This window comes from Microbispora sp. NBC_01389 (assembly GCF_045040095.1).
In the GTDB taxonomy this organism is placed as follows: domain Bacteria; phylum Actinomycetota; class Actinomycetes; order Streptosporangiales; family Streptosporangiaceae; genus Microbispora.
In genome coordinates this window covers 6,770,858-6,886,200 of the sequence record NZ_CP109552.1, presented here as the reverse complement: position 1 = coordinate 6,886,200, position 115,343 = coordinate 6,770,858, and the positions used below count along the sequence as shown (strand labels likewise).

Here is a 115,343-nt window from a genome sequence, read left to right as displayed (position 1 = left end):
TGCTGGCGGGCGCCGGGCTGGTGGTCCTCGCGCTGGCGCTGCCGAGACTGCTGCCCCGGGGCACGCTGCGCGCCGCCCGGGGCCTGCCCACGGTGATCGCGCTGCGGGGCCTGGCCGCCGGGTCGTTCTTCGCCGCCGAGGTGTTCGTCCCGCTGATGCTGGTCCGGGAGCGGCACCTGAACACGGCCGAGGCCGGTCTCGCGCTCACCGGAGGGGCCCTCGCCTGGTCGCTCGGCTCGTGGATCCAGGGGCGCAGGCCCCACGCGCGGGCGCTGACCATCCGTCTCGGCGCGACGCTGATCGCCGCCGGCATCTGTGTCACCACTCTCGTGGTCGTCCCCGCCACGCCGGTCGTCGTGGCGTTCGCGGGCTGGCTGGTGGCGGGCCTCGGCATCGGCATGGTCTTCCCGACGTTGTCGGTGCTGGTGCTGGAGCTGTCCGCGCCGGGCGAGGCGGGCCGCAACAGCGCCTCGCTGAGCATCGGTGAATCGGTCTTCGCGGTCGTCGCCGTCGCGGTCACCGGCGCCCTTTTCGCGGCGTACGGGGGCAGGTCGTGGGTCTACGTGACGTGCCTCGGCCTGCTGGTCGTCATGGCCGTCGCGGCCGCGATCGTGGGCGGCCGGTTCGAGCACCGCCGCGAACCGGGCACCATTGAGGTCTAGGGACTCCCGCAAATCCCGCCGCGGAGCCCGGTCGTCCGGGCACGGCGCCACGGAACGGCCGTCGGCGGGGAAACAGGGGAAGAAACGAGGGATCCGAGTGCCGCGTGTCCGGGAGCTGGAGGTCTTCAGGATGACCCTGCCGTACGGCAGGCGTCCGGAGACCGTCCTGGTGAAGATCACGGACTACGGCGGCATGGTCGGCTGGGGCGAGGCCGTCGATCCGGCCGGAGCCGGGCCGCTGGAGCGGGCTTTGCCCGCGCTCGTCGGCATCGACTGGGAACACCCGTCGGAGCTGGGGGACAATCCCGGCGGCGTGGCCGGTGACATGGCCTGCTGGGACCTGTGGGGCCGCATGAACGGCGTTCCGCTCGCCCACGCCCTCGGCGGCACCCGCACGTCGCTGATCGCGACGGTCAGGCTGACGGCGGACCGTTCGCTGGAGAGCATGGTCGCCCGGGTGAACCGGCACGTCTGCGCGGGCTACGGGCACGTGACGCTGGACGTCCACCCCGGCTGGGACGTCGAGCCGCTGCGGGCCGTGCGCGCGGCCTATCCCGGTCTGGCCATCGCGGTGGACGGGCGCGGCGCCTACACCGAGATCTCCCAGCTGGAGGCGCTGGACTCCTACGGGGTGGTGGCCATCGAGCGCCCCTTCAAGGACCTGCTGACCAGCGCCGACCTGCAGGACCGGGTGTCGGCCGCGGTCGCGGTCGAGGTGGCCTCCGTGGCCGAGCTGGACGAGGCGTTGTGCCTCGGCGCGGGCCGGGCGCTGCTGCTGCGGCCCGCGAAGTTCGGCTCGCTCGGCGCGGTGCGGCGCGCGCACGACCACGCGGCGGAGGCCGGCTGGGACATCGTCTGCGCCGGCGGCCTCGGCGCGGGCCTGGCCCGGGCCGCGACGGTCGCCGTCGCCAGCCTGCCCGGCTGCACCCTGCCCAGCGATGTGGCCGAGCCGCCGCGCAGCGCGCAGGTGGTGCTCCCGCCGGTGGGCGCGTCCGGCGGGGTCGTCGCCGTGCCGCTCACCCAGCCCGGCCTCGGCCACACCGTGGACGAGGACCGGGTGCGCCGCATGGCCCGCGAGTCGTTCCAGGTCTGATCCACACGGGAGCAAGCCTTCCAGTCGCGCCGGACGGTCGAGCCGGGCCGGCCCCGGCGGGGGGCCACGCCCGTACGCGGGTGTTCAGCGCGCCGTCGCCGTGGGAGACGCCCCGCAGCCGTCCTCGATCGGGCTCGGCGTCCCCGGCGACGGTGGCACGGGCGCCGGCGTGAGGGAGGGCGCCGGCGGAGTGTGCCGATGCCGGAGCCGCCCCGGACCGGCTGGGGAGCCGCTCGACGGGGTGGCCGGAGAGGTGGTCTGGGCGTCCAGCGAGTCACGGATCGCCCTCGCCGTGAGCAGCCGGATCCGGTCCCAGTCCGGGTAGGCGGTATTGACCAGCGGGGGCACGAACTGGAGGCTGGTGACCCCGGTGTGCTTGACCTTCCAGGCCAGCGGCACCAGGTGCTCCAGCATGGGCCTCGGCACGTCGGTGCTGAGGAGCCTGCGGGTGGCCGCCGCGATCTGGGTGAACCGCGTCAGCACCGTCGCGGGGTCGGCCTGGCCGAGCAGCGCGCCGAGCAGGCACCGCTGACGGTGCATCCGGTCGAAGTCGTCGCTGAGGGTGCGGGACCGGGCGTACCACAGCGCCTCGGTGCCGTCCAGGCGGCGGGTGCCGGCCCTGACCATCCCCTCGTCGTACCGGCCGTACACGATGTCGCGGTCCACGGTGAGCACGATCCCGCCGAGAGCGTCGATCATCTTCGCCAGGCCCCAGATGTTGACCAGCGCGTACCAGTCGATCCGCAGGCCGAGGATGTAGCCGACCGTCTCCTTGAGGACCTGGGCGCCCATGTGCCGGTGTCCGCCGAACAGCTCGGGGTGGTCGTCGGCGTACTGCCACACCGAGAACAGCAGGTCCTCCCGCCAGCCGGGCCGATACTCCGGAAGGCGGAACCCGAAGGGGAACCGGACGGCCATCGGGCTGCCCGGAGGGAACCGCACGTGCTCCAGGTTGCGGGGCAGGCCGAGCAGCACGGCGCGGCCCGTGCGGACATCGACGCTGGCGACGTTGACGCTGTCGGTGCGCATCCCGATCCGGTCGGCGCCCCAGTCGCCGCCGAGCAGCAGCACGTTGACCCGGTCCCGGCCCGCCCACGGATCCTCCGGCCCCGGCCCGGCGGTGCCCGCCGGGCCGCCCCCGCCGGGCGAGGTGAAGATCGCGTCGAGCGCCCGCTCGGACAGGGCGACGTACCGGGCGGCGACCGCGAACGGCACCGCGACGACGACCGCGAGCGTGCCCGCGGCCAGCCCGGTGAGGATCTGCCCCGAGCGCGGCAGCGCCGCGGGGCGCAGGACGACGTACGAGTGGACGACCAGCCAGAACCAGGCGACGGCACAGGCCACGAAGACCAGGGAGATCTGGCTCAGCCACCCCAGCGCCCGCCCGGCGAGGCCCGCGTCGGCGCCGGCGGCGACGCCCGCGACGCAGACGACCGTGGTCAGGTAGACACCGAGGAGGATCAGCCCCGCGCGGCGGCGGCCCGCGCGCAGGTGCGCCGCGCCCGGCAGCACCGCCGACAGCGCCACCCAGGCGATGAGCGCGACGGCCCCGCGCGCCGGCCCGGCGCGACGTGGCGCCTGCGCGGCGCCCTTCCGGCGTGTCAGACCAGGGGTGACCACGGCTCAATTGAAGCGACACGGACCGCGGAAAACCCGCGACCGCCACGAGCCGGACCAGCCCTTGCCGAATCTTGACCGGGACGCGGCCCTACCAGGGGAAGGCGCTACCAAGGAAATGCGAACAGGCCGTAGTAGGCCGCGGTCAGCAGCAGCAGGGCCGTGCCGCCGAGCACGCCCGCGAGCACGCTCTTCTGCCAGGGCGTCGGCTCCCAGCCGTCCCGCCGGCCACCGGCGACCTCGGCGAACGTCGCGACCGTCTGCGCCAGCATCGCGACGGCGAGCAGCCGTACGACCAGCCACCCGGCCTGTACGGCGGGCCAGGCGCCCGCCTGGTTCACCGAGAACAGCACGATCAGCGTGATGAACGCCATAACCGCGGCGAGTTCGCCGAGCCCGATCCAGGCCATCCGACGCAGCCGCCGCCGGATGGTCGGCCACCGCTGGACGTTGGCCTGGAACCGCAGGTCGCGTCCGCGCAGGCGGACGACCATCTCCGTCACCGGCGCCGCGACGTAGCCCACCGCGGCCAGGCAGAGCGTCAGCCACAGGATCGTGCTGTCTCCCCACCACGGCGCCGCCGGCACGTCGGCCGCCTCGAAGCGCTGCACCGGCGTCGCCCCCGCGATGGGCACCGAGGGTCTCGCCGTACGCGGCAGGTCCCTGATCCAGTTCGCCAGCGTGGGCAGGTAGCCGGCCGCGAAGGTCCCCCCGTTGACCCGCATGGCGTGGTCGGCCCCGGCGAGGAAGCGGATGGTGTAGCCGGCGTCGCCCTGGCGCAGCGCCCGGGTGAGGGCCTCGGTGCTCTCCACGAAGGGGATGGAGGGGTCGTCGGTGCCGTACAGCGCGAGCACCGGCTGGGTGATCCCGCGCAGGGCGGGCGCCCCGTCGTAGCGCAGGAAGTCGAAGCCGACGCCGCCCATGACCCTGGTCAGCAGATCGCGTACGCCGGTCGGGGCGTGCAGGCGCAGCAGCTGCTCGTTGAGCGCCCAGGCAACCTGGCGCAGCGGCGAGACGTTCGGCGAGGAGACGAGGACCACGAACGCCGCCCGGGGGTCGCGGGCGGCGGCGATCGGGACGACCCAGCCGCCCTCGCTCACCCCCCACAGGCCCGCGCGCGCCGGGTCGACGTCGGGCCGCTGGCGCAGAACCCGCAGCATGCGCAGGGCGTCGTCGGCGAGCAGCCCGAAGTCGCGGCCGCGGAAGGAGTAGCCGACGGTCCGCTTGTCGTAGGCGAGCGTCACGATGCCCGCCCGCGCGAGCCACTCGGCCTGCTGGGTGAACTCCCCGCCGTCGCCCGAGCCCGAGCCCTGCACGAACACGAACGCGGGGTGGCGTCCGGGCGTCAGCGGCGCCCGGATCGTCGCCCGCAGCGTCTCGTTCCTCGCCGGCACGAGCAGTTTCTCGGTGCGGAAGGGGCCGCCGGCGAAACCCGCTCCGGCGATCGGCCGCACCTCGGCGGCGGGCTGCGCGGGGATGTCGCGGAACTGGGGCGAGGCGGGAAGCGGCGGCGGGTCGAAGGCAGGAGGGGAGAGCACGTGGCCGACGACGGCGAGCACGACCATCAGCACACCGGCGATCACCCCGAGAGTGCCCCGGCCGATGTTCATGAGGCGCTCCCCCATGCGATCTCGTATCCCGAACCCAGGTTAAGTCATTACTCGCTCCCTGCGCGGTGCCACGGAAGTGACGATTGATGCGTCGTTTGTCGGCGGGACCTGTTAGTTTCCTGCGACATGCGTGTCCTGCACACCTCCGACTGGCATCTCGGCCGCTCCTTCCACCGGGAGAGCCTGCTCGGCGCGCAGGCCGCGTTCGTCGACCACCTCGTCGAGACCGTGCGCGCGGAGCGGGTGGAGGTCGTGCTGGTCTCCGGCGACGTCTACGACCGCGCCCTGCCTCCCGTGGACGCGGTGGCGCTGTGCAACGAGGCGCTCGCCAGGCTCAAGGCGCTGGGCGCGCACACCGTGCTGATCAGCGGCAACCACGACTCCGCCGTACGGCTGGGCTTCGGCGCCGATCTCATGGAGCGCGTCCACCTGCGCACCGACCCCGCCCGGGCCTGGGAGCCGGTCACGATCGGCGACGTCGCGTTCTTCGGCATCCCCTACCTGGAGCCCGAGCTCGTCCGGGGACCGTGGGAGCTGGCCGAGCGCAGCCACACCGCCGCGCTCTCGTACGCCATGGACCGCGTCCGCGCGCACCCGGCCGCGCGCAGGGTCGTGCTCGCGCACGCGTTCGTCACCGGAGGGGAGGCGAGCGACAGCGAGCGGGACATCAGCGTCGGCGGGGTGTCCCACGTGCCGCTGAGCGCCTTCGACGGCGCCGACTACGTCGCCCTCGGCCACCTGCACGGGCGCCAGGCGATGAGCGAGACGGTCCGCTACAGCGGCTCGCCGATCGCCTACTCCTTCTCCGAGGCCGGCCACCTGAAGGGCTCCTGGCTCGCCGACCTCGACGGCGGGCGGACGGAGTTCGTCCCGGCTCCGGTGCCGCGCCCGGTCGCGCGGCTCCGGGGCCGCATCGACGACCTGCTGACCGACGCCCGCTTCGCCCGGCACGAGGACCACTGGCTGCAGGTGACGCTGACCGACCCGGTGCGCCCGCGCGAGGCGATGGAACGCCTGCGCGGGCGCTTCCCGCACACGCTCGCGCTCGCCTTCGAACCGGACGGCGCGACCGGGAGCTCCGCGCGCCCGCCGAGGATCGCCGGCAGGGCCGAGATCGACGTGGCGCTCGACTTTGTCCAGGCGGTGCGCGACACGCCCGCCGACGACGACGAACGGCGTCTGCTGGAGGAGGCGGTCGAGGCGTGCCGCATCAGGGAGAGCGTGTGAGCGGCCGGCCCGCGCCGGGCGAGGAGGCACCGTGAGGCTGCATCGGCTGAGCATGGTCGCGTTCGGGTCCTTCCCGGGAACGGAGGAGGTCGACTTCGACGCGCTCGGCGAGGCGGGCCTGTTCCTGATCCACGGGCCGACCGGCGCGGGCAAGACCACGGTGCTCGACGCCGTCTGCTACGCCCTGTACGGGCGGGTGCCCGGCCAGCGGGAGAGCGCCCGCAGCCTGCGCTGCGACCACGCGCCGCCGAGCCGGGGGCCGTCGGTGACGCTGGAGGCGACGATCCGGGGCAGGCGCCTGCGCGTCACCCGTTCCCCCGCGTGGATGCGGCCCAAGCTCAGGGGCTCGGGTCTGGTGGAGGAGAAGGCCAAGGCCCTGGTCGAGGAGCTGACCGAGCCCGGCGGGCGGTGGGTCGCGCGCAGCACCCGCAGCGACGAGGCCGGTGACTTCATCGGCACGCTGACGGGGATGAACGCCGCCCAGTTCTGCCAGGTGGCGCTGCTGCCGCAGGGCGACTTCGCCAAGTTCCTGCGCGCCGGGGGCGAGGAGCGGCGCGAACTGCTGGAGCGGCTCTTCTCCGTCCGGGTGTTCGGCGAGGTGGAGCGGTGGCTGGCCGACCACCGCACGCGCTCCGGGCGGGAGGCGCAGGAGCTGGCCCAGCGGGTCGACTCCGTGCTGGACCGCATGCGCGGCGCGGCGGGAGACCTGGCGCTGCCCGAGGACGCGGCCGATCCGGAGGCGTGGTCGGGTGAGGTGCTGAGCCTCGCCGAGGGCGCGCTCGCCCACGCGGCGACGGCCTGCGCGGCGAGCCAGGCCGGCCTGCTGTCGGCCCGGAGCCGGCTGGAGGAGGGCAGGGCCCTCGCCGACCGGCAGCGCAGGCACGCCGCCGCCCTGGCCCGGAGCCAGGAGCTCGACGCGGCGGCGGACGAGCGATCCGACCTGGAGGCGATGCTCGACGAGGCCGCGCGCGCCGACCGGGTGCTGCCGCTCGTCCGCCAGGCCGAGCAGCGCGCGGAGGCCGCGGCCAAGGCCCGCCGGGTGGCCGCCGACGCCGTGCTCCGCGCGTTCCCCGGAAACTCGGACGGCGCCTCGGGTGGAGCTCCGGAGCGGCCGAACGCGGGGGGCGGTGCGACCCGGCCTGACGCGCGGTCCGATTCACGGCCTGACGCGCGGCCTGATGCGCCCCACCTGGATCCGGAGCGGCCGGATCCGGAGCGGCTGGCCGCGCTGGAGCGGGAGCGGCGCGACGAGATCGCCCGGGTGCGCCAGATCCTCCCGGAGGAGACGCGCCTGCGGGAGGTGCGGGACGAGCGGGCCGGCGCCGAGCGCCTGCTGGCGGAGCTGTCCGGGGAGGAGGCCCGCCTGGCCGGACGGCTCGCCGCACTGCCCGGGGAGCGTGCCGGCGTCGAGGAGCGGCTCGCGGAGGCGCGCCGCGCGGCGGCGAGCCTGCCGGGCCTGACCGCCGCCAGGGACGCCGCGTCGCGGCTGCGCGCGGTCACCGAGGAGGCCGCGCTGCTCGACGCGGAGCTGACCCGGCTCTCCGGCGACGAGGCGCGGGCGCGGGCCGACCAGCAGGACCTGCCCGCGGCCCTGGCCGACGCCGGGGAACGGCTCCGGGGCCTGCGCGACATGGCCGCGCGGATTCCCGCGCTGGAGGCCGCCGCCCGGACGGCGGAGGAGCGGCTCGGCAGCGCGCGGCTCCGCGACACGCTGACCGCCGAACTGGACGCGGCCGAGCGGGACCGTCGCGCGGCGGTCGACCTGGCCCAGGAGCGCCGGGACCGGCTCCAGGAGGTGCGGCAGGACCGCATCGACGGGATGGCCGCCGAGCTGGCGGCAGGGCTGGTGGACGGCCTGCCCTGCGCCGTCTGCGGCGCCACCGGGCATCCCCGCCCGGCCGAGCCCGCCGTACGGGCCGCCACGGCCGAGGACGAGCAGGCGGCGCAGGACGCGTTCGACGCGGCGCAGCGCGCCCGTGAGGCGGCGGAGGCGAACGTCGCGGGGCTCACCTCGCGCCTCGCCGACGCGGAGTCGCGCGCCGGGGACCTGTCCGAGGAGGCCGCCGGGGCCGCCCTGGACGAGGCCCGGGACGAGCTGTCGCGGCTGCGCTCGGCCGCGTCGGCGGTCGAGGCGGCCGAGGAGGAGGCCGGGCGGCTCGCCGCCGCCCTGGAGGACGCCCGCGAGCGGGCAATGGAGCTGGCCGGGCTGCTGACCGAGACCAGGACCCGGCGGGATGCCCTGCTCGCCGAGGGAGAGCGCCTCGCCGCGGGACTGGAGGGCGACCTCGCGGACGTGGAGGCCCGGCTCAGCCGGGCACGGTCGGAGGCGGAGACGGAGGAGGAGCTCGCCGCCCGCGCCGCCCGGCTCACGGCCGAGCTGGAGGAGCTGGGCGAGCGGGCCGCGCGGACCGGGGCCGAGCTGGCCGAGGCCCGTGCCCACCGGGACATGCTGGAGACCGGCGAACGCCGGCTGGCCGAGGTGATCGACGCCGCACGGGGCGCGGACCCCTCGCTCGCCGCCCGTCTCGACCGCCTCTCGGAGGAGGCCGGCCTGCTGCGTGAGGCGGCCGACGCGGCGCGGACGGCGGAGGCGGCCGGTGGCGAGAGCGAGGCCGCGCGGGCCGCGGCGGCCCGCGCGGCGTCGGGGGAGGGGTTCGCGAGTGCGGAGCACGCCGCCGCCGCGACCCGCACCCCGGAGGACCGGGAGGCGATGACCGAGCGGCTGGGCCTGCTGGACGCCGAACGCGCCACGGTGGAGGGGCTGCTGGCCGATCCCGAACTGGTCGCGGCCGCCGCCGAGCCGCCCGCCGGCCTGGCGGAGCTGAGCGCCGCGCACGATGTGGCCGAGCACGAGCACGGCTCGCGCACCTCGGCCCGCGACCGCGCGCGGAGCAGGCTCGACCAGCTCACCGCGCTCGCCGGCGAACTGGACGCCGCGGTGCGCGCCCACCGGCCGGCCGAGGAGCGGCACCGCCTGGCCCGGCGTCTCGCCGAACTGGCCAATGGCACATCCGGCGACAACCGCTGGCACATGAGGCTGTCGGCGTACGTGCTCGGCGAGCGGCTGCGGCAGGTCGTGGACGCGGCCAACGAGCGCCTCGACCACATGTCGGGCGGGCGCTACCTGCTGCGGCACGACCTGAACCGGACCGCGGGCGACCGGGGCCGGTCGGGCGGCGGGCTGGGCCTGCGGGTGCTCGACGCCTGGACCGGGGTCGAACGCGACCCCGCCACCCTCTCCGGCGGCGAGAGCTTCATCACCTCCCTCGCCCTGGCGCTGGGCCTGGCCGACGTGGTGACGCAGGAGGCCGGCGGCGCGGAGATCGGCACCCTCTTCGTGGACGAGGGCTTCGGCACGCTCGACGAGGACACGCTGGACGACGTGCTCGACATCCTCGACGGGCTGCGGGAGGGCGGCCGGGCGGTCGGGGTGGTCAGCCACGTCGCCGAACTGCGCGTGCGCATCCCCGCCCAGCTCCGCGTGCTGAAGAACCGCGGCGGCTCCACCCTGTCGCACGCCTGACCGCCCGGCCCCTTACCTGGGTGGAGTCGAGACCGGCCCGCTGAACCCCGCTGACCGTCCCGGCATCGGCGGGCGTAGCTTGGCCGGTCCCCGAGGTTCCGCTGACCTTTACACGGGCATTCGCGTGGGCCCTCGCGGCTCCGCGGGGTGTGTAAGGCGTGAGGCGTACGGATCCGAAGGTCCTGGTGGCTCCGGCGACGAAGCCGCGCCGCAGCACTTGCAGCCGGGGGTCCGACATATACCGCTCGCTGAGCCGCGGTGAGATGAGCCAGATCCGGTGCACGCCCGCGGCCGCCGCCGTGAACTCGGCGGCCGTCCGGGGCTCGTAGACGCCGGGCGCGTTGGTGAGGTCGACCAGCCGTCGGTACGGCTGTCCGTACACGCTCACGAACAGTCGGTACCGCCGGGGAACGAAGAGCACTCGGTCGCCTGGGCGTTCCTGCTGCGTGAGTACAGCAGCCAGGGTACGCAGATCGTCGGGGCGGCTGTCCGGCAGCCGGATGGCGGCCTGCGCGGGAGCTGCCAGCGCGCCCAGGAGCACGATGGCGCCCGCTGCCACGCTCACGCGGGCGGTCGCCGGCCGGATGGCCCCGGTGACCGCCTGCACGCCGATTCCGGCGAGTAGCGCGAGTCCCGGTATTGCGTAGAGGACGTACCGGGGATGGTAGACCGGGTACTCCTGCGAGATGAGGAACGAAGCGAGCACCGGGAGAACCGGCCACGCGGTCACCAGTAGAGCGCGACGCGACCACCACGCTCCGGCGGCGGCGAGCACGAGCAGGAGCACGGCCGCGGCGGTCCCGCCGGTGATTTCCGCTGGAAGCCCGGCGAGATCGGCGACGCCGGGAGACTTCAGCCAGAAGAGCTGTTCGTCTCGCTGCCCGGCGGCCACGATCACAAGAGGAGTGATCAGGACGCCGCCCGCGGCCACCGAGAAGAGCCACGGCAGCGGCCGGGCCGGTCGCGCCGCGAGAACCCCGGCGAGGTGGGCGGCAAGCAGGAGCAGGGAGTACAGGTGCAGCCAGCCGAGCAGAGCCACACTCGCGGCGTACGCGAAGTGCCAGCGGGTCTGCGCGCCCTCCAGGGTCCGCAGCAGCAGCCATGTCGAGAGCACCGCCGCCGCGCTGACGATGGCGTAGCTCCGCGCCTCCTGAGCGTATCGGTCGGCCAGCGGCAGCAGGGCGTAGACGAGGCCGCCGCAACAGCCGGCGAGCGGCCCGGCCAGGCGGCGCCCTATGACCGCGACGCCGAACGCGGTGGTGGCGAACGCCAGCAAGGAGGGGAGCCGCAGCATGAGTTCGTTCTGCGCGATCGCGGCGAAGGGCCGCAGAAGCAGATAGTAGGTGACGTGCACCGCGTCGACGTCGGCGATCAGCCGCCGTACGTAGGACAGCGGCATGCGTGCCATGACGCCGCTGAAGGACTCGTCGCGCCATAGCGACGGCACGGTGATGCGCCAGGCGCCGAGGATCAGAGCCACAAGGGCCGGAAGGACGACGGCGATCACCCGTACCCACGGGCGGGTCGTCTCGCGCGTCGCCCGCCGGCCAGTTGAGTCAGGCCGCTCGTCGAGCACGCCTACCATGGGCTGGGGGGCTTCCATTCAGGCAGGATATTGGTCACCTGTCATGCGGCGACTGGGTCTGATGGCAGGGCGGCGATCTCCTCGACAGCCGCGCGAGTGCGGCGGGGTGGGCTCAGGGGGTCAGCAGGTAGGCGTTGTCCTTCCACCAGATCCAGATGGTCCGCCGGTCGCCCGCCTCGGCGACGGCCGCGACGTCCTCGTCGTCGAAGGTCCACGCGGCCAGGTAGGAGCCGTTCGCGCCTGGCTTGCAGACGAGCGTCCCCGTGGCCGTTCCCTCGTGGTTCCAGGGGCTGGAGGAGTCGCCGTGGGCGCAGCCGCGCGGCCCCAGGCCCGCGGACAGCCCGGCGAGCCACGCCTTCAGCGCCTTCGCGTCGATGAACCGCATCACCAGAGGGTTCCGTGCCGGGCCGGGGCGCACGACCGCGCAGTTCACCGCGGCGATCACCTTGTCGTTCTCCTGCGCGAACGCGGGGACGCACCCGGCCAGCACACGGGCATCGATGCGATCGACCAGTGCCTGCTGGCCCACCGTCAACCCGGTAGGAGTAGGCGCGGCCCGCCTAGTGGAGCCCATGATGGCCAGGCACTCGCTGAGGCCGAGTCGCCGCGCTCCGGCCGGCCAAGACGGCAGCGTGCGGTCTGACAACGTCTGCATCGCCGTTATCGCCGCTTCGCCATGCAACGTTCCCTGATCCACCTGGTAGTTCACGAAGACCGTGGAGATCGCACTGAACGTCTCCGCGAAGCTCCGGGTGTCTCGCAGCAGCCCGTTGATATCGCGGCGGTCTTCCCCGCCGGCACCAGCTTCTCCCGGCGGGTGCGTGGTCCCCTCGTCCGCGGCTCCTCCTGCGCCTCATCCGGGCTCATGCGACGGTCATCCCTCGCGCGCGGACGTCTCGCCCGCCCGATCGAGTTCGCCTCACCACTCGTCCCTCTCCAGCCGGGCCCCGACCAGCAGACGAACAACACGTAACCATAAAAGGGAGTTGGCCACGACCACAAGAAATCGAATTGTCACCAGGGATTCTCCCTTCCTGGCTACCTCAACGAAACACGTCCGCGAGAAAGTGCCCGGCGGCTTACGGAGGGCCGAATCGGGGGAATTGTCGTGCCCATGACACGAACGCACGCCGACTTGTCGAATTCACTCCACCGCCCGGCCCCGATTCGATCACCATCCAGCGAAGATTTGTCCACAAATTCTCTGATCTACAATGTAAAGGCGCTCGCGGCGTTTCCACGTCGGCCGCCGCGGGCGTGAAAACGCTGACACCGCGTCAAGGTCAACATGGTCTACATGGGCAGCCAGCGGGAGGCCAGCAGGTAGCCGCCGTATACGAGCGACGCGGTGGAGACCAGCAGGAACAGCAGCACCCAGAGCGTGCCGGGCACGCGGGTCAGCCGGGCGAGCTGGTCGGCGTCGGAGTCCGGGGCGTGGCCGACCCGGCGCTTGGCCTGCAGTTCGAGGATCGGCCGCACGCCGCCGAGCAGCAGGAACCACGCTGCGGCGTACGCGCCGGCGGACTGCACGTCGGGCGGCGCGAACCAGGACAGCGCGAAGACCGCGCCGCCCACCACGAGCAGGGACACCGCGCCGAAGACGTTCCTGATCATCAGCAGCATGCACGTCAGCAGCGCGAGCACGGCCCACAGCAGCAGGGTGATCCGCCCGTCCGCGACCAGCCAGGCCGCGCCGAGGCCGATCAGGGACGGCGCGACGTATCCCGCCGCGGCGGTGGCGACCATGCCGGGCCCGGTCGGCCGGCCCCGGGTGAGCGTCACTCCGGAGGTGTCCGAGTGGAGCCGGATCCCCCGCAGCTTGCGCCGGGTGAGCACCGCCACGAGCGCGTGGCCGCCCTCGTGCGCGATCGTGATCAGGCCGCGGGAGTAGTGCCACGAGATCGGGTAGGCGACTACCGCCAGAGCGGCGAACCCGGACAGGACGACCAGCCAGAGCGGGGGCGCGACCTGGGTGGCGGTCAGATGGTTCCAGAGGGCCTTGAGGGGGGTCACTCCCGGAATCGTACGGCCCGCGGCCCGGGCCCACGCCCCCCGTGCCCGCCCGGTGCGCGGGGAAAGTGGGAACGGGGGTTACCTTCTTAAAGTGGCAGAGCGGCGGATACGTGGACTGCGCGGATTGAGTGGACTCATGAGGACGAAGCCGGAGCAGGCTCCCGAACACTCCATGGACCCCCGCGCCGGCGAGCGCGAGGACTCCTTCAGGCACAGCGTGATCGACAACGCGGTGTACGTGGACGGCGAGCGGGTGGACTCCCCGCTGTCGCTCGGCGACGCGATCGCCTCGCTGCGCTCGCGGCCGGGCGCGATGGCGTGGATCGGCCTCTACCGGCCGGAGGAGGCGGAGCTGATCAAGGCCGCCGAGGAGTTCGGCCTGCACGAGCTCGCCATCGAGGACGCCATCGTCGCCCACCAGCGGCCCAAGGCCGACCGGTACGGCGGCACGCTGTTCGTGGTGCTGCGGGCGGCGCAGTACCTCGACAAGCCGGAGAAGGTCGCCTTCGGCGAGTTGCACGTCTTCGTGGGCCCCGACTTCGTGCTGACCGTGCGGCACAGCGAGGCGCCCGACCTGTCGAAGGTGCGCCGGCGGATGGAGTCGGACCCCGACCTGCTCCGCCAGGGCCCGCAGGCCGTGCTGTACGCGATCCTCGACGCGGTGGTGGACGGCTACGCGCCGGTGGTCGCGGGGCTGCAGAACGACATCGACGAGATCGAGGTGCAGGTCTTCGGCGGCGACCCGGCCGCGCCGCGGCGCATCTACGCGCTGTCGCGTGAGGTGATCGAGTTCCAGCGGGCGACCAGCCCGCTCGTGCCGATGCTCGACGGCTTCATCGCGGGCTCGCCCAAGTACGGCGTGAACGAGGAGTTGCAGCGCTACCTGCGCGACGTGTCCGACCACGCCATCACGGTCACCGAGCGGGTGGCGGGCTTCCGGGAGATGCTCCAGGACATCCTCATCGTCAACTCCACCCTCGTGAGCCAGCAGCAGAACGAGGAGATGACCAAGCTGACGGCCACGAGCATCGCCCAGGGCGACGAGGTCAAGAAGATCTCCGCCTGGGCCGCCATCCTGTTCGCCCCGACCCTGGTCGGCACGATCTACGGGATGAACTTCGACCACATGCCCGAGCTGCACTGGTGGCTCGGCTACCCCGTGGCGATCATGCTCATGGGCCTCGTCTGCCTCACGCTGTACCTGGTCTTCAAGCGCCGCGACTGGCTGTAGACCTCCGCTTCGAGCGCCGATGCACCGGTTTAGGCCTTGTCGTGACAACTATCTAGATATATCTTTCACGTATCTCGATAGTTGGAGGATGACATGCACGACGATGAGTGGCCCCCGCAGGCACCGCCGCACCACGGCGCGGCGCCGCCTCCGCCTCCGCCTCCGGTCCCGCCCGGTCTCGGCCCGCGCGTCCGGCGAGGCGACGTCCGTACGGCTCTGCTGCGCCTGCTGACCGAGGAGCCGCGCAACGGCTACCAGCTCATCGAGGAGATCGAGCGGCGCAGCGGCGGGGTCTGGCGGCCCAGCCCCGGCTCGGTCTACCCCGCCCTTCAGCAGATGGAGGACGAGGGCCTGGTGGCGGGGGAGGACGCGAGCGGCAGCCGCGCCTACCGGCTGACCGGGGAGGGCATGAGCCAGGCCGACCCGCGGGCCGAGCCGTGGGCGGACGTCCGCCGCAGTCTCCCCGAGGACCGGCACGAGCTGCGGCTGCTGTGGGGCCGGCTCGGCGAGGCGTTCGTCCACCTCACCCACGTCGCGGACGACCGGCAGGTCGCCGAGACCAAGAAACTGCTGCGGAGCACCCGGCAGGCGATGTTCCGGATCCTCGCGGAGGACGCGTGAGCATGAACGGGGGAGACGTGAACGCGGCGGTGGCCGTGCGCGGGCTGCGCAAGACGTACGGGAAGGTCGAGGCCGTCAAGGGCGTCGACTTCGAGGTCGCGCCCGGCGAGGTGTTCGGCTTCCTCGGGCCGAACGGCGCGGGCAAGACCACCACGATCAGCATGCTGTGCACGCTCGCCACCCCCACGGGCGGCACCGCCCTCGTCGCCGGGCACGACATCGTGACCGAGCGCGACGCCGTGCGCCGCAACATCGGGCTGGTCTTCCAGGACCCCACGCTGGACGGCTACCTCACCGCCGAGCAGAACCTGCGCTTCCACGCCGAGCTGTACGGCGTGCCGAAGGACCTGGTCGGCGACCGGATGCGTCAGGTGCTCGACATGGTCGGGCTGTGGGACCGCAGGGACGGCAAGGTCATGACGTTCTCCGGCGGCATGAAGCGCCGGCTGGAGATCGCCCGCGGGCTGCTGCACTCGCCCCGGGTGCTCTTCCTGGACGAGCCCACGGTCGGCCTGGACCCGCAGACGCGCTCGGCCATCTGGGGATACATCGGCAAGCTGCGGCACAGCGAGGACATCACGATCTTCATGACGACGCACTACATGGACGAGGCCGAGTACTGCGACCGCATCGCGATCATCGACCACGGCGAGATCGTGGTGATCGACTCGCCGGAGGCGCTCAAGGCGAGCGTCGGCAAGGACCGCGTGCAGATCCAGACCGGCGACGACGAACGCGCGATGGTCCTGCTCAAGGAGAACTTCGGCGTCGAGGCCGCCGTACGGGAGGGTCAGGTGACGTTCGCGGTCCCGTCGGGGGAGGAGTTCGTGCCGCGGCTGTTCGCCGGCCTCGGCGTGCCGATCCGGTCGGTGAGCGTGTCGCGTCCCTCGCTCGACGACGTCTTCATGTCCTACACCGGCTCCACGATCCGCGACGCCGAGTCGTCGGGGGCCGGCAACCAGTGGATGCGCGCGATGGCCAGGGGAAGGTGAGCCGATGACGACCGACGTGGTCCGGGTGAGCGTGCCGCGGGCGGGCGGAGGCCACGACCTGCGGGCGGTCAAGGTGGTGCTGCACCGCGAGTTGCTGCGGTTCGCCAACGACCGCACGCGGATCGTGTCCTCGCTGGTCCAGCCGGTGCTGTGGCTGTTCGTGATGGGCACCGGGCTCGGCACGCTGGTGCGCGGCTCGGTCCCCGGGGTCGACTTCCGGACGTTCATGTATCCCGGCATGATCTCGATGACCGTGATCATGACGGCGATGTTCTCGGCGGGGTCCATCGTGTGGGACCGCGAGTTCGGGTTCCTGCGCGAGATGCTGGTCGCGCCGGTCAGCCGGGGCGCGATCGTGGTCGGCAAGTGCCTGGGCGGTGCCGTCGTCGCCACCCTGCAGGGGGTGATCATCCTCGCGCTCGCCGGGCTGGTCGGCGTGCCGTACTCGCCGGGCCTGATCCTCACCCTGCTCGGCGAGATGTTCCTCGCCGCCTTCACGATCACCGCGTTCGGCGTGACGCTGGCCGCCCGGATGCGCACCATGCAGAGCTTCTTCGGCGTGATGCAGATGGCGATCATGCCGATGATGTTCCTGTCGGGCGCCATGTTCCCGCTGGCCGGCCTGCCGTCGTGGCTGCACGTGCTCACGACGGTCAACCCGCTGACGTACGCCGTGGACCCGATGCGCCGGGCGGTCTTCGGCCACCTCGACGTGCCGCCGCAGGTCGACGCGATGCTCAACCCCGGCGTGAGCTGGTTCGGCCACCGGCTGCCGGTGCCGCTCGAACTCGGCCTGGTCGCCGCCGTCGGCGCGGTCCTGCTCGCCGTGGCCGTGGCCCAGTTCCGGCGTACGGACTGAGCAGTTCCGGCGTACGGACTAAACGGACTAAGCGGTTCCGGCGAACGGGCCGACCCCGCACACCCGGGGGACGGCGGCGAGCGGGACGTCCTCGTCGAGGGCGCGGACCAGCAGCGACTCCACGCCGAGGAGCATGGCGCGGGCCGTCTCCCGGGGCAGGTAGGCGGTGTCAGCGATGAGGCTGAGCTGTCCGGTGTCGGTGGCCGCGCCCACGGTGAAGAACGCCTTGAACCGGACGCCGGGCCAGGCGTTCGTGACGTACGTGCGGGTCTTCGCGGTGAGATCGGGGATCTCGCCGGACGCGGGCCGGGGCGCTCCCGGCCAGGTGCCGACGGTGCGCCGGTCGTTGAAGAACGCGTCGAGGTCCACCTCCCGGCCGCGGCGGCGGCCGATCTCCTCGCGCATGGCCTGCATGGCGAAGGGGTCGTAGTGCGCGTTGCGGTACGCCGTGAAGGCGGCGCGGTGCGCCTCCCGGCAGGCGTCGGCGAAGCCGTCGGAGGGCGGGTCGAGGACGAACAGGCCGTCCTGGCCGACGTTGCCGATCATGGTCCGGGTGCGCGGGTCGCGGCGGTTGCTGTGCACGAGCTGCATGACCGCCCTCGTGCGGCCGCTCACCGTGGCCAGGACGGTCGCGCACGCGCCGAGCAGAACGCTGGTCGTGCTGATGGTCCACCGCCCGGCCAGCGTCTCGGCCGCCGCGGCGAGCGCCACCGACTCCATGCCGACCTCGATGAACCGGGGGTCCTCCGGCTCGCCCGGAGGGTGGTCGAACACGTCGAGCGGCGCCTCCTCCAGGATGGCCCGCCAGTATCGGATCGACCTGGCCGAGCGCGCCTGGAACGACTCCTCGCGCTCCAGGGCCGCCTGGTCCGTCGGATGCCAGTCGGCGGGCGGCGGCTCCTCCCCTCTGAGCAGGATCTTCCACTCCTCCGCGAGCAGGCTCAGGGCCTGGAAGTCCACGGCCAGGTGGGAGAAGGTCAGCGCCAGCGCCATGGGCCGCCCGGCCTTGAGGACGACGGCGCAGCGCAGCGGCAGGTCGGCGTCGTGGACGAAGGCCGTCGCGCTCAGCTCGCCGGCGATCCGTTCGGCCGCCCGCAGCGCGCGTTCCGGTCCCGCCTCCACCAGGTCGACGGTGAGCCGGCCGTCGCGTCTCACCCGCTGCACCGGCCCCTCCGGCGTGCCGTGGAAGGTGGTACGCAGGGTCTCGTGCCGTTCGAGTAGCTCGCGCAGCGCGTCCAGCACGGTCGCGAGGTCGCGCCTGCCGTACACGGGTAGCACCCAGGGGCAGTTGAGGAAGGACTGACTGTCGCCCATCAGGTGGACGGCGCGCCAGATCAGCCGCTGCCCCCAGGTCAGCGTCGCCTCGCCCGCCCGCGCGCCGTGGAACTCCACCGTCGCGCCCGCGGCCCGCGCCGGGGAGCCCTCCGGCGTCGTCATGCGTCTGCCGCGGTCCGGTCGCCGGGCTCGGCGGCCCGGGACACCAGCGCGGCGAGGGCGTCGACGCTCTCCAGCGAGGACCAGTCGCCGCCGAGGCCGACCTCGACCCCGAAGGTGTCCTCGATCGCGTCGACGAGCCGGACCCGGGCCACCGAGGTCAGGCCGAGCGCGGACAGCGACCGCTCGCCGGCGAGCGCATCCTCGGCGCCGATCGCGCCGTCGGACACCTCGGCGACCAACTCCGCCAGGGCCCGCCTGTACTGCCCGGCCGTCATGCCGCACCGCCCGTCATATGACATCCTCCGTGGTCGCGGGGGAACCATGCCGACCTGCGATGGAAGCATAGGCAAATCGGTTCGGGGATGACAGTGAAACAGAAAAGACGCTGTCCGAAAACTTTCGGAAACCGCGTCTGCGGGCCCGCCCCGGAAATGGACCGGCCCGGGGTGACACGCGCCCCGGGCCGGCTCGATCGTCTTCTCTAGTGCTTCACGCGGACCCGGTCGGCGCGGCTGGACGAGCGACGGGCGTCGTCGTCACCGGGGAAGACCACCTTCCAGCTTCCGGAGCGGGTCGCCTTGGTCTTGCCCCAGAACGAGCCGGAGACGTTCGTCCGCAGCGTCTTGACGTAGTGCCAGGAGCCGCCGGCCTTCTTGAACCACACGGTCACCTTCTGGTGGCCGTAGCCCTCCCAGCCGTCGTCCCAGATTTGGAGCGCGCCGCGGAAGGTCAGGTACTTCCCGTACGTGACCGGCTCGGGGGAGGCGTCGAAACGGATCACCCGGGTGCCGGCGGCGGGCGGCGGCACGGGCCGGGGAGCGCGGACCGTCACGTAGTCGGACGAGCCCACCGAGCCGGTCGCGCCGGTGACGGCCTCGAACTCGGCCCGCCACCAGCCGGAGGTCCTGGCCCTGACGTCCGCGGCGAAGAAACCGCGGTCGCCGGTCCAGGCGGAGGTGACGTACTGCCAGCGGTAGCCGCCGTCGGGCTTGAAGAGGATCCGCACGCGGTGGTCGGGGTAGCCGCGCCAGAAGTCCCCGCCGTCGATCTCCAGCCGGCCGCGCAGGCGCAGGGTGTCACCGGCCCGGACGGGGTCGGGGGATGCGTCGAAGCCGGTGACGCGGGTGCGCCTGGCGGCGTCCCGCACGTCGACCCGGTCGCTGTCGCTCGTCGCGGGCTCGGCGGCGGTGGTGCCGTCGAACTCGGCCCGCCACCAGCCGGACCCGTCCGCCCTCTCGTCGGCCGAGAAGCGGCCGCGCCCGTCGGTCGTCACCCAGCCGACCCGGCCGTAGGAGCCGCCGACCGGCTTGAACGCGAGGTACACCCGCTGGCCGGCGTACCCGCGCGACGCGCCGTAGGTGAGCGCGCCGGTCAGCCTGACGACGCCGCCGCGGTCGACCACGTCCGGCGAGGCGGCGAAGTCGAGGCCGGTGCTCCAGTGAACCTGGAACTCCTTGGCGGCGGTGCCGCCCTCGGTCCTCACCTCCAGCTTCCAGGCGCCCGGCTCGTCCCTGAAGGTGAAGCCGTACCTGGCCGTGTAGGCGCCGGAGCCGGCGGATCCGACGGCGAGCGGGACCGCCCGGCCCGACCCGTCGAGAAGCCGGGCGGCGCCCCCCTCCGCCGCCTTGTAGGTGAAGGTCGCCGTCGTGCCCGCGCCGCCGGCGACGATCACGGGGCTGGGGGAGACGGCGAGGTCGCTCGGCGCCGGCGCGGGAGAGGGCGTCGTCGCCGCGCCGGCGACGGCCGGGAGAGCCACGGCTCCGCCCAGGGCGACCGCTCCTCCCATGGCCGCCGCCGCGATCACGGCGCGCATGCGTTTCAACATTTCCGCTGAACCATCCTTCCCGGTGGCCGAACGGTGAACGCGGCCTGAGGGTGCCACGTCATTCCTCTCAAGTAGACGGGCGATAACCGGCATAGGTTGAGAGCAATGCCATTCGTCATCAAATCGTGCCAATTAAGGTGATCGATAATCGGAACGATGCCGGGAGTTCCCACTCCGCGGGACGGGGAGAGCATCCTGCGACATAATCGGCCGTGTGGTGCGGGAAGCAGTGGAGACCCATTTCGCCGAAGCCGTGGGGGCGCTGACCCCGGGACCCGCCGGGGACCCGGATCTGCCGGTCCGCCCCGGCTCGGGCCTCACCGGTGCCCGGTGCCGGGAGCTGTTCGCGGTGCAACTCGGCAGCCGGCTCCTGGACGTCGCCGCCCGCCTGATGCGCGGGCGCGACGAGGGCTTCTACACGATCGGGTCGTCCGGTCACGAGGGGAACGCCGCCGTGGCCGCGGCGCTCCGGACGACCGACCCCGCACTGCTGCACTACCGGTCGGGCGCGTTCTACCTGGCCCGCTCCGCCCAGGCCGGACGGCTGGCCGAGGAGGGGCTGCGCGACGTGCTGCTGGGGGTCGCCGCGTCGGCCGAGGAGCCGATCGCGGGCGGCCGGCACAAGGTGTTCGGCCACCCCGGCCTCGCCGTCGTCCCGCAGACCTCCACGATCGCGAGCCACCTGCCGAGAGCCGTCGGCGTCGGCTTCGCGATCGAGCAGGCGCGCGCGCTCGGGCTGCCGTCGCCGTGGCCGCGCGACGCGGTCGTCGTCTGCGGATTCGGCGACGCCTCGCTGAACCACGCCTCCGCCCTCACGGGCCTCAACACCGCGGCGTACGGCGGCCATCGCGGGCTGCGCGTGCCGGTGCTGTTCGTGTGCGAGGACAACGGCCTCGGCATCAGCGTGCGGACCCCGCGCGACTGGGTCGAGCGGGCCAGGCACCCGGCGCTGGAGTATTTCCACGCCGACGGCTGCGACCTCGCCGACGCCTACGACGCCGCGACGCGTGCCGCCCGCCACGTGCGCGACAACCGCGCCCCCGCGTTCCTGCACCTGCGCACGGTGCGGCTGATGGGCCACGCGGGCTCGGACGTCGAGAGCGCCTACCGCACCCGCAAGGAAATCGCCGCCGACCTGGCGCGCGACCCCCTCGTCCGTACGGCTCGGCTGCTGGTGGAGGCGGGCCTCGCCCAGCCCGACGAACTGCTGGCGCGCTACGAGGCCGAGCGCGACCACGTGCTCAAGCTGGCGATGGAGTGCGGGCGGCGGCCCCGGCTGACCTCGGCGGCGGAGGTGATGGCGCCGCTCGCGCCGCGCGACCCGCGGGCGGTGGCGGCCGGAGCCCTGCGGGCCGCGCCCGCGCGGGAGCGCGAGCGGGCCTTCGCCGCGCCGCCGGAGTCGGAGGGCGGGCTCACACTCGCGCAGGCCGTCAACCGCACGCTCGCCGACGCCATGGCGGCCGACCCCGGGGTCCTCGTGTTCGGCGAGGACGTGGCCCGCAAAGGCGGTGTGTATGGCGTCACGCGCGGGCTGCTGCGCAGGTTCGGCAGTGAGAGGGTCTTCGATACGCTGCTGGACGAACAGGCCGTCCTCGGGCTCGCGCTCGGCAGCGGGCTGGCGGGGATGCTGCCGGTGCCGGAGATCCAGTATCTCGCCTATCTGCACAACGCCCTTGATCAGATTCGTGGCGAGGCGTCGACTCTGCAGTTCTTCTCTCGGGGCGCGTACCGCAATCCCCTGGTCGTACGAGTCGCCTCATATGCCTACCAAAAGGGATTTGGGGGACATTTCCATAATGACAACTCAATTGCCGCGTTGCGCGATATCCCCGGTCTGATCATCGCGTCTCCGGCGCGGCCCGACGACGCGGCGGCGATGCTCCGCACGTGCCTGGCCGCCGCCCGCGTGGACGGGAGTGTGTGCGTGTTCCTCGAGCCCATCGCGCTCTACCACACCCGGGACCTGTTCGAGGAGGGCGACGGCGGCTGGCTCGCGCCGTACGCGGCGCCGCCCCGCTGGGCGGAGACGCACGTCCCGGTCGGGCGGGGGCGCTCCTACGGCGACGGCCGCGACCTCACCATCGTCACCTACGGCAACGGGCTGCGGATGAGCCTGCGGGCGGCGGCGCGGCTCACGGCGGAGGGCTTGGGCTGCCGGGTGCTCGACCTGCGGTGGCTGTCGCCCCTGCCGGTCGACGACCTCATGCGCGCGGCCGACCTCACGGGCCGGGTGCTCGTCGCCGACGAGACCCGGCGCAGCGGAGGCGTCTCGGAGGGCGTGATGGCGGCGCTGCTGGACAACGGCTTCACCGGCCCGATCACCCGGGTGACCTCCCGGGACAGCTTCGTGCCGCTGGGCCCGGCGGCCGACACCGTGCTGCTGTCCGAAGCCGAGATCGAGCAGGCCGCCCGCGCCCTGCTCGCCCGTGACTGACCGAGGGCTGATCGGGGGGCCGATCCGGGGGTTGATCCGGGGGTTGATCCGGGGGTTGATCACAGCGCGGCCGGTCACCCAATCTGGCACAGAGCGGCGCGGGCCATGGTGTGCAGCAGGCCGGCCATGGCCTCGGGGGAGAGCTCTCCCGCGCTGTGCGGGGTGGAGTTGAGCAGGCCGAAGACCGCGTGCGCGGCGGCCCGCAGCCGGGCCTGCGGGCAGTCGGGGTGCAGCTCGGCCAGCACGGCCACCCACTCCTCGGCGTACAGCCGCTGGAGCCGCCGGATCGCCCGCCTCGCCTGCTCGGGCACGTTGTCGAGCTCGCGCTCCTGCACCCGGATCAGCGCCGGGTGGCGCAGCGCGAAATCGATGTGCCCGGCCAGCAGCGCGTCCAGGGCCGCCTCCGCGGTGTCCGGGTCGGCGGTGGTGGCGAGCCGCGCCCCCTGCTCGCGCAGCCGCTCGCTGATCCCGAGCAGCATCTCGGTGAGCAGCGCCTCCTTGCCGCTGAAGTGCCGGTAGAGCGCCGGCCCCGAGACGCCCACCGCGGCGCCGATGTCCTCGATGGACACGCCGTGGAAGCCGCGCGCCGCGAACAGGGCGGCGGCCGCGTCGAGGATCTCGGCCCGCCGATTGCGGGTAGGGGTCTTCACGGCACCATGGTAGACGGAGCAAGTTAACGATGACTAACATTCCAGCATGAGCACAAGCGACTGGCCGGTGAGTGCCTGGCCGGTGCTGGAGAGCCGGTGCGATCCGGGCGGCGAGGCGTACAAGCGCGACGCCGAGGCGAACGAGCGCCTGGCGGCGGAGCTGCGCGAGCGGCTCGCGGCCGCGGCGCGCGGCGGTCCGGAGCGGGCCCGCGCCCGGCACGCCGAGCGCGGCAAGCTGCTGCCCCGCGACCGCGTCGACACGCTCCTCGACCCCGGCGGGCGCTTCCTCGAACTGTCGCCGCTCGCGGCCACCGGCATGTACGACGACCAGGCCCCGGCCGCCGGGATCATCACCGGCGTGGGCCGGGTCGGCGGCCGCGAGGTGGTGGTCGTGGCCAACGACGCCACCGTCAAGGGCGGCACCTACTACCCCATGACGGTCAAGAAGCACCTGCGCGCCCAGGAGGTCGCCCTCCACAACACCCTGCCGTGCGTGTACCTGGTCGACTCGGGCGGGGCGTTCCTGCCGAAGCAGGACGAGGTCTTCCCCGATCGGGAGCACTTCGGGCGCATCTTCTACAACCAGGCCACGATGTCGGCGCGGGGCATCCCGCAGATCGCGGCCGTGCTCGGCTCCTGCACCGCGGGCGGCGCCTACGTCCCGGCGATGAGCGACGAGGCGGTGATCGTCCGCAACCAGGGGACGATCTTCCTCGGCGGGCCGCCGCTGGTGAAGGCCGCGACCGGCGAGACCGTCACGGCCGAGGAACTGGGCGGCGGCGACGTCCACGCCCGCGTCAGCGGTGTCACCGACCACCTCGCCGAGGACGACGCGCACGCCCTGAAGATCGTGCGGGACATCGTCGGGTCGCTCGGCCCGAGAGGCCCCCGCCCCTGGGACGTCGCGCCGGCCGAGCCTCCGCTGCACGACCCGCACGACCTGTACGGGATCGTCCCCCAGGACACCCGCCGGCCGTACGACGTGCGCGAGGTGATCGCCCGGATCGTGGACGGCAGCCGGTTCCTGGAGTTCAAGACCGAGTACGGCCCGACCCTGGTCACCGGGTTCGCCCGCGTCCACGGCCACCCCGTCGGGATCGTGGCCAACAACGGCATCCTGTTCGGCGAGTCGGCGCTCAAGGGCGCCCACTTCGTCGAGCTGTGCGACCGGCGGTCGATTCCGCTGGTGTTCCTGCAGAACATCAGCGGCTTCATGGTCGGCAAGGCGTACGAGGCCGGGGGCATCGCCAAGCACGGCGCGAAGATGGTCACGGCGGTCGCCTGCGCCCGGGTGCCGAAGTTCACCGTGATCATCGGCGGCTCGTTCGGCGCGGGCAACTACGCGATGGCCGGCCGCGCCTACTCGCCCCGCTTCCTGTGGATGTGGCCGAACGCCCGCATCTCGGTCATGGGCGGCGAGCAGGCCGCCACGGTCCTGTCCACGGTCGGCGACGCCGACCCCGAGGAGATCCGGGCCCGCTACGAGCACCAGGGCAGCCCCTACTACTCGACCGCCCGCCTGTGGGACGACGGGGTGATCGACCCGGTGGACACCAGGACCATCCTCGGCCTGGCGCTCGGCGCCGCCGCCAACGCCCCCCTCGAACCCGTCGGCTACGGCGTCTTCCGGATGTGAGGCAGAGTGATGACTCGGGTTCTCTCGTGATGTTCACCAGCGTGCTGATCGCCAACCGGGGGGAGATCGCCGTCCGGATCATCCGGACGCTGCGTGCGCTGGGCGTGCGCGCGGTCGCCGTCCACAGCGACGCCGACCGCGACGCCCGGCACGTGCGCGAGGCCGACCTCGCCGTACGGCTCCCGCGCGGCTATCTCGACGCCGATGGGATCGTCGAGGCGGCCCGGACGAGCGGCGCCGAGGCGATCCATCCCGGATACGGCTTCCTCGCCGAGAACGCCGCGTTCGCCCGCCGCTGCGCGGAAGAGGGCCTGGTGTTCGTCGGCCCGCCGCCGGAGGCCATCGAGGCGATGGGCGACAAGATCCGGGCCAAGGAGACGGTCGCCCGCGCGGGCGTGCCGGTCGTCCCCGGCGGCGCGGAGCCCGGCGACGACCTGGCCGAGGCGGCCGGGCGCATCGGCTTCCCCGTGCTGATCAAGCCGTCGGCGGGCGGGGGCGGCAAGGGCATGCTGCGGGTCGCCTCGGCCGGCGAACTGCCCGCGGCGATCGAGTCGGCCCGCCGCACCGCCGTGGCCGCCTTCGGGGACGGCACGCTGCTGCTGGAGCGGTACGTCGACGGCCCCCGGCATATCGAGATCCAGGTCATGGCCGACGCGCACGGCAACGTCGTCCACCTCGGCGAGCGCGAGTGCAGCCTGCAGCGCAGGCACCAGAAGATCGTGGAGGAGGCGCCGTCCCCGCTGCTGGACGACGCGACGCGGGCGCGCATGGGCGCGGCGGCGGTGGAGGCCGCGCGGTCGGTCGGCTACGTCGGCGCGGGGACGGTCGAGTTCATCGTCCCGGCCGCCGACCCGGGGGGCTTCTCCTTCATGGAGATGAACACCCGGCTCCAGGTCGAGCACCCGGTGACCGAGATGGTGACCGGCCTCGACCTCGTCGAACTGCAACTGCGGATCGCCTCCGGCGAGGCGCTGCCGTTCGGGCAGGACGAGGTGCGCCTGCGCGGCCACGCGGCCGAGGCCCGCGTGTACGCCGAGGACCCCGCCCGCGACTTCCTGCCCACCGGGGGCCGGATCCTGGCCCTGCGGGAGCCCGCCGGACAGGGTGTCAGGTTCGACTCCGGGCTCGCCGAGGGCATGGTCGTGGGCAGCGACTACGACCCCATGCTGGCCAAGGCGGTCGCCTGGGCCCCGGACCGGGCGGGCGCGCTCGCGGCCCTGGATCGGGCGCTCGGATCCACGGTGATCCTCGGCGTCACCACCAACGTCGGTTTCCTGCGGGCGCTGCTGGCCGATCCCGAGGTCGCGGCCGGGCGGCTCGACACCGGCCTGGTCGAGCGCCGGCTCGGCGACCTGGTGAACGGCCCGGCGGGCGGTTCAGCGGGCGGCGGCGTGCCGGACGAGGTGCTCGCCGCCGCGGCGCTCGTCTTCCACGCGGGCTTCGCCGGGTCCGCCGGCGGCCCCTGGGACGTCAACGACGGCTGGCGGATCGGCGCGCCCGCCTGGACGGTCCACCACCTCGGCGTGCCGGTGCGGGTCGAGGGATCGGCGGACGACGCCGAGGTCGAAGTTAATGGTCGTTCACTCGGCCGGGCGCGGCTGACGCGGCCTGGCGACGGCGCGGCCGTCGTGTCGCTCGGCGGGATCACCCGCCGCTACGCGATCGCCCGCGACCGCGGCACGCTCTGGCTCGCCGAGGGCGGCCGGGCCTGGCCGGTCACCCGGCACGAGCCCGGCGACCCGGGAGACCGGGCGGGCGGCGCGCTCGGCGGGGACGGCGTGCTCCGCAGCCCGATGCCGGGAACGGTGCTGCTGGTGAAGGCGGCCCCGGGCGACCGGGTCACCGCCGGGCAGCCCCTGGTCGTGGTGGAGGCGATGAAGATGGAACACACCCTGACGGCGCCGGACGACGGCGTGCTCGCCGAGCTGCGGGTGCGGCCGGGGCAGACGGTGGACCTGGACGCGGTGCTGGCGGTGGTGACGCCGTGCGAGTGACGATCTACGAGGTGGGCCCGCGCGACGGCCTGCAGAACGAGTCGGCCGTCGTGCCGGTGGAGGTCAAGCGCGAGTTCGTCGCCCGGCTGGCCGAGGCCGGGCTGACCATGATCGAGACGACGAGCTTCGTCCACCCCGAATGGGTGCCCCAGCTCGCCGACGCGGGTGAGCTGCTGGAGAGCCTGCCCCGGGTGCCCGGGGTCCGCTACCCGGTGCTCGTCCCCAACGAGAAAGGCCTCGACCGGGCGCTGAACTGTGCTCGCGACCACGGGGGCGTCACCGACATCGCGATCTTCGGCAGCGCCACCGAGTCGTTCGCGCGGCGCAACCTCAACCGTACGGTCGAGTCGCAGTTCGAGATGTTCGCGCCGGTCGTCGAGCGGGCTCTGGCCCACGGCCTGCGGGTCAGGGCGTACGTCTCGATGTGCTTCGCCGATCCCTGGGAGGGGCCGGTCGCGCCCGCGCAGGTGGCGAGGGTCGGGCGCAGGCTGCTCGACCTCGGCTGCCACGAGCTGTCGCTGGGCGACACCATCGGCGTCGGCACGCCCCGCCACGTCGAGGACCTGCTCGACGCCTTCGCCGAGGCCGGTGTCGGGCCGGAGCGGCTCGCCGTCCACTTCCACGACACCTACGGCCAGGCCCTGGCCAACACGCTGACCGCGCTGAGGCGGGGGATCACCGTCGTCGACTCCTCCGCCGGAGGCATCGGCGGCTGCCCGTATGCCAAGAGCGCCACCGGCAACCTCGCGACCGAGGACCTGGTGTGGATGCTCGACGGCCTCGGTGTCGAGACCGGGGTGGACGTCAGGTCGCTGGCCGCCACCAGCCTGTGGCTCGCCGGAATCCTGGGCCGGCCGAGCCCCTCCCGCGTCGTCCAGGCTCTCGCCAAGGAGATCTGAGATGCTCAACGACGAGCACATCGAGCTGCGCAAGTCCGTGGAGGAGTTCGCCCGCGAGGTGGTCGCCCCCGTCATCGGGGACTACTACGAGCGGTGCGAGTTCCCGTACGACGTCGTCCGCAGGATGGGCGCGATGGGCCTGTTCGGCCTGCCCGTCCCTGAGGAGTACGGCGGCATGGGCGGCGACTACTTCGCGCTGTGCCTGGCCCTGGAGGAGCTGGCCCGGGTCGACTCCTCCGTGGCGATCACCCTGGAGGCGGCGGTGTCGCTGGGCGCGGTGCCGATCCTCCGGTACGGCACCGACGAGCAGAAGCGGCGCTGGCTCCCGGGGATGGCGGCGGGCGAGATCCTGGGGGCCTTCGGGCTGACCGAGCCCGGCGGCGGCTCCGACGTGGCGGGCGGCATGCGCACCACCGCCGTCCTCGACGGCGGCGAGTGGGTGATCAACGGTTCCAAGGCGTTCATCACCAACTCCGGCACCGACATCACCGGGGTCGTCGCGGTGGCGGCGATCACCGGCCACCGGGAGGACGGACGGCCGGAGATCTCCACGATCCTCGTGCCGTCGGGCACGCCCGGCATGACGGTGTCGAAGAAGTATTCCAAGGTCGGCTGGTCGGCCTCCGACACCCGCGAGCTCTCCTTCACCGACTGCCGCGTGCCGGAGGAGAACATCCTCGGGGAGCGAGGGCGTGGGTACGCGCAGTTCCTCCGGACCCTCGACGAGGGCCGGGTGGCGATCGCCGCGGTGTCGGTGGGCCTCGCCCAGGGCTGCGTGGACGAGTCGGTGCGGTACGCGCGGGAGCGCCGGGCCTTCGGCCAGGAGATCGGGGGCTACCAGGCCATCCAGTTCAAGATCGCCGACATGGAGGCGCGGTCGCACACAGCCCGCCTGGCCTACTACCACGCCGCCGAGCGGATGGTGGCCGGCCTGCCGTTCAAGAAGGAGGCGGCGATCTCCAAGCTCGTCGCGTCGAACGCCGCGATGGACAACGCCCGCGACGCCACCCAGGTCTTCGGCGGCTACGGGTTCATGAACGAGTTCCCCGTCGGCCGCTTCTACCGCGACGCGAAGATCCTGGAGATCGGCGAGGGCACCAGCGAGGTCCAGCGCATGCTCATCGCCCGCGAGCTCGGCCTCCCCGCCTGAGCCCGCATCCGCCTGACTTCCCCCGGCCGGACCGAGGGACGGCCGCCGGGCGGCCGCCCCGCCACAACCGCAGGGCGTCTTCCAGCAGTTCGGCCGCATTGTGGTAATCCCGATTATCCCGGGCCGTTCTTCCTTGCATTGTCAAATGATTGAACTGCTCCACATCCACGGAAGCCGAGGGCGCGGAAAGGACATAGCCGCTGCCGACCGTCCCCAGAGCGGAATTTTCCGGTTCGCGAGGGGAGAGCAGGCGGCGCAGGCGCGCGACGTAGGTGGTGAGATTGCGGCGGGCGGAGTCGGGTGGACGGCCGTTCCACAGCAGGTCGATCAGCCTGTCGCGATGCAGGACGATGTTCGCGTTGAGCAGGAGCAACGCCAGGAGCTGCCGCTGCCTCGGCGCGAGCTCTGCGATGACCTCACCTTGAACGTCGTAGGCCAGGAACGGTCCCAGCAATGCGTATAGCACGGCCCCCCTCGGACATGGCGGCATGATCATGACCGAACTAGGACTTTAACTGCACTTTATGTGCTCTGGCAAGGAGCAGAGATAAGTGACGTGTATAGGAAATGTGTCGAAAATGTGTCGATGATCCGTAGCGTCTGGCGGGTATGCCCCCGGCCTGCGGAGTGTCGATATGATCCCCCCTCATCGGCAGATGTTCGCTGTCACCACTCGAAATCGACAGGTGAGGCGACGAACACGGCTCACGGCGGTGGTCGCCGGTCTGGCCACGGTGGCGGCCCTGCTGGTGGTTCCGCCCCCTGCGGTCGCCGCGCCGGTGGCCAAGGCTGCACCGGCCTCCCCGGCTCCGGTCTCCGAGCGTCCCGATGCGACGTCGGCGGCGCTGTCGGCTCGGTTGCAGAACTCGCCGGTCGAGGATCTGTCGGCGCGTACGGAGGACTCGACGACGGTCTACCTGCCGGACGGTTCGGCGAGGACGGAGATCTTCGCGGGTCCGGTGCGGGTGAAGCAGAACGGCGCGTGGACGCCGGTGGACACCACTTTGGTGGAGCGGGACGGCCATCTGGAGCCGAAGGCGGCCGCGGCCGGGGCGCAGGTGGAGATCTCCGACGGTGGTGACGGCCCGCTGGCCGAGCTGGTCACGGGGTCGGGCAAGGACGAGCACCGGTTCGGCGTGCGCTGGCCGGCCGCGCTGGGCAGGCCGCAGGTGTCGGGCAACACCGCGACGTGGGCCGACATCACACCCGGCGCCGACCTGGTCGTGCAGGCGCAGCCGCGCGGGTTCGTGCACTACGTGGTGCTGAAACAGAAGCCGACCGCGCCGGTGGAGATCCGGCTGCCGGTCGAGCTGGCCGGAGCGGATCTGGCCAAGGATTCCCGGAACCGGCTGAAGCTGGTCGACAACGCGGGCAAGGGCAAGGGTGAGGTGGTGGCAGCGGCGCCGCCGCCGCACATGTGGGACGCGGCGGCGGCCGACTCCCCGGACGCGGGTAAGCGGTCGGAGGTCGGCTCGGCGATCGAGCAGGGCTCCGACGGGCCGGTTCTGGTGCTGAAGCCGTCGATGGACTTCCTGAACGCGCCGGACGTGACCTACCCGGTGACGATCGACCCGTACATGCAGATGACGCTGCAGACCGACACGTTCGTCTCCGACGACTACCCCAGCTCGGCGACGTCGGCCACCTGGTTGCACGTGGGCCGGTTCGGGTCGGGGACGAAGACCGCGCGCACGTATCTGCAGTTCAAGCTGGGTGGGCTGGTCAGCAAGCACATCATGAACGCCGACCTGTACATGGCCGACTACAAGGCCAACGCCTGTGGTGGGGTGGCCGCGGGTCTGGGCATCCGGGTCAAGCGGGTCACCTCCGCGTGGTCGTCGTCGACGCTGACGCAGTCGAGCCAGCCGAACTCGACCACGACGGGGATGGTGGACAACACCAGCCAGGCCTACGGGTACGACGCCAGTTGTCCCGAGCACGACATGCTGTGGTCGATCGAGGACATCGTGCAGTACTGGACCGACCACCCGGCCGAGAACTACGGCCTGCAGGTCCGGGCGGTGTCGGAGACCCAGGCGACCAACTGGCGGATGTTCCGCTCCTCCGAAAACACCGTCGGGGCGGCCGGTCCGCGGCTGACGGTCCAGTGGAACTCCTACCCGACCGTCCCGCACCACCTGACCGTCAACCCAAGCGCGGGCGGCACGAACGGCGGCACGTTCGTCACCTCCCTGACCCCGACGATGACCGGCATGGTCGGGGACGGTGAGTGGGACACCGAGACGATCAGTTTCTACCTCGAGCGTGACCCGAGCTACCCGGCCGAGGGCAGCGGCAGCGTGTGGACCGGCAGCGTGACCGGGATCCTGCAGGGCGAGCTGGGCACGGTGACCGTCCCGTCGGGCAAGCTGGTCGACGGCTACCACTACCGGTGGCGGGCCAGGGCCTACGACGGCACCGACTACTCCCGCGACTACTCCTCCTACCGATACTTCACCGTCGACATGACCCCGCCGGCCGCGCCGACGATCTCCTGCCCCACCTACCCGTCCGGCGTCTGGACGGCGAAGGCGTCGGCTCCGGTGACCTGCACTCTCAAGACGACCTCGGCCGACGGCGCGGGCTACTACTGGGGCCTGGACGACGCCTCGGCACCGACCCTGGTGGAGGACAACGCCGGCGGCGGGAACGCCAAGACCATCACGATCGATCCCGCGCAGGGCTGGCACACCCTGTACGCCAAGGCCCGCGACATGGCGCTGCGCACCTCCACGGTGACCACCTACAGCTTCGGCGTGGGCGCCGGTGAGGTGACCGCGCCACTGGCCGGCGACCGCACCCAGGCCGCCGTCACGCTCGGCTCCCGCGCCGCCCCCGGCGCCACCGGGGTCCGGTACGAATACAAGGCCGACGTCAGCAGCTCCGGAACGTGGGCGGCGATCCCGCCCGCGCACGTCACCGTGCCGGGGTCGTCGACCCCGATCTCCGGCTGGCCGTACACCACCGTGACCACCGGGACCAGCGCGGTCTTCGGCTCGCTGTACTGGGACGTCGCCGCGACAATGGCCGCGGCCGACCGCGGTGACGGCCCGGTGCAGGTGCGCGCCTGCTTCGCCAAGGCCTCCGGCGAGGCCTGCTCCGACGCACGCGAGTTCACCCTGGAGCGGACCGCCTTCGGCTCCTCCTACGCCACCCAGCAACTCGGCCCCGGCACGGTCTCACTGCTGACCGGCGACTACTCGGTCTCCTCCACCGACGTGTCGGCGTTCGGGTTGTCGGTCTCGCGCGGCCACACCACCCTGGCCCCGGCCACCGCGTCCGGCGCGGCCGGTGTGTTCGGCCCCGGCTGGACGGCGTCCTTCCCCGGCGGCGCATCGGATGTGTCGGGAATGAAGTTCGAGGACCACTCCGGCGCCGGGTACGTGCTGTTCACCGGCACCGACGGCGCGACCGAGACCTACACGGTGCAACCGGACGGCACCTACAAGGGCATCTCCGACGCCTCCGACGGCTCCACAGTGACCAAGGACTCGGCCACCCAGTTCACCCACACCGACACAGGCGGGGTGAAGACCGTCTTCAAGGCGGCCAGCGTGGCCGGCGCCGCCCCCGCGCACCTGTTCGGCGACAGCGCCACCCCGGCGAACTCGGCGGTCAACGAGTTGAATCCGCTGGAAGTGGGGGTGAAGTTCACCGCGGATCAACCGGGGCTCATCACGGGGGTCCGGTTCTACAAGGGGCCGGGCAACACCGGGACCCATGTGGGGAACTTGTGGACGACGTCCGGGCAGAATCTGGCGACCGGGACGTTCACCAACGAAACTTCGTCGGGTTGGCAGACGCTCACGTTCGCCGCGCCGGTCCAGGTGACGGCGGGAACGACCTACGTGGCGTCCTATTTCGCCCCCGCCGGGCACTACGCTTTCGACGGCAACTTCTTCGCCACGGCGACGGACAACCCGCCGCTGCATGCCCCCGCCAGCGCGGACGTGTACGGCGGCAACGGCGTCTACGGCTATGCCACGTCCTCCCAGTATCCGTCCGGCAGTTACCAAGGCGGTAACTACTGGGTGGATGTCGACTTTGTTCCCAACCAGGGTGCCCCCGACCCCGCGCTGTCGAGCGTGAGCACCACAGGCCTGTTCGGCGCCACGGCGACACCGGGCACCGCTGCGTCCACCGACTCCGGCCAGTTGGAACTCGGGGTGAAGTTCACCGCCGATCAGCCGGGATTCATCACGGGGGTCCGGTTCTACAAGGGGCCGGGCAACACCGGCACTCACGTTGGGAACCTGTGGACCGCGTCCGGTCAGAAGCTCGCGACCGGGACGTTAACCAACGAGACCGCGTCGGGTTGGCAGACGCTCACGTTCGACGCACCGGTCCGGGTCACCTCCGCAACGACCTACGTGGCGTCCTATTTCGCCCCCGCCGGGCACTACGCGTTCGACGGCAACTTCTTCGCCACGGCGACGAACAACGCCCCGTTGCACGCCCCTGCCACCACGGACGTATACGGCGGAAACGGCGTCTTCTCCTACGGTTCTACGTCCACGTTCCCCACCTCCACCTACGGCGGAGGCAACTACTGGGTCGACGTCAACTTCACCTCCGACCTGACCCGCTGGGCGGTCGACCGCGTGGACGAGCCAGGGAGCGAGAACACCACCACCTACCTTCGCGACGGGCAAGGCCGCGTCACCCGGATGCTGGCACCAGTCCCCACCGGCGTCGACTGCTCGGCCGCACTGGTCGCCGGCTGCAAGACCCTCGACATCACCTACGCCACCGCGACGACGGCCACGGGAGTCTCCTCAGGCTGGGGCGACTACACCGGTCTGGTCACGTCGATCTCCTACACCGCCTACGATCCCGGCACATCGGCGATGAAGACCACCACCCTCGCCACGTACGCTTACGACTCCAGCGGCCACCTGCGCACGGTGACCGACTCCCGCACCACCCTGACGCTGACCTACTACTATGACGGCGCGGGCCGGATCTCGCAGGTCACGCCCCCGGGGCTCAACCCCTGGCGGGTGAACTACGACACCTCGGGCCGGGTCGCCGACGTCCAGCGCGAGGCCGGTGCCATCGACCTGGTCCAGGCAGTCTCCTACGGAGTGCCGATCAACTCGCCCGTCGACGTGACCGGTGCGACAGCCGCGTCCTGGTCGCAGACCACCGACCTGCCTCGCACCGGAGCCGCGGTCTTCCCCGCCTGGCGCGTGCCTCCTCAGGCCGGCGACGGCTCCTACGCTCCGGTGGCGGCCGACTACCCGTACGCGTCGCTGACGTACCTGGACGTCAACGGCCGCGCCGTCAACACCGCGACGTACGGCGCGGGCGCCTGGCAGGTCTCGGCCACCCGCTACGACGACGACGGCAATACCGTCTGGGGCCTGTCCGCGGGCAACCGCACCGAGGCTCTGACGCCAACCTCCTCGACGGACGCGTACGTGGCTGGGCGCGCCAGCACCGCCGAGCGCGCCGACCTGCTGGCGGACGTCACGGTCTACAACGACGACGGGGACGTCCTGGCCGGTGACGGCCCCACCCATCAGGTGATGCTCGCCGACGGCACGCTGGCCTCAGTCCGCCAGCACACCGACTACACCTACGACGAGGGCAAGCCCGACCCCGACACCGACTACCATCTCGTGACCACCACGACCGTGAAGCCCCTGGTCGTCAACGGGGCGGGCACGGTGGCGGCGGCCGACACCCACATCGAGAAGACCGGCTACGACCCGGTCGTCTCCGGCGACCCCTCCGGCTGGGACCTCTTCCAGCCGACCAGCCAGAAGACCGTCGTCGCGAGCGGGACCGACATCGTCCGCAAGGTCCGGTACGACGACGCCGGACGGCAGATCGAGCGGCGGATGCCGTCCTCGTCCGGCTCTGATGCGGGTACGACCACGACGACTTACCACACCGCCGCCGCCAACTCCACCTACCCCGCCTGCGGTGGCAAACCCCAGTGGGCCGGGCTGGTGTGCCGCACGGCCGCCGCCGCCAATCCCTCCAGCGGCGGGACCCTGCCCGTCACGACCGTCACCTACGGTTACTGGGGCCAGACCGCCCAGACCATCGAGACGTCCGGCTCGGCGACCCGCACGTCGACGGTGACGGTCGACGCCGCGGGCCGTACGAGCCAGACCAGCCTCACCGAGACCAGCGCCGGCAGCACGGCGCTGCCGGACCGCACCTACACCTACGACAACACCACCGGCCTGCAGACCGGCGTCACCGCCGGCGGCGTCTCGGTCACGACCGCCTACGACGCGCTCGGCCGGGCCTACTCGACCACCGACGCCGACGGCAACACCGCCGTCACGACGTTCGACACAGCGGGCCGGGTCGCCACAGTGAACGACGGCAAGGGCGCCTACACCTACACCTACGACGGCACCGACGCCGCCGGGAAAACCGAGCGGCGCGGCGTGCCCACCGGCATCGCGGTCTCCACCATCGGCTCCTTCACCGCCGCCTTCGACGGCGCCGGCAACCTCGTCAAGCAGGTGTATCCGAACGGCCTGACCGCCACCAGCACATGGGACGACACCGGCAAGCAAACCAGCCTGACCTACGCCAAGTCGGGCACGACCTGGCTGGCATTCACCGCGACTCCGGACGCCGACGGCCGGACGGTGGAGACAGCCGGGCCCAACGGCAGCCTGCAGCGCTACACCTACGACACCGCCGGACGCCTGACCAAGGTCGCCGACACCTACAACCTGGCGTGCGAGACCCGCACCTACGGGTTCGACGCGAACACCAACCGCACCTCCCAGGCGAACTATCCCGCCGCTGACGACGGCTCCTGCTCCACCTCGACAACCCCGACGACCGCGACCCACACCTTCGACTCGGCCGACCGGATCACCGATTCGGGATACTCCTACGACGCCTTCGGCCGCACCACCGCCGTCCCAGCCGCCTCCACGGCCAACGGCGCGGCGGTCACGGCGGGCTACTACGCGGGCGACATGGTCAGGACGCTCACCCAGGCGTCCACGACCAAGACGTTCACCCTCGACCCGCTCGGCCGCATCCGCCAGACCACCTCCTCGGCCGGCACCCAAACCAACCACTACACCGGCGGCGGCGACTCCCCGGCCTGGATCAACGAGGCCAACGGCACCTGGACCCGCAACGTCACCGCCTTCACCGGCCTATCGGCCACGCAAACCAGCGGCGGCACACTCACGCTGCAACTCACCAACCTGCACGGCGACGTCGTCGCCACCTGCGCCAATAGCAGTAGCGCCACAGGAGTGGACAGCTACACCGAACAGACCGAATATGGCCTCGACCGCACAGTCAACACCAACGACCGCTACGAATGGCTGGGAGGCGCCCAACGAGCCAGCGACACCGTCGCCGACATCATCCTCATGGGCGTCCGCCTCTACAACCCAGCCACCGGCCGATTCCTCCAAGTCGACCCCGTCGTCGGCGGCAACGCGAACGCCTACGAATACTGCGGCGCTGACCCCATCAACTGCCGCGACCTGGACGGACGTTGCTGGTGGTGCGGGCCTGTGGCAGGTGTGGTGTCTGCGGCCATCAGCACCGCCGTCGGACTGGCCTCGGACGCCGCTTGCTTCGGCTTCGCGAATCCCATAGCAGTGGCTCTATGCTCCGGACTCCTCAATTTCGTCGGTACATTGCTTGGCGATTGGGCGGAGAACGCGCTGCAGGGTCAATCGGTGAACTGGTCAGTTACACTACCAAAGGCACTCACTGCCGCCCTGCTCGGGGGAGCGCTGGGTTATTTCACCAAGAAGCTTCTGGGTACTTCGGTCGGCCGCACCGTGTTCAAGTGGATATTCAAGAAGTTGGTTCAGGCCATCAGATGGATCGGGACGAAGCTCATGAGTGCGATCGGCTGGGTACTCGGTGGGCGCATCAGGAGAGCGATCGCCCTGATGGTGTACGCGGTGGGCCAGGCGCAGTTCGCCGCTGTTGCCAACCCTCCTAGGAGGTAACAGAGTGACGGCAGGCCGCCACGTCTTGCCCCGGCGGCCTGTCTCAATCTCCTTCTCGGTCTTCTCCTATGGCCGGTGAGTGCCACGTGTGGCAAAATTCGAAACGACGCATCCGATAGGAAGCCCAGACAACCTCGAGGAGACTAAGCCGATGATGGCTGACGACAACTCAACTCGGCGAACCTTCTTCGTGGTCAAGATGATCTTCACTTTCGGGGTGGGGACCATGTTCCTGCTCTCCATCGTCCAGCTCCATCTGACCTACGGCTATTCCTGGCTGTCGGCCACTCTAGTTTCCATACCTGCCGGTCTTATCTATTTCGGCTTTGCGTACTTCGTTCTTCGCTGGGTGAAGCGGAAGCTCGGATCGGGCGTGGAGCAGAACGTGAACGGACAGTCTACATAAGCGGTAAGCCACCGCCGAGATGGCTGCTGAGCAGGTATTTCTGTGCCTGGCTCTCCTCCGAAACCGCTTTCCAATGACTCTGTTGCGTTCGCGGTCGAGCGTCCGCTGCGGGATTGGTGCAGTTCCTGCTGGACAGCTCCGGCAGCGGTGGCGGATTTAGGGCCTGTCTCAAAGCCTGGCCAGCCAGTCGTCTATCGCGGTTATGTGGACGACGGCTTGGTAGCGGACGGCGAGTTTGTCATATCTGGTCGCGATGGCGCGGTGGCGTTTGAGTCGGTTGATGTCACATTCCACAGCATGACGGGCGCGGTAGTCGTGGGCGTCGAACTTGTAAGGGCGACCGCCGCGGCTGCCGCGCCGCAGCCGTGCGGCGGAGCAAGCGATTTCGACCGGTCTTCACGGTCGCGCTGACGCCGATCATCGCGCTGGTCACACTGGTGGCGGCCCTCAGCGGGGCGTGCACGTGGGCGGGCTTCAAGATGTCCGAGGCGGCCCTGGACGACTACGCGCATGCGGTGGCGGCCGGGACCGCCGGTGAGGGACAAAAGAGGATCGGTCTCTTCACGGTCGCCTCTCCTGAACGGCGCCGGGTCGGGGTCGTTCCTGTCCCTTGAGGAGTACGGCATGGCCTACCTGCCAAAGGGGGCCGACGACGGAGGGAATTCGACGAACTGGATCGTCACCTCGGCGGCGACTGGTATCTCTGGATGACGGACTGACGACCACACGAGGCGGGACAGGCGATCAGGAGCGGGTTCCGGCGGCCTCGACCAAGGCGTGGAACAGGGGGCCGTCCTCGTCGGCCTCGGGGTGCCACTGGACGGCGAGGGCGAACGCCGCGCCGGTGACCTCGACGGCTTCGATGGTGCCGTCGTCCGAGCGGGCGGTGACCTCCAGGCCGTCGGCCAGGCGGTCGATCGCCTGGTGGTGGTAGTGCGCCGGGGCCAGCTCCTCGTCCCCGTAGACCTTGGCCAGCGACGGCGAGAGCCGTACGGGGAGGCGGCCGAACACTCCGGGGGCGGGGGAGTGGCCGGCGTGGTCCACGACCGCGGGAAGGTGCTGGTGAAGGGTGCCGCCGAGCGCCACGTTGAGCACCTGCAGGCCCCGGCAGATGCCCAGGAACGGCAGCCCGGCCGCCAGTGCGGCGCTCATCAGCCCGAACTCGGCGTCATCACGAAATTTCCGGATGTAGCCGGTCTGCTCGGCGGGGGCGGCTCCGTACCGCGCGGGGTCGATATCGCCCCCGCCCGCGATGATCAGCCCGTCGAGACGGCGGATCAGCGCGGCGGCCGACACCCGCACCGAGAAGACCGGCTACGACCCGGTCGTCTCCGGCGACCCCTCCGGCTGGGACCTGTTCCAGGCGACCATGGAGCACGGCGCTGCCGGACCGCACCTACACCTACGACAACACCACCGGCCTGCAGACCGGCGTCACCGCCGGCGGCGTCTCGGTCACGACCGCCTACGACGCGCTCGGCCGGGCCTACTCGACCACCGACGCCGACGGCAACACCGCCGTCACCACGTACGACGCGACGGGCCGGGTCGCCACCGTGAACGACGGCAAGGGCGCCTACACCTACACCTACGACGGCACCGACGCCGCCGGGAAAACCGAGCGGCGCGGCGTGCCCACCGGCATCGCGGTCTCCACCATCGGCTCCTTCACCGCCGCCTTCGACGGCGCCGGCAACCTCGTCAAGCAGGTGTATCCGAACGGCCTGACCGCCACCAGCACATGGGACGACACCGGCAAGCAAACCAGCCTGACCTACGCCAAGTCGGGCACGACCTGGCTGGCATTCACCGCGACTCCGGACGCCGACGGCCGGACGGTGGAGACAGCCGGGCCCAACGGCAGCCTGCAGCGCTACACCTACGACACCGCCGGACGCCTGACCAAGGTCGCCGACACCTACAACCTGGCGTGCGAGACCCGCACCTACGGGTTCGACGCGAACACCAACCGCACCTCCCAGGCGAACTATCCCGCCGCTGACGACGGCTCCTGCTCCACCTCGACAACCCCGACGACCGCGACCCACACCTTCGACTCGGCCGACCGGATCACCGATTCGGGATACTCCTACGACGCCTTCGGCCGCACCACCGCCGTCCCAGCCGCCTCCACGGCCAACGGCGCGGCGGTCACGGCGGGCTACTACGCGGGCGACATGGTCAGGACGCTCACCCAGGCGTCCACGACCAAGACGTTCACCCTCGACCCGCTCGGCCGCATCCGCCAGACCACCTCCTCGGCCGGCACCCAAACCAACCACTACACCGGCGGCGGCGACTCCCCGGCCTGGATCAACGAGGCCAACGGCACCTGGACCCGCAACGTCACCGCCTTCACCGGCCTATCGGCCACGCAAACCAGCGGCGGCACACTCACGCTGCAACTCACCAACCTGCACGGCGACGTCGTCGCCACCTGCGCCAATAGCAGTAGCGCCACAGGAGTGGACAGCTACACCGAACAGACCGAATATGGCCTCGACCGCACAGTCAACACCAACGACCGCTACGAATGGCTGGGAGGCGCCCAACGAGCCAGCGACACCGTCGCCGACATCATCCTCATGGGCGTCCGCCTCTACAACCCAGCCACCGGCCGATTCCTTCAAATCGATCCCGTCGTCGGCGGTAACGCCAACGCCTACGACTACTGCGGCGCCGACCCCATAAATTGTCGCGACCTGGATGGTCAGCGTTCCTGCGGCTGGATATGTGAAGGTGTCGTATGGCTTATAGGCAAGGCGCTGGGTGCCGCGTGCGCCGTCTCCGGCCTGGCGTATCTTCTATGCTCAGGCGCGGTTTCGGGGCTGGTGTACGTTGGGAAGTACATCTACCAGCGTTCGGACGGGTCGCAGGGCGGCATAACGGCAGGTGGGCTCCTCAAGAGCTTCTTCCTGGGCTTCGTGGTCGGTCTCTGCCGCGGTCGTCGGTAAACTCGTTAAGTTGCTGAATCTCAAGATAAGGACCGTCATCTACAAGTACCTGGCCAAGTACATACCCATGAAGGCGTGGATGGCTATAGACAATTTCATCTACAACCTGGGGCAGAGATTGTACTCGGGGACGCACAGAAACTGGGCGCCTAAAGCATCGGTCTGAGCTTACGCGCACGCGGTCTTCAAGAAGAAGTAGGGGTTGAGGTCTCCCGTTGGCGACCTCAACCCCTGCCGGTTACATAGCATGAATATGGATGGAGGACGATTGCAAGGCGATCGGAAAGATGGATATCGCAGCGAGAATCGCCGAACAGGTCAAGAGGGTGATCGGCAACTGAACCGCCAGGGCGATTTCAAGGTCGCCGCTTTGGGGTGAGTGTGTCTTGGTGTCCGGATCGACTTTGGTCACCTAGCGTGATGCTGAAACGAGGATGACCTTCCGTTCGAGATCATGGGAGTTCTCTACGCTGCCAAGATCTGAACGAGAAGGTCATCGGTGCCAGTCTCCCATGTCTCCGCTCTGCCGTCGCTGCTGGAGGCCCTGACGGGTCTGACCGATCCGCGCAAACGGCGCGGGGTACGGCACACGCTGGGCTCGGTGCTCGCGGTGGCGGTGGTGGCGACCTTGGGAGGAGCGTCCAACTACCGGGAGCTGGGCTCGCATGCCCGCGATTTCTCCCCCCGGCTGCTCGAACTGCTGGGAGCGCGGTGGCATCCACTGCGCAGACGGCACTCCCCGCCCAGCGCCGGCACGCTGCGCCGGGTCTTGCTCGCGGTGGACGCCGACGCCCTGGACCACGTGATCGGGCAGTGGCTGAGGGCGCATGCCGCCTGCGACGGCGACGGCTGGGCGATCGCGCTGGACGGCAAGGATCTGCACGGGGCGTGGAACGACGAGGGCCGGCTGGTGCTGTTGTCCGCCTTCATGCACCGAAGCGGCAAGCGGGGCGCGGTCACACTCGCCCAAGTCCAGGTGCCCGCCGACACCACCGAGGTCACCCAGGTCAAGGCCTTGCTGGAGGGCGTCGACACCGCCCGGGCACTGGTGACGGCGGACGCCGCGCACACCTGCGCCAAGACTGCCCGCCACCTGGTGGAAGACAAGAAGGCCGACTACCTGATGTGCCTGAAGGGCAACCGCGAGGCCCTGCACGCCGCCGCGGTCGAGGTCGGCCGCGTGCTGCTGAACTCCGGGCAGGCGCCGCACACGCTCACCGAACACGCCCACGGAAGGATCACCACGTGGACCACGTGGAGCACGGATCTGGACGGCGAGCTGGACCTTCCGCACGCCGCTCGGCTGGCCGTGCTACGCCGCGAGGTCGCCGACCCGATCGGACGGACCGTCAGCAAGGAGGTCGTCTTGTACGTCACCAGCCGCAAGGACCTGACCGGCGAAGGGTTCAGCAGGTACGTCCGGGGCCACTGGGGCATTGAAAATCTTGAACACCGGGCCCGCGACACAGTCTGGTACGAGGACGCCCAGCAGGCCTACCTCGGGCACGGCCCCCGGAACATGGCGGCGCTGCGTAACCTCGCCCTGAGCACACTCGCCCTGCACGGCATCATGAAGATCAAGGAGAAGGTGCAGGAGATCGGCCGCGACCACAACCGCGCTCTCCCCCTACTCATGCTCACATAGCGTCACACTCGCCGATCACCCGACGACTTTGAAATCGCCCTGCTGAACCGCCGACAGTCGATTGTGGTCCGCAGGCCGGTCGCATGGGGGATGGGCTGGGGGGTGGCCGGTGGCGTCGCGCTGTCGGCGGTTTTCTTGATAACCGCCTGGCATAACAATGAGCATCCTGTCCCATGGGTGCTTTCCATGGCAATCGGATTTGGCGTCGGACTCTCTTGTGGCGCCGTCCTGACCGCCTCAGCGATGTATGAGAAAAGACGTCGGCGAGGGCGAGGTGAGTATTCGTCGCGTCATGGCTCGCGCTAGCTAGCAGCGTCTCGGTCACGACCGCGTACGACGCCCTGGGCCGGGCCTACTCGACACCGACGCCGACGGCAACACCGCCGCCTCTAACGTCACCGCGTTCACCGGGCTGGAGGCCACGCAGACCAGCGGTGGCACGCTCACGCTGCAACTCACCAACCTGCATGGGGACGTGATCGCCACCTGCGCCGATAGCAGTAGTGCCACAGGTGTGGACAGCTACACCGAACAGACCGAATATGGCCTCGACCGCGCGGTCAACACCAATGACCGCTACGAATGGCTGGGAGGCGCCCAACGAGCCAGCGACACCGTCGCCGACATCGTCCTCATGGGCGTCCGCCTCTACAACCCCACCGCCGGCCGCTTCCTCCAAGTCGACCCCGTCATTGGAGGAAACGCCAACGCCTACGACTACTGCAACGGCGATCCGATCAACTGTCGTGACCTTGATGGACGCTGGTCCATCGGGGGCCTCTTCAAGGAGATCAAGATCAAGGCGATCGGCAGGGCGGTCGAACTTGTGATCGCTCTGGCCTGTGGAGTGACCTTCTCATTCCTGGGAGCTGTTCTATGCGCCGGTCTGGCAGTGGGCGCGAAGGACGCGGTCATCGAATACATGACCAACGGCTGGAATGCCACCAAGGTGTGGAAGGCATTCTTGCACGGCTTCGTGACTGGAGTCGTCGAGGAGGTGGTCGGGAAACTATTCAAAGCGCTAATCACGCTCGCCAAACTCGTTAAAAACGGGACGGCGAAACAAGTAATTCAATGGCTGGCGACCAAGGTCAAGACGATTGGATCCGCCGGTAAGCATCATCGCGGCAATCTTTTCTGGGACTACTGATGGAGAATTCCAGGCGATCAATCCTGGTAGGCGTTATCACGACCCTCGCGGGAGTTGTGATACTCGCTCTCGGTACATGGGCTCTCGTTCTGCTCGGGAATGATCCGCTCGAGAGCGGTCTCACGCTCATCGCAATAGTTGTCGTAGGCTACCTACTGGACCGTCGACGGCGTAAATAGATTCAACATCGAAACGGGGTCGAGCTCGTAATGTCCCAAAGCGGGTCGCACTTTACGGCTCGGCCCCTTTTCCTCCGACCTCGCAGGCGGGGAATGAGAAGAATGCGAACGCATCCCAGTCTGGGCTACGAGGCATCGCCTGTTAACCCATGCATCGAGCAACGCCTGGTAACCTTAGTGGAAAAAACGTAAGCATTCAGCTCTGATGCATTCCGGTGTTGCTTGATCGCGGTGTGTGATGGTGCATGGCCGCGAGTCGTCCCGGGGTGGGTGTTGGGGTCAGGCCGGTGTGGGATCGGGAGGCATCCAGGCGCGGCCGACGAGGGCGTCTCGGATCGCGGTCATGACATCGGCACCGTGCTTGGCTGCGGTGGACAGGTAGCCGCGGATGGCGTAACGGTGCGCGGTGGTTCGTTCGGAGCGGAGCCGGCCGGAGATCTTCTGCTGGGTCTTGGCTGGGCGGACATCGCGTTCCGCCTGGTTGTTCGTGGGAGGAATCCGCAGGTCGCGGGCGAAGCGCAGCACGTCGTCCTCGCGGTCGCGCAACACCTCCAGCAGCACGCGGCCGACGGGCTGGGTGACGGTCTTGGCCGGGCCGGGAAGACGGCGAACCTCCGACAGGCCCACCCGCACCCCGTGCCGGAAGCTGCTGATCCACATTCTCCGGGTGCCTTCGGCGATGGCGTCCCTGCCCTGCTCGCGGGCGAGGTTGGCGGCGTGGATCAGTCCGCGCAGCGCGGTCTGGATCTGAGCCGGCCAGGCCGCACCAGGGTAGGTCTCGGCGCAGTCCTGCAGATCACGAAGCAGGTGAGCCACGCACAGCTGGTGGTCGTGCTCGCCGAGTTCGGCCGAGTCGTAGTTCTGGTAGCGGTCGTGGACGACGACGCCGGTCAACTCGGCGACGACGAACTTCTTGAACGTGGCCATGTCCCGGTCGCCGAGCATGTACGAGGTGAACACCTTCGTGCAGGCCACCAGCAGGTACTTTTTTGCCTTCTTCGGTCCGACCCGGATCGGCGTCTCATCGCAGCTCACCACGTACGCCAGCGTGAGCAGCGCACGGATCCGCGCATTGGCCGAGGCGACCAGGCCCGCGGCGCGGGCGATCAGGCCGTGCACGAACCCCACCGACGGCTGTGCCCCGGTCAGCGAGGCGACCAACTCCACGCACCGATGCACCGGGATCGCGTGGACCACCAGCAGATACACGCACCACGCCTGCAGATTGACCCCGAGGCTGACCGGCGCGGCGCTCACCCCGTCCGGGCGGGCAGCGGTATGCACCGCACCGCACCGGCAGGCGACCGTGTGCAGGTTGTGCTGCAGGCGGCGGGCGGTCACCAGCGGGATCTCGATCTGCTGATGCCGGCCGGTCACCCCAAGATCGGCCGCTCCGGCCAGATCGGCCCCGCACCCGCAGGCCCCCTCGGGAAAGTGCTCGACCATGTCGCGCTCGGCGACCTCATCCGACCACGCCAGACTCACCCCGGCAGCGCCCGGCTGCTTGCCCGGCCTGCGCTTGCCCGCCCCACGGGCCGCGGAAGAGGCCTTGGGCTGCTTCTTACCCGGCAGATCATCAGCCGAGGGCGGCATCCCCGAGTTACCGCTGTTGCGCGAGATCAGCCGCTCCAACCGCGCGACCCGCTCACGCAGCGCGGCATTCTCCTGCTCCAGCACGGCCACATGCTCGCGCAGCTCGGCATTCTCCTTCTCCAGGATCACCGTCCGCTCGGCCAGAGCGCGCGCAAGAGCGATCAGCTCCTCACGCGACATCTCTTCCAGGCCAGGCACACGGCCATCACAGCATGCCGGAGACTCAACGATCAAAGTGACGGAACGTCACACCAGCAAGCCATCGGTCACAAAGCGCGCATGACGTGAATGCTTACGAAAAAACGGCAAGTCACATGCAGGTTTCGGGACCCGCGGTCATAGCCGTGGGGCCGAAAGCCAATGCCGAAACCCGCAAGAGCTCAGCCCGGGCTCACACAGGAACCATCCTCATCATTGGCCTACCACTACTCCTCGCCTGCCCCCAAACCGAGCTCGCCGCCATCATCGCCCACGAACTCGCATATAAACACTCGTATGGCTGGCGACTGCCGTTCACGTCGATATCGCGGAGATGGCAGTCCGAACTCGACTCCGATCGCGCAAGTCTGCCCGTAGCCTCACCCCGTGTGGTGGCGCATTCTATCGCTCGCGCGGAACTCCTAGACCTCTTGTTCGGTGAATTCTGCCGGCGTTACGTGGCCCCTCTGGCTGAAGCAGGGCTCTACCCGTCCGATCTCTACGAGAGATGGCATGAATATCTCAAGACCGGGAGAGATTTTGAGAGGGCCATGGAACGCTACGACGTCACGGATTTCTCAACCGAATCCCCAAGTCACCCTTCGTTGATTCGTCGAATTCAATCGATCGAATTCGACGGAACGATTCGTCTGAGTCGAGAAGACGGCATCCCTGTCCATATTGCGGACCAACACAGGTATGAGCAAGAGAACGCCGCGCGACTGGGGGGAGATACTGCCGTCAAGTTCGACGCCGTACCATCGAATGTATGGGATGTCGCGCTCGAGCGCCGCGTATCGCGAATCACTGACGCCGCGCGAGAGATTGGCGGCACAAGCGTTGGGCCAAAAGAAATAATCAAACTCATCGGGGGTGGGCGGGGTGAGGAAATCCTTGCACGCCTCATGCCGGGTGTAAAACTCTCAGCATATCGTATCACCAGCGAGTCGGTCTATCTCGCTGAACTCCTTGTCCGTTACGAGCTTCGGCGTCGAGGGTTCGCATCAGACCCCCTTGAGCAGGAATACATGCGCGACTTGGACGGAACTGTGGTGGATGTGCGCCGTATGGCCGAGACGATCCAATCCGGGCTCTGGCAGCGGAACTTCAAGACCTGCTCCACTTTTTATGAAGCTGACGCCCGGTCAAAGCGTGGATGTGGCACCGCCCTTTAGAACGTGTTTGTGAAGGGCTACTCCGCTGGATGAGCGAGGGTGATGCGCTGCTGACGAGTTGCAGCGCTTCCCCGCGCGAGGCGGCGGGCCATGCCGCTGATCGCGGCCCATCGGATCATGGCCTCGGCTGTGGCCGGCCGGCGCTTATAATCCCTGGCCAGGCGGCGGTGGCTGGTCAGCCAGGCCAGCGACCGCTCGACGACCCATCGCCGCTCGATCACCGCGAACCCGATCTGCCCGGGAGCCTTGCGGACGATGTGCAGCACGGTCCGCAGCACGCGCTGGGTCCAGTCCGCCAGCATCCCGGCGAAGCCGGCGTCGGCGAACACGTACCGGACCGGCGTGACCAGGTACATGCTGAGCAGAGTGGTCTTGGCTCCGTCGCGGTCTTGGACGGAGGCGGCCATCACGCAGACGACCAGCAGCAGCCCGAGGGTGTCGGTGACGATGAAGCGCTTACGCCCGTTGACCTTCTTCCCCGCGTCGTAGCCGCGGGACTCGCGGCCGACGGTGTCGGCGCCCTTGACGCTCTGGGAATCGATGATGCCCGCCGTTGGTTCCTCGGCTCGTCCCTGGTCCGCCCGGAGCCGGCGCCGAAGCGCGGTGAGCATCTGTTCGGTGACCTTGGCTTCTTCCCAGCGGGTGATCCGCCGTCACCGCTACACCGGAACCGTTTCGTTCTAACGCTGCTGAAGCCCCCAGCCGGTGCCACTGCGCCGCCTGATTCGGATCGCCTCGGCCCGATGGCGTATCGAGGAGGATCACCAGCTCGCGAAACAGACTTGCGGCCTGGACGCCGGCCAGGTCATCCGGTGGCGCTCCTGGCACCGCTGGACCGTCATGACCCTGCCGGCCTACACGCTGCTCGCCGTCGCGACCACGCTGCAACGCCACCTCGACGCCGACCTGCGCGGCGTTCTCATCCCCGAACCCCGGCGCGATCCCGCCCACAAGCTGGCCTGGTCCATCTGGCGACGCCGACACCAATACCGGTCACGACGAGCCCACCAGCGCTGGCACGCCTACGCCGAGGCCACACCATGATCACAACGATCTACGTGCCGTATCATGCTCACGTAGCGTCACACTCGCCGATCACCCGACGACTTTGAAATCGCCCTGCGAGGTGCTGGTGGAAGCGGAACGGCGTCCAGGTCTTCTGGAAGGTGACTTGTAATGCCATACAACCCCCGCGTGCTCGTGCTTTCGGTGCTTGCGCTCGTCGGAACGGTCTCAGGGTGCGGCGGTGCGATGACTACAGCGGCCGGGGCGGAGCCCCAACCGGTCACGTCCCAGTCGCCGGCTTTACCCGAACTGCCACCGACCAGCGGCCCGCCCATGGCCACACCGACTGCCGAACCATCGGTCGGCGCCATTCCGCGCATCAAAGACGCAAGACCGGTACCGATGCCGCTCGACCGTTACATGACAGCCATGGACGGCATCAAGCTCGTTGACAGTGCCCGCGACATCGCGGCCGCCGCATGTATGCGCAGGCTCGGGTTCACCAAGTGGACAGCCGACACCATCCGCACCTGGGACCCCGCCGACTACACCGAGTACGACTACGTGGAATACCTCGATCCAGATCTCGTGGCCAAGTCCGGATACCCGCGACCGTCAGTCGGAGGGGCGAGCACAGGCGCCCTTCGTGAGGATGGTCGAAGGCGGCATGAGCCCACGAAGGAGGAACGCAATGCCTTCGAGGGCGGGGCCAGGCAGACGGCCACAGGTGAAGCCATCCCGGCGGGTGGTTGCATCGGAAACGCACGTTCACGGATTCACGGCCGCGAACCTCACCTCCCGGTCGACCCGCGGTCGCTGGCGGTGGATTCCCGACTGTCGGCACTGCATGACAGCAGGGTTCGGGAGGCCTTCGCCGCCTGGTCCGCGTGCATGGCACGCCACGATCTTCCGTACCCGGATCCGGTGCTGTTGCGCAACGACCCGAGATGGGCCTCTCGAGAAGTGTCGGAACCCGCTAACGAAGAAGAGCGGAAGACAGCGTTCGCCGATGCGACATGCCAGGCGGAAGTCAACTTGGCCGGTGTTTACAAAACCGTACGAGCTGCTTATGAACAGTCCTTGGTCGAGCAGAACAGGACAGAGCTGGCCGAGGTTGGACCCGTTTTCCAGGACTGGGTCGACAACGCGAAGGCTCTGATCAAATCAAACGGCTCCTGACAGGGCAGCCTCTGACGACCCGGCCGACCGGTCGCGTCTGTGGGCTTGAACTTCGAGAATGCGTGGAAGGTGCCAATCATGATTCGCAACACCGTGATCGCAAAGGTGGTGATGGTGTTGATCGGGATTGCACCCCTTTCCGCCTGCTCCAGTCCGGGCTGCACTCTCACGAAGGAAGAGGTCAAGGAGGCGCAGAGGGAGCTCATCTCGTTGATTCCAAAGGCGCTGGCGGAAATGAGTGCCGGGGCCATAGAGAAAGGCTCCGAGTGCGACGAAGATGGAACGGGAGTGTGGGCCGATGTCACTGTGACACACGTATATTCTTATAATGTAGTGGTTCATGAACTTGAACGGCAAGGGTGGACGGTGCTGCCGCCCGACGATCCAATTGCGGCCGCGAACATGTCGGCGATCATGCTCAAGAAGATGGTTAATGGGCGAACCATGACAGTATTTGGTGACGCTCCCGATGGCGGGCCTAAGGGGTCGATTTCTCTTACATTTGAGTTCATGGATGACGGAAGTCAGTAGCTCGGCTGCCTTCCGCTGGACCCGGCAGACTTCTACCATGGCGTCAGCAGCCGCCTTTGATCGTTTTCTCGTCAAACAGAAGAGATCGCAGGCGGCTTCATCGGTTGTCCGGCCTCCACATCACGAGATCGCATCCATCAAGCCGCCGGGAACGCACAGCGATCAGCCGGATCACCGCAGGCTGGCTCGGAAATGGCGGCTGCCGTACTGGCGACCAAGGTTAAGACGGTTGGATCCGTCGGTAAGCATCATCGCGACGATCTTTTCTGGTACTGCTGATGGAGAATTTCAGGCGATCAATCCTGGTAGGCGTTATCACGACCCTCGCGGGAGCTGCGATACTCGCTCTCGGTACATGGGCTCTCGTTCTGCTCGGGAATGATCCGCTCGAGAGCGGTCTCACGCTCATTGCAATAGCTGTCGTAGGCGTAACTGGTTAGGTACCAGAGCTGTGCGCGTGAAATCAGGCTGCGGCAGCCAGCGGCGAGTTGCCGGCGGGTTCCCGGGTTCCGCTGAGAAGTGCGAGCGCCGGGGTGGCCTCGGGCAGCCAGGGGTATCCCTCGGCGAGTTCGGTGAGGGCGTGGAAGAAGTTGACGCCGTGCTTGCGGGCGGTGGCCAGATAACTGCGGATCGCGCAGAACTGCTCGGCCCCGGCCAGAGTGCGCAGGCAACCGGAGACCTTCTGCCGCAGCTTGATCATCCGGATCTCGCGCTCCGCGGGATTGTTGTCGAACGAGACGAGTTCGTCGCGGGTGAACCGCAGGTAGTCGTCTTGCCGATCCAGCATCCGCGTGGCCAGCGCGTGGTGTTTCTTCATCAGCTTGCCAGTCCGGGAACGGGTGTCGTGTCTGCCGATCGCAGCTGCCGATCGCCACAGCCGGGCCTGCTCCGCCAGCGCGACCTGGTCCAGATGCTTCAGCCCGCCGGCCTCGATCGCAGCCTCGACCAGGACCTTCATCTGCAGCAGCGCGTCGGTGGCCTGCTCGGCCCAGCACCACTCACCTTCGGGGGTGGTGTCGATGACCTGCTGCAACTCGCGCAGTAGATGAGCGTTACAAAGAGCGTGCGTGGCGTCGGTGTAGGTGTCGTAGGGCGCCCAGGCGTCGTGGACCGCGACCCCGGTGAAGGCCAGCAGCACCCCGGCGGCGTCCATCGCGGCGGTGCCACGCTTGCGATGCACGGTGATCAGACTCCACGTGCCGGTGGAGGCCGAGTGCACCCAGTGCAGCTTGCCCTCGACGCGGAACCCGGTCTCGTCGAAGTGCGCGACCGGCGCGGCGGCGATCTGTTCAACGGCGCGGGCCAGGAAACCATCCAACCGGGTGGCAGCCCGGGCGGTCATCGACAGCACAGTGCCGCCGGTCACCGGGACACCGAACAGGTCGGCCAGCGCCTGAGCAGTGCGATCCTTGGACAGGAACTGCCCGACGTACAAGTACACGATGATCGCAGTGATCCGGGAGCCGTACTGCACCGGCGCGGTCACACCCGCGGGCGCGGTGCCCTTGGTGACGACGCCGCAGTCGCAGCACCGCCGCTCGACCAACTGATGCTCGGTCACCTGCACCTTGATCGGCGGGATGTCGAAGACCTGCCGCTTTTCCATGCCGACCTCGGGCGCACCGGCCAGGCCGTCCCCGCAGCCCCGGCACTGCTTCGGCTCGTGCCGCTCCCACTTGTCGGGGCGTTCGACCTGCGCGAGCGTCGCTCCAGGCGTTCCTTTCGGACGACCGGGCTTACGCTGCCCGCCCTTACGCAGCGACCTGGGCGCGGGCTTTGCCAGCCCATCCGAGCTCGGCGGCTTGGAGGAGTTGTCCGAGTTCAGCCCCAGCCGGGCTTCCAGCTCAGCTATTCGCCCATTCGCCTTGTCCAGCGCGTCGCTCAGCCGTACCACCAACGCCGCCAACTCGTCGTACGACGGCTTGGCGGCGGGGGAACTGGACACCCACCGATGATCGCGGATCACCAGAAGATGATCAAATCGGGCAACGGCCGGAGAGACCTAACCAGTTACTCGTAGGCTACCTACTGGACCGTCGGCGGCGTAAATAGTTTCAACATCGAAACGGAGCCGAGCTCGTAATATTCCCAAAGTGGGTCACACTTTACAGCTACCTCGATTACTCGTGCGCCCAGCAGAACGGGAGGTGAAGCCGACTTTGCCGGAGCCCTGGGTGAATACCCGGCCCGTTGCGGAGCGGTCGAGAATATCCGTATCGGCCGGAACGATCGGTGAGACGCGAGATGCGGAAATTTGAGCGATGTTCCCGGGCTGGGAGTGGTTCCGTCAACGGGTGGCAGCGATCGCTTCGAACCGACGTCTACCTGAAGGTCCTTTGTCTGATCGCGCTCGGTTGCGGGTTGGCCGCCGTGGGCCGATTTGACGGGCGGGTAGTCGTGGTGGCTTTGCTGATGATCGCCGTGAGCGTCGACGCCGGCTACAGGAAAATGGGAAGTGAAGCGAAGGCGACGACGGGACGGAGGGCCGTACGCGGCGTAGGTTACGGCATCCTGTTCTTCCTCGGCATCCTGCTCGCACTTGTGGCCACGGGAACCGCGTTGCCATGGGCGGTGCTCGTCAGTGTCCTTGAGGCGGCTTCTTGCGGAGTGCTCCTCGGCGCACTCTGACCCACCGCGGGTACGCCGATCCTGCCGGAACGTTTCGTGACCTGCCGTCCAGAAGTTGATCACTGCTGCGGGGATGGGCGTGACACCACGGACCTGGTCCGTCACTCCGACCGCGGCGTGCAATCACCACACCACCCCGCCCATCCGGACGACGAGCGGGCGACACAGCCTCCATCGAACCCGGCACTTGACTGCCCGAGTCAGCTGTCGACGATGTCCGCCTCTGGGGTGGCGCCCGCCTCCGACGAGGTGGGAGAAGCCGGACGAGCGGGATCTTCGGTTGCGCCGAAGAGCTCGGACAGGCGGGACGGGACGTAGCGGTCCTTCAGCCAGGCCGCCTGGACGACGGCGGGGATCTCCTCCTCGTAGCCGTCCACGATCGCCGCGCGCACCCTGGGGTCCTTGTAGAGGCGTAGGCATGCCTGGCAGCGGTGTCCGTACATGCCCTCCCAGGCGATCTCCGGATCGCGGTCGGACGCCCAGGCGAGGATCGCCTCGGGCCCTGCGGCCCGCAGCCACAGCTTCAGCAGGTCGTCCTCGGCCTCGTCGATGGCGGTGCGCAGGGTGTGCTCGCCCGCGACCTCGCCGACGTTCAGCTCCGGCACCAGGCGCATCGCCAGCCCGCAGCACGCGGCCACGCGGCCGTTGGGCTGCACGGTGTACGTCTGGAGGACGCTGTCGCAGCCGGCGAGTTTCGGCAGATCCTCCCGGCGGGAGGCGACGCCGTCGGGATACCGCTCGACCTTGAAGGGCTTGACCGGCATCCACGGGCTCTCGGACGGCCGCACGAGCGCGCGGGCCTCGGGCTCCAGCTCCTGGATGGCGGGCTCGGCCAGGAGCCGCGCGGCGGTGACCTCGCGGTCGTGGCGAAGCTCGACCATCACATGGGCGGTCAGGCCCCGGCGGGCGGTGGCGGCGGCGGCCTGAGCCACCCGCGGCAACGGGACGAAGCGGGCGTGCTCGTCCCCGGTGCTGAAGTTGATCTCGTCGAGCCCGGCGTCGAGCAGCCGGTCGAGGGTGGTCTCCGCCGCCTCCGGAGTCAGCGCCCAGTGGGCGTTGGTGACGAGGCGCGTACGCAGGCCGTGCCCGGAGGCGCGGCCGATGCACGTGAGCAGGTCGTCCCAGCGGAGCGTCGCCTCGCCTCCGGTAAAGACGACGTTGACGAAGCCGAGTTCGGCCGCCTCGTCGATCGCCCGCAGGGCGTCGGCGGCCGGCAGATGGTCACGGTTTCGCGGACTGCTCAGGGTGCTGCAGTGGGTGCACTCCGCCGTGCAGGCGAAAGTGAGCATCATCGACAGGGTGCGGCCCTGGCGCAACAGGCCGTGCCCCGCCGGAGCCGCGCTAGAGCTCGCCACCGGCGGACAGCTCCTGCGCCCGGAAGACCAGTTGCTGGCTTATTCGCTGGAATTGCTCGGGCGAGACGATCAGGTCGTCGAAGTCGTCGTGTCCGGAGACCTTGTAGATGAACCAGTTTCCGATGGCGATGGACTCCGCCTTGACGATGACGGTCTCCACCAGGGGGTCTTCGAGGCGGACCCCGCTGTCCAGCATGGTCAGCAGGCCGCGCATCAGCGCCGGGTCGCCCGTACGGGCGAGGGCCTCCGAGAAGTCGCGCAACACTTCCTCCCGGCTCCGCTCGCCGTGCTCCCGGTCGTAGCTCTCCGCCCACGAGCGGAACTCCTCGTTGCTCAGCGCGGCGAAGACGAACCGGTTGACCGCGGCGGCCTGGGAGCGGTCGAGCTCCAGCCCCGTGACCTCCAGCCCCAGCACCTCGACGGGCGACTGGATGAACGCCCGCTGCAGCTCCTCGTCGGCGTCCAGGTCGGAGAACAGGGTTCGGAGACGCTGGGTCAGGCGGCGGTTCTTCAGGAGAAGCAATCGATCTTCGTCGAGCGCGATGGGATCTGGCATTTCACAGGCTCTCAGACGTGAGGTCTACGACAGGGAGAAATATGCCTGGGCCCCGATAATTCCGTACCGCTGGTATCTTCCGGATGCTATGTCCCGGGCGAGTGGGCGTCAAGGAAGCTGCAAATTTGGGCATTCTTCCCTTTGGTGGTGTTGTGTTTCGTGCGAGGCGGTTGATCGAATTCGGCAACGGGAAAGCAGGCCGGTCCGCAGGGCGTCACGGGCCCGCCGGCGAGGGAGTGGCGAGGCTGGAGGCCGGTCGCGCATGGGAGACTGCGACCATGCCCTGCGACCATGTCGTACGACCGGGACCGTACGGCCGGGCCGGCGTCGCGGGCCCCGGATTGGACGTATGTGCCCTCGTACTCCTAGAGTCCCTTTCATGACGTCTGGTGATCTCCAGCTCCGTAAAGCCGAGAAATCCGACGCGGACGAGATTTTCGCCCTCGCCCGCGAGTTCGCGGTGACGTTCCGGCCCGAGCGCGCGCCGTTCGACGCGGCGCTGCCGCAACTGCTGGAGAACGAGGACGCCTTTCTCATCGTCGCCACTGTGGACGGGACCGTACGCGGCTACCTGCTGGGCTTCACCCACATCACGCTCTTCGCCAACGGCAGGGTCGCCTGGGTGGAGGAGGCGATGATCGAGAGCGGCTACCGCCGCCACGGCATCGGGCGCAGGCTGCTGGAGGAGTTCGAGACGTGGGCGCGCTCGCGGCAGGCCGGGTACGTCGCGCTGGCGACCCGGCGGGCCGCCGAGTTCTACGGCGCCCTCGGCTACGAGATCTCGGCGACCTACTACCGGAAGATGCTCAGGCCGAAGACCTGACGTCCCTCCCCATCCCATGAACGGGTGGGAGGGCTCGGCCGCGTCGTGGCCGGAGATTTCTTCGGGACCGTGTCGATCCGTGCGCCGCTCGTTCGACGTATGGGTGTGAGGGCCGGGAGGCGGCCCCGCCCGACGAGGAGAACGCGATGTCGAAGTACATGCTGATCATGCGGGGCACCGACGAGTCGAACGCGGCCATGATGGCCGGCATCGACGAGGCGATGGCCGCGACCCGGCGGCTCATCGAGGAGATGGTCAAGGCCGGTGTTCTCCTCGCGGCCGAAGGGCTGGACGATCCGCGCCGGGGCGTCGTGGTCGACTTCGGCGGAGAGGCCCCGGTGGTCACCGACGGGCCGTACGGCGAGACCAAGGAACTGTTCGGGGGCTACTTCCTCCTTGACGTCGCCTCGAAGCAGGAGGCGGTCGAGTGGGCCAAGCGGGTCCCGGCGGCCCGCGGGTCCAAGATCGAGGTCCGCCGGGTGGCCGGGAGCGACGAGGTCCCGCAGGCCGGCGAATGATCGCCAGGGACCGGGCCGGGCGCGACGGCGACGGCCGGATCTGATGGGCACGGCCGACGTCGAGGCCGTCTGGCGGATCGAGTCGGCGCGGATCGTCGCCGCGCTGACCCGGTTCACCGGTGATTTCGGGCTGGCCGAGGACGTCGCCCAGGAGGCGGTGGCCGAGGCGCTGGTGTCGTGGCCGCTCGCCCCTCCGGCGAATCCGGCCGGCTGGCTGATGGCCACGGCCCGGCGGCGGGCGATCGACGCGATCCGCCGCCGGACCATTCTCCAGGACCGGTACGCCCTGCTCGCGGCCGACGCGGCGGCCGGCTCAGTCGGCGGTTCGGCGGCCGACGAGGAGATCGACCCCGACAGGATCGACGACGACGTCCTGGCGCTGATGTTCGTCAGCTGCCACCCCGTGCTCTCCCCGGAGGCCCGGGTGGCGCTGACCCTGCGCGTGGTCGCGGGCCTGTCCAGCGCGGAGATCGCCCGCGCGTTCCTCGTCTCCGTGCCGACCGTGCAGGCCCGCATCACCCGGGGCAAGAAGACGATCGCGGCGGCCGGGGTGCCGTTCGAGCTGCCGGCGGCGGGTGAGCGCCGGGAGCGGCTGGGCGGCGTGCTCAGCGTCCTTTACGTGATCTTCACCGAGGGGTCCACGGCCACGTCGGGCGACCGGCTGCTGCGCCCCGACGTCGCGTACGAGGCGATCCGGCTGGCCCGCACGCTGGCCGCGCTGCTGCCGGACGAGCCGGAGGCGCACGGCCTGCTCGCGTTGTTCGAGCTGACGGCCGCGCGCTTCCCGGCCCGGACCGGCCCGGACGGTTCGCCGGTCCTGCTCGAGGACCAGGACCGGCGGCTGTGGGACTTCTCGGCGATCCGCCGTGGGCTGGCCGCGCTGGCCAGGACGTCGGCGCGCGGCCTCGGCCCCTACGGCCTGCAGGCCGCGATCGCCGCCGTCCACGCGTCGGCGCCCTCGGTCGAGGAGACCGACTGGGACCGCATCGTGGTGCTCTACGAGGCACTCGGCCGGGTCGCGCCCTCCCCGGTGGTCGAGCTCAACCGGGCCGTCGCCGTCGCCATGGCCTCGGGCCCGGAGCCGGCCCTGGCCATCGTGGACGAGCTGATCGCCTCGGACCGGCTCCCCGGTTCGCATCTGGTTCCGACCGTACGCGGTGAGCTGCTGGCCCGGCTCGGACGGCGACCGGAGGCGCGCGCGGAGCTGGAGCTGGCGGCCCGGCTGTGCGCCAACCGGCGTGAACGCTCGGTGCTGCTGCGCAAGGCGGCCGCGCTGGGCTGACCTCCCCGGCTCGCCCGGCCGGTCACCGGACGCCGCGTACGGCCGGGGGCGGTCAGACGGCCGAGGTGAGCTGGGCGTCGAGCCGGTAGCCGTCCACGGTCACGTAGACCGAGTCGCCCGGCCGGGCGTTCAGCCGCATGAGCACCGGCTGGAGCGAGTCGAACACCGGCTGCCGGTCACGCCACACCAGGACGACGGCGTTGTTGCCCGGGCCGGTGACCGACAGCAACGTCCCCGGACGCATGCCCAGCTGGGCGGCGTACCCCTCGGGGACCGCCACCGGCTCGCCGCGCAGGTGACCGCTGGTGACGTCGATGCGCTGCCAGCGGCGCGGGTCGGAGGCCGGGCCCGAGGTCGGACGCGGGTTCGGCACCAGGTGCGGCAGGGGTACGCCCCCGCCCCGGGTGCCGCTCGCCAGCGCGTTCAGCGCGGCCAGCGCCGTCGCGGCGTCCGGCCCGTTGCCGGCCTGGGAGGGGACCGGGATTCCGCCGCGGCCGTGGTGGTGGCCGTTCGCCCCCGGGGTGCGGCGCGGCAGCGGCGCGGGCTTGCCCGCCGGTCCGCCCGCCGGCCCGCGCCGGGTCGGCAGCGCGTCCGCTCCGGACGGCGCGGACGCCTGGGACATCGAGTCCAGCCACGCCTTGGCCGAGTGGGCGCGGATGCCGAGCTGGCCCAGCAGCTCCACGACATCGGCGTCGGCGGGCTTGTTCGCCAGGAGGTGGCGGGTCTTCTCGCGCAGCCCGGCCAGGTCGCCGACCACGAGCCAGCCGTCCTGCAGGCGGCGGTCGGGCATGAGTGTGACCAGCACCCGCCACAGCGGCGTGCCGAGGGCAGGGACCTCGACCGGGTGGGACGGGTCGGCCGCGATGAGCTGCTCCTGGGTGGCCGCCGCGCCGAGCCATTCGGTCAGCCCGAACAGGTGCCCGGTGAGCGGCGCGGTGTCGGGGGAGCGCAGCCACAGCAGCACCCGCTCCTCGGCCGCGCGCTGGGCCTGGGAGAGCAGTTCGCGGTCGACGCCGAGGTTGTGCGCGAGCGCGCGCAGGCTCACCGGTTCGGCGGCGAACAGCCGCTCGACGGCCACGGCGCGGGCGAGCGGATCCCAGTCGCGGAACAGCCCCTCGACGACCCCGGCCATTGGGTGCGCGGACAGATCGGCCGGCTGCCGCTCCGGCGCCGCCGGAGCCTCCGGCCGCGCCTCGCCACGGACCTCCGTACGGGACTGTGCCGCTGAATGGGCCGTCGGCTGGGCCCCGGGCAGGGCCGGGAACTGGCCTGTGGATTGAGCCGGGGACTGGGCCGGGGATTGGGGGGGCGCGGTGGCGGGCTGCCGGGCGAAGGGCTGCGTGGCCGGCCTGACCTGCTCACCGAGGGGCGCGCCCGCCGGAGGCGGGCTCGCGGGCGGCAGGGCGGCCCCCGGCTGTACGGCCGCCTGCTCCGCCTGACCGGGAGGCAGTGCGCCCGGCCGCGCGAAGGGCTGCGAAGGGGCTCCGTTGGCCTGCGGGGGCGGCGGGGAGCCAGGTCCCTGTGAACCGGGTCCCTGTGCGGTCGCGGGGAAGGGCTGCGAGGTCGCGCCCGGAGTCGCGGGGAAGGGCTGTGAGGTCGCGCCCGGAGTCGCGGGGAAGGGCTGCGAGGTCGCGCCCGGAGTCGCGGGGAAGGGCTGCGAGGTGGGAGCGCCCGGGATGGCGGAGAAGGGCTGGAAAGGGGCGCCCTCGGCCTGCGGGGGCACCTGGGAGCCGGGTCCGTGAGCGGTGGGTCCCTGCTGGCCGGCGGGCCCCTGTGTGGTGGGTCCCTGGGCGACGGCGGGGAAGGGCTGCGAGGCCGCGCCCGGAGCGGCCGGGAAGCTCTGCGCGGCCGCGGCGGGCTGCTGGGGGAACGGCTGCGCTGTGGTTCCGCGTGCCGGGGTTCCATGCGGCGGGGTTCCGGGCGGCGGGGTTCCCTGCGTCGAGGTCCCGTGCGTCGAGGTCCCGTGCGGCGGGGTCGTCTGGGGAGCCTGCGGGAACGGCGCGGAGTCGGGACCGGCCGCGGGCCGCACCGTGGGAGCGGCCGGGACCGCCGGCGCCCCCGCAGCGGCTTGTGTGCCTGGGACCGCCTGGGTGGCCGGAGTGGAGGCCTGCTCGCCGTCCGGCTCCTCCAGGTGCCCGAACACCTCCCGGAAGATCGTGGCGAGGAGGGCCTCCGGCGAGGCCGAGGCGCTGGGGGTCCGTAGGTCGACGGGCGTCATGCGGCGCAGCCGGTACCACCCGCCCAGGTGGGTGATCACCGTACGGACCGGCTCGGGCCAGCCGGTCATGGCCGGGTCCACGGTGTGGACCTGGAGCGCGGGGAGCAGGTCGGTGAGAGGCAGATGGTCCCAGCGGCCGACGGCCAGCCGGGCGAGCCGCTCGCAGAGCCAGTCAACTCCGGTCGCCCGCACCGCGTGGCCGATGGCGACGGATGCCCACCACCCGCCGGGCAGGCGCGGGTCGGCCAGCATCTCGGCCACCTGCTGAGGACGGCTCCAGCGCAGGGCCGGGACCAGGTCGCTCAGGCAGATCGTTGACTCGGCGTCCATCGGTATGACCGCACCCTCCCGAGAGTGACGCATGTTGCTAATGGTGCAGCTTACGCCGCAAACCAGCAATTGGTGTCAATAGGGTAAAGTTCCCAGACTTCGGACGGCCGCCGACCTGCGCGACCGCCATCGCCCCCGCCTCGCACCCCGTTCGCAGCGCCTCCTCGGGCGTGCCGCCCGCCAGTGTGGCGGCCAGGAACCCCGCCGCGAAGGCGTCTCCGGCACCCGTCGAGTCGATCACCGCCGCCGGGGGAGCGGGCGCCCTGGCGACTATACGGCCCTCGCGGGCCAGCAGCGCGCCGTCGGCCCCTAGCTTGACGACCGCGGTGCCGTAGCGGGCGCTCAGGACCTGCCCGGCCGTGTCCGGATCGGACGCCCCCGAGAGCAGCAGCGCCTCCTCCCGGTTGGGGATCACGGTGGACGCCGGCGCGGTCTCGCGGAGGAACCGTTCACGGCCGAACTCCCGCAGCGGCCCGCAGGAGGCCGGGTCGACGCTGACCGGGACGCCCCGCCCGGCCGCCTCGCGCATGGCCAGCCGGGCCAGCTCCAGCCCCGGCCCGGCGAACATCGTGTACGCCGACAGGTGCAGGTGCCCGACCCCGTCGAGGAGGCCGGGCGCCCAGTCGTCCACGCCGATATGACCGCTCGCGCCCCGGTTGGTGAGCATGGACCGCTCCCCGCTCGCGTCGACCATCGCGATGACCACGGCCGACGGACGCTCGGAGTCGATCCGCAGGTGCGGCCGTACGCCGGCCTTCGTCAGCTCGGCCGCGTGCCAGTCGCCGGTGTCGTAGCCGGCCCGCGCCAGCAGGCGGGTGTCGGCGCCGAGGCGGGCGGCCCAGGAGGCGGTGTTCGCCCCCGAGCCGCCCGGACGCAGCGCGATGTCGGCGGGAGTGTCCGTGCCGGTGGCCGGGGGCCCGTCGTGCAGCGCGACGACGTCCGTGACCACGTCGCCGATCACCAGCAGGCCGGTCGCGGGCCGAGCGCTCACCCGGCCGCCCAGGCGGCGGCGATCCGCCCGGCGAGGGCGGTGTTCCCGCGTACGGCGGCGAGGTTGGCCTCCAGCGACGCCCCGCCCGTGCCCTCGACCAGATACTCCAGCAGGAAGGGGGTGATGGCCTGCCCGGTGACGCCGCGCTCCCCGGCGGCGCGCAGGCCCTCGGCGAGCACCCGGTCGTGCAGGTCCGGGTCGAGCTGGAGGTCGGCGGGCACCGGGTTGGCCACGATGAGCGCGGTCTCCAGCCCGCCGAGGGCGTCCTGGGCCCGCATGATCCCGGCGGCCTCCTCCGGCGTCTCGACGCGCCAGTCGACCGGCTCGCCCGAGCTGTGCAGGTAGAAGCCGGGGAACTCGTCCGTACGGTAGCCGACCACGCTGACCTGCTTCGTCTCCAGCCGCTGCAGGGTCGCGGGCACGTCGAGGATCGACTTCACCCCGGCGCACACGACCGTGATCCTGGTCCGGCCGAGGGTGTCGATGTCGGCCGACTCGTCCTGCACCGCCGTCCAGCCGCGGTGTACGCCGCCGAGGCCTCCGGTGGCGAAGACCCGCACGCCCGCACGGGCCGCGAGGAACGACGTGCCGGAGACGGTCGTGGCGCCGCTGAGCCCGAGCGCGGCGGCCGGGGCGAGGTCGCGGTAGCCGAGCTTGCGCAGGTCCGGCTCGGTCGCGATGCGGTCCAGCCCGTCCTTGTCGAGGCCCACCCGGGGGACGCCGTCGAGCACCGCGACCGTCGCGGGCACCGCGCCCGCCTCCCGGACGATCTCCTCCAGTTCGAGGGCGACCTGGAGGTTCCGGGGCTGGGGAAGCCCGTGGGAGATGATCGTGGACTCCAGGGCGACGACCGGCCGTCCGGCGGCCAGCGCCTCGGCGACCTCATCGGAAACGCGCATGGTGCTCCTGTTCGTGGTTGGCAGAAAATTGTCCCACTTCGTCATATTCTGCCCGGGTCCAGGGGGCAACCTTGCGATACCTTTCGGGCACCGTGCCTCGTACGACCCGGGAGAACGCTCCATGCCACGTTCGCACTACGACGTCGTCATCGCCGGTGCCGGGCACAACGGTCTCGTGGCCGCCGCCTACCTCGCCGGGGCCGGACGCCGGGTGCTGGTCCTGGAACGGCTCGGCCACGTGGGCGGTCTCGCCGTGTCGGCGCGGGCGTTCCCCGGCGTGGACGCGCGGCTGTCGCGCTACTCCTACCTGGTCAGCCTGCTGCCGTCGAAGATCGTCAAAGAGCTGGGGCTCCGGCTCGACCTGCGCCGCCGCCGCTTCTCCTCCTACACGCCGGCCGGCGGCACCGGGCTGCTCGTGGACAACGAGGACGCCGCCCGCACCGCCGCCTCCTTCGAGGCCGTCACCGGCGGACGGCGCGACCTCGACGCCTGGGAACGGTTCTACGCGATGACCGCCCACGTCGCCCGGCGGGTCGCGCCCACGCTGCTCGACCCCCTGCCCGGCCGTACGGACCTGCGCGGGATCGTCGGCGACGACGAGGCGTGGCGCGACCTTTTCGAACGGCCCATCGGGCAGGTCGTGGACGAGCGGTTCGCCGACGACACCGTCCGCGGGGTGGTCCTCACCGACGCGCTGATCGGCACCTTCGCCGACCCCGCCGCCGACCTGCTGGCCAACCGGTGCTTCCTCTACCACGTCATCGGCGACGGCACGGGCGACTGGAACGTCCCGGTCGGCGGCATGGGCGCGGTGACCGCCGAACTCGCCGATGTCGCGCGGCGGCGCGGCGCCGAGATCCGTACGGGAGCCGAGGTGCTGGCCGTCGACCCCGCCACGGGAGAGGTCACGTTCCGGGAGGTGCCCGGCGGCGCCGAGCACGTCGTGACCGGCGGGAAGGTGCTGGCCAACCTGCCGCCCGCCGTGCTCGCCCGGCTGCTTGGGAAGACACCAGAGACGCCGGAGGGCGCCCAGCTCAAAATCAACATGGTGCTGTCGCGGCTGCCCCGGCTGCGCGACCCCGCCGTGGCGCCGGCCGAGGCGTTCAGCGGCACGTTCCACATCAACGAGAGCCGCGACCAGCTCGCCGCCGCGTACGCGCAGGCGGCCGCGGGGCGGGTGCCGGACCTGCCGCCCGCGGAGGTCTACTGCCACTCGCTCACCGACCCCTCGATCCTCGGGCCCGAGTTGCGCGCGGCGGGGGCGCAGACGATGACGCTGTTCGGCCTGCACATGCCCGCCCGGCTGTTCGCCGACCCGGCCGCCAAGCGGGAGGCGCTGGCCCGCACGCTCGCCTCGATCGACTCCGTGCTCGCCGAGCCCATCGACGACTGCCTGCTCCGCACCCCCTCGGGAGAGCCGTGCCTGGAGGTCAAGACGCCGCTCGACCTGGAATGGGAGGCGGGCCTGCCCGGCGGGCACATCTTCCACCGCGACCTGTCCTGGCCGTACGGCGAGGAGGACGGCTCGGGCGGTCACGGCCCGTGGGGCGTGGAGACGGCAGACGAGCGGGTGCTGCTGTGCGGCGCGGGCGCGCGGCGCGGCGGCGGCGTGAGCGGCATCCCGGGCCACAACGCCGCGATGGCCGTCCTCGGCCACGCGTGACTCGGCGAGATGAACGCGGTCCGGCATTTGGACCCGGGTCGCCGGGCGGGTGCGACTCAGCGGGACAAAGCGCCCTTTAACCGGATTCTCATGACCCTCGGATAGCGTGTGCCGGTGCGTGAGGAAGCCGCGAAGCTGCTGGTGGTGGACGACGAACCCGCCCTGCGGGAGGCGCTGCGCAGCAGCCTGGAGTTCGAGGGATACGAGGTCGAGACGGCCGGTGACGGGCTGGCCGCGCTCGGCCTCCTCGACGAGGCCACGCGGGGCCGCGAGGCGTACGACGCGATGCTCCTCGACGTCATGATGCCGCGGCTCGACGGGCTGACCACCTGCCGGCGGCTGAGGTCGGCGGGCAACCGCGTCCCGGTCCTCATGCTGACCGCGCGCGACGCCGTCGGCGACCGCGTCTCCGGGCTGGACGCGGGGGCCGACGACTATCTCGTCAAGCCGTTCGAGCTCGACGAGCTGCTCGCCCGGGTGCGGGCACTGTTGCGGCGCGGCGGGCCGTGCGCCGCCCGGGGCGGCGACGGCGACGTGCTCGCCTTCGGCGACCTGCGCATGGACGCCGCGAGCTGGGAGGTCACCCGGGCCGGCAACCGGCTGGAGCTGACCCGCACCGAGCACCTGCTGCTGGAGCTGTTCCTGACCCATCCGCGCCAGGTGCTCACCCGGGAGCAGATCCTCGGCGAGGTGTGGGGCTTCGACTTCGAGCCGACGTCGAACTCGCTCGATGTCTACGTCATGTATCTGCGCCGCAAGACGGAGGCGGGCGGGCTGCCCCGCCTCATCCACACCGTGCGCGGGGTGGGCTACGTGCTGCGGCCGTCGCGGTGAGGCGCCGCTCCCTCCGCTCCCGGCTCACGCTGCTCATCGCGGCGGCGGTCGCGCTGGCCGTCGCGGTGTCGGCGGCGGCCTGCTGGCTGCTCGCCCGCGCCGAGATGCGCGACCAGATCGCCCGCTCGCTGACCCGGCTGAGACCGGCGGCCGACCAGGTGGCGATCGCGCTGCGCGACTGCCGCGGCGACGAGACGCAGCGCCGCGGGCCCCGTCCCGACTGGGACCCCTCGGGGCGGAGCTGGCAGGTCGTCGCGCCCGACGGCACGGTCTGCGTCTGGGCCGGCTCGGCCTACGTACGGCCGTCCGCGGCGGAGCGCACGCTGACCTCCGGGTCGATCCTGCGGGACGCGGTCACCACCGACGGGACCTCCGTGCTCGTCCACACAACCCGCTACGTGCCCCGGATGCCGGGGCCGCCGGGCGGGTTTCCCGAGCTCGCGCAGCCGCCCGCGCCCGTGACGATCAGCGTGTTCCGCTCCACCGCCGAGATGGACCAGACGCTGGGCATCCTCGCCGTGGTTTTCGGGTCGGTCAGCGTGCTCGGTGTGGCCGGCGCCGCCGTGGCCGGCCTCTGGCTCGCCCGTACGGCCCTGCGGCCCGTGGCGCGGCTGACCGGCGCGGTCGAGCACGTGGCGCGGACGGAGGACCTCACCGTCACGATCCCCGTCGAAGGAGAGGACGAGATCGCCCGCCTGGGCCGGTCGTTCAACACGATGACCGCGGCCCTGTCGAGCTCCCAGGAGCGGCAGCGGCGGCTCGTCGCCGACGCCGGGCACGAACTGCGCACCCCGCTCACGAGCCTGCGTACCAACATCGACCTGCTGCTGCGCAGCGAGACCACGGGCCGCGCCATCGAGCCCGCGGCCAAGCGGCGGCTGCTGGCGAACGTCAAGGAGCAGTTCGAGGAGATGTCGAGCCTCGTCGGCGACCTGCTGGAGCTGTCCCGCGAGGCGGAGAGCGGCGAGTCGTCGGCCGAGATCGACTTCCACGAGGTGGTCGCGGCGGCGGTCGAGCGGGCCCGGCGGCGCGGCCCGGGGCTACGCTTCGACGTCGGCCTCGATCCCTGGCAGGTCCACGGCGACGCCCGCGGCCTGCACCGCGCCGCGGTGAACGTGCTCGACAACGCGGTGAAGTTCAGCCCGCCCGGCGGCCTCGTCACGGTGCGGCTCGACAAGGGCGTGCTGACCGTGCGCGACGAGGGGCCGGGCATTCCCGAGGACGAGCTGCCGCACGTCTTCGAGCGCTTCTGGCGTTCGCCGTCGGCGCGCGGCCTGCCCGGCTCCGGCCTCGGTCTCGCCATCGTGGCCCAGGCCGTACGGGACGCCGGGGGCCGGGTCTCTTTGGAGAACGCCCTCGGCGGCGGCACCCTCGCCACCATCGAACTCCCCGGCACCCCGCCGACCGCCTGATGGGGCGTCGCAAGCCTCACCCATCTTGGTGGTCCATGAGTGCGGCTGCGTCATTGAGTACGTCGTCGCCCTGTGTCCAGCGTTCTTGTGCACCACTCTCAGCTCGCGCCCGTGTCCTGCCGGAGGCGCGGGGCGGCCAACACCAGCGATTCGCACGAGACGAGGAGGCCCGCTTGAGTACGCTCCACCCGGTGGAAACCAACGCCGTACGCAAGCAAGAGCGCACGGACCATGCGTTTCGTGACGCCATGGTCGACAAGCTGCGCGACTGGGGAGGCGTACGCACCGGGCTCGTGGAAGCCGCGATGCGTGCTGTGCCCCGGCACGTGTTCGTGCCGTCGGCGGCATTGGAACAGGCCTACGGGCCTGATTCGGTGGTCACTCACCGGGACGAGAACGGAAGAGCGATCAGCTCTGCGTCCGGCCCCGGGGTGGTCGGGGCGATGCTGGAGCAACTGGACGTCCAGCCCGGCCTTCGGGTGCTGGAGATAGGCGCGGGGACCGGCTACAACGCCGCGCTGCTCGCCGAGCTGGCAGGGCCGCAGGGACAGGTTACGACGGTCGACATCGGAGCCGACATCGTGGCGGGAGCCCGGCGAGGTTTGGGCGCAGCGGGTTACGACCGGGTGCGGGTCGTCCACGGAGACGGCGAAGCCGGCCACCCTGAGGACGCACCCTACGACCGGATCATCGTCACCGCGGGCGCGTGGGATGTGCCACCCGCGTGGCGGGAACAGCTCGCGCCGGGCGGGCGGTTGGTCGTTCCGCTGCGGATTTGGGGCGTCACCCGGTCGGTGGCGCTGGAACTCGACGGCGCCGTATGGCGAAGCGTGTCGATCGTGGAGTGCGGATTCATGCCGATGCGGGGGCCGTCAGCGGTGGAGGAGACCAACGTGGAACTGGGCGCCGACAGCGGGGTGTGGCTGCGCGTCGACGACGGGCAGCCGATCGACGCCGACGCACTCAGCGCGGCGCTGACCGGTGCGTCGGTCCTGGCCTGGTCTGGGGTGGTGGTGCCGTGGAGGCCGATGACGCATCTGGACTTCTGGCTGGCCGGCGCGGCACCGATATGCCGGGTCCTTGTGTCGGACCGGGCGCGGGAGGCGGGCCTGGTCGAGCCCATCTACCGGTGGGGCAGCATGGGCTGCTACACCGACGGCAGCTTCGCGTACCTGGTCCGCCGTCCCGCGCCCAGCGACACGGGTCAGGAGATGGTCGAGCTGGGGGCGTGCGCTTACGGGCCCGGCGGGGAGCGGCTGGCCGGTGAGGTCGCCGATCGAGTTCGGGCGTGGGGAGCGGCCCGCGCGCGCGATGAGCTGGAGGGACTGCGGATCGAAGTCCATCCGCAGGGGAGCGCCGACAACCCCACCGCCATGATCACGGCAGACAAGAGACACAGCAGGGTGTTCGTCACCACGACCGGTGGTTGACGGGGCACGCTCACCGTCGCCGTGGCCCGGATCCCCTTCCAGTACGGTTTCGCCACCAGAGAGAAGGAAGAGGCGGGGCATGGGCGGGTCGGGCGGTGGCCATGCGGACACGTGTTAGGCGGACGATCACGACGCAGTGGTGCTGGACGTGCTGGGGGCGCCACAGGCGAGGGAACTGGCCGAGGAGGTGGGCGACGCCTACCGGGCGGCGTTCGGGGCCGCACCGAACAACGAAGGGCCTGAGCAGTTCGTCCACCAGCAGGCCAGCTACGTGACGTTGCTCGGGCGGCGGGGGTTCCGGCTGGCGACCGCCCGGAGGGAGGGGCGGTTGGTCGGGTTCGCTTATGGGGCGTTGCTGCTGCCGGACACCAGATGGTGGGACGGCATGCTGGAGCCGCTGGACACGGAATTCACCGCCGAGACCGGGCAGCGCACGTTCGCCCTCATCGACATGGGTGTGGTGCCGGACGAGCGAGGACGGGGTGTGGGGCGGGCGGTGCATGACGCGGTGCTCGCGGGCTGCCCGGCGCGACGGGCGACGCTGGCGGTCGAGCCGCGGTTGGAGTCCAATCAGCGTCTGTACCGGTCGTGGGGGTGGCGGTGCGCCGGCCGGTTGACCGGCGCCCCCGGCGACATCGCCGACGCCTACGACATCTACGTACGCGATCTTCCGATGGCGATGCCGTAGTCGCGTAGTTGCTCGTCCAGTCCGATAGGTGCGCCAGCACCGGCGGGTGGTCGGTCTGCACGGCCACCCGCACCGGCCCCACCCGGTACAGGGCGTCGCGGGTCGGGTCGCCGGCCGGGTCGCGGCGCGGCAGCGCGGGGGCGGTGCAAATGATTCGAGGGGTCACCGTGTCCTCCATCGGTCGCGCCCCCTGACTTGGGGGTGGGGGCGTCCTGTCGGGGTTAATGCCGCCGATCAGTCAATGCGCGCCGGCCCGCGTCACGGACCGGGACAGGTTGTGGACGGTGTTGCACGCGGGTCACAACTCCGGGCCCGGTCAACGCCCTGCGACCCGCGCCGGGGTGGCATCCCGTTCCGGGCGTAGCGGACGCCCTGCCGGGAGCGGCGGACAACCACGGCGGGGTCGCCTACCCTCCTTCGGGTGACCGAGCTGACCACGCCCACCCCGACGATCACCGACCGGGAGTTGGCCCACGTACTGGCCGCGTTCCGCACCGGCCCCGCCCACCGGGTGGCGTTCCTGCCCGACGGGATGATGAACCGCAACTGGCGGGTCGACACACCCGACGGGGTGTTCGCCCTCAAACAGATCATCGACGTCACCCCCGCGAATGCGCGGCGCAGCCTGAACGTCCTGGGCGCCCTGGCCGCGGCGCAGGTGCCGGTCTGCCCGCCCCGCCCAACCCGGGACGGGGACGTGGTCGCGGAGATCGACGGCCGCGCTTTCTGCCTCCTGCCGTGGGCGCATGGCGAGCACCGGCACGGCGCCAGCCTCACCCCCGGCCAGGCCGCGCACCTCGGCGCCGTCCTGGCGCACCTGCACATCCACCTGGCCGGTGCGGGCCTGTCCGAGCCGGAACGCCCCACGGCGAAGGTCACCGACCCGCACGCGGCAGCGGGGGAGGCGGACCGGTTCCTTCGGGTGATCGATGCCCTGCCCGAGCCGACCGGGTTCGATGCGGACACCCGGAACCTACTGATGCAGCGCAAGGACCTGATCGCCGCGCACGCCCACCACCGGCCCGCCACCACCGAACCGGCAGGGCCGGTCGGGTGGACGCACGGCGACGTCCAACCCCTCAACCTGCTGTGGTCCGACGGCGCGGTGACGGCGATCCTGGACTGGGACCGGCTCGCCCCCCGCCCCCTCGCCGAGGAGGTCACCCGCACCGGGCAGGTGCAGTTCACCACCCCCGACGGGCGGATGGACCTGCCGCTGGTGGCGGCGTTCACCACCGGGTACCGGCACGTGCTGCCGCTCGACGGGGACGACCTGGCCGACGCGGTGACCCGCCTGTGGTGGAAACGGGCCACCGACTTCTGGCAGCTGCAGTGGCACTACGACAAGGGCGACACCGGCCCCGACCACCTGTGGCTGACGGGGGAGCGGCTGCTGCACTGGTGGACCAGGCGCCGCGACGAGGTGACCGCCGCCTTCACCGGGCACGTCTAGGACAAGACGCCGGCGGCGGCCAGCTCCGGCAGGCACGCCCGTGCCAGCGGCACAGCCCGCCGCCACGCCCCGTCACCCGCGACTGCCAGGGCCTGCCGGTCCAAACGCTCGATGAGGGCGGCCCAGGCGTCCACGTCGCCCGGCGGGGCCAGCATGCCCGGGTCGGCGACCGCCTCCGGGATGCCGCCCCGCGTCGACCCCACCGTGGGCCGCCCCGCCAGGGCGGCCTCCACGATCACCCTCGGGTAGGCGTCGTCGCACGTGGACGGCACCAGCAGCAGCCGGTGCCCCCGGTACAGGGGGCCCATGTCGTAGGTGCGGGGCACCCACGACACGTTCGGGTGGCGGGCGAACTCCGCCGAGGTGTCCCACCACCCTTCGACGAGGGTGAACTGGCGGTGCGGCAGCGCCTCGGCCAGTTCGTGCACCAGCCCGGAGCCCTTCACCGGAACCGGGTTGATCATCAACAGGTCGCCGCTGCCGTGCAGCTCGCCGTACCGGCTGCCCGGGTCACGGAACGGCGGGTAGAACACCACGGCCGCCTGCTGCGGCGGGGTGCGGGACAGCACGAACCTGCTGGTGGCCAGCGCCACATGCGGCCGCCCCCCAAGGACGTGCATGCCGGTCTTGGACACCGAGTGCAGCCACCCGGCGACCTTCGCCCCCCGCGCCCGGGCGGCGGCGGCCAGCTCCGCCGACCCCTCCTGGGAGGTGACGACCAGGTCCGGCCGGTCCACGGCGAGGACGGTCCCGAGCTCCGCGTCCACCCGGTCACGCGGCACGGCCCGCACCTGCACCCCCCGCCACGTGTAGGCCAGCGCCCCGCCGTGGCAGGTGTGCGGCACCCCCGCCTTCGTGAGGTGGTCGAGCATGCTCGGCAGCTCGCTGGCCTCCGCCCACGGCGGTTCATGCGAAGCCATGTACACCACCCGCCACCCGGCGACGGCGAACTCCTCGGCGAGCAGCTGCTGCGACACCTCCGCCCCGCCGATGAGGAACGGCGGCGGGATGCGCCGCCACGCGAACACCACCGTGCCGGTCACCCGGTCACCTGCCGGTAGAACCGCTCTGCGTACAGGGCGGGGCGGGCGTCGGCCGCCACCGTGTGCGCGTACCGGATCGGCCGGTACATGGCGTGCAGCGGTTGCAGCTGGGAGCCGTGCACGTACAGCAGGGTCAGCTTGTCCAGCACGCTGGGCGTAATGTCGCCGACGTGCGCGGTCAGGGCGCCGCCGACGCGCTCGGCGAACAGATACCGGTCGTCGGCCGACAGGGCGTACGTCGCCCAGAACGCCACGTCCTCCCAGAACCAGGTGCAGCCCAGCCGCAGCGCCGCCTCGTGCACCAGCAGGTGGTCGGGGTGGCGGGTCACCCCGGCCGGTGCCAGCAGCTCCGCCCCGCCGCCGATGCCGTCCAGCACCCGCTCCAGGTCGGCGGTGACCTGGTCCAGCAGCCGCGGATCGTACGGCCCGTACGGGGGGCGGGCGTCCCGGTACCCCAGCAGTAGGCGGCCCGCCTGCAGGGGCCGCAGCGCCTGCCGGCCTTCCTCCGCGCGCAACGCCGTCACCCCGGGCTCCCCGGGGCGGGACGCCTGCGCGTCGGAGTGCGCGGTGACGGAGCGGGTGAACACGGTGACGACGGTCAGCGGCCGCGGGCAGGTCAGCAGGGTCCCGGCGGCCGACAGGGCCAGGTCGTCGTGGTGCGGCTCGATCGCCACCACCGGCCGCCCTGCGGGGCGGCGGCGTTCTACCAGGTACGGGCGGGACCCGTACGGCGCCAGCAACCGCATCACGTCGGGGTCGCCGGCGGCGCGGCGGGCAGCCAGCTGCTGCTGGTGCTGGTCGTGGGCGGCGGCCAGGTCGCCGGGGAAGGTGTAGACGCCGTCCGCGTCCGGCACCGGGAGCGTCACAGGCATGGGGGCGCCGCTCACCGGACGGTCGTGTCGTACCAGTGCCGCCAGAAGCGGGGGCTGGTGCGGGCCAGGTTCGCGGTGATCGGGTTGCACCACCACCAGATGCGCCACGACGGCCACCGCTCGAACCGGCGGTTCGACGGCCGCACCCGCAAATGGGTGAGGTGCGTCACCGGGTGCTGGTGGGCCGCGCCCAGCCGGGTGAGGCGGGCGAAGAACTCCACGTCCTCGCTCATGAACATGTCCTCCCGGTAGCCGCGGACCGTGCCGAACGCCTCCCGGGTGGCGAACTGGCACACGCCCTGCGCGCCGCCGAAACGCCGCCGGTACGCCGCCCAGGCGGCGACCAGCAGCCGGGTGCCTGCCCGGTTGGGTTCGTATTCGGGCGGGATGGCCCCGCCGACGCACAGGCCGGGGCGGAGCGTGTCGACGATGTCCCGCACCCCGCCCAGCGGGAACTCCACATCGGCGTCGACGAACACCAGGTACTCGCCGAGGGCGGCGCGGGCGCCGGTGTTGCGGGCGCGGCCGATGCCGCGCTGCGGCTCGCGCACCACCCTGGCGCCCAGCTGCTCGGCCACGGCCGCGGTGGCGTCGGTGCTGGCGTTGTCCACCACGATCACCTCGCCCACCTGGCACGTGTGCTCCTCGAACAGCCGCAGGGACGCCAGCACGGTGGGCAGGTAGCGGGGCAGGTAGCCGGCTTCGTCGAACGCCGGGATGATCAGCGAGACGGTGGGTTGGATCACCGGGTGCTCCTTTCTCATGTCGGGTGGTCGGGCAGGGCGGTGCGCAGCCGGACATCCCACAGGGCGGTGTCGACGCCCTCGGCGATGGCCGCCCACCGCCAGCCGCGCAGGACGTGAACCACTACCAGGTGGGCCAGCAGCTGCAGGTCCAGCGGCAGGCCGTAGGCGTCGACCACCAGCTGCTGCTCGCCGGGGGTGAGCGCGTGGGTGGTGACGAGCGTCTGGGCGACGTCCCACTCCGGCGGGGCCAGCGCCGACAGCTCGAAGTCGACCAGGCAGGGCTGCCCGCCGGGCGGGTGCAGCACGTTGTGCGGGTGCAGGTCGCCGTGGCACCACACCACCGGCGCGTCCCGGGCAAGGGCGACCGCGCCGTGCAGCGCCCGCCGCGCCCCCGCAGGGGCGCGGCGGGGGTAACTGGTTAGGCTCTTCGCAAGGGTGTCCGATTTGATCAGCAGTGCGTGATGCTCGATCATCTGTCGGGTGTTGACCTCCTCCGTGCCGAAGCCGTCGTACGACGAGCTCGCAGCGCTGGTGGTACGGCTGAGCGACATGCTGGAGCAGGCCAGCGGTGAGTTGGCCAAGGCGAACGCGCGGATCGCTGATCTGGAGGCACGGCTCGGGCTCAACTCTGGCAACTCCTCCAAGCCTCCATCGTCGGATGGACTTGCCAAACCCGCGCCGAAATCGCTGCGTAAGACCGGGCAGCGTAAGCCTGGCCGGGCCAAGGGCCATCCGGGCGAGACGCTGAAGATGGTCGACAACCCCACCCGGCGCGAGCGGCACGAACCGCACGCGTGCCGGGGATGCGGCAACAGCCTGGCCGGCGCGCCCGAGGCGGGTATGGAGCGCCGCCAGGTGTTCGACATCCCGCCCATCACGGTCGAGGTCACCGAGCATCAACTGGTTGCGCGGCAGTGCTCGTGCGGGACCGTTACCCGCGGACAGGCTCCGGAGGGTGTGACGGCGGCGGTGCAGTACGGCACCCGGATCACCGCGATCATCTTGTACCTGTACATCGGGCAGTTCCTGTCCAAGGACCGCATCGCCAAGGCGCTGGAGGAACTGTTCGGCGTTCCGGTCTGCGGAGCGACCGTGCTGAACATGGGCAGGCGCGCCGCCGCCCGCTTGGACGGGTTCTTGGCCCGCGCGGTCCGGGAGATCGCCGCCGCGCCGGTCGCGCACTTCGACGAGACCGGGTTCCGGGTCCAGGGGCGGCTGCACTGGGTGCACTCGGCTTCCACGGGGAAGTGGAGCCTGATCACCGTGCATCGCAAGCGTGGTGTCGAGGCCATGGACGCCGCCGGGGTCCTGCCCATCTTCACCGGGGTCGCGGTGCACGACGCCTGGGCGCCCTACGACACCTACACCGATGCCACGCATGCTCTGTGTAGTGCTCATCTGTTGCGTGAGTTGCAGCAGGTCGTTGACACCACCCCCGAAGGGGACTGGTGCTGGGCCCGGCAGGCGAGCGACGCTCTGATCGAGATGAAAGCTCTGGTCGAAGCCGCGATCGAGGCCGGTGGGCTGAAGCACCTGGACCAGGCCGCCCTGACCGGGCAGGCCCGGCTGTGGCGCGCCGCCGCCACGATCGCCAAGAACGACACCGCTGCTCGCTCCAGCAAACTGATGAAGAAGCACAACGCGCTGGCCAGGCGGATGCTTGACCGCCGCGACGACTACCTGCGGTTCACCCGAGATGAGCGGGTGCCCTTCGATAACAACGCGGCCGAGCGCGAGATCCGAATGATCAAGCTGAGGCAGAAGGTGTCCGGTTGCCTGCGTACCCTGGCCGGAGCGCAGCAGTTCTGCGCGATCCGCAGCTACCTGGCCACCGCACACAAACACGGCGTTCACTTCTTCCACGCCCTGGTCGAACTCGCCGAGGGGCGCCCCTGGCTGCCCGGAACCGCCCGGCCACTCACACTCCTGGACCGCCTCCGCGACGACACCCAAGGCGGCGCGCTACTCGCAGTTGCGTGACATCACACGCACCAGCCGAAGGACCTATCCAGTTACCATTCGGGTAAAGGACAGTAAAGGTCTGCTGGTCACGGGCCTGCACACGGGGACGGTCGGCTTCTCGGTGACCGTGTCGGACCGCGATCCAGAGCCGGACGTCAACGAGTACGAGGACATCGTGGAAATCAGCTTCCACACCCAAACAGGACGGATCTTCCTTATCGAGTGGGGAGGCGAGGGATTTCACAAGCTACCCGACTTGTCGTCGGGCCCGGGCTGGTACCGGTTGCGGTATCACGCCGTCCACATGGACCGGGCCACAGAATCGGACTGCTCGACGGATGCCGTCATCGATCGTTATCTGCTGCAGATCTGGCCACAAGATGAGTCCATCCCCCAAGTAGTCAAGAGCACGAGTCGCACGCTCACCTACTGGCGCAATGTGAAGTGACGTCCCAACGTAGGACAGGACCGATCTCCGTGCCGATAGGCGACCTCGCCGAGGAGTGAAAGGCGTGGATACGCAGCCGGGACCTGACTCTGGCGGACCGGCCCGCACCTGTCCTGGTTGCTTACCGTGCACCGGCCTGTTCGCGGAGTGTTCTCGTTTCTCCGGAATCATCCGCTGAAAGGGAATACGCTTTTCCGGGATGATCTCCGTGAATACGGTGCGCTGGACGGTGTGACGGAGGCTGTGCGGGTGGAGTCGGGGAAGCGGTTCGCACGGCGGCCGCGGCGGGTGCGGCCGGAAGCGGAACCCGCCGTGCCCAGCGCCACGCCGCCGCCCGAGGCACCGGAGACCGCGCCGCCGCCCCCGGCGCCGGAGGCCGGGCCACCTCGCCGCCGGGGAGACTGGCTGCGGCTGTACGGCTGGCTGGCCGCCATCATGGCCGCGGTTCTCGTCGGCGGCTGGATCCTCTTCGCCGCCGGGCCGCCGACCGAGGCCGAGTTACGCGAGCAGGCCCGGCTGACGGGGAAGAAGAAGCTTTTGATCGGGGTGAAGGACGACACCCCGGGCATCGCCCTGCGGGACAAGACCGGCGCTTTTTCCGGCTTCGACATCGACATCGCCTACATGATCGCCGGTGAGCTCGGCTTCCGGCCCGATCAGGTGGAGTTCCTGTCCATCGAGACCGAGGACCGGGCCCGCCGCCAGGCCACCGACGCCGACGGGAACTTCGTCACCGTCGACCTCGTGGTGGCAACGTTCAGCATCACCGCCAAACGGCTGCAGGATCCGTCGGTCGGCTTCTCCAGCCCTTATCTGTTCACCGAGCAGTCGGTGGTGACACGGGCCGATCACGCCCGGGTGACCTCCCTCGGCCAGCTCGCCGGCGAGAAGGTCTGCACGCTCGGCACCTCGACCTCGGAGGGCCCGCTGGCCGAGAGCGGTGCCAAGGTGACGGCGGAGAACAAGATCAGTGCCTGCTTCGAGGGGCTAGAGGCTCACCTGTACGACGCCGTCAGCACGGACGGCGCGATCATGGCGGGATTCGTCGCCCGGTCGGGCGGCAGGCTGAGACACCACGACATCGGGCTGGAGACGACCGAGATGTGGGCGGTGAACACGGGCACCAACACCGCCCTGCGCACCCTGGTCGAGCTGGCGTTGTACCGCTCCTACGCCGACCCCCAGAACAGGATGTGGGAGGACGCCTACGACCGGCACATCCGTCCGCTGCTGGCGGCCAATCCCGGGGTGAACGTGGCCCAGAGCACCCAGCCGTGCCTGAAGGCGCCGCAGGTGCGCCGGTGGCCGTGGGAGCGAGCCCTCTCCGCCGATGGCTGCTGAGGCCGGGGAGACGGGAAGGGTCCGCGCGCCGCAGCGCAACCAGGAGTGGGTGCTGACGCTCCTGCCCGCCTTCCCGCTGGTGCTGCTGGTGATGCGGCTCTGGTACGCCAGCCGGCAGGACACGCAGACCCTGTTGCTGCTCGTGCAGTACGTCAGCCCGCTCGGCCTGCTCACCACGGTGCTGCTGACGCTCGTGTGGGTGCTGCCCGCCGTGGTGCTGGCCGGCCGGGTGCTCGGGCCGCTCTACCGGCTCAGCACCCGTCGCTCCTTCTGGGTGGCGCGGGCCGCCGACCGGGTGCCCGACTGGGTGGTCGCGGTGGCCGTGGGCGTCGGACTGCTCGGCTGGCAGCTCCGTTTCCTGCCGACCCTGCTCATGCTCACGCTCGCCGTGGCCGGGCTGACCGTGCGGGAACGCCGCCCACTGGACCGGACGTGGATCCGGGCCGTCTGCCTGGTGGTGCCGGTGGTCTCCGGCGTGCTCGTCCTCCTGCTGCTCCGCCCGGCGATCATGCAGGCGCTGGCACAGCGCGACGTCGCCACACTGATCCTGCTCACCGCGCCGCCCGTGCTCGCCCCGCTGGTCACCGGGCCGGTCCCGGCGCCGGCCGCGCCGTTGGTGGTGCACGGCCTGACCTGGACGCTCGCCGTGCTCTTTCCGCTGGTGGCCGGAGTGGTGGTGCTGCGCTCGCCGATCCTGCCGCTCACGGCCATGGAGATCGCCACCAAACCGAACGGCAAAGCCGAACAGGTCACGATCGGTTACGTGATCGCCAGCGACGACCGGCTCGTCACCATCCTCGAACGCTCGGGCGCGGTCCGTTTCGTACGCAACGACCTGCTGGTTTCCCAGGTGCTCTGCCCGGAGCCGGGCGGGGTCCCGCACACCACCGTGGACCTCTACCAGTGGAACGTCGAGCGGAGCGCCCTTTCCTGGCTGGCTCCCGCGCCTGTGGCGATCCCGCCCGACTCCCGCTGCGAGGGCCGTCCGGCGTCGCCGTACGACCTCACCCCCGACGAGGCCGCGATCTCCGGGGACCCGGGCCGCGAATGACGCGGTCTCGGCGAAGACGGCCCCGGGGACTATTGCGAAGCGCGCGCGATGAGTGAGCTACTCGTCCGGGTCGGCGATTTCGGCTATCCGCACGCCGTCCAGCTCCAGGTCCGACCATCGGCAGGCATTCAAAGTGAGGATGTCCGCGCTCTCGCGTTGCGCCAGCATCACCGTGTGCGCGTCTTGCCACAATCGCTTGTCGCTCACCCGCGTGGCGGTTTGGCCGAGATCGAGCGCGTCGTCGAAGCCGCCAAGGGGTCCATAGGTTCCGTGCTTCAGGCGAGCGATCCTTCTCACCGCTGGCAGGAATCCCGTCTCGTCGCTGCCGCCCATCTCGGCGGCGACCGCGGCCACGACCAGCGCAGGCAACACCAGTTGTAGCCCGCGCTCGTCCAGCTCGAACAGCATGGTGATCAGAGGGAGATCTCCGCGTGCGACCTCCGACACCACGGTAGTGTCCAGGACGTACCCTCGCACGCTCACCCGGCGGTCCGCAGATCGGCTTGATTGCGCTGCGCCAGCACATGTTCTGTCATGCGCCGCGCTTTCCGGGCTGCGGACGGGTCAGATCGCACCGTCTCCACTGCGGCGCGCACCGTCGCGTCGGCTTCCCGGTCGGCGTCGGCCTGACGTGCTAGAGAGCACCACGATCCGTGGGGTTGCCCTCTCCTCCTGGTACCTACCGGAGTGGCGCTGCTCCTGGCCGTGGTGCTGTTCGTGTCACGCCGGCCGTAGCAGTAGTGCTGAGCGGATCGACCAGCTCGATGCCGATGGCCACCACGCCAAGCGCCTCCCGTTCGGGCGGATAGATCTGCCGGATGTTGGCGAGCTGTTCCTCCCGGGTGGCCATGGGGTTGACCGAGGCCACGGACTCGTGGTCGAACATCTCCTCGAAGCTGGTGTACCGTGCCACCCTCGTGACGCGGGTGATCAGCTCGTCGCCCTGGCAGCGGAACCGGATCAGCGATCCCTCCTTGATTTTCCTGCGACTGGAGTCGTTGACCCGGATCTCCGTGGTCTTCTTCCTCTGGGCGATCAGGTCGAAGTAGCGTTTGTAGATGCCCATCTCGTGGGCGCGGACGGGAAAGGAACTTGGGCGAGCGGTCATCAGGCGGCCCAGCTCCTTGACTGTGAACGAGCGGAAGAAGTGCTTGGGGTCGGTCAGCAGTTCGCCGACCAGCCACACCAGCGTGTCGACGTAGTCGTCGACGTCGGCGGGCCAGGCGGTGGTGTCGAGCATCCACGGCTCGACGTCGGCGGGCAGCACGCCTTTGCCCTGTTCGCGCAGTAGCGACTTGGACAGCTTCGCCCCTGTCGGTGCCAGGACTTGCGGAGTGAAGATTCGCATCGGCATCGCAGCCGGTGGGGTGCCGAGGGCACCGAGGGCGCCGTCGACGAGCTGGCAGCCGAACGCCCAGTCACCGCCCTTCATCATCACGTGCAGTGTGCCGGGATCGCGGCCGAAGGCGCGTTCCTTGACCAGGTTCCGGTAGAGCGTGGCCAGATCCAGGTAGGGCTGGTCGTCTTCGGGGTCGATGTGGACCTCGTAGTCGCCGTGGTCCAGGCACACCGCAGTGAACGTGGCACCATCCTCGTCGAGGCGGACGAGCTTGGTGCGGTCGGCGCGCTTTTCCGCCCACCCGCACGCCGGGCATGGAACTCGGATGTGCACGACACCGTGGGAGGGGGCCAGCCACCAGCGAATGTCCTCGATGCGTTCCAACGTGCGCAGGAATTCGGCCCGGAACTTGGGCGCCGCCTGCTGGCCGGTGTAGGTCTCGATGGCGTACTCGGTGCCGGTCGCCTCGGACAGCGAGTCGAAGAAGGCCCGGTAGTAGCCCTCGATCAGCTCGCCGACCTTGTCCTTGCCCAGCGCGTGGAAGTAGGTCTGCTGATAGGCGTGGTGGGTCTCCGGGTCGAGCACCACGTCGTGAGGGGCGTTGTCCAGCGCACCGAATCGCACCATGGTGTCGATGGAAAACTCCCGACGGGCGATTTTTGCCAGCAGGAACGCCGCCGTCTGCACCAAGTTGGTGCCCAGGTGAGGGGCGCCGTTGATCTGAGTGCCGACCACGAACTCGATCCGTTCCGGCCGAGCTGCAAGAACGCGAGGCCGCATGAGGTCGATCGAGCGCAGCAGCGCGTTGGCCAGCACGCTGTTCGGCGACAGCAGCAGCCCCGTCGTACCGGATTTCCCGTTGAGCGGCAACGCCATCACGCTCCTCGGCTCGGTTTGGGCAGGCGCAGGTTCGCGCAGATGAAGTCCAGCCGGGCCGTCGCGGAGTCGGCCGGTACGAAGACCGGCTGGTAGCCGGCATCGTAGTAGCCCTGCACGATCAGCTCGTGCACCCGGCGGAGCTCCCGGTCCTTGGCCCACACGATGTCGTCGGGATCCTCGAAAGTGTCCAGCGAATCGAGCACGAAAATCGCGTCGTATCGATACAGCCGCGTCGCCTCCTCCAGCGCCTGGGTGGGACGCAGCCCGAAGAACGCCTCCCACCCATAGCCGTCTGGGATGCCCCGGTTGTAGAAGCGGATGCCGCGCTTGTGGCCGGTGTACTCGGCGATGAACGCCTCCAGCACTTCCAGCGAATATTCGCGCCGGTCCTCCCTGCGCAGGTGCCGGCCCAGCCGTTCACGGTGTTTGCGGTAGATCTCCCGGCCGGGTTCGTCGACCATGCACGGGATACCGGCGGCGTGCACGGCAGCGAGCAGGTCGTCCTTACCAGACGAGGGGCCGCCCGTGATGACGTAGCGGCGCGGGTTGTCTCCGGCTGCGGCTTCCAGGGCTGCGGCCAGGGCGGTGGTGCTGTTGGCGGTCACTGGGGTGATCCGTTCTCGTGCTCGGTGATGGGGTCGGCGGGTTCCGGCACGGCAAGGAACCCGTTGATCCAGGCGTTGCCCAGCCCCGTCTCGTTGTGCAGGGCGTGAACGAACTGCTCACGGCTGGCGCCGCCGACAGCGGCCTCGGTCAGCCGGGACGTCTGGGCCTCGGTCAGCTCCGGGGTCCAGCCGGCCAGGGCGACCAGTTCGTCGGCGGAGATTTTCTCAAGGTCGAGGGCGAACGCGGCGGTGTAGCCGAATGCCTCGGCACGGGCGGCGGCCCACCGCCAGGCAGCGGTCACCATGGCGCGCATGACGTCAATGCGGTTGACATCCAAACTGATCAACCGCTCTACGGCCAGCAGCTCAGCCCGGGCGGCGTACAGCGCCGACCACAACCGGCACAGGTGCTCCTCATGCTCGGTGACCTCCCATGCGAATGGATCTGCCTGTACCGGCTGCCTGCTGCCGGCCGGTGCGAGCCGTGGCGCGATCATGGGAAGGCGTGTGAACCGGTCGGCGTCGGCCAGAAGCTCCCACGCAACCCGCTCGATGAGCTTCGGCTCGACCCGCTTGCGGAAATGATGCACTTCATGCCCGGCCAGCTCGGCAGCTCGCTCCCGGCGCACGGTCAGATTCTGTCCGGGCTCGGTCGGCGGCAGCCCGAACAAGGCTCGCGCCGCAGCCGCGTAACGCGCGTCGGGGAAGCGGGCAAGCAGGCCCCGCAGTGTGCCGTCCAGAGCCGTCGTCCGGCTCGCCACATCGACGGGGTCCACCGCCCTCGCGGCGATCCCACGCAACTCCAGCAGGGCCGGGTCCACGGCGGCCGGAGTGACAGGCAGCCCATGCCGCACCAGGCGGCCGACTGCGGCGACAACCTCGTCTTCTACTGGGCTTTTTCTGGGCATGAGGACAGTCAATCACGATGCCCAAAAAATGCCCAGGCCTCGGAGTAAGAACCTCTGCGGACTGTACGGAGGTGGCGAAGGCGCTGCCGCATGCCCTACGCGACGAGGAGTGGTTCTTCAACATCGGGCCACCGCGGAGGGGCGAAGCTCGACCAGCAGCCGACCTCTTCCAGCTGCTGCATCAGCCTGCAACGCGGCATCAGTTTCCTGACGGGGCCCTCCGGCTCGATACAGGTGAGCATGGGGTGATCAGCGACCTTCGGCCCAGAGCCGGTCGAGTAGGGGGCCGGTACCCTCGGTCGTTGCCAGAGCACGCTCGCGGTCGGCGCTGGTCACCCGTGGCGTCGTGGGCGCACGGCCTTCCGCGAGGACACCCAGGCGGCGGGCCCGGGCGCGCAGTTCCGCCCGAGCGTCGAGCGCCTCATCGGCGACGCCCCTCGCGAGGATCTCTCCGGCGGTCGCGTTGACGGATCGGCCGGTGCGGTGAGCTCGGCGCGTGATGCGCCGGTGCAGGTCGTCATCGATCTGAAGCAGCAGTTGTTTCACCGTTCGATGCAAGCATCAAAGGCCGCTCTATTGATGTCACTTGTGGTGGCCGGCGCGGCGGCGGGTTCTCATGCGGCGTTAATGGACGCCTCAGGGTGGTCCCAGGAGGGCCTCCGAGCGTGGGGCCATGAGCGTAACGATGGTGTCCGGGCCGGAGGCGGGGGCGTCCCGCCGGACCCGGCTGGTCGAGGTGGTCGTCCCCGTCCACAACGAGGAGCGCGTGCTGGCCGCGAGTGTGCGGCGGCTGCACGGCTACCTCGCCCGCGAGTTCCCGTACGGCTTCCGCGTGACGATCGCGGACAACGCCAGCACCGACGCCACGTGGCGGATCGCCGAGCGGCTGGCGGGCGAGCTGCCCGGAGTGCGGGCTGTGCACCTAAACCTGAAGGGCCGGGGCCGGGCCTTGAAGAGGGTGTGGGAGGCCAGCGACGCCGACGTCGTCGCGTACATGGACGTCGACCTGTCAACCGGCCTGGACGCGTTCCTGCCGCTCGTCGCGCCGCTGCTGAGCGGGCACAGCGACCTGGCGATCGGCACCCGCCTTTCTCCCTGGGCCAACGTGGTGCGCGGCCCGAAGCGCGAGATCGTCTCCCGGGCCTACAACCTGCTCCTGCGGTCGCTGATGGGGGTGCGCTTCTCCGACGCGCAGTGCGGCTTCAAGGCCGTCCGTACGGAGGTGGCGCAGGTGCTGCTGCCGGCCGTGCGCGACGAGGAGTGGTTCTTCGACACCGAGTTGCTGCTGCTCGCCGAGCAGCACGGCCTGCGCATCCACGAGGTGCCGGTCGACTGGGTGGACGACCCCGACAGCCGGGTGGACATCGTGCGGACGGCCGTCGGCGACCTGCGCGGCATGTGGCGGGTCGCCCGCACGAGCATGCGCCGTCCACCGCTCCGCCCGGCCACCACATCGGTCAGGAGGCAGATCCCGGCGTTCGCGCTGATCGGCGTGATCAGCACGGTCGCCCATCTCGCGTTGTTCTGGACGCTGCGCGCGGTCCTGCCGCCGGTGGCCGCCAACGCGGTCGCGCTGCTGGTGACGGCGGTGGCCAACACCGCCGCCAACCGGCGCTTCACCTTCGGCGTACGCGGCCGGGCGGGGGCCCTGCGCCACCACCTGGGCGGGCTGGTCGCCTTCGTCGCGGGGCTCGCGCTGACCAGCTCGGGCCTGGCCGCGCTGCCCGCCGGAGCGCCGCGGGCGGCCGAACTGGCCGCCGTGATCGTCGCAGGAGGCCTCGCCACCTTGCTGCGCTTCCTGCTCCTGCGATCCTGGGTCTTCGCGCCCGGCAAGGACTCCCGTTGACCGTGCTCACCACCATGACCCCGATCGGCCGGCGAGCCCCTGCCACTCCGTTCCTGCGCTGGGGCCGGTGGGCCGTCCTGGTCCTCGCGGCCGTCCTCTACACCTGGGCGCTCGGCCGCAACGGGTACGCCAACGACTACTACGCCGCCGCGATCTACTCCGGGACGCGAAGCTGGAAGGCGTTCTTCTACGGCGCGCTGGACGCCGGGTCGTTCATCACCGTCGACAAGCCGCCGTTCGCGCTGTGGGTCATGGGCCTGTCGGCCCGGATCTTCGGCTTCGGCACGTGGAGCATGCTGCTGCCGCAGGCCGCCGCCGGAGTCGGGTCGGTGGCCCTGGTCGGCTCGGCCGTACGGCGGTCGCTGCGCGGGCTCGACGAGCGCGCGGCCGGGGCGGCGGCCCTGCTGGCGGCGCTGGTGATGACTCTGACGCCGATCACCGTCGCCATCAACCGGGACAACAACCCCGACACCATCCTGGTGCTCCTGCTGGTGGCGGCCGGGTGGTTCTGCCTGGAGGCGATCCGCACCGGCCGCCTGCGCACGCTGCTTGTCGTCGCCGTGCTGGTGGGCCTCGCCTTCACCACCAAGATGCTGCAGGCCTACTTGGTGCTGCCCGCGTTCGCGCTCACCTACCTGTACGCCGCGCCGGGGCGGCTCGTACGGCGGATCGGGCGCCTGCTCGCCGCCGGAGCGGTGCTCGTCGTCTCCAGCGGGTGGTGGATGGTCCTGGTCGACCTGACCCCGGCCTCCTCCCGGCCGTACGCCGGGGGCAGCACCGACAACAGCGTGTGGGACCTGGTGATCGGCTACAACGGCCTCGGCCGCGTCTTCGGCGGCGCGGGCAACGGCGGCCCGGGACGGCTCCCCGCGGCGACGTCCGGCGACCTGCCCGAGGGCCTCACCCGGGCCTTCGGCGGCGGCCCAGGAGGTGGCCCGGGAGGTGGCCCGGGGGGCGGGTTCGGTGGCACGGCGGGGGCCGGGCGGCTGTTCAACGACGTCATGGCCGGGCAGATCTCCTGGCTGCTCCCGTTCGCCGTGATCGCGCTCGTCTGCGGCCTGCTCCTGGCCGCCCGGCACGCGTACGGGCCCGCGACGCGGCCCGTCCGCGCCGCGCTGCTGCTGTGGGGCGACTGGCTGGTGGTCCACTACGCCGTGTTCAGCTTCTCCAGCGGGACCTTCCACCCCTACTACACGACCGCGATGGCCCCCGCGATCGCCGCGCTGACCGGCGTCGGGGGCGTGCTGATGTGGCGGGCGGCGCGTACGTCCCGGGCCTGGGGCCTGGTCCTGGCGGCGGCGGTCGCCGCGACGGGCGCCTGGTCGTTCACCGTGCTGCGCCGTACGCCGGAGTTCGTGCCCTGGCTCGCCTGGACGATCGCGGGCGCGACGGCGGTGGCCGTCCTCGCCCTGATGGCTACGGCCTTCGCCTCCGCTGAGCGGGGCGCGGACCGCGACGCCTCGGCCGGTCGGGGCGCGGATCGTGACTCCCCGGCCGGGCGTGGACGCCGTACGGCGGCACGGGTCACGGCCGGCGCATGGGTTATGGCACTCGCATTGGCTGCGGCGGTCGTGGCCGGGCTCGCCGGACCGGCGGCGTACGCCGTGACGCCGCTCGGCGCGGCGGTGAACGGCACCAACCCCACCGCCGGCCCCTCCGTGCTCTCCGGCCGAGGTGGCTTCGGCGGCTTCGGCGGTCCCGGCGAAATGGGCGGAATGGGCGGGATGGCTCCGCCCGGCGGCATGCGACCGGCGGCGGGCGCGGACGCTCAAGGGACCCCGGCGTCCGGTGGGGACGCGCAGGGCGGCCGGGGCATGGGCGGGCCCGGCGGCCAGGTGGAGGCGGGGATGGCCGCCTACCTGAAGCGCAACAAGGGTGGCGCCACCTGGCTGGTCGCCGTGGGGAGCGCGCAGAGCGCATCCTCGCTCATCCTGTCGACCGGCGAGCCGGTCATCGCGATGGGCGGCTTCACCGGCTCCGACCCGGCGATGACCGTGGACCTGCTGCGGAAGTACGCCGCGGACGGCAGCCTGCGCTATGTCCTGCTCGGCGAGGGACGCGGGCCCGGCGGCGGGGCCGACTCGTCCCTCACGGCCTGGGTGAAGGCCAACGCGACTCTGGTCCCGGCATCCGAATACGGCGGAACCGGGACAAGCACCCTTTACCGCCTCAGCTGAGCGGGCGCAAGCGGCCGATATCCAGGGCCGATATCGGGGCCGGAGGCGTTCGGCCGCCACCATGGCGGGTACGGGAAGGGCCTCCCGATGACGAAAGGACGATCATCTATGGACACGGAGGCCTTCATCGCCCTCCTGAACGAGGACCTGGAGAGCGAGTACCGCTCGATCGTGCAGTACGTCCAGCACGCGGCGACGATCAAGGGCGCGCAGTACCTGTCGATCATCGAGGAGCTCAAGCAGCACCTCGGCCAGGAGCTCAACCACGCGAGCACGCTGGCCGAGCAGATCGACTTCCTCGGCGGCGTGCCGAGCGTCCGCGTTCCCGAGATCCCGGTCGCGACCGACAGCGCGCAGGCGTTGCGGCTCGACCTCGAACTGGAACAGGAGCAGCTGCGCCGCTACCGCGAGCGGGTGGAGCAGGCCCAGCAGCTGGGCCTGAGCGACGTCGCCGAGGCGCTGCGCCCGCTGCTGCAGCAGACGCAGGACCACGTCATGGACCTGCAGACCGTGCTGGGCGAATGATGGCGCGCTGAATCACAGCACGCCGAGGGGCGGACGGGTGGCCCTTTGCCGGAGCGGACGGGCGGCCCGGCGAGGGGCCGCCGAAATCCGTCGGCGCGCTCAGCGCGGCGGGTGGGCGGTGTAGTCGTCTAGGGCGCGGACGATCAGCGCCCTCGCGTCGTCCCGGAAGGCCGCCACCTCGCAGAACTCCTCGAATGCCCGGGCGTAGAACTCCACCTCGCCGGCATCGCGCAGCAGTAGGTCCCGGGTGCCGGTGGCGACCCCCACCAGGGCGTTGTCGTAGATCCAGAACGAGTTGGTCAGCGCGGACGGCAGCGGCGCCTCGAACGGCAGCAGGCCGAACTCGACGTTCGGCAGCGTCGTCACCGCGATCAGCCGGTCGAGCTGGCCGCGCATCACCTCGGGTGGCGCCAGCCGGTAACGCAGCACCGCCTCGGGCATGACGAACCGGAACCGCCGCGCCGGGTCGTACAGGATTTCCTGGCGCCGCATCCGGATCCGGATCGCATCGTTCACGTCGGCGGCCGACCTGTACAGCCGCCCGAGCTTCCCGAAGACGTGCCGGGCGTACTCCGTGGTCTGCAGCAGCCCGATCACCACCCCGGGCTCGAAGGCCCGGAACAGCAGGGTCCGCGTCTCCAGGTCGCGAATGTCCTCCTGCAGGGCGGCCAGGCCGTTCCGCTGCCGCTGCCGCCAGGACTCCTGCCGCTCCTGGAGCCCGGCCGCCTGCCTGACCAGGGCGTCCATCGTCTGCGGGTCGGCCTCCACGGCCTTCCCCCAGGCGGCGACGTCGTCCTCGGAGGCGGTCTGGCGCGCGTTCTCGATGCGCGACACCTTCGACGGCTGCCAGTGGAGCCGCTCGGCGAGGTCCTTCCCGGACAGGCGGGCGTTCTCCCGCAGCCGGCGCAGCCGGACCCCCAGATCCATGCGGGCTTGATGGAAACCGGTCACTTCCACCTCCGCATGCGGGCGGTCCTGCGATTGCGCAATCCTAGTGCCGTGACCGCCGAGGTCTGCCCGGGGCGAAGATCGGCGGGAGGGGCACGAGGCAGTTCACGTCGGAACCGGTACGCGGACCGCGCGCAGGCGTTCCCCGAGCGCCTTGGCCTGCGCGTCGAGGAGCGGGCTCGCCGCCACGCCCCTGCCCAGCAGGCCGTGGATCACGAAGTTGAGCGCGTGCAGGTTCGGCAGCGCGAACCGCTCCACCGGCAGCCGGCCGACCTCCGGCAGCAGTTCCCTGAGCCGCTCCACGGTCAGGAACGCCGCGAGCCACGGGTAGTGGGCGGGGTCGCGCACCCAGACGCCGAGATTGGCGTCGCCGCCCTTGTCGCCCGACCGCGCGCCTGCGATCCTGCCCAGCGGCCGGACCGGCCCGCTCGTGAGATCACCCGCGTACGGCGGGGCCGCCTGGTGATCCGCGACGTCTCCGGCCGCGCCGTACAGGTCCGAGGAGAGCAGCGGGGCCTGTGGTTCGGGTGGTTCGGGCGGCGTGTACGGCACCTCCATGCGGAGCCCGCCGACGGTCACGACCGGGATCACGGTACGGGCGTCGACCGAGGACGGCCAGTAGACGCCGTAGGGAGAGGCGTCGGCGGGCGGCGTCAGCCCGAAGAAGCCGGGGTAGCTCGCCAGGCCGGTCTCCACCACCGCCGAGGAGAACGCCCGTCCCGCCGTGCGGGCGTCGGAGTCCATGACCGTGATCCGCAGCAACGCGGTCCCCCCTGTTTCCGGAGCGCCCGCGTCCTCCGTGTCCTCAGCTGCGCCCGGCTCGTACGTGTGCGGGCCGAGGGGGGTCAGCTCCACGTGGACCTGGTCGAACGAGTCGCGGGGCACGCGGGCCCAGATCGCCTCCTGCGCGACCCGGGCCTTCGCGGCGATGTCCAGGCCGGTCAGCACGAGGGTCATCGTGTTGCGGAAGCCGCCGAGGCAGGTGACCGCCACCTTCAGCGTCTCCGGCGGAGCCTCGCCGCGTACGCCCATGATCCTGACCCGGTCGGGACCCTCCTGCTCCAGGCGGACGGTGTCGAACCGGGCCGTCACATCGGGGCCGAGGTAACGGGGCGAGGCGATCTCGTAGAGCAGTTGCGCGGTCACGGTGCCGGTCGAGACCAGCCCGCCGGTGCCCGGGTGCTTGGTGATGACGCTCGACCCGTCCGTGTGCAGTTCGGCGATCGGGAAACCGCAGTCGGGCAGGCCCGGCACCTCCTCGAAGAAGGAGTAGTTGCCGCCGGTCGCCTGGCAGCCGCACTCGATGACGTGCCCCGCGACGACCGAACCGGCCAGCGCGTCGAGGTCGCCGGGACGCCAGCCGAACCACCACATGCCGGGCCCGGTGACCAGCGCCGCGTCGGTGACCCGCCCGGTGACGACGACGTCCGCGCCGTGCTCCAGCGCCACCGCGATCGGCCGTCCCCCGAGGTAGGCGTTGGCGGTGAGCGGGGTCTCCCGCAGGATCTCGCCGGTGCCGGCGTTGACCGGCGGCTCGGCGAGCGGCATGAGGTCGTCGCCGGTGACGTGGGCGACGTTCACGCGCAGCCCCAGCCGGTCGGCCAGGGCGGAGACCGCCTCCGCGCAGCCGGCCGGGTCCAGGCCGCCCGCGTTGGAGACCACTTTGACGCCCTGGTCCAGACAGGTGCCGAGGACCTGCTCCATCTGCGTGAGGAAGGTGCGGGCGTAGCCGGGGCGGCCCTTCAGCCGGTTGCCCGCGAGGATCGACATGGTGAGCTCGGCGAGCCAGTCGCCGGTCAGGACGTCGATCGGCCCGCCCTCGACCATCTCCCGCGCCGCCGAGAGCCGGTCGCCGTAGAAGCCGCCGCAGTTCGCGACCCGCAGCGGCCTCGGTCGCCCGGCCTCGGCCGTCATCGCCCGGCTTCCGCGCCCGTGGTCTCGCCGGGGACCCAGGCGGCGGGGCGTTTCTCGGCGAAGGCCCGGATGCCCTCCTGTCCCTCTTCGGAGGTGAACCGCTCGGCCGACAGCGCGGCCATCTCCCGCAGGCCCTCCTCGACCGGCATCAGCGGCACCTCGCGGACGAGCCGCTTGGTGATCGCCAGCGCCTCGGGGCCGCCGCGCAGCAGCATGCCCGCGTAGTGCGCCACGGTCGCGTCGAGGTCCTCTTCGGGGACGGCCCGGGTGAGCAGCCCGATCTCCACCGCGCGTGCGGCGGAGAAGACCTCGCCGGTCAGGAAGTACTCGGCCGCGGCCCGGGGCTCCAGGCGGCGCAGGCAGGTGGCCGCGATCATCGCGGGGACCACCCCGAGCCGCACCTCGGTGAAGGCGAAGGACGCGCTCTGCGGGGCGATCGCGAAGTCGCACGCCGCCACCAGGCCGAGGCCGCCCGCTCTGGCCGTGCCGTTGAGGCGGCACACGACCGGCTTCGGGCTCTCCCAGATCCGCAGCATGACCGCGGGGAACGACACGGTGACCGGCGCGGTGACCGGCGCCGCTCCGGCCCGTTGCTCCTTCAGGTCCGCTCCGGCGCAGAACACCGGCCCGGCGCCGGTCAGCACGATCACCCGTACGGCGGGCTCGTCCAGCGCCCACGAAAGAGCCTCGTCGAGTCGCGCGAGCAGCCGGGACGACAGGGCGTTGCGGTTGTGCGGCGAGTCGAGCGTGATCGTGGCCACGCCGCCCGCCCGCTCCCACCGCACGAGATCCCCCGACGACGCCCCTGCATCCTGCGGGGCATGTGGTCGTCGCGACGACTCGCCGGCCGCGTTCATCCCGGCTCCACCTCCCCGCTCGGAGCCGGCTCGACGCCGGCCGAACTGCGGGCCTCGGTGCGGGCCTCGGTGAGGGCTCCCTCGTGGGCCGCGATGTCGGGCCCGCCATCGGTCACACGCGTGGTCTCCCCTGCGGGCGCGGTCTCGGGCGCGGGTGTGGGCTTGGTCTCGGCTGCGGGCTCGGGCTCGCGCTCGGGTTCGATGTCGGCGAGGGGTGCGCCCGCCTCGACCCGCGCGCCCGGCGCCACGTGCAGGGCGGCCACGGTGCCCGAGGCGGGGGCCACGATCAGATGCTCCATCTTCATCGCCTCCAGCACGACCACCGGCTGCCCGGCCTCGACGACGTCGCCGGGCTTCACCTCGACACGCAGGACCGTACCCGGCATCGGGGCGGGCAGTGCTCCCGGCGACACCCGCGTGGCGGGCTCGGGCAGCCGCTCCACCGGGACGAGCCGGACCGGCCCGAGAGGCGAGTCGACATGCACCACGCCCGGATAGGCCGCCACCTCGAACGCGTGCCGCAGGCCTTCCGTCTCCAGCACCACCCGGCCGGGCTCGGCCGACACCAGGGCGACGTCCTCGAAGCCCTCTGCCCGCAGCCCGTCCCTGGTCAGGCGGTAGGCGATCTCCAGGCGGCCGTCCTCGGCGTCGTACGCGGTGCGCCGGGGCTGCGAGGGCACGTTGCGCCAGCCGCTCGGCAGCCCGCCGAGGACCCCGTCGCGCCGCGCCGCCGCCCGGTTCGCCGCCGCCCCGGCGAGCGCCGCCGCGAGGGCCGACAGCCGTACGGCCCCGGGCCCGGCGAGCGTCGCCGGAACGGGACGCCGGTCGAGGAAGCCGGTGTCGAGCGCCCCGGACAGGAAGTCCGGGTGCCGCAGCACGCCCACGAGGATGTCGCGGTTGGTCGTCAGCCCGTGGATGCGGGCCCGTGCGAGCGCGTGCGCCAGCCGCCGGGCCGCCTCCGCCCGGTCTCCGCCGTACGAGACGACCTTGGCGAGCATCGGGTCGTAGTGGACGCCCACCTCGCCGCCGGAGACCACCCCGGAGTCGAGCCGCAGCCGGGCGCCGAGACCGAACTCGCCGTCCACGCCGGGGATCTCGAAGCGGTGCAGCACGCCGCTCTGGGGGCGCCCCTCGGCGTCCTCCGCGTACAGGCGGGCCTCGATCGCGTGGCCCACCGGGCTCGGCGGCAGCGCGGCGAGTCGCGCGCCCTCGGCCACCTCGATCTGCAGCCGGACCAGGTCGACCCCGTAGACGCACTCGGTCACCGGGTGCTCCACCTGCAGACGGGTGTTCATCTCCAGGAAGAAGAAGCCCTCGTCCGACACGAGGAACTCGACGGTGCCCGCGCCGGTGTAGCCGATCGCGCGGGCGGCCCGGATCGCGGCGTCGCTCAGCTCACGGCGCAGCTCGGGGGTGACGGCGGGGGAGGGGGCCTCCTCGATCACCTTCTGGTGGCGGCGCTGGATGGAGCACTCCCGCTCGCCGAGCGCCCAGACCGTGCCGTGCCCGTCGGCGAGGATCTGCACCTCGATGTGACGGGCGCCCTCCTGCAGCGGCTCCGCGAACAACGTGCCGTCGCCGAAGGCCGACAGGGCCTCGCGGCGGGCCGACGCGACCGCCTCGGCGAGCCCGGCCGGGTCGCGCACCACCCGCATGCCCCGCCCGCCGCCGCCCGCCGACGCCTTGACCAGCACGGGAAACGTCAGCGGGGGCGGGGTGTCCGGGGACAGCGGGATGGTCGGCAGGACCGGCACCCCGGCCTCGGCCATCAGCGCCTTGGCCTCGATCTTCGTGCCCATCGCGGCGACGGCCTCGGGCGAGGGGCCGATCCAGGTCAGCCCGGCGTCCAGCACGGCGCGGGCGAACCCGGCGTGCTCCGACAGGAACCCGTACCCGGGATGCACCGCGTCGGCCCCCGACCGCCGGGCCGCCTCGACCAGGCGGTCCGGGTCGAGGTACGCCAGCGGGGCGCCCAGCCGTACGGCCTGGTCGGCCTCGGCCACGTGTGGCGCGTCCGCGTCGGCGTCGGAGAAGACGGCGACGGTCTCCACGCCCAGCTCACGGCAGGTGCGGAACACCCTGCGGGCGATCTCCCCGCGGTTCGCGACCAGCAGCCGCCCGATCATGAACTACCCCCACAGGTGTGGATGCGGATGAGCATGCCCGGTCACATCCGGAAGACGCCGTAGCCGGCCCGCCCGGGGTCCGGCGCCCCCGCGACCGCCGACAGGCACAACCCGAGCACCGTGCGGGTGTCGCGCGGGTCGATGACCCCGTCGTCGTAGAGGCGGCCGGACAGGAAGAACGCCGCCGACTCCGCCTCGATCTGCGTCTCGACCGCCGCCCGCATCGCCGCGTCGGCCTCCTCGTCGTAGACCTGCCCGCGCGCCTCGGCCGCGGCCCGGCCCACGATCGACATCACCCCGGCGAGCTGGGCCGGGCCCATGACGGCCGACTTGGCGCTCGGCCAGCTGAACAGGAACCGGGGGTCGTAGGCCCGCCCGCACATGCCGTAGTTGCCCGCGCCGTAGGAGGCGCCCATCACGATCGTGATGTGGGGCACGGTCGAGTTGGCCACCGCGTTGATCATCAGTGAGCCGTGCTTGACGATGCCGCTCTGCTCGTACTCCCTGCCGACCATGTAGCCCGTCGTGTTCTGCAGGAACACGAGCGGCGTGCGCGTCTGGTTCGCGAGCTGGACGAACTGCGCGGCCTTCTGCGACTCGGCCCCGAACAGCACCCCCCGGGCGTTGGCGAGGACCCCGACCGGGTGGCCGTGGACGCTCGCCCAGCCGGTGACCAGGCTCGGCCCGTAGAGCGGCTTGAACTCGTCGAAGTCGCTGCCGTCCACCACCCGGGCCAGGACCTCGCGGGGATCGAAGGGGACCTTCAGGTCCTCCGGCACGATGCCCAGCAGTTCGTCCTCGTCGAAGAGGGGGGCCGGGTTGTCGCGGTCAGTGTGCCCGGGTGCGCGCCGGCCGAGCCGACGCACGATCCGCCGGCCGATCCGGAGCGCGTCGTGCTCATCGGCCGCGAGGTGGTCGGCGAGGCCCGAGGCGCGGGCGTGCATCTCCGCCCCGCCCAGCGACTCGTCGTCGGACTCCTCGCCGGTCGCCATCTTCACCAGCGGCGGGCCGCCGAGGAACACCTTGGCCCGCTCCCGCACCATCACGACGTGGTCGCTCAGGCCGGGGACGTACGCCCCGCCGGCGGTCGCGTTGCCGAAGACGAGCGCGATCGTCGGAATCCCGGCGGCCGACAGCCGGGTCAGGTCCCGGAACACCTGCCCGCCGGGGATGAAGATCTCCTTCTGCGTCGGCAGGTCCGCGCCGCCCGACTCCACCAGGTTCACGTACGGCATGCGGTTGCGCAGCGCGATCTCGGCGGCCCGCAGCGTCTTGCGCAGCGTCCAGGGGTTGGACGCGCCGCCGCGCACGGTCGGGTCGCTGGCCGTGATCACGCACTGGACGCCCTCCACGACCCCGACTCCGGTCACCACGCTCGCGCCGACGGGGAACTCGGTGCCCCAGGCGGCCAGCGGGGACAGTTCGAGGAACGGCGCGTCGGGGTCGACCAGCAACTCGATCCGCTCCCGGGGGAGCAGTCCGCCGCGTTCGCGGTGCCGCTCGACGTACTTCGGCCCGCCGCCCGCGACGGCCTTCGCGTGCTCGGCCTCCAGTTCGGCGAGCTTCGCCAGCATGGCCTCGCGCCGCGCGCCGTACTCGGCGCCAGCGGCGTCCAGCCGGCTCACGAGCACGGTCATGGCGCCACCGAACCGACTTGTGTCACGGTGAGATCCTCCGGGTTGGTCCGCGATCACGTCAACGAGCCGAGTCTGCCACCGGGCGGTGACATTCCTGCCGCACGCCCCTGGCCCGGCCAGTGGTTCGGCCGGGGTTCAGCCGTGGTGCGGCCGTGGTCAGCCGCAGTGGGACCACGCGCTGCTCCAGGAGGCGCCCCCGTATCCGCCACCCCAGATGACACATTTGCCCTTGGCGGGCAGCCGGAGCGGCCCCGCGTACACGGTGTAGGCGCCGGCGTCGGCGGCCGACGCGCCGCCCTTCACCTTCAGCACCGCGCTCATTCTGATCTTAGCGGGCATCGTGTGGCGAGAGAGCGTGATCACGCAGTTGCGGCCGGTGGAGGCGTTGTAGAGCAGGTATGTCGTCGCCTGCCCGCCGTAGGAGTGCGAGTCGACGACGGCGAAGCCGGTCCCGCACACGCCCTTCGCCGTGTACGGGTTGGGCGTGGGCGCCGCGGTCCTCGTGGGCGTCGCCTTCGCCGTCGGGCTGGGCGTGGGCGTCGCGGTGGCCTTCGTCGGCGCCGGACTGGCCTTCGCCGTCGGACGGACTGTCGGAGGGACTGTCGGAGGGACTGTCGGAGGGACCTCGGTGGGCCCGGTCGCCGGCCCGGTCGCGGTGGGCGACGGCCGTGCCCGGCCACCGTGCGAGGGCGAGGGCGCGGGCGAGGCGGCGGGCTTCGCGGTCACACCGGGCGGCCGGGTCGCGGGACCCGGCGAGTGACTCCTGCTCCGGTGCCCCGAGGGAGCGACCGGCTCGGACGTCGACGGGATCGGCGGCTCGGCGGGCACGGACGCCGCCGGGCCGGGGGCCTCCGTCGCGGCGGTCTCGCCGCCGGCCGCGCGCACCGAGACCCAGGACGGCACCACGAAGGCCGCGGCCGCCAGAACGGGCACCCCGATCCCGGCCGCCGTCCAGGTCAGCACCGTACGGCGGGGCCTCCTCGCCGCGCCCGGCACGGTGGCGTGCCCGGCGGGAGGCGGTGTGGGCCCGGGGAGGCGCGGCGCGGCGGCACCGGCGTGCCCGGCGGGAGCCACCGCCCGCGCCGGGGGAGCGGAGGAGGCGGGCGTCTGCCCGGGGAGGGGCGGCGCGGAGGCGCCGGCCTGCCCGCCGTGCCCCGTGCCGGCCGGAGGGAAGGGCGCGGCTGCGGGATGGGACCGGCCGAGGGCCAAGGGTGAGGGCGCGGAGGCGGAGTGGGACTGGCCGGTGAGGCGGGCGACGATCTCCTGGGCCGGGGGCCGCGGCGCGGGGTCCTTCGACAGGCAGGCGGCGACGATGTCCCGCAGGGGCGCCGCGAGGTCGCCGAGGTCGGGTTCGTCGCGCAGGATGCGGGTGATGACCGAGGGGATCGAGTCCGCGCCGAAGGCGGGCCTGCCGGTGGCGGCGAACACCATCGTGACGCCCCAGGCGAACATGTCGGCCGCGGCGCCGGCCGTGCCGCCCGACAGCACCTCGGGGGCCAGGTAGGCGGGAGTGCCGATGGACACGCCGGTCGCGGTGGCCTGCGGGGAGTCGAACGCCCTGGCCACCCCGAAGTCGATCACGACCGGCCCCTCGGGGCCCATCAGCACGTTGGCCGGTTTGAAGTCGCGGTGGGTGATGCCCGCGCGGTGGATGGCGGCCAGCGCCGTCGCCGTGCTGATTGCGAGCCGTTCGAGCGCCGCTCCCCGGCGCGGTCCCTCGCGGTCCACGAGTTGCCGCAGCGACGGCCCCGGCACGAACTCGCTGACGATGTACGGCTGGTTGCCGGCGAGGTCGGCGTGCAGCACGGGGGCGGTGCAGAACGGCGCGACCCGCTGCGCCAGCGCCACCTCGCGCAGGAAGCGCTCCCGCGCCTCGGGATCCGCCGTCAGCCGCGTGTGCAGAAGCTTCACCGCGACCCGCTCGCCCTGCGGGCCGCGGCCGAGGAAGACGACCCCCTGGCCACCCTCCCCGAGCCGGTCGAGGAGTGTGAACGGGCCCAGGTGGGCCGGGTCACCAGCCTCCAACGCCACCATCGCCCCCGATTACCCCAATAGCCCCAACAATGGTGCCAAACGCTACCGGATCGGAGGCGGCGGTCAGATGGCCTTGCCGGGGTTGAGGATGTTCAGCGGGTCGAAGACCTGCTTGATGCCCTGGTGCAGTTCGGCGGCCACGGGTCCGGTCTCCAGGCCGAGCCAGCGCTTCTTCAGCAGCCCGACGCCGTGCTCGCCGGTCAGCGTCCCGCCGAGGGCGAGCGCGGCGCGGAACACCTCGTCGGCCGCGGCCCAGACCTCGGGCGGCGGCTCGGCCAGGCCGCGGTCGAACACGAACACCGGGTGCACGTTGCCGTCCCCCGCGTGGGCGACCGTCGAGATCAGGACGCCGTGCCGGGCGGCGGTCTCCTCGATCGTGGCGATCATCTCGGGGAGCGCCGAGCGGGGCACGCACACGTCCTCCACCAGGCACTGGCCCAGGCGCTCCTTGGCCGGGTAGGCCAGGCGCCGGACGCCGACGAGCTCGGCCGCCTCCTCCGGCGTGGACGACACCGCGACGAACGACGCGGCGGCGCACAGCTCCGCCATCCGGGCGGCGGACTCCTCGGCAGGGCCCTCGGCCTGGGCGATGAGCATGGCCCTGGTGGAGGGCTCCAGCCCGATGTTCTTCCAGTCGTCGATGGCCCGCAGGGTCGTACGGTCGAGGAGCTCCAGCATCGACGGCTGGCAGCCCGCGGCGATGATCGCCGCGACGGCCTCGGCGGCCGCGCGCAGCGAGGTGAACTCGGCCGCCACGGTGGACAGCTCGCGCGGCGCCCGCCGCAGCCGCAGCGTCGCGGCGGTGATCACGCCGAGCGTGCCCTCCGACCCGACGAACAGGCCGGTCAGGTCGTAACCGGTGACCCCCTTCATGGTGCGGCGGCCGGTCGTGAGCACCCGCCCGTCGGCCAGCACCACCTCCAGCCCGAGCGCCGAGTCGCGGGTCACGCCGTACTTGACGCACCGCAGGCCGCCCGCGTTGGTCGCCAGATTGCCGCCGATCGTCGAGATCTCGTACGACGAGGGGTCGGGGGCGTACATCAGGCCGTGCTCGCGGGCCGCCCGGTCGAGGTCGGCGGTGATGACCCCGGGCTCCACGACCGCGATCTCGTCCTGCGGCGACAGCTCCCGGATCGCGGTCATCCGCGCGAGGGAGAGGACCACGCAGTCGTCCACGGCCGTCGCACCGCCGGCCAGGCCGGTGCCGGCGCCGCGCGGGACCACCGGCACCCGGTGCGCGCTCGCCCAGCGCAGCGTGGCGGCGACGTCGTCGCGCGACTCGGCGAGCACCACCCCGAGCGGCTTGCCGGGCGGCGCGAACGTGCGGTCCCGCGCGTACGCGTCCATGACGTCGGGGTCGGTGAGGACCCGCCCCTCCGGCAGCGCCGCGGCCAGCGAGGAGGTCAGTCCAGAAGTCGGTGCGGTCACGTCTGGACTGTACGACACAAGCCTGTATCGGCTCTCAACCGGAATTACTAACGGATATTGGTACAGATCACATTTTGACAACCATGCTTGGCGGCTCTTTACGATCCCTTTACCCCCTCGTCTAAGGTCCCGCATGCGCGCTCATCCCGGCGCGCTGTGCATGGTGTCCGGGGAACCCGGACGGGAAGGGATCTCGTTGTCCAAGAGAATCCGGCGTCTCGCCGCGATCGTGCCCGCGCTCGGGCTGGCGGCAGGAGGTCTGGCCGCGGCCGGTGCGGCGGCGGCGCCTACGGCGGGCTACCAGCCGTCGGCCTCCGACCACTACATCAACTACGCGCCACCGCGTGTGCAGGGCGACTTCACCACCACCGAGGAGAAGGTCCCGCCGAAGGGGGCCAAGCGCACCGCCGCCCTCGCCGCGGCGATCGACCACAAGTTCGCGGCCGGCAACCCCGTCGCCGCGCGCGTGCTGGCGCAGCACGAGAAGCAGGCGATCAGGACCGGCAAGAACCCCTTCGACTTCATCTACAAGAAGGCGAAGACGACCCGCACCGCCAAGCTGCTCACGCTGCTGGTCGAGTTCAACGACCAGGCCAACGACGACTTCTCCGGCTGGTCGCACCCGAAGACGACCGACGACGTCAACGACTGCGTGACCGAGCCGCCCGGCACCAAGCTGAACGGCCCGCTGCACAACCGCATCCCCAACCCGGCGACGGCCGGCGGCGGGGGCAAGGACAACAACTCCATGTGGGTGGCGGACTTCAACACCGCCCACTACAACAACATGCTCTACACCTCCAAGGGGATCACGACCCGGGTCCGGCCGGACCTGAAGGACCCCCGGGACGGCAAGAAGGGCATCGACATCTCCGGCTCCACCATGAAGAACATGTACGAGGAGCTGTCGAAGGGCGCCTACACCGTCACCGGCCAGGCCGTCGGCTGGATCAAGGTCCCGCACTCCGAGGCGTGGTACGGCGCCGGCAAGTGCGGCACCTACCCGCAGGACATGACCGGCCACCCGGACAACCCGCGCGGCGCCGCCCAGCTCGCGGTCGACGCGGTCGACACCCTGGTGAAGTCGAACCCGAACTTCCCCTGGGCCGACTACGACGTCGAGGACGTCTCCGACGCCGACGGCGACGGCAACTACGACGAGCCCGACGGCGTCATCGACCACCTCGTGCTGATCCACGCGGGCGAGGACAAGTCCGGCGGCGGCGGCAACGAGGGCACGTTCGCCCTCTGGGCCCACTCCAGCGACGTGGCGGGCGGCTACACGATCCCCGGCACGAACAAGAAGATCTCCAACTACATCCTCCAGCCCGAGGACTCCGGCGTGGGCGTGTTCGCCCACGAGTACGGCCACGACCTCGGCCTGCCGGACCTGTACGACACCACCGGCGCGGGCGACTCCGACGTCGACTTCTGGGACCTGATGTCGAGCGGCTCGCACTCCGGGCCGATCTTCCAGTCCCTGCCGACGCACATGAGCCTCTGGGACAAGTGGGTGCTCGGCTGGGCCAACCCGAAGATCATCGAGCCGGGCGCGGCCAAGCAGCTCGCGGTGGTCGGGCAGTCCTCCCGGACGCCGAAGGGCACCGAGGACGGCGTACGGATCAACCTGCCGGAGAAGCTGAACATCATGTCCACCCCGCACAGCGGGTCGAACATGTGGTGGTCCAACAGCGACCAGAACTGGGCCGACCAGAAGCTGGTCAGGACCGTCGCCGTGCCGGCCGGCTCGGACGTGAAGTTCCGCTGGTGGAGCGACTGGGGCATCGAGGCCGACTGGGACTTCGGCTTCTTCGAGGTGTCCGCCGACGGCGGCGCCACCTGGGCCGAGCAGAAGATCTTCGACGAGGACGGCACGCTCGTCACCACCGGTGACGACTACACCGACCCCAACGGCCGCCTGAAGGACTACGGCAACAAGAAGTACGGCCTGACCGGCGAGAGCGACGGCTGGCACCACCTGTACGCCGACCTGGCGCCGTTCGCCGGGAAGACCGTGCAGATCCGCTTCCGGTACAACACGGACGCGGCCGCCGTGGAGCGCGGCTGGTTCAACGACGACTTCTCCGTCACCAACGGCGCCACCGCGGTCTGGACCGACGACGTCGAGGGCGGCGCCAACGGCTGGACGACCGTCAAGGGCACGTTCACCGACAGCACCGGCGCCGGCTGGGTCATCCACTCCGGCCGGGTCCAGGCGGCGCAGTACTACCTCGCCGAGTGGCGCAACTTCGACGGGTTCGACGAGGGCCTGAGGTACGCCTACGACACGACCTGGGTGCGCGACGGCGCGTGGAAGGTCGAGAAGATCGCGTACAACGCCCCCGGTCTACTCGTCTGGTACCGCGACACCTCGCAGGGCGACAACAACGTCTCCGACACGACGTTCGACCTGCCGTCGGTGGGCCCGAAGGGTCAGCTGCTCCTCGTGGACTCACACTTCGAGCCGCTGCGCCGTACGGGCGAGGCGGCGGCGCACGACCCGAGCACGCTGAAGAACCTCCCGTCGCGCCCGCAGTCGTCGAACGCCGCGTTCAACTTCGCCGGAACGTACCCCTTCAAGGAGTGCATCGAGGGCGAGCCGTTCAAGGAGTACTGCACCTCGTTCGGCAAGCAGTCCGCGGTGACCGAGTTCACCGACGCCAAGGGCTGGTACCCCGGCCTGGAGCTTCGCAACGGCAGCCTGTACTACCGCCACCGCGACGCCTCCGTCGTCATCCCGTCGAAGGGCAACCAGCCGTACTCGACCAGGATCGTCAACCCCGACGGCACGCCGGTGAAGGACCTCTACGGCACCGACATCGGCGGCGCGATCCTCGGCAGCGGCAACCCCGGTGACGAGGGCAAGCAGCTCGGCGTCCAGATCAAGCTGGTCAGCCCGCTGCCGCTCAACCTGGGTGCGATCATCCAGATCACTCCCGCCAAGAAGTAACGGCCCCCGGGTGGCGTGACGCCACCCGGCAGGCCGCGGCAGGTCACAGTGCATGGGCACAGTGCCCGGCCGCCGTCCGCTCCCGGACGGCGCGCCGGGCAAGTCCATGCCGGGGCATGCCGGGGCATGCCGGGGCATGCCGGGCCTGCCGATGCCTGCCGATCCGCGCCGATGCCCGCCGATCGGTGCCGATCCGTGCCGGGGAACGGCCGGCGGCGACGCGCGCCTCCGCCCGGCGGCCCCTAGCATGTCAGCGTGCGGAGCAAGGCGGATCACACCGCGGCCATCCACCGGGACCGGAGGGCCGCCGTCGTCGTGAACACCAGGTCCAGGCGAGGCCGCCGCCGTTACGCGGAGGTGCTGCGGCTGCTGGAGGAAGGGGACTTCCGGCTCACCGGCGTCCATCCGGTGACCGACCCCTCGCGGCTGCGCGACGTGCTCACCCGGGCGCTCGACGCCGGGCCCGACCTCCTCGTGGTCGGCGGCGGAGACGGCACGCTGAGCAGCTCCGTCAGGCACGTGGCCGGCCGCGACGTCGCCCTCGGCGTGCTGCCCCTCGGCACCACCAACAACTTCGCCCGCAGCCTCGGGCTGCCGCTCGACCTCGCCGGGGCGGTCGGCGTGTTCAGCGGGGGCAAGGTGGCCGACATCGACCTCGGGATGTGCGGCGACCGGCCCTTCGCCAACCTCGCGAGCTTCGGCGTGTCGGTCGAGGTGGCCGGCACCGTCAGGCCGTGGGTCAAGCGCGTGCTCGGCCGGGCCGCCTACCCGCTGACCGCGCTCACGATCCTCCCGGCGCACCGGCCGTTCCGGGCGTACATCACCGTGGACGGCAAGCGGCACGAGCTGCTGACCCACCAGCTCAACATCGCCAACGGCCGGTTCCACGGCGGCTGGCAGATCGCCCGGGACGTCAGCATCGACAACCGCAGGCTCGTCGCCTACCAGCTCGGCTCCGGCAAGCGGCTGAGGCTGCTCGGGGAGACGCTCGTACGGGCGACCACCGGCAGATGGACGAGCCTCGCGGGCGGCCCGTTCGTGACCGGCCAGGAGATGCTGCTGGAGACCGACCCGCCGCTGGCCGCCGACATCGACGGCGAGGTGCGGCTGCGTACTCCGCTGGTGCTGAAGACCATCCCCAACGGCCTGCGGGTGATGGTCCCGCGCGACTTCGTCGACATCTGATCTTCGCGCGTCCCCCGCGCCCCCCTACAAGTCGTCCTCCTCGGCGGCGAAGGCCCGGTACGCGGGCCGCAGCAGGTCGAGCAGCGGGATGTGCCTGGCCTTGACCGGCGGCGGGTCGAGCGCGCGCAGCAACAGGTCGGAGGGCGAGCCGGGGTCGGCCGGCGGGCCGAGGCGGGCCGGTGAGGCGCCTGACTCGTAGAAGTCGCCGGCACGCTCCGCGAACGGGACGTCGGCCACGTCGAGCAGGGCCGGCTTCCCGCCGCCCTTCCCATCGGCCCGCCCGCCGGTGTGGCGGAGGGCGTCGAGCAGCGCGTCCCTGGCCATGCCCCGCCAGGCCAGCACCAGGAACGGGTCCTCGTCGAACGCCTCGGCCAGCAGGTAGAGCACCGCGGACAGGTGCTTGCAGGGGAACCCCCAGTCGGGGCAGGAGCACTCCATGTCCAGCCCGCGCTCGCCCGGGAAGAGCGGCAGCCCGGACTGTTCGAAGATGTCCTCGATCTCCGGCGGCATCTCCCCGGCGAGCAGCTTGGCGCGGTGTACGGCCCGCGCGCCCAGCGCCCTGGTCAGCTCCGCCCACTCGTCCGCGCCGTACGCCGTGATCCGCACGCTCACGTCGTACGGCTTGGGGCGCGAGCCCTGCACCCTGGCCTTCACGAGGCCGGGACCGAGGTCGAGGCCGAGCACCTGGCCCTGCCGCGCGTACGCGCGCCCCCGCCGCAGCCGGCCCGCGTCGCAGACGAGTTCGAGGATGTCGATGAACCGCCGCGACCACCACTGCTCGCCGATGGACCCCCGCTTCGAGCGCGCCCTGATGCCGCCGTCGACCCTGATGGGCCGTGCGGCCTCGAACCAGCCGTCCCGTCCGGCGGGCACTCAGCTCACCGCCTCGGGGGAGAGGCGGAACAGCTCGCGCAGTTCCGCCGTGGACAGCCCGGCGATCCAGTCCTCGCCCGTCCCGACGACGCTCTCGGCAAGGGCCTGCTTGCGCTCGATCATCTCGTCGATCCGCTCCTCCAGGGTGCCCACGCAGATGAACTTCCTGACCTGCACGTTCCGGGTCTGCCCGATGCGGAACGCCCGGTCGGTCGCCTGGTTCTCCACGGCCGGGTTCCACCACCGGTCCACGTGGACGACGTGATTGGCGGCGGTGAGGTTGAGCCCGGTGCCCGCCGCCCTGAGCGACAGCAGGAAGATCGTCGGCTCGTCGCCGGTCTGGAACCGCTCCACCAGCGCGTCGCGCGTCTTCTTCGGCAGCCTGCCGTGCAGCCACAGCACCGGGCGGTCGAGACGCGCCGCCAGGTAGGGCTGCAGCAACGAGCCGAACTCGGCGTACTGCGTGAAGACCAGCGCCTTGTCGCCCTCGCTGACGATCTCCTCGGCCAGTTCCTCCAGCCGGGCGAGCTTCCCCGACCGCCCGGCCAGCCGCGAGCCGTCCTTGAGCAGGTGGGCGGGGTGGTTGCAGACCTGCTTGAGCCGGGTCATCGCGGCCAGGACGTTCCCGCGCCGTTCGATGCCCTCGCTGCCGGCGATCCGGCCCATCATGTCCTCGACCACCGCCTGGTAGAGGCTCGCCTGCTCGGGGGTGAGCGTGCACCAGACCTTCATCTCCATCTTGTCCGGCAGGTCGGAGATGATCGTCTTGTCGGTCTTGAGGCGCCGGAGCACGAACGGGCCCGTGGCCCGCTTGAGCGCGGCGGTCGCCGCCTCGTCGCCGTGCCGTTCGATCGGCTCCTGGTAGCGGTCGCGGAAGGCCCTCGCCGGCCCGAGCAGACCGGGGTTGCAGAACTCCATGATCGACCACAGTTCGGCCAGATGGTTCTCGACCGGCGTGCCGGTCAGCGCCAGCCTCGTCCGCGCCGGGAGCGAGCGCACGGCCTGCGCCTGCCGCGCGGCCGAGTTCTTGACGGCCTGCGCCTCGTCGCAGACGACCCGGACCCACGAGAACCCGGCGAGGACGTCGCGGTCGCGCAGCGCCGTGCCGTACGTGGTGAGGACGATGTCGGCCGTTGCGACGCGCTCCGCCAGCTCCGCGCCGCGCAGGCGCCCCGAGCCGTGGTGGAGGTAGACCTCCAGGGACGGCGCGAACCGGGCGGCCTCCTTCTGCCAGTTGCTGAGCAGCGACATCGGGCAGACCAGCAGCGTCGCGCCTGAACGCTCCTCTTGCTCGCGTTCGCGCAGAAGAAGGGACAATGTCTGAAGTGTCTTACCTAATCCCATGTCGTCCGCGAGAATGCCGCCGAGTCCGATCTGGGACATGAAGGTGAGCCAGGCCAGGCCGCGCTCCTGGTACGGCCGGAGCGTGCCGTGGAAGGCGGCCGGGGTCGCGACGGGTTCGAGACGGTGGTCGGCCTCGCCGGACAGCAGGTCGCCGAGCAGGCCGTCGGCGTCCAAGCCGACGAGCGGCAGATCGTCGTCCCCGCCGTGCACCACCTCGCGGACGACCTCGCCGACGGTCATCTGGCCCGACCCGCGCCGCTCCACCGCCTTCAGCGCGGCCCCGAGCTGCCGGGCGTCCAGCTCGACCCACTGTCCCCGCAGCCGGACCAGCGGCACCTTGAGCCGGGCCAGCTCGGCCAGCTCCGCCTCGCTGATCGTCTCGTCGCCGACGGCCAGCTCGGCCCGGAAGTCCACCAGTTGCTCCAGCCCGAACCCCTGACCGACGGTGGAGCCCGGCCCGGAGGGCGACCGCGCGGTGAGCTTCAGGCCCAGCCGGGCGCGGCCCGCCCATGCGGGCAGCTGCACGCCGAACCCGGCCGCCTGGAGGAGCGGCGCGGCGTGTCGCAGGAAGTGGAAGGCGCCCTCCACGTCGAGGTCGACGTGCGCCGGCCGGGCCTCCCGCAGCGCGTCGTCGATCCTCGGATAGAGGCGGGCCGCCCGGCCCAGCCCGGCGAGCAGCGTCTCGTCCAGCCGTCCAGGGAGGCCGGGCATGGTCTCGCCCGCCCAGACGAGGGAGGCGGGCAGATAGAGGCTCGGGTCCTCGGCTGACTGAAGGGCGAACTCCACCCGCCACCTGCCGCCGGGTTCGGGTTCGGGCTCGACGAGGCGGAAGCACACCCGGACCGGGCCGTCGAGCTGGTGAGCCGCCCGGAACCAGTCCTGCAGCGGCCGGGCCAGCGCCTCCGCCTCCTCCCGCCGGGCCCCCGGAAGGTCCGCCGCGTCGCCGGTGAGCGCCACCGTCCACCGGTCGGCCAGGGGAGAGCGCCGCCCCGGCCGGTGCCCGCCCAGCAGGCGCTCCGGCAGCGCCTGCCGTACGGCGGCGTCGGTGAGACCCGCCAGCGCCTCGATCAGCACGTGGGCGGACGGACGCTCCTCCTCCACGGCCCGGCAGACCGGCGGCATCGCGGCGGCGAGCTCCCGGAAGCGGTCGGCGTGCGGCCCGGTCAGCACCGGCCGCCAGCGCGCCGCGTAGCCGCCGTCCTCGGTGACGAGCTGGGGCAGCACCCTGCCCCGCCGCACCAGCTCCCGCGCGTGGGCCGCGACGAGCGCGAGATAACGCAGGGACGGGCCGGCGAGAAGGTCGGCGGGGTGGTCGTCCGGTTCCGGTGACTCCACCGGCGGGTGGGCCGCCTCGCCGAACGTGGTCAGCAGGCGCATCGCCGCGCCGGCGTCCAGGAGTAACGCGGGCACCCGCCACGGCCTGATTCCGGGCCGGCGCGCGACGACCTGCAGCCCGGTCTCCGGTGAGGGCAGGGGACTGGACGCCGAACCGGGCAGGAGCAGCACCACCTCGCCCGGCACGGCCTTTCCGGCCGCTTCGGCGGCCGCGTCTCCCCAGCCGGGCAGCGCGGCGGCGAGAGCGTTCGCCGGGGCGGCGAAGGGATGGGGCCGAATCCTGGCCCGGGAGGTCACCGGCTCCGCGCCGGCCGTCTCCTCCGCCCAGAGCACGAGCCGCCCGCCGTCCCAGGCCGCGTGTAGCACGAGCACGCCGTCTCCTCCCGCCACCCCGGAACGCTAGCAGCGGTCCCGGAACCCTCAGACCGCGTGACGCCGACCGCCCAGCCAGGACCGCCACAGCCGCTCCCGGCCGCCGCCCTCAGGGCCGACCGTTGATCCTCGTCGACGCTGGGTGACCCAGCGCGGCAAGGCTGATGAGACGGATCCCATTTTCCGCGCCTTGGTCGGCGTCGGCTCGGCAGAAGGCTACGGAGTCTCGGATCTACCGTTGCTTTGTCGGCCCCTTCTGTAATCATTCAGTTTCACTGGGTGATGAAGGCTGATCTGGGAGGGCCGAAATGCCACGAGCGTGACGGTGACCTGTCGAGATGGGAGCGCGGGCTGGCCCGGCCGCATATGGATGTGGTTGCGCGGCTGGACGCGGTGCTGAACGCGGGTCAGCAGCTTGTGGCCCTGCACGCCACTGTCGTGGAGCTCGACCGGCTGCGTACGGTGTCGATGAGCAGACCGGCCGAGGAGGAGGTCGCCACGGAACGCCGTCGCCTTCTGCAACTGGCCGCCGCCGGAATCAGCGCGCTGGGCGTGTGCGGGGAGCCTGTCCGCAGGCTGCTTGACCAGTCCCTCGGTCAGGACTTCCGCGGCATGGAGGAGTGGGAACTGGCATGCGCGGATCATCTGTACGCGCTGCGGACCCGTCCTCCGGCGCAGGTGGCCGCCGATCTCCTGGTCGATTTGCTGGCGCTGCGACGGCAACTGGAGGCGGCGACCCCGGCTGACGCGGTCGAGCTGCAGCGCTTCACCGCCGCGCTGGCGTCCGTCCACGCCAACGCGCTGACCCGTCTGGGCGAGCACGGGGGAGCGCTGCGCTGGTGGCATACGGCGCGACAGGCGGCCGACGCCTCGGGAGATCTGCGGTTGCGGCTGCTCGTCCGTGGCGAGGAGGCCGGTCACGGCCTGTACGGCCAGCGCGATCCGGAGACGGTCCTGCGCCTTCTCGACAGCGCCGAGCGGATCGCGAGCGGCCCCAGCATCGACCTGCTGACCAGCCGGGCGAAGGCGCTGACGCTGCTCGGCAGGCACGACGAGGCGTGTCGGACGGTGAAGACTCTGGTCGTGCTCGCCGGAGCGGGCGTTGTGCCGGACTCCTTCGGCTTCTGGAAACCGGACCAGATCCACTTCGCGGAGAGCTGGGTCTACGCCGGTGCTGGTGCCGAGCCGGCGGCGGACCGGGCCCGTGAGGACGTCCTCAGTCTCGCTCGCACCTACCAGTATGGCGCCAACGTCCGGCTCCACGAGGCGCTCTGCACGGTCGCCCGGGGCGGCGTCGACGAGGGGATGCGGTTGGCGGCAGGGGTGATCGAGCCGCTGCCGGTCGCCTACCGCAGCCACCACATCATCGAGACCGGGCGCATGGTGCTGCGTGCTGTACCGCGCGAAAGGCGCGAGCGTCCCGCCGTCGGCGAGTTTCGCGAGATCCTCGCCCGCCGGTCCGCCGGCGGGGACGCATAGCTCGTTTTGCCGATACGTCAAGCAGCCGCAGGCCGCAGGCCGGAGGCGATGCTTGCGGGCGAAGAGGTTCACCAGTAGCTCGCGCCCGGCTCGCGTATTCAAGCAGAAGCGCCTTGATCTTCAATACAGCCACCTGGCAGCCGTCACTGTTGAAGCCTGACGTAATAAGGCATCCAGGCACCGCTTCGCTTGCGGCAGGATTCGTCGGCCTCTGCGGGGGATGAAAGGCCGGTCAGGCGGGCGGAGGGGAATCGGCTGTGGTGTAGCGGCGCAGGGCTTCGGCGTCGAGCGGAGTCCCGGGAAGGGGTGACCCCCGGTCGGCGCGCAGGCCGTCCAGCATGATCTCCACCACGCGCGCCATGGCCTCCTCACCGGGCACGGCCGATGGCGTGTAGACGTGCAGGGTCATCAGCAGGGCGAAGTCGCCGGGCCCGATGTCGGCCCGCAACGCGCCGTCCGCCTGCGCCCGTTCGATCATCCGCAGGACCGCGGTGACGATACCCTGCCGGATCTCGTGCAGGTCGGCGCCGGCGCGCAGCCGCTGGTGCAGGGCTGGTTCGACCTTCGCGGCGAGCACGCCCAGCCGCAGGGCGACCGCGCCGCGCAGGAAGCGGCACAGCGCGTGCCAGGCGTCCGGCTCCTCCCGCCCGGCGGTCTCCACCAGGTCCGCCAGGCGGCGGAGGCTCTCCTCGCCGACGGCGCGCAGCAGTGCGTCCCGGTCGGGAAAGCGGCGGTAGAGCGTGCCGACGCCCACGCCCGCCCGGCGGGCGACCTCCTCCAGCGGCACGTCGACGTTCTGCTCCAGGAACAGCTCGCGGGCCGCGGCGACGATCAGATCCCGGTTGCGGCGCGCGTCGGCGCGCAGCCCTTTCTCCACGATCACCTCAGAAGAAGAATCTGGACGATTTTCCTCCGGTTAGGATACCGTCCAACATGCGGAGGAAATCCCTCCGGTTGGGGGTGTGTCATGAGCACGGTACTGATCTCGGGGGCCGGGATCGCGGGACCGACGCTGGCCTACTGGCTGGCCAGGCACGGGTTCGGGGTCACGGTCGTGGAACGTGCGGAGGAGGTGCGGTCCAGCGGCAACCCGGTGGACGTCAGGGGAGCCGCCGTCGCGGTCGCCGAACGGATGGGCGTCCTGCCCCGGCTGCACCAGGCAGCCACGGGGACGACCGGGGTCAGCTTCGTCGACGCGGCGGGCCGGCGGGTCGCCCGGATGGACATGCGCGCCGTACAGCGGCGAGGTGAGGTCGAGGTGGCGCGCGGCGACCTCGCGTCGATCCTGCACGAGGCGAGCCGCGACCACGCCGAGTTTCTCTTCGACGACTCCGTCACGGCGCTCGCCCAGGACGAGCACGGGGTGGACGTCACCTTCGAGCGTGCCGCCCCCCGCCGCTTCGACCTGGTGATCGGAGCCGACGGCCTGCACTCGGTGACGCGGCGCCTGACGTTCGGCCAAGAGGGCGGCGTCGTGCGCCACATGGGCCTCTACGTCGCGACGACGCCACTCGGCGGCGAGGCGGTGGCCGGAGACGGCCGGGACATCCTCATGCACAACACCCCCGGCAGGGCGGTCGCCGTCAGCCCCATGTCCGCGGGCGCGTTCTTCCTCTACCGGAGCCCGGCGGAGCCCGGATTCGACCACCGCGACAGCGAGCAGCACAAGCGGATGCTGACCACCGCCTTCGCGGACGTGTCCTGGCGGGCGCCGGAACTGCTCGAACGGGTGCGTACGGCCGACGACCTCTACTTCGACTCCGTCAGTCAGGTGCGCCTGCCCCGCTGGTGGAAGGGCCGGGTCGCGCTCCTCGGCGACGCCGCCTCCTGCGTGTCGCTGTTCGGGGACGGCTCCACGCTGGCGATGACGGGGGCGTTCACCCTCGCCGAGGCGCTGGCCGCCCATCCCGGCGACCCCGGCGCGGCCTTCCGCCGGTACGAGACCACCCACCGGCGCCTGGTGGAGCCCAAGCAGCGCGCCGTCGGGCAGGCGTCGGCGCTCCTGGCCCCCGCGACGCGAGGCGGCATCGTGGCCCGCAACCTCGCCACCCGCCTGTGGCCCGCCGTAACCGCCGCCACCCGCCTCAGACAGGCCCTCGCCCGTTGACGCTGATCGCTTGACCCGTAACGGATAGCGGAAAGTGATGTAGACACGAACATCTGGGCGTACGCAAAGATCGACCGCGCCGAGCGCAAGGCGATCCGGAAGGCCAGTGGCGAGGATCTGCAGAGGCTCTTCGATCACGTCCTGAGTTCGCGTACCTTCACTGCCGCCCTGGCGATCGATCACAGCGTCGAGATCAGCGCGGAGGTCCGGGCGGCGCGGCCCAAGGCGGCCCCGGCGGCGGTGGCACAGCCGGTGGAGGCGCCCAAGGTGGCGGCCAGCCAGGCGATCCACATCAAGGCGGACCGCGTGCAGAACGCCGGGACCTTAGCCGCCGCCTGCTGACCGAGTGATCGCCTCGGCGCCGGTCCCGCCGTCGATCACACCGGGGGTACGGCGACGGAGCCTCCGAGGTCAGGTCGCGGTCAGGCCATGACCCGGGGGTGGAAGCCGGAGGTGTGCCAGGTGGCGCCGGAGGGGGTGACGGCGAAGGCCTCGTAGCCGTGCAGTCCCTCCACCCAGTCTCTGGCGGCGGCGCCCATGGCGAAGGCGCTCGTGGCGTACGCGTCAGCCAGGGCGAGATCGGGCCCGGCCACCGTTACGGAGGCCAGCCCGGTCGCCGGGCGGCCCGTGTGCGGGTCGACGACGTGCGCGCCGCGTTCGGCGGTGCCCGAGGTCGCCACGGCGAGGTCGGTCCCCGACACCACGGCGGCGAGCTCGCCCGGACGGAGCGGGTGGGCGACGCCGACCCGCCAGGACCGGCCCGGCGCGGGGGAGCCGGACAGCCGGATGTCCCCGCCGCCGTTCACACAGTGGTCGGAGGCGCCCGCCTCGCGCAGGATGGCCGAGGCGCGCTCGACCGCCCAGCCCTTGACGAGGGCGGAGGGATCGAGGCGGCCCCCGGGACGAAGGGTGAAGTAGCCGCGGGAGACCAGCGCCACCGACTCGCAGAGGCGCAGGACGTCCGCCACCTCCCCGGGGCAGCCGGCCAGGGTGATCTCACCCCGGGCCAGGCGGCTCACCGGGCTGTCCGGCCGGTACGTCGAGAAGACCTCGTCCACGTGGTGCAGCCAGGCCACCGCCTCCGCGACACATGGCCCGGGGCCGGCGGCACGTACGTCGAAGGAGAAGACGGTTCCCATGACGTGCTCGGTGTGGCGCATCAGAGACCGGCCCTGTCGAGGGCGCTCTGCAGCGAGCGGATGTAGCCGTCACTCGTGTAGGTGGCGCCGGAGACCACGTCGATCTGGGCCGACCCGGCCGACAGCGCCTCCTCGTCGAGGATCGGCAGCGCCTCGTTGTTGATCGCGATGTCCCGGTGGTTGTTCCGCGGGGCCACCAGCACCCTGATCCCGGCCATCTTCCCGCCCGAGACCACGATCTCCACCTGCACCGGCCCCCACCGGGTGTCGGCGGAGTCACCGGTGACCGTCTTCTCCCCGCTGGTGGCGCCGGCGGCGGCGCCCGCCCCGCTCCAGCCTCCCTGTACGTCTTGGGAACGTGTTTCCTGGGAACCGGTGGAGTCCGGGAATCCCCGGCCGAGGCGGTCGCCGTCCTCGTCGCCGTCGTCCCCGGGGCCGGAGCCGCCGGGGTCTGAGCCGCCGGGGTCCGAGCCGGCTCCCTCGGTCACGGCGGCGGGGCGCGCGGCGGGCGAGGTCACCTCGTGGGGCTTGAACGACAGCAGCAGCACGAGGCCGACGGCGGTCGCGAGCACGGCCAGAACGGCTCTTCGCATGGAACGTCCAATCCGGAGGGGCTGGTCAGAACTCGAACGACTCGTGGTGGACGCGGCGGCGGGGGACCCCGGCGGCGCGCAGCGCGGCGATGACGGCGGCGGTCATCCCGTCGGGCCCGCAGACGTACACCTCGTGGTCGCGCAGGCCGGGCACGAGCGAGGCCAGCGTCTCGGGCCTGAAGGGGTCGCCGACGAGGGCGCGCGCGCCGACGCAGTAGTGCAGGGTCGCGCCCCGCGCCGCCGCGATCTCCTCCAGTTCGGACCGGAAGACCAGGTCTCCCGCGTCACGGGCACGGTAGAGGAGGGTCAGGTCGCCGGGGGCGGCGGGCAGCGCCTCGAACAGCGCGCGCATCGGGGTGATGCCGATGCCGCCCGCGACGAGCAGGACCCTGCGCGCGCGGCGCGCCCGCCCGGTCAGCGCGCCGTACGGGCCCTCGGCGAGCACGCGGGTGCCCGGCCGCAGGTGGGCGAGGGAGCGGCTCTGGTCGCCCAGGTCCTTCACGGTGATCCGCAGTTCGCCGTTCCGCGGCGGGGCCGACAGCGAGTAGGGGTTGGGAGACCACCACAGGTCCCTGGTGAGGAACCGCCAGCGGAAGAACTGGCCCGGCTCGGCCCGCAGCCGGTCGAGCCGCCGCCCCGTGACGTGGACGCTGACGAGGCCGGGCGCCTCCCGCACCACCCGCGCGACCCGGAGCCGGTGGCGCAGCGCCAGCCGTACGGGCGTGAGGAAGCGAAACCAGACCAGCAGCGCGGCGACGCCCAGATAGAGGGCGTACCACGCGACCCGCGCGGGCCGGTCGCCGATGAACTCCTCGCCGGTGGCCAGCTGGTGGCCGAAGGCCAGCCAGGTGGCCAGATAGGTGTAGAAGTGCAGGTGGAACCACGTCTCGTACCGCATCTTCGGGCGGATCCGGCGGGCGGAGACGACGCCGACGCCCACCAGGAGCAGCAGCGCCACCGTGGCCCTGAGCACGTCCGGATAGGTCAGGTTGAGCGTGACCGTCTCGCTCACCACGTCGGTGTGCTCGGTCACGGCGTAGCCCCAGGTGATCAGCAGCACGTGGGCGACCGACAGGCCGACCACGTAGCGGCCGCCCATCGAGTGCCAGCGGGCGAGCCGGTCCGCGCCGACCCCGCGTTCCAGCGCCGGGACGCGGGCCATCAGCGCCAGCAGGACGGCGATCGCGTAGCCGGCGAGCAGTCCGGTGACCCGGCCCGCGTTGCTCAGCCAGCCGTCGAGGCCGGCGACCACGGGCGTGTGCGCCCACCACAGACCGGCGACGGCGACCACGCCCGCGGCGATCACCGCGAGGACCGCCTCCGGGCGGGCGCGCATCCCCCGGGGCGGGGGTTGCGCGTGCCCGGCGGTGACCGCGCGGCCGGTGAAGGTCGTGGTCAAAGGTGCCTCCCTTTCCTCGTACGTGACTCACGGTGCCAACCGAACCTCTCGTTTTCCTATGAACCGGAGCATGCCAGGACCTTTCATAGGATTTTCAGAGCGTTCTCAGAGGAAGCGCCGGAGCGGAGGGGAGGACCCTGGCATCATCATGCGTACGACTTCGAACGGCCTGCCTGAGCTGGTCCGCCCCGACGGGACGCCCGTGCGCGTCCTCGTGGTCGACGACGAGCCCGACCTCGTCGAGGTCCTGGGCGCTGTCCTGAAATACGAGGGGTGGGACGTGCGCACCGCCGGCGACGGCGCGTCGGCGGTGCGCACCGCCCGCGAGTTCCTGCCGGACGCGGTGCTGCTGGACGTGATGCTGCCCGACTTCGACGGGCTGGAGGTGCTGCGCCGCCTCCGCACGGAGGTCCCGGACGTCTGCGTGCTGTTCCTCACCGCCCGCGACTCCGTCGAGGACCGCATCGCGGGGATCACCGCGGGCGGGGACGACTACGTGACCAAGCCGTTCAGCCTGGAGGAGGTGCTCGCCCGGCTGCGCGGGCTGCTGCGCCGCGCGGGGATGGCGCGCACGGCCGAGGGCGACCGGCTGACGGTCGGCGACCTCGTGATGGACGAGGACGCCCGCGAGGTGACCCGGGGCGGGGAGCTCGTCGACCTCACCCCGACCGAGTTCGAGCTGCTGCGCTTCCTCATGCGCAATCCCCGGCGGGTGCTCAGCAAGGCGCAGATCCTCGACCGGGTCTGGTCGTACGACTTCGGCGGGCAGGCGCACGTGGTCGAGCTGTACATCAGCTATCTCCGCAAGAAGATCGACGCGGGCCGGCCGGCGCTGATCCACACCGTGCGGGGCGTCGGATACGTCCTCAAGCCGTGAGGGTGAAGGTGAGGATGCGGGTGCGGCCGCCGCGCACGCTGCGCGCCCGGCTGGTCGCCGGGACGCTGGTGCTGCTCGTGCTGGCCTGCGCGGCGGCGGGCGCCGCGTCCTCCCTGCTGCTCGAACGCTTCATGGTGGACCAGGTGGACCAGCAGCTCGGCATGCAGGCCGGCCGGTACGCGGCCAGCCTGGAGCACGAGGAGCGCGAGGAACACCCCCGCGGGGACGCCGGGCGGAGCCCGTTCGGCGACGAGCGCGGGGACACCCGCGGGCAGGCGCCCGGCACCCTCGGCGTCCGCGTCGTGAACGGCCGGGCGGGCACGCCCGCCGTGGTGGGCCAGGCCGACCCGTCCCTGCCGGCGGCCGACGAGAGGGCGCTGGCCTCCGTGCCGCCCGACGGCGCCGGGCACACCCTGGCCCTGTCGCGGCTCGGGCGGTACCGCCTGATGGCCGTGCGGAGCTCCGGCGGGGCCGTCCTCCTCACCGGCCTGCCGCTGGCGGACGTGCACACCACGGTCCGTCGTCTGCAACTGGCGGAGATCGCGGTGTTCGCCGTCATCGTGCTCGTGACCGGCGTCGCCGGGGCCGTGTGGGTGCGGCTCTCGCTGCGCCCGCTGGACCGGGTCGCGGCCACCGCCCGGCGCGTCGCCCGCCTGCCGCTGTCGGACGGCGAGGTGGCGCTGCCCGACCGGGTGCCCGATGAGGACCCCCGTACGGAGATCGGGCAGGTGGGGCAGGCCTTCAACCGCATGCTCGGCCACGTCGGGCAGGCGCTCGCCCACCGTCACGCCAGCGAGGAACGCATGCGCACCTTCGCCGCCGACGCCAGCCACGAACTGCGCACCCCGCTCGCGACCGTCCGCGCCCACGTCCAGCTCGCCCGGCGCGACCCCGCGGAGGTGCCCCCGAACGTGCGGCACGCTCTGGAGCGCGCCGACGCGGAGTCGTCCCGCATGGGCACGCTGGTCGACGACCTGCTGCTGCTGACCCGGCTCGACGCGGGCCGGCCGCTCGCCCGGAAGGAGGTGGACCTGACCCGGATGGCGATCGACGCCACCGGCGACGCCCGCGTCTACGCTCCCGGCCACCGCTGGCGGCTGGACCTGCCCGAGGAGCCCGTCCTGGTCCCCGGCGACCCCGACCGGCTGCACCAGGTGGTCGTCAATCTTCTGAGCAACGCCCGCGCACACACCCCGCCCGGCACGACCGTCACCGTGGCGCTGCGTGAGGAGGCCGCGCGTGAGGTGGCCGCGCGTGAGGAGGCGCTGCGTGAGAGTGCGGCACGTGAAGGGAAGCCGGGCGGGCCCGGCTCCGGTTCCGGACGGGCCGAGCTGACCGTGACCGACGACGGCCCGGGTATCCCCGCGGACCTCCAGGGCGAGGTCTTCGAACGCTTCGTCCGCGCCGACAAGGCGCGCTCGCGCGCCTCCGGCGGCAGCGGCCTCGGGCTCGCGATCGTCCGGGCGGTCGTGGCCGCCCATGGAGGAACGGTCGACGTCGAGAGCCGCCCCGGCCGCACCGTCTTCCGGGTGATCCTGCCGAGCCTGCCCTCCGCGTGACACCCTGCTGACCCGAACCCCCATTCGAGGGGGTGGCCTGAAACATATGTTGCATATGAGGAATACTTGGCTGAGTGGGGGGCAGGGGGGTCTTTCTGCGCGGGGCCCCCGCCATTAGAGAGGTGTGCAATGACCGCGACCGCTATCGAGCGCCGCAACCTGGACGGGCTCGCCCATCCCTGGCCTGACGACCGCTACGAGGTCAGGTGCGACAGGGAGAGCCCGTACACCGGTAGCCGTGACCGCTACCACTATGCGAAGAACGCGGTGGAGTCCGCGAAGGCGCTGGAGAGAGCGGGGCTGGCCCGCCGTGTGGTGGTCGTCAGGCTTGCGGACGAGACCGTCATCTACGACCGGGTCGGCGACGTGGACCTGCCGCCGGAAGCCTGGTGAACGAGTCCGGCGAAGCTTGGTGAACCGCGCCTGCCGTGCCGCACGGCCCGGCACATGACGACGATCCCCCGGGAGGAGGACTCCCGGGGGATCGTCGTGTGACCGACGCCTTCAGGCGCCGGTCACGAGGGTGTGCAGGTGACGGAGGGGGCGGCGCCGCCGCCCCCGCTGGTCAGGAGGCTGAAGACGGCCGAGCCGCCCATCGGGAGGGCGCCGTTGTAGCTCTCGTTGCCGAACGCGTAGATGCCCGGCAGGCCGATCACCGGAAGTGACACGGCTCCGCCGACCTGGTTGACGACGGTGCCGTCGGTGTAACGCCACGACACGCGCCAGCCCTTGATGGCCGACGACCCGCTGTTGCGCACGGTCACCTGCACGAGCGCGCCGTGGCTCTGCGAACCACCCCACACACTGGTGATCACGTAGCTCGCCGTGCAGCCGATCGAGTCGGCGGCTGCCGGAGCGGCCGTGGCCGCCACGGTGGCGGTCACGGTGGCGGTCACGGTCCCCGCGGAGGCCAGGGCCAGCGCCGCCGCGGCGATTGTCGTCCTGAACATCGAGCCTTCCTTTCCTCGGTGATGTCCGTATGGGTGGTGCCGGCGTGCCAGGAGAAAGGTGGATGCCCGCCTTCCCCAGAGAGGGGTCCGACTGGGGAAGGCGGGCGAACAGGGGCGAGCCCGGGACGGGGCTACGCGGGTGTGCAGGTGACGGGGGACGGGACGGAGGCGTTGCCGTTGCCGGTGAAGCCGAAGCTCGTGGTGGCGCCGGGGGTCAGCGAGCCGTTCCAGGACAGGTTCTTCACCGTGACGGTCGACCCGCTCTGGCTGAGCGTGCCGCTCCACAGCTGGGTGATGCTCTGGCCGCTCGGCAGCGTCCAGCCCACCGTCCAGCCGGTGATCGCCGTGGTGCCGGAGCTCTTCACGGTGACGTCCGCCTGGAAGCCGCCCTGCCACGAGCTCGTGATCGTGTATGTCGCGGCGCAGGCCTTGCCCTGCTGCGACGGGCTCGCCGACGGGCTGGCGGAGGGGCTGGCGGACGGGCTCGCCGAGGGGCTGGGCGAGGGGCTGGGCGACGGAGAGGCCGACGGGCTCGGCGAGGGGGAGGGGCTGGCGGACGGGCTGGTGGACGGGCTGGTGGACGGGCTCGGCGACGGGGACTGCTCAGTGCCGGGCGCGTTGCCCCAGATCTTGTTCGAGCCCGAGTACAGCGTGATGTTCTCCACGGTCACCGGCGTGGACCCCGGCGTCGTCGCGACGCCCTTGTACGACCAGTCGTTCGACGGGTCCCACGTGCCCGAGCTGGCGATCCGGAACTGGACCTCGCGCCGCGACTGCGACTGCCCCTGCGGGGCGACGACCTGCCCCGAGCAGTCGATCGTGACGTAGTAGATCCTCCCGGAGAACTGCGTCGGGCCGGTCGGCTGCTTGCACTGGGTGTACGCCGAGCTCAGCGTGATCTGGCCGGGCGTGGTGTCGCCGTCGAGGGTGAAGTAGTAGCGGAACGACCCGTCGCTCAGCGCCCGCGCGGGCCAGGCCGAGTGGTTGACGACGAGCGCCTTGATCTCGGTGAAGGTCGAGCCCGTGGCGTTGACCGACGCCTGGAGGTAGATCTCCGGTCCGTCCGGGGTCTCCGTGCCGGGGAAGCCGGCCAGCGGCGTGCCGCCGTACTCCTTGACCAGCCGGACCAGCGCGCTGGTGAAACCGGCGTTGTAGTCGGTGGCGACCTCGTTCATCGTGTAGTCGCTGCGGCTGTCGGTGTAGGCGTCGTTGGCCGACGTCGGGCCGCCGACGAGCGCGCCGTAAAGGATGTGGCGGCTCTGCGCCGGCTCGTTGAGGTTGTCGGACCAGGAGCCGTGCGCGGTCCGGTGGTGCGGGTTGCGCGGCGGGTTCGCGCCGAAGTCCACCATGTACGACGACTTGCGTGGGTTGTCGCCAAGCGCGTAGTTGATCTGGCGGACGGCGAAGTCGTGGTAGCGCGCCTTGCGGGTCGCGTCGGTCAGCCAGTCGCTGTAGACGAGCGCGACGAAGGCGGTGTTGGCCGCGTAGCGCAGCGACCCCCACTGGTCGAGCACGGCCTCGCCGCCGGGGGAGTAGGCGACCTTCTGCCCGTTGACGCCGACCGTCCACCAGTCGAGCCAGCGATTGGCGTCGTCGGCGTACTGCTGCTTGCCCGTCAGCTTCGCGAGCAGCGCGTAGCAGCCGTAGGACTTGTCGTCCCAGGCGATCGTCCACTTGTACGACCTGGTGGTCGACTGCGGCTCGGTGCCGAGACCGGAGTAGGCCGACTCGGCCTTCGCGAGGAAGGAGGAGTCGCCGGTGGCGCGGTAGAGCCAGATCGCGCCCCACACCAGCTCGTCGTTGTACCCGCTCCAGGACTTGTAGTAGCCGGCCGCGTCGGTGATGCAGTCGCTGTACTTGCCCCGCACGGTGTCGGCGAAGGTGTAGAGCTGCTTGGCGTGCGTCAGCAGCTTGTCGGCGTACGCCGCGTCGGTGGGCCGGAAGACCATCGAGGAGGCGGCCATCGCGGCGGCGGTCTCGCCGGCCAGGTCGGAGCCGCCGCACGAGGCGTCGATCTTGTAGGAGGGCCGGGCCATCGGCAGCACCTCGGCCGGTCCCCACCACTTGTGGTCGTCGCCGCCATTGCCGACCTGCCCGTACAGGACGTTCGGGGAGGGGTGGGCCTTGATGAAGTAGTCGTTGACGAAGCGCAGGTTGTTGAGCAGGTAGGAGATCTGCCCGGACGAGGTGTAGGCGTCGCGGTAGTCGACCGCGCCCCAGGCCAGCATCGTCGTGCTGAACGCCATCGGCAGGCCGAACTTGACGTGGTCGCCCGCGTCGTACCAGCCGCCGGTCAGGTCGAGGCCGACGTCCTTGCCGTCGTTCAGGGCCGAGTCGCCGCGCCAGGAGACGCGGTTGGTGGACGGCAGCTTGCCGGACTGCTGGGCCTC

The 115,343-nt window shown here is 71.3% G+C and carries 90 protein-coding genes and 1 pseudogene (2 of these 91 running past the window's edge); 47 read left to right on the top strand and 44 right to left on the bottom strand.

Going from position 1 to position 115,343, the window contains the following annotated elements; all coding sequences use genetic code 11:
* Window positions 1-662, top strand: partial view of an MFS transporter gene (locus OG344_RS30360; RefSeq protein ID WP_405086023.1) — the final stretch only. Its footprint begins 691 nt before the window's first position; 662 of the gene's 1,353 nt are visible here — the last part of the coding sequence; its start codon lies off the left edge, out of view; the stop codon is at window positions 660-662.
* Between the two features lie 97 nt (window positions 663-759).
* Window positions 760-1,755: an enolase C-terminal domain-like protein gene (locus OG344_RS30355; protein ID WP_327046628.1), complete on the top strand. Its 996-nt coding sequence runs from the start codon at window positions 760-762 to the stop codon at window positions 1,753-1,755.
* 84 nt (window positions 1,756-1,839) lie between these two features.
* On the opposite strand, the gene OG344_RS30350 is transcribed toward OG344_RS30355, so the two are convergent.
* Window positions 1,840-3,375, bottom strand: a complete 1,536-nt coding sequence (locus OG344_RS30350; RefSeq protein WP_405086022.1) for an LCP family protein — start codon at window positions 3,373-3,375, stop codon at window positions 1,840-1,842.
* 104 nt (window positions 3,376-3,479) lie between these two features.
* Window positions 3,480-4,997: an alpha/beta hydrolase family protein gene (locus tag OG344_RS30345; RefSeq protein ID WP_405086021.1), complete on the bottom strand. Its 1,518-nt coding sequence runs from the start codon at window positions 4,995-4,997 to the stop codon at window positions 3,480-3,482.
* A gap of 111 nt (window positions 4,998-5,108) precedes the next feature.
* On the opposite strand from OG344_RS30345, the gene OG344_RS30340 reads away from it, so the two are divergent.
* Both OG344_RS30340 and OG344_RS30335 read left to right on the top strand, forming a co-directional pair.
* Complete coding sequence (locus OG344_RS30340) at window positions 5,109-6,209, top strand: exonuclease SbcCD subunit D (protein ID WP_405086020.1); 1,101 nt, start codon at window positions 5,109-5,111, stop codon at window positions 6,207-6,209.
* Between the two features lie 31 nt (window positions 6,210-6,240).
* A complete protein-coding gene (locus tag OG344_RS30335; RefSeq protein ID WP_405086019.1) occupies window positions 6,241-9,732 on the top strand; it encodes an AAA family ATPase in 3,492 nt (1,163 codons plus the stop codon).
* Here the strand turns inward: OG344_RS30335 and OG344_RS30330 are convergent.
* The 3 genes from OG344_RS30330 to OG344_RS30320 form a co-directional block, all read right to left on the bottom strand.
* Window positions 9,644-11,335: a hypothetical protein gene (locus tag OG344_RS30330; protein WP_405086018.1), complete on the bottom strand. Its 1,692-nt coding sequence runs from the start codon at window positions 11,333-11,335 to the stop codon at window positions 9,644-9,646. The genes OG344_RS30335 and OG344_RS30330 overlap by 89 nt on opposite strands.
* 94 nt (window positions 11,336-11,429) lie before the next feature.
* Window positions 11,430-11,846, bottom strand: a complete 417-nt coding sequence (locus OG344_RS30325; protein WP_405086017.1) for a hypothetical protein — start codon at window positions 11,844-11,846, stop codon at window positions 11,430-11,432.
* 764 nt (window positions 11,847-12,610) lie between these two features.
* A complete protein-coding gene (locus OG344_RS30320) occupies window positions 12,611-13,330 on the bottom strand; it encodes a M50 family metallopeptidase (RefSeq protein WP_405086016.1) in 720 nt (239 codons plus the stop codon).
* A gap of 136 nt (window positions 13,331-13,466) precedes the next feature.
* Here OG344_RS30320 and OG344_RS30315 point away from each other — a divergent pair, with 136 nt between their 5' ends.
* The 4 genes from OG344_RS30315 (at window position 13,467) to OG344_RS30300 (ending at window position 17,033) form a co-directional block, all read left to right on the top strand.
* Window positions 13,467-14,561 carry a magnesium and cobalt transport protein CorA gene (locus OG344_RS30315; protein WP_405086015.1) on the top strand — a complete coding sequence of 365 codons (1,095 nt, stop codon included), beginning with the start codon at window positions 13,467-13,469 and terminating at the stop codon, window positions 14,559-14,561.
* A gap of 93 nt (window positions 14,562-14,654) precedes the next feature.
* Window positions 14,655-15,182: a PadR family transcriptional regulator gene (locus OG344_RS30310; protein WP_405086014.1), complete on the top strand. Its 528-nt coding sequence runs from the start codon at window positions 14,655-14,657 to the stop codon at window positions 15,180-15,182.
* Between the two features lie 2 nt (window positions 15,183-15,184).
* Window positions 15,185-16,174 (top strand): ATP-binding cassette domain-containing protein, encoded by a 990-nt coding sequence (locus OG344_RS30305; RefSeq protein WP_405089203.1) that lies wholly within the window; start codon window positions 15,185-15,187, stop codon window positions 16,172-16,174.
* Between the two features lie 4 nt (window positions 16,175-16,178).
* Complete coding sequence (locus OG344_RS30300) at window positions 16,179-17,033, top strand: ABC transporter permease (RefSeq protein ID WP_150931602.1); 855 nt, start codon at window positions 16,179-16,181, stop codon at window positions 17,031-17,033.
* A 27-nt stretch (window positions 17,034-17,060) separates the two neighbouring features.
* Here the strand turns inward: OG344_RS30300 and OG344_RS30295 are convergent, their stop codons facing one another.
* The 3 genes from OG344_RS30295 to OG344_RS30285 form a co-directional block, all read right to left on the bottom strand.
* Window positions 17,061-18,470 (bottom strand): condensation domain-containing protein, encoded by a 1,410-nt coding sequence (locus OG344_RS30295; RefSeq protein WP_405086013.1) that lies wholly within the window; start codon window positions 18,468-18,470, stop codon window positions 17,061-17,063.
* Entirely contained in the window at window positions 18,467-18,745 is a 279-nt protein-coding gene (locus OG344_RS30290; RefSeq protein WP_405086012.1) for an acyl carrier protein, read from the bottom strand. The genes OG344_RS30295 and OG344_RS30290 overlap by 4 nt, the downstream gene beginning before the upstream one ends.
* A gap of 206 nt (window positions 18,746-18,951) precedes the next feature.
* Window positions 18,952-20,283, bottom strand: a complete 1,332-nt coding sequence (locus tag OG344_RS30285) for a hypothetical protein (RefSeq protein WP_405086011.1) — start codon at window positions 20,281-20,283, stop codon at window positions 18,952-18,954.
* 226 nt (window positions 20,284-20,509) lie between these two features.
* Here OG344_RS30285 and OG344_RS30280 point away from each other — a divergent pair, with 226 nt between their 5' ends.
* Entirely contained in the window at window positions 20,510-22,729 is a 2,220-nt protein-coding gene (locus OG344_RS30280) for a thiamine pyrophosphate-dependent enzyme (RefSeq protein ID WP_405086010.1), read from the top strand.
* Window positions 22,730-22,803: 74 nt separating this feature from the next.
* Here OG344_RS30280 and OG344_RS30275 read toward each other — a convergent pair whose 3' ends face one another.
* Entirely contained in the window at window positions 22,804-23,379 is a 576-nt protein-coding gene (locus tag OG344_RS30275) for a TetR/AcrR family transcriptional regulator (protein ID WP_405086009.1), read from the bottom strand.
* A 46-nt stretch (window positions 23,380-23,425) separates the two neighbouring features.
* Here OG344_RS30275 and OG344_RS30270 point away from each other — a divergent pair, with 46 nt between their 5' ends.
* Genes OG344_RS30270 through OG344_RS30255 form a run of 4 tightly spaced genes read left to right on the top strand, consistent with a single transcriptional unit; the run spans window position 23,426 to window position 29,058 of the window.
* Window positions 23,426-25,015, top strand: a complete 1,590-nt coding sequence (locus OG344_RS30270; RefSeq protein WP_405086008.1) for a carboxyl transferase domain-containing protein — start codon at window positions 23,426-23,428, stop codon at window positions 25,013-25,015.
* Window positions 25,016-25,044: 29 nt separating this feature from the next.
* Window positions 25,045-27,009, top strand: coding sequence for a biotin carboxylase N-terminal domain-containing protein (locus OG344_RS30265; protein ID WP_405089202.1), 1,965 nt, complete (start codon window positions 25,045-25,047; stop codon window positions 27,007-27,009).
* Window positions 27,000-27,908: a hydroxymethylglutaryl-CoA lyase gene (locus tag OG344_RS30260; protein ID WP_405086007.1), complete on the top strand. Its 909-nt coding sequence runs from the start codon at window positions 27,000-27,002 to the stop codon at window positions 27,906-27,908. Before OG344_RS30265 ends, OG344_RS30260 begins: the two co-directional genes overlap by 10 nt.
* Window position 27,909: 1 nt before the next feature.
* Window positions 27,910-29,058 (top strand): acyl-CoA dehydrogenase family protein, encoded by a 1,149-nt coding sequence (locus OG344_RS30255; RefSeq protein ID WP_405086006.1) that lies wholly within the window; start codon window positions 27,910-27,912, stop codon window positions 29,056-29,058.
* Here the strand turns inward: OG344_RS30255 and OG344_RS30250 are convergent.
* Entirely contained in the window at window positions 29,027-29,524 is a 498-nt protein-coding gene (locus tag OG344_RS30250) for a winged helix-turn-helix domain-containing protein (RefSeq protein ID WP_405086005.1), read from the bottom strand. The genes OG344_RS30255 and OG344_RS30250 overlap by 32 nt on opposite strands.
* Before the next feature lie 220 nt (window positions 29,525-29,744).
* Between OG344_RS30250 and OG344_RS30245 the strand changes: the two genes are divergently transcribed.
* The 3 genes from OG344_RS30245 (at window position 29,745) to OG344_RS30235 (ending at window position 38,030) form a co-directional block, all read left to right on the top strand.
* Complete coding sequence (locus tag OG344_RS30245) at window positions 29,745-37,010, top strand: DUF4082 domain-containing protein (protein ID WP_405086004.1); 7,266 nt, start codon at window positions 29,745-29,747, stop codon at window positions 37,008-37,010.
* A gap of 151 nt (window positions 37,011-37,161) precedes the next feature.
* Window positions 37,162-37,416 (top strand): hypothetical protein, encoded by a 255-nt coding sequence (locus tag OG344_RS30240; protein WP_405086003.1) that lies wholly within the window; start codon window positions 37,162-37,164, stop codon window positions 37,414-37,416.
* Window positions 37,417-37,781: 365 nt separating this feature from the next.
* On the top strand, window positions 37,782-38,030 hold the full coding sequence (locus tag OG344_RS30235) for a hypothetical protein (RefSeq protein ID WP_405086002.1): 249 nt from the start codon (window positions 37,782-37,784) through the stop codon (window positions 38,028-38,030).
* A gap of 130 nt (window positions 38,031-38,160) precedes the next feature.
* Here OG344_RS30235 and OG344_RS30230 read toward each other — a convergent pair whose 3' ends face one another.
* The gene (locus OG344_RS30230) at window positions 38,161-38,718 is read right to left on the bottom strand and encodes a gamma-glutamyl-gamma-aminobutyrate hydrolase family protein (RefSeq protein WP_405086001.1); all 558 of its coding nucleotides are present in this window, start codon (window positions 38,716-38,718) and stop codon (window positions 38,161-38,163) included.
* A gap of 254 nt (window positions 38,719-38,972) precedes the next feature.
* Between OG344_RS30230 and OG344_RS30225 the strand changes: the two genes are divergently transcribed.
* Complete coding sequence (locus OG344_RS30225) at window positions 38,973-40,370, top strand: RHS repeat-associated core domain-containing protein (protein ID WP_405086000.1); 1,398 nt, start codon at window positions 38,973-38,975, stop codon at window positions 40,368-40,370.
* A gap of 238 nt (window positions 40,371-40,608) precedes the next feature.
* Here OG344_RS30225 and OG344_RS30220 read toward each other — a convergent pair whose 3' ends face one another.
* On the bottom strand, window positions 40,609-40,782 hold the full coding sequence (locus OG344_RS30220; protein ID WP_405085999.1) for a hypothetical protein: 174 nt from the start codon (window positions 40,780-40,782) through the stop codon (window positions 40,609-40,611).
* Between the two features lie 87 nt (window positions 40,783-40,869).
* Between OG344_RS30220 and OG344_RS30215 the strand changes: the two genes are divergently transcribed.
* Both OG344_RS30215 and OG344_RS30210 read left to right on the top strand, forming a co-directional pair.
* Window positions 40,870-42,015, top strand: coding sequence for an ISAs1 family transposase (locus OG344_RS30215; protein ID WP_327044029.1), 1,146 nt, complete (start codon window positions 40,870-40,872; stop codon window positions 42,013-42,015).
* Window positions 42,016-42,529: 514 nt separating this feature from the next.
* Window positions 42,530-43,165, top strand: a complete 636-nt coding sequence (locus OG344_RS30210; RefSeq protein WP_405085998.1) for an RHS repeat-associated core domain-containing protein — start codon at window positions 42,530-42,532, stop codon at window positions 43,163-43,165.
* 458 nt (window positions 43,166-43,623) lie between these two features.
* Here the strand turns inward: OG344_RS30210 and tnpC (OG344_RS30205) are convergent, their stop codons facing one another.
* Window positions 43,624-45,117 (bottom strand): IS66 family transposase, encoded by a 1,494-nt coding sequence (tnpC, locus tag OG344_RS30205; RefSeq protein ID WP_405085997.1) that lies wholly within the window; start codon window positions 45,115-45,117, stop codon window positions 43,624-43,626.
* A 569-nt stretch (window positions 45,118-45,686) separates the two neighbouring features.
* Between tnpC (OG344_RS30205) and OG344_RS30200 the strand changes: the two genes are divergently transcribed.
* Window positions 45,687-46,310 carry a hypothetical protein gene (locus OG344_RS30200; RefSeq protein WP_405085996.1) on the top strand — a complete coding sequence of 208 codons (624 nt, stop codon included), beginning with the start codon at window positions 45,687-45,689 and terminating at the stop codon, window positions 46,308-46,310.
* Between the two features lie 17 nt (window positions 46,311-46,327).
* On the opposite strand, the gene OG344_RS30195 is transcribed toward OG344_RS30200, so the two are convergent.
* The gene (locus tag OG344_RS30195; protein ID WP_405089201.1) at window positions 46,328-46,957 is read right to left on the bottom strand and encodes an IS5 family transposase; all 630 of its coding nucleotides are present in this window, start codon (window positions 46,955-46,957) and stop codon (window positions 46,328-46,330) included.
* A gap of 58 nt (window positions 46,958-47,015) precedes the next feature.
* On the opposite strand from OG344_RS30195, the gene OG344_RS30190 reads away from it, so the two are divergent.
* From OG344_RS30190 to OG344_RS30180, 3 genes are all read left to right on the top strand, one after another.
* The gene (locus OG344_RS30190) at window positions 47,016-47,354 is read left to right on the top strand and encodes a hypothetical protein (RefSeq protein ID WP_405085994.1); all 339 of its coding nucleotides are present in this window, start codon (window positions 47,016-47,018) and stop codon (window positions 47,352-47,354) included.
* Between the two features lie 390 nt (window positions 47,355-47,744).
* A complete protein-coding gene (locus tag OG344_RS30185) occupies window positions 47,745-48,494 on the top strand; it encodes a hypothetical protein (protein WP_405085993.1) in 750 nt (249 codons plus the stop codon).
* Between the two features lie 78 nt (window positions 48,495-48,572).
* Window positions 48,573-49,025 (top strand): hypothetical protein, encoded by a 453-nt coding sequence (locus OG344_RS30180; protein WP_405085992.1) that lies wholly within the window; start codon window positions 48,573-48,575, stop codon window positions 49,023-49,025.
* Window positions 49,026-49,488: 463 nt separating this feature from the next.
* Here the strand turns inward: OG344_RS30180 and tnpC (OG344_RS30175) are convergent, their stop codons facing one another.
* Window positions 49,489-50,970 carry an IS66 family transposase gene (gene tnpC / locus OG344_RS30175; protein WP_405085991.1) on the bottom strand — a complete coding sequence of 494 codons (1,482 nt, stop codon included), beginning with the start codon at window positions 50,968-50,970 and terminating at the stop codon, window positions 49,489-49,491.
* 452 nt (window positions 50,971-51,422) lie between these two features.
* Here tnpC (OG344_RS30175) and OG344_RS30170 point away from each other — a divergent pair, with 452 nt between their 5' ends.
* Window positions 51,423-51,653: a hypothetical protein gene (locus OG344_RS30170; RefSeq protein WP_405085990.1), complete on the top strand. Its 231-nt coding sequence runs from the start codon at window positions 51,423-51,425 to the stop codon at window positions 51,651-51,653.
* 200 nt (window positions 51,654-51,853) lie between these two features.
* Here the strand turns inward: OG344_RS30170 and OG344_RS30165 are convergent, their stop codons facing one another.
* The gene (locus OG344_RS30165; protein ID WP_405085989.1) at window positions 51,854-53,008 is read right to left on the bottom strand and encodes a radical SAM protein; all 1,155 of its coding nucleotides are present in this window, start codon (window positions 53,006-53,008) and stop codon (window positions 51,854-51,856) included.
* Entirely contained in the window at window positions 52,995-53,564 is a 570-nt protein-coding gene (locus OG344_RS30160) for a hypothetical protein (RefSeq protein ID WP_405085988.1), read from the bottom strand. The genes OG344_RS30165 and OG344_RS30160 overlap by 14 nt, the downstream gene beginning before the upstream one ends.
* A 379-nt stretch (window positions 53,565-53,943) precedes the next feature.
* On the opposite strand from OG344_RS30160, the gene OG344_RS30155 reads away from it, so the two are divergent.
* The 3 genes and pseudogenes from OG344_RS30155 to OG344_RS30145 all read left to right on the top strand — a co-directional run bounded on the left by OG344_RS30155 (window position 53,944) and on the right by OG344_RS30145 (window position 56,187).
* Window positions 53,944-54,387, top strand: a complete 444-nt coding sequence (locus OG344_RS30155) for a GNAT family N-acetyltransferase (protein WP_208800417.1) — start codon at window positions 53,944-53,946, stop codon at window positions 54,385-54,387.
* Between the two features lie 146 nt (window positions 54,388-54,533).
* Window positions 54,534-54,949 (top strand): annotated as a pseudogene (locus tag OG344_RS30150) (YciI family protein).
* Complete coding sequence (locus OG344_RS30145) at window positions 54,949-56,187, top strand: RNA polymerase sigma factor (RefSeq protein ID WP_405085987.1); 1,239 nt, start codon at window positions 54,949-54,951, stop codon at window positions 56,185-56,187. The pseudogene OG344_RS30150 and the gene OG344_RS30145 overlap by 1 nt, the downstream one beginning before the upstream one ends.
* Window positions 56,188-56,239: 52 nt before the next feature.
* Here the strand turns inward: OG344_RS30145 and OG344_RS30140 are convergent, their stop codons facing one another.
* The 3 genes from OG344_RS30140 to OG344_RS30130 are packed head-to-tail and all read right to left on the bottom strand — an operon-like array spanning window position 56,240 to window position 60,625.
* Window positions 56,240-58,735: a hypothetical protein gene (locus OG344_RS30140; protein ID WP_405085986.1), complete on the bottom strand. Its 2,496-nt coding sequence runs from the start codon at window positions 58,733-58,735 to the stop codon at window positions 56,240-56,242.
* A gap of 37 nt (window positions 58,736-58,772) precedes the next feature.
* Window positions 58,773-59,726 carry a carbohydrate kinase family protein gene (locus OG344_RS30135; RefSeq protein ID WP_405085985.1) on the bottom strand — a complete coding sequence of 318 codons (954 nt, stop codon included), beginning with the start codon at window positions 59,724-59,726 and terminating at the stop codon, window positions 58,773-58,775.
* Window positions 59,723-60,625 carry a pseudouridine-5'-phosphate glycosidase gene (locus OG344_RS30130; RefSeq protein ID WP_405085984.1) on the bottom strand — a complete coding sequence of 301 codons (903 nt, stop codon included), beginning with the start codon at window positions 60,623-60,625 and terminating at the stop codon, window positions 59,723-59,725. The genes OG344_RS30135 and OG344_RS30130 overlap by 4 nt, the downstream gene beginning before the upstream one ends.
* A 121-nt stretch (window positions 60,626-60,746) precedes the next feature.
* Here OG344_RS30130 and OG344_RS30125 point away from each other — a divergent pair, with 121 nt between their 5' ends.
* From OG344_RS30125 to OG344_RS30100, 6 genes are all read left to right on the top strand, one after another.
* Window positions 60,747-62,288, top strand: a complete 1,542-nt coding sequence (locus OG344_RS30125) for a phytoene desaturase family protein (RefSeq protein ID WP_405085983.1) — start codon at window positions 60,747-60,749, stop codon at window positions 62,286-62,288.
* 114 nt (window positions 62,289-62,402) lie between these two features.
* Entirely contained in the window at window positions 62,403-63,122 is a 720-nt protein-coding gene (locus tag OG344_RS30120; protein WP_405085982.1) for a response regulator transcription factor, read from the top strand.
* Complete coding sequence (locus OG344_RS30115) at window positions 63,119-64,534, top strand: sensor histidine kinase (RefSeq protein WP_405085981.1); 1,416 nt, start codon at window positions 63,119-63,121, stop codon at window positions 64,532-64,534. Before OG344_RS30120 ends, OG344_RS30115 begins: the two co-directional genes overlap by 4 nt.
* A 173-nt stretch (window positions 64,535-64,707) precedes the next feature.
* A complete protein-coding gene (gene fxlM, locus OG344_RS30110) occupies window positions 64,708-65,964 on the top strand; it encodes a methyltransferase, FxLD system (protein ID WP_405085980.1) in 1,257 nt (418 codons plus the stop codon).
* Between the two features lie 139 nt (window positions 65,965-66,103).
* Complete coding sequence (locus OG344_RS30105; protein WP_405085979.1) at window positions 66,104-66,652, top strand: GNAT family N-acetyltransferase; 549 nt, start codon at window positions 66,104-66,106, stop codon at window positions 66,650-66,652.
* Window positions 66,653-67,073: 421 nt separating this feature from the next.
* On the top strand, window positions 67,074-68,105 hold the full coding sequence (locus OG344_RS30100; protein ID WP_405085978.1) for a phosphotransferase: 1,032 nt from the start codon (window positions 67,074-67,076) through the stop codon (window positions 68,103-68,105).
* On the opposite strand, the gene OG344_RS30095 is transcribed toward OG344_RS30100, so the two are convergent.
* The 4 genes from OG344_RS30095 to OG344_RS30080 are packed head-to-tail and all read right to left on the bottom strand — an operon-like array spanning window position 68,102 to window position 71,317.
* A complete protein-coding gene (locus OG344_RS30095) occupies window positions 68,102-69,148 on the bottom strand; it encodes a glycosyltransferase (protein ID WP_405085977.1) in 1,047 nt (348 codons plus the stop codon). The genes OG344_RS30100 and OG344_RS30095 overlap by 4 nt on opposite strands.
* Window positions 69,145-70,020, bottom strand: a complete 876-nt coding sequence (locus OG344_RS30090) for a PIG-L deacetylase family protein (RefSeq protein ID WP_405085976.1) — start codon at window positions 70,018-70,020, stop codon at window positions 69,145-69,147. The genes OG344_RS30095 and OG344_RS30090 overlap by 4 nt, the downstream gene beginning before the upstream one ends.
* 11 nt (window positions 70,021-70,031) lie before the next feature.
* Window positions 70,032-70,766, bottom strand: coding sequence for a glycosyltransferase (locus OG344_RS30085; protein ID WP_405085975.1), 735 nt, complete (start codon window positions 70,764-70,766; stop codon window positions 70,032-70,034).
* A 14-nt stretch (window positions 70,767-70,780) separates the two neighbouring features.
* The gene (locus OG344_RS30080) at window positions 70,781-71,317 is read right to left on the bottom strand and encodes a phosphotransferase family protein (RefSeq protein ID WP_405085974.1); all 537 of its coding nucleotides are present in this window, start codon (window positions 71,315-71,317) and stop codon (window positions 70,781-70,783) included.
* On the opposite strand from OG344_RS30080, the gene tnpC (OG344_RS30075) reads away from it, so the two are divergent.
* From tnpC (OG344_RS30075) to OG344_RS30060, 4 genes are all read left to right on the top strand, one after another.
* Window positions 71,316-72,746 carry an IS66 family transposase gene (tnpC, locus tag OG344_RS30075; RefSeq protein WP_405085973.1) on the top strand — a complete coding sequence of 477 codons (1,431 nt, stop codon included), beginning with the start codon at window positions 71,316-71,318 and terminating at the stop codon, window positions 72,744-72,746. The genes OG344_RS30080 and tnpC (OG344_RS30075) overlap by 2 nt on opposite strands.
* Window positions 72,739-73,176 (top strand): hypothetical protein, encoded by a 438-nt coding sequence (locus OG344_RS30070; RefSeq protein ID WP_405085972.1) that lies wholly within the window; start codon window positions 72,739-72,741, stop codon window positions 73,174-73,176. The genes tnpC (OG344_RS30075) and OG344_RS30070 overlap by 8 nt, the downstream gene beginning before the upstream one ends.
* A 231-nt stretch (window positions 73,177-73,407) precedes the next feature.
* Entirely contained in the window at window positions 73,408-74,517 is a 1,110-nt protein-coding gene (locus OG344_RS30065) for a transporter substrate-binding domain-containing protein (RefSeq protein ID WP_405085971.1), read from the top strand.
* Complete coding sequence (locus OG344_RS30060; RefSeq protein WP_405085970.1) at window positions 74,507-75,568, top strand: hypothetical protein; 1,062 nt, start codon at window positions 74,507-74,509, stop codon at window positions 75,566-75,568. The genes OG344_RS30065 and OG344_RS30060 overlap by 11 nt, the downstream gene beginning before the upstream one ends.
* 57 nt (window positions 75,569-75,625) lie before the next feature.
* Here OG344_RS30060 and OG344_RS30055 read toward each other — a convergent pair whose 3' ends face one another.
* From OG344_RS30055 to OG344_RS30035, 5 genes are all read right to left on the bottom strand, one after another.
* The gene (locus OG344_RS30055; protein WP_405085969.1) at window positions 75,626-75,976 is read right to left on the bottom strand and encodes a hypothetical protein; all 351 of its coding nucleotides are present in this window, start codon (window positions 75,974-75,976) and stop codon (window positions 75,626-75,628) included.
* 271 nt (window positions 75,977-76,247) lie between these two features.
* Window positions 76,248-77,783 carry an ASCH domain-containing protein gene (locus OG344_RS30050; protein ID WP_405085968.1) on the bottom strand — a complete coding sequence of 512 codons (1,536 nt, stop codon included), beginning with the start codon at window positions 77,781-77,783 and terminating at the stop codon, window positions 76,248-76,250.
* Window positions 77,783-78,391, bottom strand: coding sequence for an AAA family ATPase (locus OG344_RS30045; RefSeq protein WP_405085967.1), 609 nt, complete (start codon window positions 78,389-78,391; stop codon window positions 77,783-77,785). Before OG344_RS30045 ends, OG344_RS30050 begins: the two co-directional genes overlap by 1 nt.
* Window positions 78,388-79,299 (bottom strand): hypothetical protein, encoded by a 912-nt coding sequence (locus OG344_RS30040; RefSeq protein ID WP_405085966.1) that lies wholly within the window; start codon window positions 79,297-79,299, stop codon window positions 78,388-78,390. Before OG344_RS30040 ends, OG344_RS30045 begins: the two co-directional genes overlap by 4 nt.
* Window positions 79,300-79,548: 249 nt before the next feature.
* Window positions 79,549-79,845: a FitA-like ribbon-helix-helix domain-containing protein gene (locus OG344_RS30035; protein ID WP_405085965.1), complete on the bottom strand. Its 297-nt coding sequence runs from the start codon at window positions 79,843-79,845 to the stop codon at window positions 79,549-79,551.
* 127 nt (window positions 79,846-79,972) lie between these two features.
* Here OG344_RS30035 and OG344_RS30030 point away from each other — a divergent pair, with 127 nt between their 5' ends.
* The 3 genes from OG344_RS30030 (at window position 79,973) to OG344_RS30020 (ending at window position 83,847) form a co-directional block, all read left to right on the top strand.
* Entirely contained in the window at window positions 79,973-81,145 is a 1,173-nt protein-coding gene (locus tag OG344_RS30030) for a glycosyltransferase (RefSeq protein ID WP_405085964.1), read from the top strand.
* A gap of 2 nt (window positions 81,146-81,147) precedes the next feature.
* Entirely contained in the window at window positions 81,148-83,322 is a 2,175-nt protein-coding gene (locus OG344_RS30025) for an ArnT family glycosyltransferase (protein WP_405089200.1), read from the top strand.
* Between the two features lie 108 nt (window positions 83,323-83,430).
* Window positions 83,431-83,847, top strand: a complete 417-nt coding sequence (locus OG344_RS30020) for a bacterioferritin (protein WP_117409557.1) — start codon at window positions 83,431-83,433, stop codon at window positions 83,845-83,847.
* Window positions 83,848-83,946: 99 nt separating this feature from the next.
* Here the strand turns inward: OG344_RS30020 and OG344_RS30015 are convergent, their stop codons facing one another.
* From OG344_RS30015 to OG344_RS29985, 7 genes are all read right to left on the bottom strand, one after another.
* Window positions 83,947-84,774 (bottom strand): helix-turn-helix domain-containing protein, encoded by an 828-nt coding sequence (locus tag OG344_RS30015; protein WP_405085963.1) that lies wholly within the window; start codon window positions 84,772-84,774, stop codon window positions 83,947-83,949.
* 126 nt (window positions 84,775-84,900) lie between these two features.
* Window positions 84,901-86,709: an acyclic terpene utilization AtuA family protein gene (locus tag OG344_RS30010; RefSeq protein WP_405085962.1), complete on the bottom strand. Its 1,809-nt coding sequence runs from the start codon at window positions 86,707-86,709 to the stop codon at window positions 84,901-84,903.
* Window positions 86,706-87,566, bottom strand: coding sequence for an enoyl-CoA hydratase-related protein (locus tag OG344_RS30005; protein WP_405085961.1), 861 nt, complete (start codon window positions 87,564-87,566; stop codon window positions 86,706-86,708). The genes OG344_RS30010 and OG344_RS30005 overlap by 4 nt, the downstream gene beginning before the upstream one ends.
* Window positions 87,563-89,692: a biotin carboxylase N-terminal domain-containing protein gene (locus OG344_RS30000; protein WP_405085960.1), complete on the bottom strand. Its 2,130-nt coding sequence runs from the start codon at window positions 89,690-89,692 to the stop codon at window positions 87,563-87,565. Before OG344_RS30000 ends, OG344_RS30005 begins: the two co-directional genes overlap by 4 nt.
* A 41-nt stretch (window positions 89,693-89,733) precedes the next feature.
* Window positions 89,734-91,329 (bottom strand): acyl-CoA carboxylase subunit beta, encoded by a 1,596-nt coding sequence (locus tag OG344_RS29995; protein WP_405085959.1) that lies wholly within the window; start codon window positions 91,327-91,329, stop codon window positions 89,734-89,736.
* Between the two features lie 156 nt (window positions 91,330-91,485).
* On the bottom strand, window positions 91,486-93,363 hold the full coding sequence (locus tag OG344_RS29990; RefSeq protein ID WP_405085958.1) for a protein kinase domain-containing protein: 1,878 nt from the start codon (window positions 93,361-93,363) through the stop codon (window positions 91,486-91,488).
* A 63-nt stretch (window positions 93,364-93,426) separates the two neighbouring features.
* Entirely contained in the window at window positions 93,427-94,791 is a 1,365-nt protein-coding gene (locus tag OG344_RS29985) for an FAD-binding oxidoreductase (protein WP_405085957.1), read from the bottom strand.
* Window positions 94,792-94,987: 196 nt separating this feature from the next.
* Here OG344_RS29985 and OG344_RS29980 point away from each other — a divergent pair, with 196 nt between their 5' ends.
* Both OG344_RS29980 and OG344_RS29975 read left to right on the top strand, forming a co-directional pair.
* Entirely contained in the window at window positions 94,988-97,741 is a 2,754-nt protein-coding gene (locus tag OG344_RS29980) for an immune inhibitor A domain-containing protein (protein ID WP_405085956.1), read from the top strand.
* A 255-nt stretch (window positions 97,742-97,996) separates the two neighbouring features.
* On the top strand, window positions 97,997-98,926 hold the full coding sequence (locus OG344_RS29975; RefSeq protein ID WP_405085955.1) for a diacylglycerol/lipid kinase family protein: 930 nt from the start codon (window positions 97,997-97,999) through the stop codon (window positions 98,924-98,926).
* Window positions 98,927-98,950: 24 nt separating this feature from the next.
* Here OG344_RS29975 and OG344_RS29970 read toward each other — a convergent pair whose 3' ends face one another.
* A complete protein-coding gene (locus tag OG344_RS29970) occupies window positions 98,951-99,799 on the bottom strand; it encodes an SWIM zinc finger family protein (protein ID WP_405085954.1) in 849 nt (282 codons plus the stop codon).
* Window positions 99,800-102,850, bottom strand: a complete 3,051-nt coding sequence (locus OG344_RS29965) for a DEAD/DEAH box helicase (protein WP_405085953.1) — start codon at window positions 102,848-102,850, stop codon at window positions 99,800-99,802.
* Between the two features lie 372 nt (window positions 102,851-103,222).
* Between OG344_RS29965 and OG344_RS29960 the strand changes: the two genes are divergently transcribed.
* Window positions 103,223-104,329, top strand: a complete 1,107-nt coding sequence (locus tag OG344_RS29960; RefSeq protein ID WP_405085952.1) for a hypothetical protein — start codon at window positions 103,223-103,225, stop codon at window positions 104,327-104,329.
* A 232-nt stretch (window positions 104,330-104,561) separates the two neighbouring features.
* Here the strand turns inward: OG344_RS29960 and OG344_RS29955 are convergent, their stop codons facing one another.
* Window positions 104,562-105,212: a TetR/AcrR family transcriptional regulator gene (locus tag OG344_RS29955; RefSeq protein WP_405085951.1), complete on the bottom strand. Its 651-nt coding sequence runs from the start codon at window positions 105,210-105,212 to the stop codon at window positions 104,562-104,564.
* A gap of 84 nt (window positions 105,213-105,296) precedes the next feature.
* Here OG344_RS29955 and OG344_RS29950 point away from each other — a divergent pair, with 84 nt between their 5' ends.
* Window positions 105,297-106,436 carry an FAD-dependent monooxygenase gene (locus OG344_RS29950; protein WP_405085950.1) on the top strand — a complete coding sequence of 380 codons (1,140 nt, stop codon included), beginning with the start codon at window positions 105,297-105,299 and terminating at the stop codon, window positions 106,434-106,436.
* A 422-nt stretch (window positions 106,437-106,858) separates the two neighbouring features.
* On the opposite strand, the gene OG344_RS29945 is transcribed toward OG344_RS29950, so the two are convergent.
* From OG344_RS29945 to OG344_RS29935, 3 genes are read right to left on the bottom strand one after another with little or no spacing between them, the layout of a single operon-like run.
* Window positions 106,859-107,575, bottom strand: a complete 717-nt coding sequence (locus OG344_RS29945; protein WP_405085949.1) for an FAD:protein FMN transferase — start codon at window positions 107,573-107,575, stop codon at window positions 106,859-106,861.
* A 20-nt stretch (window positions 107,576-107,595) separates the two neighbouring features.
* Complete coding sequence (locus OG344_RS29940; protein ID WP_405085948.1) at window positions 107,596-108,168, bottom strand: FMN-binding protein; 573 nt, start codon at window positions 108,166-108,168, stop codon at window positions 107,596-107,598.
* Between the two features lie 25 nt (window positions 108,169-108,193).
* The gene (locus OG344_RS29935) at window positions 108,194-109,567 is read right to left on the bottom strand and encodes a ferric reductase-like transmembrane domain-containing protein (RefSeq protein ID WP_405085947.1); all 1,374 of its coding nucleotides are present in this window, start codon (window positions 109,565-109,567) and stop codon (window positions 108,194-108,196) included.
* 148 nt (window positions 109,568-109,715) lie between these two features.
* Between OG344_RS29935 and OG344_RS29930 the strand changes: the two genes are divergently transcribed.
* From OG344_RS29930 to OG344_RS29920, 3 genes are all read left to right on the top strand, one after another.
* Entirely contained in the window at window positions 109,716-110,444 is a 729-nt protein-coding gene (locus OG344_RS29930) for a response regulator transcription factor (protein WP_405085946.1), read from the top strand.
* Window positions 110,441-112,003: a sensor histidine kinase gene (locus OG344_RS29925; protein WP_405085945.1), complete on the top strand. Its 1,563-nt coding sequence runs from the start codon at window positions 110,441-110,443 to the stop codon at window positions 112,001-112,003. The genes OG344_RS29930 and OG344_RS29925 overlap by 4 nt, the downstream gene beginning before the upstream one ends.
* Before the next feature lie 129 nt (window positions 112,004-112,132).
* Complete coding sequence (locus OG344_RS29920; RefSeq protein WP_327046564.1) at window positions 112,133-112,396, top strand: hypothetical protein; 264 nt, start codon at window positions 112,133-112,135, stop codon at window positions 112,394-112,396.
* Between the two features lie 122 nt (window positions 112,397-112,518).
* On the opposite strand, the gene OG344_RS29915 is transcribed toward OG344_RS29920, so the two are convergent.
* On the bottom strand, window positions 112,519-112,953 hold the full coding sequence (locus OG344_RS29915; RefSeq protein WP_405085944.1) for a cellulose binding domain-containing protein: 435 nt from the start codon (window positions 112,951-112,953) through the stop codon (window positions 112,519-112,521).
* A 131-nt stretch (window positions 112,954-113,084) separates the two neighbouring features.
* A protein-coding gene (locus OG344_RS29910; protein ID WP_405085943.1) for a glycoside hydrolase family 9 protein crosses the window boundary here: on the bottom strand, window positions 113,085-115,343 show its 3' portion. It continues 135 nt past the right edge of the window; the window shows 2,259 of its 2,394 coding nt (coding positions 136-2,394); its start codon lies off the right edge, out of view — the gene reads right to left on this strand; it ends in the stop codon at window positions 113,085-113,087.

What these genes read in the sequence shown, in the direction of transcription:
- OG344_RS30010 (WP_405085962.1), bottom strand. Translation starts at nt 86,709, where the DNA reads ATGACGGCCGAGGCCGGGCGACCGAGGCCGCTGCGGGTCGCGAACTGC.
- OG344_RS30300 (WP_150931602.1), top strand. Translation starts at nt 16,179, where the DNA reads ATGACGACCGACGTGGTCCGGGTGAGCGTGCCGCGGGCGGGCGGAGGC.
- OG344_RS30295 (WP_405086013.1), bottom strand. Translation starts at nt 18,470, where the DNA reads ATGACGACGCCGGAGGGCTCCCCGGCGCGGGCCGCGGGCGCGACGGTG.
- OG344_RS30160 (WP_405085988.1), bottom strand. Translation starts at nt 53,564, where the DNA reads ATGCCAGATCCCATCGCGCTCGACGAAGATCGATTGCTTCTCCTGAAG.
- OG344_RS30080 (WP_405085974.1), bottom strand. Translation starts at nt 71,317, where the DNA reads ATGTCGCTCAGCCGTACCACCAGCGCTGCGAGCTCGTCGTACGACGGC.
- OG344_RS29940 (WP_405085948.1), bottom strand. Translation starts at nt 108,168, where the DNA reads ATGCGAAGAGCCGTTCTGGCCGTGCTCGCGACCGCCGTCGGCCTCGTG.
- OG344_RS29945 (WP_405085949.1), bottom strand. Translation starts at nt 107,575, where the DNA reads ATGGGAACCGTCTTCTCCTTCGACGTACGTGCCGCCGGCCCCGGGCCA.
- OG344_RS29930 (WP_405085946.1), top strand. Translation starts at nt 109,716, where the DNA reads ATGCGTACGACTTCGAACGGCCTGCCTGAGCTGGTCCGCCCCGACGGG.
- OG344_RS30145 (WP_405085987.1), top strand. Translation starts at nt 54,949, where the DNA reads ATGGGCACGGCCGACGTCGAGGCCGTCTGGCGGATCGAGTCGGCGCGG.
- OG344_RS29915 (WP_405085944.1), bottom strand. Translation starts at nt 112,953, where the DNA reads ATGTTCAGGACGACAATCGCCGCGGCGGCGCTGGCCCTGGCCTCCGCG.
- OG344_RS30270 (WP_405086008.1), top strand. Translation starts at nt 23,426, where the DNA reads ATGAGCACAAGCGACTGGCCGGTGAGTGCCTGGCCGGTGCTGGAGAGC.
- OG344_RS29920 (WP_327046564.1), top strand. Translation starts at nt 112,133, where the DNA reads ATGACCGCGACCGCTATCGAGCGCCGCAACCTGGACGGGCTCGCCCAT.
- OG344_RS30315 (WP_405086015.1), top strand. Translation starts at nt 13,467, where the DNA reads ATGAGGACGAAGCCGGAGCAGGCTCCCGAACACTCCATGGACCCCCGC.
- OG344_RS30265 (WP_405089202.1), top strand. Translation starts at nt 25,045, where the DNA reads ATGTTCACCAGCGTGCTGATCGCCAACCGGGGGGAGATCGCCGTCCGG.
- OG344_RS30130 (WP_405085984.1), bottom strand. Translation starts at nt 60,625, where the DNA reads ATGCGCGTTTCCGATGAGGTCGCCGAGGCGCTGGCCGCCGGACGGCCG.
- tnpC (WP_405085997.1), bottom strand. Translation starts at nt 45,117, where the DNA reads ATGTCGCGTGAGGAGCTGATCGCTCTTGCGCGCGCTCTGGCCGAGCGG.
- OG344_RS30020 (WP_117409557.1), top strand. Translation starts at nt 83,431, where the DNA reads ATGGACACGGAGGCCTTCATCGCCCTCCTGAACGAGGACCTGGAGAGC.
- OG344_RS30060 (WP_405085970.1), top strand. Translation starts at nt 74,507, where the DNA reads ATGGCTGCTGAGGCCGGGGAGACGGGAAGGGTCCGCGCGCCGCAGCGC.
- OG344_RS30015 (WP_405085963.1), bottom strand. Translation starts at nt 84,774, where the DNA reads ATGGATCTGGGGGTCCGGCTGCGCCGGCTGCGGGAGAACGCCCGCCTG.
- OG344_RS30240 (WP_405086003.1), top strand. Translation starts at nt 37,162, where the DNA reads ATGATGGCTGACGACAACTCAACTCGGCGAACCTTCTTCGTGGTCAAG.
- OG344_RS30040 (WP_405085966.1), bottom strand. Translation starts at nt 79,299, where the DNA reads ATGCCCAGAAAAAGCCCAGTAGAAGACGAGGTTGTCGCCGCAGTCGGC.
- OG344_RS30305 (WP_405089203.1), top strand. Translation starts at nt 15,185, where the DNA reads ATGAACGGGGGAGACGTGAACGCGGCGGTGGCCGTGCGCGGGCTGCGC.
- OG344_RS30050 (WP_405085968.1), bottom strand. Translation starts at nt 77,783, where the DNA reads ATGGCGTTGCCGCTCAACGGGAAATCCGGTACGACGGGGCTGCTGCTG.
- OG344_RS30255 (WP_405086006.1), top strand. Translation starts at nt 27,910, where the DNA reads ATGCTCAACGACGAGCACATCGAGCTGCGCAAGTCCGTGGAGGAGTTC.
- OG344_RS30055 (WP_405085969.1), bottom strand. Translation starts at nt 75,976, where the DNA reads ATGCTGTTCGAGCTGGACGAGCGCGGGCTACAACTGGTGTTGCCTGCG.
- OG344_RS30140 (WP_405085986.1), bottom strand. Translation starts at nt 58,735, where the DNA reads ATGGACGCCGAGTCAACGATCTGCCTGAGCGACCTGGTCCCGGCCCTG.
- OG344_RS30090 (WP_405085976.1), bottom strand. Translation starts at nt 70,020, where the DNA reads ATGCCTGTGACGCTCCCGGTGCCGGACGCGGACGGCGTCTACACCTTC.
- OG344_RS30185 (WP_405085993.1), top strand. Translation starts at nt 47,745, where the DNA reads ATGGACGGCATCAAGCTCGTTGACAGTGCCCGCGACATCGCGGCCGCC.
- OG344_RS30330 (WP_405086018.1), bottom strand. Translation starts at nt 11,335, where the DNA reads ATGGAAGCCCCCCAGCCCATGGTAGGCGTGCTCGACGAGCGGCCTGAC.
- OG344_RS30000 (WP_405085960.1), bottom strand. Translation starts at nt 89,692, where the DNA reads ATGATCGGGCGGCTGCTGGTCGCGAACCGCGGGGAGATCGCCCGCAGG.
- OG344_RS30030 (WP_405085964.1), top strand. Translation starts at nt 79,973, where the DNA reads ATGAGCGTAACGATGGTGTCCGGGCCGGAGGCGGGGGCGTCCCGCCGG.
- OG344_RS30340 (WP_405086020.1), top strand. Translation starts at nt 5,109, where the DNA reads ATGCGTGTCCTGCACACCTCCGACTGGCATCTCGGCCGCTCCTTCCAC.
- OG344_RS30180 (WP_405085992.1), top strand. Translation starts at nt 48,573, where the DNA reads ATGATTCGCAACACCGTGATCGCAAAGGTGGTGATGGTGTTGATCGGG.
- OG344_RS30310 (WP_405086014.1), top strand. Translation starts at nt 14,655, where the DNA reads ATGCACGACGATGAGTGGCCCCCGCAGGCACCGCCGCACCACGGCGCG.
- OG344_RS30005 (WP_405085961.1), bottom strand. Translation starts at nt 87,566, where the DNA reads ATGAACGCGGCCGGCGAGTCGTCGCGACGACCACATGCCCCGCAGGAT.
- OG344_RS30290 (WP_405086012.1), bottom strand. Translation starts at nt 18,745, where the DNA reads ATGACGGCCGGGCAGTACAGGCGGGCCCTGGCGGAGTTGGTCGCCGAG.
- tnpC (WP_405085973.1), top strand. Translation starts at nt 71,316, where the DNA reads ATGCTGGAGCAGGCCAGCGGTGAGTTGGCCAAGGCGAACGCGCGGATC.
- OG344_RS30155 (WP_208800417.1), top strand. Translation starts at nt 53,944, where the DNA reads ATGACGTCTGGTGATCTCCAGCTCCGTAAAGCCGAGAAATCCGACGCG.
- OG344_RS30285 (WP_405086011.1), bottom strand. Translation starts at nt 20,283, where the DNA reads ATGCGCGCCGTGATCGCGGCGGCGGCCATGGGAGGAGCGGTCGCCCTG.
- OG344_RS29995 (WP_405085959.1), bottom strand. Translation starts at nt 91,329, where the DNA reads ATGACCGTGCTCGTGAGCCGGCTGGACGCCGCTGGCGCCGAGTACGGC.
- OG344_RS29990 (WP_405085958.1), bottom strand. Translation starts at nt 93,363, where the DNA reads ATGGTGGCGTTGGAGGCTGGTGACCCGGCCCACCTGGGCCCGTTCACA.
- OG344_RS30200 (WP_405085996.1), top strand. Translation starts at nt 45,687, where the DNA reads ATGGAACGCTACGACGTCACGGATTTCTCAACCGAATCCCCAAGTCAC.
- OG344_RS30125 (WP_405085983.1), top strand. Translation starts at nt 60,747, where the DNA reads ATGCCACGTTCGCACTACGACGTCGTCATCGCCGGTGCCGGGCACAAC.
- OG344_RS29950 (WP_405085950.1), top strand. Translation starts at nt 105,297, where the DNA reads ATGAGCACGGTACTGATCTCGGGGGCCGGGATCGCGGGACCGACGCTG.
- OG344_RS30345 (WP_405086021.1), bottom strand. Translation starts at nt 4,997, where the DNA reads ATGGGGGAGCGCCTCATGAACATCGGCCGGGGCACTCTCGGGGTGATC.